Below are 83265 nucleotides of genomic sequence, written 5' to 3' on the forward strand. Positions count from 1 at the left end.
TATCCAGCAGTGGTTTGTTAATTCCGTTACTACTACAAGGCCGTAAATCGCCATGACAATAACTCCACAAAACCTGATCGCACTGCTACCGTTGCTGATCGTCGGCTTGACGGTGGTGGTTGTGATGCTCTCCATTGCGTGGCGACGCAATCACTTCCTCAACGCCACGCTGTCGGTCATTGGGCTTAACGCGGCGCTGGTTTCGCTCTGGTTTGTTGGCCAGGCGGGCGCTATGGACGTCACGCCGCTGATGCGTGTTGATGGTTTCGCCATGCTCTACACCGGGCTGGTACTGCTGGCGAGCCTCGCCACCTGTACTTTTGCCTACCCGTGGCTTGAAGGTTATAACGACAACAAGGACGAGTTCTACCTGTTGGTGTTAATTGCCGCCTTGGGTGGGATCTTGCTGGCGAATGCCAACCATCTGGCGTCTCTGTTCCTCGGTATCGAACTGATCTCTCTGCCGTTGTTTGGCCTGGTCGGTTACGCTTTCCGCCAGAAACGTTCGCTGGAAGCCAGTATCAAATACACCATTCTTTCTGCCGCAGCGTCTTCTTTCTTGCTGTTCGGTATGGCGCTGGTGTACGCGCAGTCTGGCGACCTGTCGTTCGTCGCGCTGGGTAAAAACCTCGGTGATGGTATGCTCAACGAGCCGCTGTTACTGGCGGGTTTTGGCCTGATGATTGTCGGCCTCGGCTTCAAACTTTCTCTGGTGCCGTTCCACCTGTGGACACCAGACGTATACCAGGGCGCGCCTGCGCCGGTTTCCACCTTCCTGGCGACGGCGAGCAAAATCGCTATCTTCGGCGTGGTGATGCGTCTGTTCCTTTACGCACCGGTGGGCGACAGCGAAGCGATTCGCGTGGTGCTGGCGATTATCGCCTTTGCCTCCATCATCTTCGGTAACCTGATGGCGCTGAGCCAGACCAATATCAAACGTCTGCTCGGTTACTCGTCTATCTCTCACCTCGGTTATCTGCTGGTGGCACTGATTGCGCTGCAAACCGGCGAGATGTCGATGGAAGCGGTAGGGGTTTACCTCGCCGGTTATCTGTTCAGCAGCCTCGGCGCGTTCGGTGTGGTCAGCCTGATGTCCAGCCCGTATCGTGGCCCGGATGCTGATTCCCTGTTCTCTTACCGCGGACTGTTCTGGCATCGTCCGATCCTCGCGGCGGTGATGACGGTGATGATGCTGTCACTGGCCGGTATCCCGATGACGCTGGGCTTTATCGGTAAGTTCTACGTGCTGGCGGTCGGTGTTCAGGCGCACCTGTGGTGGCTGGTGGGCGCTGTGGTTGTCGGTTCGGCAATCGGCCTCTACTACTACCTGCGCGTGGCGGTGAGCCTGTACCTTCATGGTTCAGAACAGCCAAACCGTGATGCACCGTCAGACTGGCAGTACACGGCAGGCGGCATCGTGGTGCTGATCTCCGCACTGTTGGTACTGGTGCTGGGTGTATGGCCGCAACCGCTGATCAGCATTGTACGTTTGGCAATGCCGCTGATGTAAGCAGTCAGTTCGTAAGTCAGAAAGCCGCCGACATGTTCGGCGGTTTTTTTATGGTGCCTTTGACACCATCACCCAACAATAACCGTCAGCGCATGATTCCCTTGTCGCAGCATACGTCGATACGCGCTAATCAACTTCTCCATATCAAGCATGATCGACGCAAAGAGTTGCCCCTCTAACTCTTCTGAAAAGGTCACTCCCGGATAAATCTCCATTTCATTGAGTCGCTTAATGGAAAACTGTTTACGCAGCTCACTTCGATCCAGAGCTTCCAGGCGGTCGATTGTCGCGGCTAACTCCTGATTCCAGGTCAATCCCAGGAAACCATCTATGCCATCTTCGAGGCTGTGTTCACCAAGCACGGCACGACTTAGCGGGTCATTCTTCGCGGGATCAAAAGCAGAGGTACCTGTCAGGCCAAAATGTAAAAAATCCCAGCGCTTATCAATATCCAGTCGGCGTAAACCTGAAAGCGTGTCGTGAATATTGTCCATCAAAGGTTTTTCAGTAGACTCAAGCAGTTGGTTAACCTTTTCTGAATTAATTTCCGCAAAATAACCAATCATTCCCATTTGTTTTCCTCCGTTGAATTTCATTTTTCGCATCTTAAATCAGATGCCACAAAATAAAATTACAGCAGTCATTTTTCTGGAGCTGCCTCGAGAAATTTTCATTATTTACTGTTATGCAACAAACTAATAACGCCATCAATTACCTGCGCCATTTTCTGGTAATTGAGTCTGTCTGCAGTATCGCCAGACTGGTGATATTGTTTATTTCGATAAAACGCAGTGTCTGTAATCATGACGGCAGGAATATCTTGCTGCCAGTAATTGAGATGGTCGGAGAAATCGATACCGGGAATAAATCCCGGTGCGTTAATAGAATAAACAGGCAACTCTGTTGCTGATAACAACGCAGATTTTACCTGACGCACAGCGCTGATATCCTGCATTCTGCCAACCACTGCAATAAAATCACCACGGTCGGGATAAAGCCAGGACATGACAGAGTAAGGGTAATCCTGACTCCCGGATGCGGAGTCGTAATAACCAATCATCTCCAGCGCTATCATTAATTTCACCGGACGCTCAAGCGAAGCGGCGTGTACCGCGCTCCCCATTTCATCGCTACGAAAGAAGGGCGGTTCTTCCGACGCATAGGCGACTAGTTGAACGCCTGTTTTCGGCGCTTGCTGCTGTAACAAACGTGCCAGCTCCAGTAGTCCGGCGACGCCGCTGGCGTTATCATCCGCGCCTGGCGTATAGATTAATTGGTCGTTTTCATAACTGGTTGCGGAATCATAGTGCGCCCCAATAATAATCAGCGATCCATCGGCAGGACCGTAATCAGCAACAATGTTTTTGTAGGGGCCACCAGTAATGGGGACGTCCTGCACGGTAACTCTGGCACCGCTACTGACAAAGACCTCTTTTATATACTCTGCGGATCTATTCAGATTATCAATATTGTCAGCACTACGTGGATGCACAGTTTGTGTAAAGTAACGAACTGTTTTTTCTAATTGCTCGGGACTTGCGTGCCGGGGCGTTGGCGGTAATGCATTGACCCAGGGTTGATAAAAAACAATTAGAGGAAGTGAAAGCAAGAACAATATAAAAAAGGGGAAAGTTATTTTTTTCATATACAAATTATTAATAGGTTTTGTTGTTGAATCATTATTTGTTATGGGTTTCGGGATTGTATTTTATTAAGATTGGTCGGATTATACAAAGAGTCTATTTTATGTCTGGTAGCTGAGTTTATTTAAAAGGATTTTATATGCGAAATAAAAATATAATCATGTTGCTTATTAGTAGTTTGATTTTGTCAGGATGTGGGCAGGAATCTGATGATAAGGAAAGTCAGCAACAACAATCTACTACACCCACAGACCAGCAAGTACTTGCCGCGCAACAAGCGGCAACAAAAGTGGCGGAGCAAAGAGCCGCCGCCGCTAAAGCCGCTGCAGATGCGAAAGCAAAAACCTTAGCCCAGCATGAAGCGCAACAATCCTCAGACAAACAGGCTTTGCAGGGGCGATTGCAGGAAGCGCCAACATTTGAAAGAGCGGCTAAAGCAAAAGCTACACGTATCGCAAATCCAGGAACAGCTCGCTACCAGCAGTTCGATGATAATCCGGTTAAGCAGGTAGCGCAAAACCCGTTGGCGACGTTTAGCCTTGACGTCGACACCGGCAGCTATGCAAATGTACGGCGTTTCCTCAATCAAGGGCTGTTACCTCCGCCAGACTCTGTGCGGGTGGAGGAGATGGTCAATTATTTTCCGTCAGACTGGGTTATTAATGATAAAAGCAATAATAAAGAGCCTGTTCCCGCCACTAAGCCAATACCTTTCGCTATGCGCTATGAACTGGCATCTGCGCCCTGGAATGAGCAGCGAACATTGCTGAAAGTTGATATCCTGGCGAAAGATCGCAAAAGTGAAGAGTTACCAGCTTCTAATCTGGTCTTTCTTATCGACACTTCTGGTTCAATGATTTCTAGTGAACGTTTGCCACTTATTCAGTCTTCGTTGAAATTATTGGTCAAAGAACTTCGTGAGCAGGATAACATTGCCATCGTAACCTACGCTGGCGACTCCCGTATTGCGTTGCCTTCTACCTCAGGGAATCACAAGTCAGAAATTAATGCCGCGATTGATTCGCTGGATGCGGAAGGCAGTACCAATGGCGGTGCCGGGCTGGAACTGGCTTATCAGCAGGCGGCGAAGGGGTTTATTAAGGGCGGCATCAATCGCATTTTATTGGCCACTGACGGTGACTTTAACGTTGGTATTGACGATCCAAAATCGATTGAATCAATGGTCAAAAAACAGCGGGAGTCCGGTGTTACTCTTTCGACGCTTGGCGTGGGGGATGACAATTACAACGAGGCAATGATGGTGCGAATTGCCGATGTTGGTAACGGCAACTACAGCTACATTGATACTCTCTCTGAAGCGCAGAAAGTGTTGAACAGTGAAATGCGGCAGACGTTGATTACCGTAGCAAAAGATGTCAAAGCGCAAATAGAGTTTAACCCCGCGTGGGTAACGGAATACCGTCAGATTGGTTATGAAAAGCGCCAACTTCGGGCGGAGGATTTTAATAACGACAACGTTGATGCGGGGGATATTGGCGCAGGTAAACATATAACGTTGTTATTCGAATTAACGCTGAATGGGCAAAAAGCATCAATTGATAAGTTACGCTATGCCCCGGATAACAAATCAGCGAAATCAGATAAAGCGAAAGAACTGGCCTGGTTAAAGATTCGTTGGAAATACCCGCAGGGAAAAGAAAGTCAGTTAGTTGAATTCCCGTTGGCACCCACAATAAACGCACCTTCAGAAGATATGCGTTTTCGCGCAGCAGTCGCTGCGTTTGGGCAAAAATTGCGCGGTTCTGAATACCTGAATAATACATCCTGGCAGCAGATCGAACAGTGGGCGCGGCAAGCGAAAGGACCGGATCAACAAGGCTACAGAGCGGAATTTATTCGCCTGATTGGGCTGGCGGAAGGTCTGGACAATTCACAAAACTAAAAATGATAAATCTGTTTGCCGGATATCGACATCAAGCGTATTCGGCAAACAGATGAAAAATACGTCAAATAAGTGCGTTGGCATCATTAAATTAATCTGCCAACTAACCACCGCTTTCGACTTAAATACTAAACACCGCGAAATCGCTCGCCAGTTCGGTTGCCGGGAAAATCGACCGACATTCGTGTAACAAGTGCTGACAGCCTTTATCATCATAGCGCGAACTAACATGGGTAATGATTAGTTTACCGACACCAGCTTCACGGGCCAGTGCCGCCGCCTGGCGTGTGGAGCTGTGGCCGCGACTGTTGGCTTTGGCCTCCATCGCCATATCCAGCGTCGCTTCGTGAACCATTATGTCGACACCTTTAGCAAGGTCGATTGCGGCATCGCAAGGGCCGGTATCACCGAAAATGGCGATTGATTTACCCGGTGTAGGCGCGTCTAAATAATCAGCGCCGTTAATCTGCCGACCGTCTTCCAGCGTGACTGTTTTGCCTTTTTTCAAATCCTGAAACAACGGACCGGGTTGTACACCGGCATCTTTTAACGCCCGGGCGTTCAGCGCGCCAGGTTTATCATGTTCCTCAATACGATAGCCGTAACATTCCAGCGGATGTTCCATCGGATAAGCTGTCACTTTACGCAAGCCATCATCAAGAATTTCGCCTGCGCTAATTTCAATAATCTCCAGTGGATAATCAGTCCACGAGCCACTAATGCGTAACGCTGTCTCAACAAATTCACGGATACCTTGCGGACCATAAATGGTTAAGGGTTGCACAATGCCTGACATGGAACGACTGCATAGCAACCCGGGCAAGCCAAAAAGATGATCGCCATGTAAATGGCTTATAAAAATCCTGTCCAGTTTTCCGGGGTTAAATGCTGTGTGCAACATCTGGTGTTGTGTACCTTCACCGCAGTCAAATAACCAAAGCCCGGCTCGCGTTGGATGTTGCAGATTAAGCAATATTGCCGTGACATTCCGTGTTCGGGTCGGAACCCCCGCTGAAGTACCTAAAAAAATTAATTCCATGAGTTCATCACGCTGCTGAAAATATTCCAGCTAGTATAAAGCAAACAGCACAAAGGAGCCTTCCATGATCGACTGGCAAGATCTGCATCATTCTGATTTATCTGTTTCTCAGCTTTATGCCTTATTACAACTACGCTGCGCGGTATTTGTGGTGGAGCAAAACTGCCCTTATCAGGATATCGACGGTGATGATCTGGTAGGAGAAAATCGCCATCTTCTCGGCTGGCATCACGGGACACTGGTGGCGTATGCGAGGATCCTGAAAAGTGATGATGATCTCGAACCGGTGGTGATTGGTCGGGTGATTGTCAGCGAAGCCTTACGCGGCGAAAAAATCGGTCAGCAATTGATGAGCAAGGCGCTGGAATCATGTACGCGCCACTGGCCGGACAAGGCGATTTATCTGGGGGCGCAGGCGCACTTACAAAACTTTTATGAGCAATTTGGTTTCATCCCAGTGACCGATATTTATGAGGAAGATGGTATTCCGCATATCGGGATGGCGCGCGAGGTTAATCAGGCGTGATTGATAACAGTTGTCTATAGTTAGTGGCAGGTTTTACGTAAATGGAGAACGAGAATGTCTAATCAATTTAGTGATACACGTATCGATGACGACCTGACGTTACTGAGTGAAACACTGGAAGAGGTGCTACGCTCCTCTGGCGATCCCGCCGATCAAAAATATGTTGAGCTAAAGGCGCGGGCAGAAAAGGCGCTGGATGATGTGAAAAAAAGGGTAAGTCAGGCTTCCGACAGCTATTACTATCGGGCGAAGCAGGCGGTATATCGTGCCGATGACTACGTCCATGAAAAACCCTGGCAGGGGATTGGCGTGGGCGCGGCCGTTGGACTGGTATTAGGACTGTTGCTGGCACGCCGTTAAAACCTCCCTACACTGGGGTACTGCATTTTTTGTGCAGTACCCCGTATAATGTGAGGCTTTTAACAGGGAGAGGTCCGCGTGCAATCACTTACTACGGCGCTGGGAAATCTACTGCGCCATTTGTCGCAAGAGATTCCGGCGACACCCGGCATTCGGGTTTTCGATGTTCCTTTCCCCCTTAATGACGCTTTTGATGCTTTAAGCTGGTTGGCCAGTCAGCAAACGTATCCGCAATTCTACTGGCAACAACGTAATGGTGATGAAGAGGCCGCGGTGCTGGGCGCGATTGCCAGCTTTACGTCGTTGGACCAGGCACAACGTTTTCTTCGTCAGTACCCGGAACATCCCGACTTACGCATTTGGGGGCTGAATGCGTTTGACCCGTCACAAGGTCATTTACTTTTGCCGCGTCTGGAATGGCGGCGCTGTGCGGGAAAAGCGAGCTTTCGCCTGACCCTTTTCAGCGAAACGTCCCTTCAGAATGACGCAAATCAGGCAAAAGAATTCATTACTACACTGGCGAATACCAAACCGTTGCCCGCGTTGCATTTAACCACTCCACAAGAAAACCACTGGCCAGACAAATCGGGCTGGACGCGGTTAATTAAACTGGCGACCGACACCATTGCGGAAGGTGAGCTGGATAAAGTCGTACTGGCGCGGGCGACAGATCTGCATTTTGCAAGTCCGGTCAATGCGGCGGCAATGATGGCTGCCAGCCGTCGACTGAATCTTAACTGTTACCATTTCTACATGGGCTTTGATGGCGAAAGCGCATTTCTCGGCTCAACGCCTGAGCGACTATGGCGGCGGCGTGACAAAGCGCTGCGCACTGAAGCCCTTGCCGGAACGGTGGCAAATGACCCCGACGATAAACAGGCGCAGCGGTTGGCCGAGTGGCTGATGGCGGATGATAAAAACCAACGTGAAAACATGCTGGTGGTGGAAGATATCTGCCAGCGATTACAGTCTGATACCCAGACACTGGATGTTTTGCCGCCGCAGGTACTTCGTCTGCGAAAAGTACAACATCTGCGTCGCTGCATCTGGACTTCACTCAATAAAGCAGATGACGAGGTTTGCTTGCATCAGTTGCAGCCAACGGCAGCCGTAGCAGGCTTACCGCGCGATCTGGCGCGGCAGTTTATCGCGCAACACGAACCGTTTACCCGTGAATGGTACGCTGGCTCTGCGGGTTATCTTTCTCTACAACAAAGTGAATTCTGCGTTTCCCTGCGCTCGGCAAAAATCAGTGACAATGTAGTGCGTCTGTATGCCGGAGCAGGTATTGTCCGTGGCTCAGATCCCGAGCAAGAGTGGCAGGAAATCGACAACAAAGCGGCAGGACTGCGGACTTTATTACAAATGGAATAGTAATGAGTCGCATCATTATCGATTCATATCAATAATCTAATTTTGTAGCTCTCTATACTTAGCCGCAATATTGATACCGGACAAACTCATGTCAGTAAGCGCATTTAACCGACGCTGGGCGGCGGTCATTCTGGAAGCATTAACACGTCACGGCGTCAGACACGTCTGCATTGCCCCTGGCTCTCGTTCTACGCCATTAACTCTGGCGGCAGCGGAAAATTCCGCATTCATTCATCACACCCATTTTGATGAGCGTGGGCTGGGACATCTGGCGCTGGGGCTGGCGAAGGTCAGCAAACAGCCGGTGGCGGTGATTGTGACCTCCGGCACGGCGGTAGCGAATCTCTATCCGGCGCTGATTGAGGCTGGGTTAACTGGAGAAAAACTGATCCTGTTAACCGCCGATCGTCCTCCGGAACTGATTGATTGCGGTGCGAATCAGGCGATTCGCCAGCCGGGTATGTTCGCTTCTCATCCCACGCATAGCATTTCACTACCACGCCCGACCCAGGATATTCCTGCGCGTTGGCTGGTTTCCACCATCGATCACGCTTTAGGTACGCTGCATACGGGGGGAGTCCATATCAACTGCCCGTTTGCCGAACCGCTGTATGGCGAGATGGACGACACGGGGCTGGCGTGGCAACAACGCCTGGGCGACTGGTGGCAGGATGATAAACCGTGGCTGCGTGAAGCCCCTCGGCTGGAGAGCGAAAAACAGCGCGACTGGTTCTTCTGGCGGCAAAAGCGCGGCGTGGTGGTTGCGGGGCGCATGAGTGCGGAAGAGGGCAAAAAAGTTGCCCAGTGGGCGCAAACTCTTGGCTGGCCGCTGATTGGCGACGTGCTGTCGCAAACCGGGCAACCGCTGCCGTGTGCCGACTTGTGGTTAGGTAATGCTAAAGCGATTGGCGAGTTACAGCAGGCGCAGATTGTGATCCAGGTGGGTAGTAGCCTGACCGGAAAACGGTTACTGCAATGGCAGGCGAATTGTGAACCGGAAGAATACTGGATTGTTGATAACATCGAAGGGCGACTCGACCCGGCGCATCACCGTGGACGTCGGCTGATTGCCAATATTACTGACTGGCTGGAGTTGCATCCGGCTGAAAAACGTCAGCCCTGGTGCGTGGAGATCCCGCGTCTGGCTGAACAGGCGATGCAGGCAGTTGTTACCCGTCGCGATGCATTTGGCGAAGCACAACTGGCGCACCGCATCAGCGAATACCTACCGGAACAGGGGCAACTGTTTGTCGGTAACAGCCTGGTGGTGCGTTTGATCGACGCACTCTCGCAACTTCCGGCAGGTTACCCGGTTTACAGCAATCGTGGAGCCAGCGGTATTGACGGTCTGATCTCGACCGCCGCTGGCGTTCAGCGGGCGAGCGGTAAACCGACACTGGCGATTGTTGGCGATCTCTCGGCGCTTTACGACCTGAACGCGCTGGCCTTGTTGCGCCAGGTTTCCGCGCCGCTGGTATTAATTGTGGTGAACAATAACGGCGGGCAAATCTTCTCGCTACTTCCCACACCAAAAAGCGAGCGTGAGCGTTTTTATTTAATGCCACAGAACGTTCATTTTGAGCACGCTGCCGCCATGTTCGAACTGAAATATCATCGCCCGCAAAACTGGGATGAGTTTGAATCGGCTCTGGCTGGCGCATGGCGCACCCCGACCACCACCGTGATTGAAATGGTCGTTAACGATACTGATGGTGCGCAAACACTCCAGCAGTTGCTGGCGCAGGTAAGCCATTTATGATCCTGCATGCGCAGGCAAAACACGGCAAGCCAGGTTTACCCTGGCTGGTTTTTCTGCACGGTTTTTCCGGAGATTGCCGCGAATGGCAGGAAGTGGGCGAGGCGTTTACGGACTACTCGCGATTGTATGTGGATCTCCCCGGACACGGCGGTTCAATGGCTATCAGCGTTGATGGTTTTGCTGATGTCACCGATGTGCTGCATAACACTCTTGTTAGTTACAACATACTAAATTACTGGCTGGTGGGATACTCCCTCGGTGGACGCGTGGCGATGATGGCGGCTTGTCAGGGGATGCCGGGGATTGGTGGGGTGATTGTCGAAGGCGGGCATCCAGGGCTGCAAAGTGCTGAACAACGTGCAGAACGTCAGCTTTCCGATCACCGCTGGGCGCAGCGTTTTCGCTCAGAACCGTTAACCGCGGTATTTACCGACTGGTATCAACAGCCTGTTTTTGCCTCGCTCAACGATGAGCAACGCCGGGAGCTGGTGGCACTGCGCAGCAACAATAACGGTGTAACTCTTGCCGCCATGCTGGAGGCTACTTCTCTCGCCGTCCAGCCTGATTTACGTGCTAACCTTAGCACCCGCACATTTACGTTTTATTATTTATGTGGTGAACGTGACAGCAAATTCCGCGCTCTGGCAGCGGAACTGGCTGCCGACTGCCATGTCATTCCTCGCGCCGGACATAACGCGCACCGGGAAAATCCCGCTGGCGTAATCGCAAGTCTGGCGCAGATCTTGCGTTTCTGACTAAAGGACACAATATGATTTATCCTGATGAAGCAATGCTTTACGCACCGGTTGAATGGCACGACTGTTCCGAAGGTTTCGAGGACATTCGTTATGAAAAATCCACCGACGGTATCGCAAAAATCACCATTAATCGTCCGCAGGTGCGCAATGCCTTCCGTCCTCTGACGGTAAAAGAGATGATCCAGGCGCTGGCGGATGCGCGTTATGACGATAACATCGGCGTAATTATTCTGACTGGCGCAGGCGATAAAGCATTCTGCTCTGGCGGCGATCAGAAAGTGCGCGGCGACTACGGCGGCTATAAAGATGACTCCGGCGTACATCACCTGAACGTGCTGGACTTCCAGCGTCAGATCCGTACCTGTCCGAAACCAGTTGTCGCGATGGTTGCAGGTTACTCCATCGGCGGCGGTCATGTTCTACATATGATGTGCGACCTGACCATTGCGGCTGAAAACGCTATTTTCGGTCAGACTGGTCCGAAAGTTGGTTCCTTCGACGGTGGCTGGGGCGCTTCTTATATGGCTCGCATTGTCGGGCAGAAAAAAGCGCGTGAAATCTGGTTCCTGTGCCGTCAGTACGACGCCAAACAGGCGCTGGATATGGGCCTTGTGAACACCGTTGTACCGCTGGCGGATCTGGAAAAAGAAACCGTCCGCTGGTGTCGCGAAATGCTGCAAAACAGCCCAATGGCACTGCGCTGCCTGAAAGCCGCGCTGAATGCTGACTGTGATGGTCAGGCGGGGCTGCAGGAGCTGGCAGGTAACGCCACCATGCTGTTCTACATGACGGAAGAAGGTCAGGAAGGTCGTAACGCTTTCAACCAGAAACGTCAGCCTGATTTCAGCAAATTCAAACGGAATCCGTAATGCGTAGCGCGCAGGTATACCGCTGGCAGATCCCCATGGACGCGGGGGTGGTTCTGCGCGACAGGCGGTTAAAAACCCGCGACGGGCTGTATGTTTGCCTGCGTGAGGGCGAGCGTGAAGGGTGGGGAGAGATCTCCCCACTGCCGGGTTTCAGTCAGGAAACCTGGGAAGAAGCGCAGAGCGTGCTGCTTTCCTGGGTAAATAACTGGCTGGCAGGTGATTGCGAGCTACCGCAGATGCCTTCCGTCGCCTTTGGTGTGAGCTGTGCGCTGGCGGAGCTTACTGATGCGTTGCCGCAGGCAGCCAATTACCGTGCAGCGCCGCTGTGTAATGGCGATCCCGACGACCTGATCCTCAAACTTGCCGATATGCCTGGTGAGAAAGTGGCGAAGGTCAAAGTGGGATTGTACGAAGCGGTGCGCGACGGCATGGTGGTGAATCTGTTGCTGGAAGCGGTTCCGGATCTGCATTTGCGTCTTGACGCAAATCGCGCCTGGACGCCGCTGAAGGGTCAGCAGTTTGCGAAATACGTCAACCCTGATTACCGCGACCGCATCGCCTTCCTTGAAGAACCGTGCAAAACCCGTGATGATTCGCGCGCGTTTGCCCGTGAAACCGGCATCGCTATTGCCTGGGATGAAAGTCTGCGTGAGGCGGATTTTGCCTTTGTGACAGAAGAAGGGGTTCGGGCTGTGGTTATCAAGCCCACGCTAACCGGTAGCCTGGAGAAAGTGCGTGAACAGGTGCAGGCAGCCCACGCGCTGGGGCTGACGGCGGTGATCAGTTCTTCCATCGAGTCGAGTTTAGGTTTAACGCAACTGGCGCGGGTTGCCGCCTGGTTAACGCCCGACACTATTCCGGGGCTGGATACGCTGGATCTGATGCAGGCGCAGCAGGTTCGTCGCTGGCCGGGTAGCCCGCTGCCGTTAGTGGAAGTGGATGCACTGGAGCGGCTGCTATGATCTTCTCTGACTGGCCGTGGCGTCACTGGCGGCAAGTGCGGGGAGAAGCCATTGCCTTGCGTCTCAATAACGAGCAACTCAACTGGCGCGAGCTTTGTAGTCGCGTCGATGAGTTGGCTTCGGGTTTTGTGGCGCAGGGTGTGGTTGCAGGCAGCGGGGTGATGTTGCGGGCATGGAATACACCGCAAACGCTGCTCGTCTGGCTGGCGCTACTACAATGTGGGGCGCGAGTTCTGCCCGTAAACCCACAGCTTCCGCAACCGTTGCTTGAGGAATTGTTGCCCAATCTTACTCTGCAATTCGCGTTGGTGCCGGAAGGAGAAAACACGTTTCCGGCGTTAACTTCGCTGCAAATTCAGGTAGGAGAAGGCGCATACGTTGCCTCGTGGCAGCCGCAGCGTTTGTGCTCCATGACCTTAACTTCTGGTTCCACCGGTTTGCCGAAAGCCGCTGTCCATACCTGCCAGGCACACCTTGCCAGTGCGCAAGGTGTGTTATCGCTGATCCCCTTTGGTGAGCACGATGACTGGTTGCTCTCTTTGCCGCTGTTTCATGTTTCCGGTCAGGGGATTTTGTGGCGCTGGTTATACGCTGGCGCGCGGATGACGGTACGCGACAAACAACCGCTGGAACAAATGCTGGCAGGCTGTACTCACGCCTCGCTGGTGCCGACGCAGCTCTGGCGATTGCTGGTAAATCGCAGTTCGGTTTCCCTGAAAGCGGTGTTGCTTGGCGGCGCGGCAATTCCGGTCGAACTGACGGAGCAGGCACGCGGGCAGGGCATTCGTTGCTTTTGCGGCTATGGCCTGACAGAGTTCGCCTCTACGGTGTGTGCGAAAGAAGCCGACGGTCTGGCTGATGTCGGTTTTCCGTTGCCGGGGCGGGAAGTCAAAATCGTCAAGGATGAAGTATGGCTACGGGCTGCCAGCATGGCGGAGGGTTACTGGCGGAACGGACAACTGGTGCCGCTGGTCAATGACGAAGGCTGGTACGCTACCCGCGATCGTGGTGAGCTGCATAATGGCAAGCTGACTATTGTCGGGCGCTTAGACAACCTGTTCTTTAGCGGCGGCGAAGGTATTCAGCCTGAAGAGGTGGAGCGGGTTATTGCTGCGCATCCGGCGGTTTTGCAGGTATTTATCGTTCCCGTTGCAGACAAGGAGTTTGGTCATCGACCGGTAGCCGTTGTGGAGTATGACCAGCAAAGTGTTGATCTTAGCGAATGGGTGAAAGACAAGCTGGCGCGTTTTCAGCAACCAGTGCGTTGGCTTATGCTGCCGCCAGAGTTGAAAAACGGCGGCATTAAAATTTCACGTCAGGTGCTAAAAGAGTGGGTGCAACGTCAGGATTAAAAAATCATTAGTTTCATCTCTCATTTCCGCTATTCCATTGCCGTTGATAAAGAGTTTATCTGTTAATCTGTAAATTAATGTGAAAATTCTTATTAAACAGGATGGTGCAATGGAATGGCTGGTCAAAAAATCGTGCAGTAATAAGCAAGATAACAGACACATACTGAAGCTTTGTGATGCTGGCGGCACGATAAGAATGATTGCTGAAGTGCAAACTGACTTTAGCGTTAAATCAGGTGACCTGCTTTCTCCTCTACAGGATGCGCTTTATTGCATTAACCGGGAAAAGCAGCACACGGTGAAAGTCCTCTCGGCAAGCAGTTATAGTCCTGATGAGTGGGAACGACAGTGTAAATCTGGTGAAAAACATCAGTAACGTTGTTTTGCAATCGGCATGAAAATCAGCGTTAATCCGCACATAATACAGGCTACGCCCAGCATAGCCTTCAGCGAAAAAGTTCCTTCCCAGCCGGGAAGTATCATTGATGCAATCCATACCAGTACATAACTTACACTCAGTAAGGCGTAGGCTTTGCTGAGTGCCAGTTGATGTAACGCTTTATACCAGCAAAAAACGGAGATCAGATAACCAACCAGGCCGACAACCAGCATTCGGGCACCGAAATCAAAAGCAAAAAGCGCTGCGATAAAATCCCATAATTGCGTCATCGGCGGCAGATGACTCGCCGCATAACCCAGACTTAATTGTGCAGCGGAAGCAATAATGACGCTGAATAATCCCCACATCAGGCCCATTACACCGTACTCCCCAGGATCACAATGCCGCCAATAATGAATGCCACCCCACACCAGTGGCGAAAAGACACCGGTTCGTGCCACAGTTTTATTGCTGCCAGCGTCACCCAGACAAAATTCAGGCTCAACATCGGGTAGGCAATGCCTACCGGCACGTTCTGTAATACCAGTAGCCAGAGTGCCATTGCCAGCCCGAGGCACACCAATGCCAGCGTCAGCCACAGTGCAATATGTTTGCGCCGTTTACTTACCGCCACAAAGCGAGTTGCCTGTTTCTGGCAGAGTTGCCCGGCTACGCTAAGCAGGCTGGCAAAGACTAAAATCAGCCAGATCATTTGGGGCGATACTGAATGAGTACCAGACGCCCCTGATGATCGACGGCATCTGCAGGTGGAATGGCGAGACGGTTGATATCCTCATCGCGGTCAACCGAAAGCACGAGTGTAATAATCCCCTCCTGTCGATGCTGATTTAGCCATTTGGCAAAATCATCGCCGCTGACAAATCTGCTTTTCGCATCCGGGTAATTAAGACCATATTTCAATTCACCCGTCTGGCGATACATGATGATGTCGTCGCGTTGCAGGCTCCATGCCAGACCAGCGGCAACACCGACGCTATCAGTAAGAATATAGCGGCTCGGCTGGAGTGACTCTTGCGTCATCTCAACAAAAAACTGCGGGTGTTTCCCTTCCATGACTCTGTCGGGGATCGCAAATCCCACGAGCAACGCCAGCCCCAACGGACAAAGCGCCGCAAAGGGCCAGTTTTTTTCCACATTCGTTAAGGTGTACCAACCGAAAAATGCCCACAGCGAAAAAATCGACCAGGAACAAAAGACCTTATAGATTTCGAAAGTCTGCCAGACAGGCGTGCCCATTGGTCCCCAGGGCGAAACAACAAACGTGGCAATAATGCCAGTGACGCCAAAAGCGATGTTAATCCAGCCATTAATCCGCAGCGCCAGAGGATTATTTTTTGCTGCCAGCAGAGCGTAATGCACCATCAGCATTGCCAGAGGCGCAAAGCAGGAGAGAATATAGGTCGGTAATTTACCTTTGGCGACAGAGAAAAACAGCAGCGGCATCACCGCCCAGCTCAAGAGATAGACGGTTGCGGAATGACGACGGTTTTTCCAGCTTGCGCGCAGCGCGCCGGGGAGCAATCCCAGCCACGGCAGGCTACCGGCAATGATGACAGGTAAGTAGTACCAGAACGGGGCTTTATGTTGGGCATCATCCATCGCAAAGCGTTGAACATGTTCAACCCAGAAAAAGTAATGCCAGAAGTCAGGCTCCCGTTGTGCTATTGCCAGCCCCCAGGGAAGAACAGTCAGTACGCAACTGGCAACAGCCAGTCCGCCGTAAATAAGGAGATCTTTCCAGCGTTTTTGCATGGCTACCCACGGCAGCACGCTCAATACCGGTACGGCGAGGGCGAGAAAACCTTTAGTCATCACCCCCATGCCGCAGGTTAACCCCAGCAGTAAAAATCCCGCGCTTTTGCCTTTCCAGGTTTGCGCGTCCATTGCCAGCCAGAAGCTGCACATTCCCGCCACCAGCCAGAATGCAATGAATGGGTCGAGCACCGCATAAGTGCCGATGGCGTAGACAATAAACAGCGAGAGATAAACCACTGCGGCGAGTAGTGCCAGACGCTTATCGTGCCATAAACGCAGAGAAAACCAGGCCACCAGCGCGGCGGTTAACAGGGTCGCAAAGATAACGCCTGCCCGCACACCAACGTTATTCGCGCCAAACAGCCATTGCCCAATACTGTTGATCCAGTATCCGGCAATGGGTTTTTCGAAATAGCGTAGCCCTAACAGATGGGGCACAATCCAGTCGCCGGAGGCCAGCATTTCCCGACTGATTTCCGCATAACGCGTTTCATCGGGTTGCCAGAGCAGACGATAATTAATCGGCAAGAGATAATAGACAGTGATAAACGCAAAGAATGCTGCGTAATAGCGAACAGATTTCATGGACGAGTTCCCGCAGCTTGTTGGCAACCGAGCCAGCCTTCACGTCCGGCAATACTTCCGCGGACAACTTGCCCGAGTGGCAAAGTCTCTGATAACAACTCGCTTAAAGGGCAAAACGTAATACCTGCACAGGCGGCACGTTTCAGAAGATCGACAAAATAATGCTGATAAGTGCAGCCTTCGACTTCTGCATGAATGGTATAAACCGGCGTCCCTTTCTCTCGCAGGATGCGGTTGAGCAGCCAGCCGTTAAAATCTTCCGCTTTCACATCCCGGCCAATGACTTCATCCCAGGTGGGTAACGTCACCGGGATTTGTGCTGTACCCGGTTTTCCTGATTCGAGCAACGGACGAAACGGCATTACTCCGCGACAATCGCTGTTGTAGCGCAAATGGAACGCTTCTTTTGCCTCAATCACCTGTTGATCGGCTCGCCAGCCAGCGGCGGCGGAACAGGTTATCGGTTGGCCAATAATCTCTTCCAGTGTGTGAAGACCACGCGCGATATCGTTCACCATCGTTTGCCGATCCCAGCTACCGCTATGGGCTTGCCAGGCGTGGTGATCCCAGGCGTGCAGGCCAACTTCGTGGTGTTTAGCCGCTTCACGAATGATGTCGGCATTGGCGTGGCCAATCTCTTTTCCTGGCCATGCAGTGCCTGCCAGCAGAATATCCCAGCCATAAAGCGACGCTGCGTTTGATCGCAACATCTTCATCAAAAACTGCGGCTTCACCAGCCGCCAGAGATGACGGCCCATATTGTCGGGGCCGACGCTGAAAAAAATGCTGGCCTGAATATTATGCTGACTCAAGATTTCCAGCAGACGCGGCACGCCTTCGCGGGTGCCGCGAAAGGTATCAACATCAATGCGTAAGCCCACTTTGATCATGATTATTTATCCGTAAGATCGACAGTGCGCAGGAAGAAATCCAGCGTCTCATCGATGGTTTCCTGCATATCAATTTTCGGTTCCCAATCCAGGCAGCGGCGGGCATTGCGGATGCCAGGCTTACGATGTGCCACGTCCTGATATCCTTTACCGTAGTAGCTGCTACTTTCGACGATGCGAAAGCCTGCAAACGGTGGGAAGTGATGGCGTAGAGGATGTTTTTCAAAGCTTGCCAGTAGCATCTGGCCCAGTTCTTCAATGCTCGCTTCGTTATCGGGGTTGCCGATATTAATAATCTCGCCATCACAGCGATTTCCCGTGTTTTCGATAATGCGAAACAGTGCTTCGATGCCGTCCCGAATATCAGTAAAGCAGCGTTTTTGTTTTCCGCCATCAATCAGCTTAATTGGCGATCCTTCTACCAGGTTTAGAATGAGTTGTGTAATGGCGCGCGAACTGCCAATTCGCGCTGCATTAAGGTTATCCAGCCGTGGCCCCATCCAGTTAAACGGCCGGAAGAGGGTAAACTGCAATCCTTCTTTTTCGCCATACGCCCAAATCACCCGGTCAAGCAATTGTTTTGATACCGAATAAATCCAGCGCGGTTTATTCACCGGCCCGACGATCAAATTAGAATGGTCTTCGTCGAAATATTTATCATTACACATCCCGTAAACTTCCGAGGTCGACGGGAAGATAATTCGCTTACGGTACTTCACGCAGTAACGGATAATGCGCAGATTCTCTTCAAAATCGAGTTCAAATACGCGCAGCGGGTTGCGGGTATACTCAATCGGTGTGGCAATCGCCACCAGCGGCAATACGACATCACATTTTTTGACGTGGTACTCAATCCATTCAGAATGAATGCTGATATCACCTTCGACAAAGTGAAAATGCGGATGATTAAGGAAACGACTAATGGCGTCGCTGCCGATATCCAACCCGTAGACTTCATAATGATCTTCGCGCAGCAGGCGTTCTGTCAGATGGTTGCCAATAAAGCCATTCACCCCGAGGATCAACACCCGGGTACGGCGTCGGGCGGTGCAAACAGGTTGACTGTTAAGTCTTGAACCTTCAACCAGCCCTAGCGTCTGGGCTAATTGCGAACCTTGCATAGTAATTCCATCGCCCGCCTGTCCGGTGACAATTTCCAGCGCACCATCGCCACAGGCAATTAACAGCGGTGCAGCAGAAATCACGCTCCCCGGTTGTGCTGTGGACGCATGAGAATGCACGCGTGACGACCAGACGGTGAATTTCTGATTGCCTACATAGCTGAAGGCGCCAGGCCACGGATCGGCAACGGCACGCACCATGTTATGCAGTACGGATGCCGGTTTGTGCCACTCAAGGACGCTGTCATCTGGCGTTCTGCGACCAAAACAGGTGGCTTCGCTCTCGCGCTGGGCGATTTCCAGAATATTACCGTGTTTAATGGCGGGTAACGTCTGTTCCAGCAACTGACGCGCGGCGTAGCACAATTTATGATGCAGCGTAATGGCGATATCGTCCGGTGCAATGGCAACGCGTAGCTGGGCAACAATGGCTCCGGCATCGGCACGTTTCACCATCCGATGCAACGTAACGCCAGTTTCCGTTTCACCGTTCACCAGTACCCAGTTCAGTGGCGCGCGGCCGCGATATTTCGGTAACAGCGAACCATGCAGATTAAACGCGCCAGTGGGGGCAAGTTGCAAAATCTCGTCGCTGATCAAATGGCGATAATAAAAAGAGAAAATCACATCAGGTGACAGTTGGGCAATGCGTTCCACCCACAGAGGATGATTAACGTTATCCGGCGCGTAAACCGGAATCCCTCTTTCCGCCGCCAGGCGAGCGACCGAACCATAAAATGCTTTTTCGCCAGGATTATCGGTATGAGTAAAAATGGCGCTAATTTCGTAACCGGCAGCCAGCAAGGCTTCAATACCCAGGCAACCCATATCGTGATAGGCAAAAACGACGGCTTTCATTATTCATTTTCCTTGCTGGATGGACGGATAACTTGCTGCACAAAATAGCGGGGGCGGGCGCGGACATCGGTGTAGATCCGGCCAATATATTCACCGAGTAATCCCATGCCGATAAACTGAGCGCCAATAAAGGTAAACAGTACGGCAAACAGCATAAAGACGCCTTCTGCCGCCCACTGCGGTCCGAACGTCAGGCGTAAAATCACCAGTAGTACCGCAATGCTAAAACCACCAATCGCAATAATGCTGCCAAGCAGACTAAGCATACGTAACGGTGTGGTCGTGAGGCAGGTCACCAGGTCGTACATCAAATTAATCAGGCGCATAAAGCTGTATTTTGATTCGCCAAACTCACGCTCGGCATGGTGTACCGGAATTTCAATGGCGCGGCGGGCGAAGATATTCGCCAGAATCGGAATAAAGGTGCTGCGTTCATGGCAGTGCAACATGGCATCGACAATATGACGACGATAAGCGCGCAGCATACAGCCGTAGTCGCCCATCGCTTTGCCGGTGGTGCGCTGGATCAGTCGGTTAATCATCTTCGAGGCAGTTTTACGAAACCAGGTGTCCTGGCGGTTCTGGCGCACAGTCCCTACCACGTCGTAACCTTCATCGGCTTTTTCCACCAGGTGGGGGATCTCTTCTGGCGGATTCTGGAGATCGGCATCAAGAGTAATGATTAAGTCGCCGGTAACGTGACTGAAACCCGCCATAATTGCCGAATGTTGTCCGTAATTGCGGTTAAGCAAAATAGACACAATATGGCTGCCCTCTGCTTGTGAGGCATCGACCAGCATTTGCGCAGAATTGTCGTTACTGCCGTCATCAACCAGCAGTATTTCATACTCTTTGCCCAGCAATTCACAGGCTGCGGTGGTGCGCCTGATTAATTCCGGTAAACTTTCCTGCTCGTTATAAACGGGAATAACCACCGAGACTTTCTTAACAGGGTGGATGTCAAACATGGCTTATTGTCCTGCAAGTTGCTGAAGGGCTGTGATGACGCGGTCGGCATCGGCGGTGGTCATATCCGGGAAAAGCGGCAACGAACAGATGCGTTCGCTATTCCATTCGGTATTCGGTAACGACAGCGTGGGAAAACGCTCACGATAATATTTTTGCGTGTGAGCTGCGCGGAAATGTAACCCAGTGCCAATGCCTCTTTCTTTCAGTGCTTCCATCAACGCATCGCGGCTGATATCACAACGTTGTTCATCAACACGAATAATAAACAGATGCCAGGCGTGAACATGTGGCCATGTGGGAAGCTTCAGAGGCTGGAAGGGTAGATCCACCAGTGCTTGTTGATATTGCAGGGCAATTTCTCGACGACGGGTATTTAGTTGCTCTAATTTATTCAACTGCGTCAGAGCAATCGCGGCGTTAATATCGGTCAGATTGTACTTATAGCCTGGTGTTAATACTTCAGCCTGCGGTGCGCGACCCCATGTTTTTCGGTCGTATGCATCGACACCCAGACCATGAAATTTCAACATGCGTAACTGGCGAGCGAGATTTTCGTCATCAGTAACGACTAATCCACCTTCCGCACAGGTAATATTTTTGATGGCGTGAAATGAAAAAATAGCGGTGCCCTTCGCGCCAATATGTTGACCTTTGTAATTTGTACCGACGGCATGGGCGGCATCTTCAATGACTGCGATATCGTAGCGCTCACCAATGGCGCGAATGGCGTCAATATCTGCCGGCGCTCCGGCATAATGCACCGGGATGATCGCTTTGGTACGAGGTGTAATGGCCGCTTCGATTGCTTCAGGCGTGACCATCAGCGTATCGCGATCAACGTCCACCATCACCGGTGTTGCGCCCAACAGGGAGATCATATTGAGAGTTGAAACCCAGGTCATGGAGGGAGTAATGACTTCATCATCAACACCAACCCCCAGCGCCATCAGCGTGATGTGCATTCCGGCAGTGGCTGAACTGACTGCGATGGCATGCTGATTTCCCGTTAACAGGCAAAAGGCTTGTTCAAGTGCCTGATTCTTCGGACCGGTAGTGATCCATCCTGATTCGAGAACTTCTTTAACCGCGGCGAGTTCTTCCACACCCATTGCCGGACGTGAAAAAGGCAAAAAGTCTGACATGGTTTTTCCTTCGGTCATTGAATATCTTTCCCAGTTATTCGCTAATATTTGTCATAGGGAGCGTTATGTCTATTTTGCCATTTGGAGTGAAATTCTAAGGTTAGAATATTAATTTAACCTTAAGGAATGAATATAAGACTTAAATATTATTTTTTTTGTTTTTTCATCTTATTCGGGCTTTTAATTTGACAAAATTTAAGGCATTTTGCGTGCGCCGTAATGTTTTAATTTATCCCGCCACTATTTACCGATGAAAATGATGTTTGTTTTCACGGCCAGTTAGTTGGCTACGCTTGTCTATAGGTGGAGCTTACGTGTTAGCTTTTTGTCGGGCTTCGTTGAAGTCTAAAAAATATATCTTCATTTTACTGGTGCTTGTGGCGATTGTGGGGCTGGGTACACATGCTGCCTGGAGCAGTAATGGTTTGCCACGTATCGACAATAGAACGCTGGCCAGATTAGCGCAGCAGCACCCGGTTGTGGTTCTGTTTCGCCATGCGGAACGCTGCGACCGTTCCTCCAATCACTGCTTGTCAGACAAAACAGGCATTACGGTGAAAGGTACTCAGGATGCCCGTGAACTGGGCAAAGCTTTCAGCGCGGACATCCCTAATTTCGATCTTTATTCCAGTAATACCGTTCGGACTATTCAATCAGCGAGCTGGTTTTCTGCTGGAAAAAAACTGACGGTAGATAAACGATTTCTACAATGTAGAAATGAGATTTATAGCACAATTAAGGAGTTACAAAGCAAAGCACCAGATAAAAATATCGTTATTTTCACCCATAACCATTGTCTGACCTATATCGCTAAAGATAAACGTAACGTGACATTTAAACCAGATTATCTGGATGGGCTGGTAATGCATGTGGAAAAAGGCAACGTTTTACTGGATGGTGAATTTGCTAATCGCTGATATTTTTAATATGACAGCCAATAATGGCTGTCATTACTGTTACATCAGACCTTTCAAACGTAATGTTTTTTGGGTGGCGACATTCAAATCATAGTGCGCAAGATCTTCCGGTTTTACCCATGCATAGTCCTGAAACTCTTCGTTAATTTTTACTTCACGGTTGGCAGAGACGCAGTCAAAGATTAGGTAAATCATATAAATCTCTTCCTTGCGACCATCTGCGTAGGTCTTGATGCGGATATCATCACTGAAGGTCCATGGTGTGATGTCAGTAAGAATCAGTTGTTCGCCCAGCTCTTCTCTGATTTCACGACGTAATGCTTCTTCAATACGCTCACCGGGCTCTACGCCGCCACCAGACAGCGCCCATTGTCCGGGGAAAACGCCGCGATCGTCGGCCATTTTACACAGCAGATAAGCACCATCATTTTGAATTAAGGGACAAACGATAGTCCGTTGTCGCATGGGAATATTCCTTACCATCGAAAATAAAATAAAAGAATACGGCAATGGATAAACAGGTGAAAGTAGCATTTGTCTTTTGGGTGATGATAGCCACGATGATTATTTGGCTGGCAATCAATTTTTGATGGCTGCTTTTTCTGCACTTAATTATTCAAGAAGTATTTAGTTACAATAAGTTAGCAGATCGCTTTTTTCACGCATTGAATCCTCTGCGTCAGGCAGTACAATCCCGCAGCTTTGGGGACTTTTAATTATCTTCTTGCGGGAAAAGGTAAAAATGAAAAAATTGGCGCTGCCAGTTCTGGCTGGAATGCTATTGGTTTCTGCATCGGCAAATGCGATGAGTATCAGCGGTCAGGCGGGAAAAGAATATACCAATATTGGTGTTGGTTTCGGTACTGAATCGACCGGTCTGGCATTAAGCGGTAACTGGACACATAACGATGACGACGGTGACGTCGCGGGCGTTGGTCTGGGATTGAATCTGCCGCTGGGTCCGCTAATGGCAACCGTGGGTGGTAAAGGCGTTTATACCAACCCGAACGACGGTGATGAAGGTTATGCCGCGGCGGTAGGCGGTGGCTTGCAGTGGCAAATTGGCGATAGCTTCCGTCTGTTTGGCGAGTATTACTACTCTCCGGATTCGCTCTCCAGCGGTATTAAAAGTTATGAAGAAGCGAATGCAGGCGCGCGTTACACTATTATGCGTCCAGTCAGCATTGAGGCGGGCTACCGCTATCTGAATCTGTCGGGTAAAGACGGCCACCGCGACAACGCGGTGGCTGACGGCCCTTATGTCGGGGTTAACGCCAGCTTCTGATGCCTTTCGGCGCGGCGTTCTGCCGCGCCATTCAGTTTCTTTCTATGCCTTATCTCCCTTTGCGTTATAGTGATTCGATAACAAAAGCAGGAGATAACCATGTTAAAAGTGGAAATGTTATCCACAGGGGATGAAGTGTTACACGGGCAAATCGTTGACACTAACGCTGCCTGGCTGGCTGATTTTTTCTTTCATCAGGGGTTGCCATTATCTCGCCGTAATACGGTGGGCGATAACCTTGAGGATTTAGTCACCATTCTGCGTGAACGTAGCCAGCACGCCGATGTGCTGATCGTCAACGGTGGTCTGGGGCCGACCAGCGATGATTTAAGCGCACTGGCTGCTGCGACAGCAAAAGGTGAGGGATTAGTTCTTCATGAAGCCTGGCTGCAAGAGATGGAACGCTATTTCCGCGAACGTGGGCGCGTGATGGCGCCGAGTAACCGCAAACAGGCGGAGCTGCCAGCCAGTGCTGAATTTATCAATAATCCGGTTGGCACGGCCTGTGGTTTTGCTGTGCAACTTAACCGTTGCCTGATGTTCTTTACCCTAGGCGTGCCTTCGGAATTTAAAGTGATGGTGGAGCATGAAATTCTGCCGCGCCTGCGTGAGCGTTTTTCCTTACCGCAGCCACCGGTTTGCCTGCGTTTGACTACCTTTGGTCGTTCAGAAAGCGATCTGGCGCAAAGCCTGGACACGTTGCAACTGCCGCCGGGCGTAACGATGGGCTATCGCTCTTCTATGCCGATTATCGAATTGAAACTCACCGGACCGGCAAGCGAGCTACAGGCGATGGAAAAACTATGGCAGGACGTTAAACGCGTCGCCGGACAGAGCATGATTTTTGAAGGCACCGAAGGACTACCTGCGCAGATCAGCCGGGAATTGCAACGTCGCCAGTTCAGTCTGACGTTGAGCGAGCAATTCACCGGTGGTTTATTGGCATTGCAACTTTCTCGTGCTGGTGCGCCATTACTGGCGTGTGAAGTCGTGCCTTCACAGGAAGAAACACTGGCGCAAACCGCACACTGGATAACTGAACGACGAGCCAAACATTTCGCCGGGCTGGCACTGGCCATTTCTGGCCTGGAAGATGGGTATCTCAACTTTGCGTTGGCCACGCCGGATGGCACTTTTGCTCTGCGCGTACATTTCAGCACTACGCGCTACAGTCTGGCTATTCGTCAGGAAGTGTGTGCAATGATGGCACTCAATATGCTGCGTCGCTGGCTGAACGGTCAGGACATTGCCAGCGAGCATGGCTGGATTGAGGTTGTTGAATCTATGACCCTAACTGCCTGAGCAGCCACTCCGTGCCGGTTTACTACACCGGCACACTTCTCTCCCGCAAAGGTTGTCCAACCTGTTGTACTCAATAAGAAAAAATCCGTGCGCTAATTCACAAATTTGTGCGTAATTCCTCCAGTCCTCTGGACGAGGAGTGGGATTTGATGCGCTTCACAATTTTACTCCCCCTGAGCAACGAGACTGATTCCAGTATCTAAGACTGGAGTCCAGTATGTTGGAATCAAGCAAAGTTCCCGCCCTGACACGGGCTATTGATATTCTCAATTTGATTGCTCGCATTGGCCCCTGTAGTGCTGCGACGATCATCGACACATTGGGGATCCCTAAAAGCACAGCCTATTTGCTGCTTAACGAACTCAAGCGTCAGCGTTTTCTGAGTCTTGATCACCAGGAAAATTTTTGTCTGTGGACCAGGCTGGTGGAGCTTTCCGGCCATGCGTTAAGCAAGATGGATCTCCGGGAACTGGCACGCCCACGCCTGACGCAACTGATGGATACCACTGGACTGTTGTGTCACCTTGGGATCATCGATAACGGTAGCGCATATTACATATTGAAAGTGGAGTCTTCAGCCACTATCAGCGTGCGTTCCCATGAAGGAAAAAGCCTTTCGCTTTATCGCTCCGGAATAGGTAAATGCCTGCTTGCCTGGCAACCTGAAGCTGTACAGCAAAGTATTATCGAAGGGCTGGTCTGGGAACAGGCGACACCCACCACGATTACCCGTCCACCACAGCTCCACGAAGAACTGGCACGTATTCGCCGTCAGGGCTGGAGCTATGACAACGGTGAAGATTACACCGATGTCCGTTGTGTTGCTGCCCCGGTGTTTAACGCCAATAACGAGCTTACCGCCGCGATCTCAGTGGTCGGTACTCGTTTACAAATCAATGAAGAATATCGTGATTATCTGGCGGGCAAAGCCATCGCCTGCGCCAGGGATATTTCACGTCTGTTGGGATGGAAAAGTCCCTTTGACTTACTGGCCTCATAAAAATGGAGAACATCATGACCCTACCAAAAATCAAACAGGTTCGCGCCTGGTTTACTGGCGGAGCGACAGCAGAAAAAGGCGCTGGCGGCGGTGATTATCACGACCAGGGAGTGGATCACTGGATTGACGATCATATTGCTACCCCGATGAGTAAATACCGCGATTACGAGCAGTCCCGCCAGTCATTTGGTATTAACGTTCTTGGCACGTTAATTGTTGAAGTCGAAGCAGAAAATGGCCAGACCGGCTTCGCCGTTTCAACAGCCGGTGAAATGGGGTGCTTTATCGTTGAAAAACACCTAAACCGTTTCATAGAGGGCAAATGTGTCAGTGATATCAAACTGATTCACGATCAAATGCTCAACGCCACCCAGTATTACTCCGGTTCAGGGGGCCTGGTGATGAACACGATTTCCTGTGTTGATTTGGCTCTGTGGGATCTGTTCGGCAAAGTGGTCGGACTTCCGGTTTATAAACTTTTAGGCGGCGCTGTCCGTGATGAAATTCAGTTCTACGCCACGGGCGCACGCCCGGATCTGGCAAAAGAGATGGGCTTTATCGGCGGCAAGATGCCGACGCACTGGGGGCCACATGATGGTGATGCGGGGATCCGCAAAGACGCCGCTATGGTCGCGGGTATGCGTGAAAAATGCGGTGAAGATTTCTGGTTGATGCTCGACTGCTGGATGAGCCAGGACGTGAACTATGCCACCAAACTGGCTCACGCTTGTGCCCCTTATAACCTGAAATGGATCGAAGAGTGCCTGCCGCCGCAACAGTATGAAGGTTATCGCGAATTAAAACGCAACGCACCAGCAGGAATGATGGTCACCAGTGGCGAGCACCACGGCACACTACAATCTTTCCGTACACTTTCAGAAACCGGTATCGACATTATGCAACCAGATGTTGGCTGGTGCGGTGGCTTAACCACGCTGGTGGAGATTGCCGCAATTGCCAAATCACGTGGACAACTGGTGGTGCCGCACGGTTCGTCTGTTTACTCCCACCATGCGGTGATCACCTTCACCAATACCCCATTTAGCGAATTCCTGATGACCAGTCCGGATTGTTCATCGATGCGTCCGCAGTTTGATCCGATTTTGCTTAATGAGCCGGTGCCGGTGAATGGTCGTATTCACAAATCAGTACTTGATAAACCGGGTTTCGGCGTCGAACTCAATCGTGACTGCAATCTGAAACGCCCTTACAGCCACTAATCATTCCGGGCGTTGCCGTGACAACAGTAACGCTCACATGTTCTAAGGAGCTTCTTATGAGCACCGCTTTGCTTGACGCCGTGGTGAAGAAAAACCGCGCGCGTTTGATCCCGTTTATGTTGGCGCTGTACGTGCTGGCGTTTCTCGATCGTTCGAATATTGGTTTTGCCAAACAGACCTACCAGATTGATACCGGGCTAAGTAATGAAGCTTATGCGCTGGGAGCGGGAATTTTCTTTGTGGTGTATGCGTTTCTCGGTGTTCCGGCGAATTTGTTGATGCGCAAACTGGGAGCCAGGACCTGGATTGGTACGACGACACTGCTGTGGGGGTTTCTTTCGGCGGCAATGGCATGGGCCGATACTGAAGTGAAATTTCTGATAGTTCGCACCCTGCTTGGTGCTGCGGAAGCCGGGTTCTTTCCAGGTATGATTTATCTCACTTCGCAATGGTTTCCGCAGCGTAATCGCGCCAGCATTATGGGGCTGTTTTATATGGGAGCACCGTTGGCGTTAACGCTGGGATCACCGCTCTCCGGCGCGCTTCTGGAGATGCATGGATTTATGGGACATCCCGGCTGGTTCTGGATGTTTGTGATTGAAGGATTACTGGCAGTCGGTGCTGGGGTGTTCACATTCTTTTGGCTTGATGACACACCGGAGCAGGCACGTTTTCTGAGTAAAGAAGAAAAAACGTTGCTCATTAATCAACTTACAAGTGAAGAACAACAGAAAGTCACTTCGCGACTGAGTGATGCGCTGCGTAATGGGCGAGTCTGGCAACTGGCGATTATCTACCTGACTATTCAGGTGGCGGTTTACGGATTAATTTTCTTCCTGCCGACGCAGGTTGCCGCATTGCTGGGAACAAAAGTGGGCTTTACGGCCTCCGTGGTCGCCGCCATTCCGTGGATTGCGGCATTGTTGGGGACCTGGCTTATTCCGCGCTATTCCGATAAAACCGGCGAACGGCGCAATGTCGCGGCGCTGACATTGCTGTCCGCGGGCATTGGTATTGGCCTTTCCGGGCTACTTTCGCCAGTACTGGCAATCGTTGCGCTGTGTGTTGCAGCAATAGGGTTTATTGCGGTTCAGCCGGTGTTCTGGACGATGCCGACACAACTGCTTTCCGGTACGGCGCTGGCTGCGGGGATTGGTTTTGTAAACCTGTTTGGCGCGGTGGGCGGATTTATCGCCCCGATCCTGCGTGTAAAAGCAGAAACGTTGTTTGCCAGCGATGCGGCAGGCTTGCTGATGCTGGCAGCGGTGGCGGTCATCGGTTCGCTGATTATTTTCACTCTGCGTGTAAGTCGCGCTGTTGCGCAGACCAACGAGGCGCATCATTAACAGGTTAAGGAACATGATGAACACATTATTAATCAATCCATTCAAAGAACGCTTACGCAAGGGTGAAGTACAAATTGGTCTGTGGTTAAGTTCGACAACTTCCTATATGGCAGAAATTGCCGCCACCTCCGGTTATGACTGGTTGCTGATTGATGGTGAACATGCGCCAAATACCATTCAGAACCTTTATCACCAACTTCAGGCGGTAGCGCCCTATGGCAGCCAACCCGTGATCCGCCCAGTGGAGGGGAGTAAGTCGCTGATTAAACAAGTCCTGGATATTGGCGCGCAAACTCTACTGATCCCGATGGTCGACACTGGCGAACAGGCGCGTCAGATAGTGTCTGCAACTCGCTATCCACCGTACGGTGAGCGTGGTGTCGGGGCCAGCGTGGCACGGGCAGCACGCTGGGGACGCATTGAGAATTACATGGCGCAAGTCAACGACTCACTTTGTCTGTTGGTGCAGGTGGAAAGTAAAACAGCACTGGATAATCTGGATGAAATCCTCGACGTTGAGGGGGTTGATGGTGTGTTTATTGGGCCAGCGGATCTCTCAGCGTCGTTGGGTTACCCGGATAATGCCGGGCACCCGGAAGTGCAGCGTATTATTGAAACCAGCATCCGACGGATCCGCGCTGCGGGTAAAGCAGCAGGTTTTCTGGCTGTGGCTCCTGATATGGCGCAGCAATGCCTTGCGTGGGGAGCGAACTTTGTCGCCGTTGGCGTCGACACCATGCTCTACAGTGATGCCCTGGATAAGCGACTGGCGATATTTAAATCAGGCAAAAATGAGCCACGCATAAAAGGTAGTTATTGATATCAAAGGCCCATGGGGATTGCTTGTGGGCCTGTGTTAATTAGTGGTTATTCGCTGCCAGATCGGCTTCGCTTAGCTGGGTGGCTGCGAGCAGCCAGGTCACGATCAATACCCTGTTCCAGCATGCGCAAGGCAATTTTAATGGCTTGTTCATGCATGCCTTCTACTTTGCCTTCCTGCAAACCTTCTAATTTACCTTCTTGCAAGCCTTCAATCTTACCCTCCTGCCAGCCAATTTGATGCCCTTCCTGCCGTAGCCGTTCAGCAATAGCCATCGATCTCTTCTTTTAATGACAGTTCGGTGGAATATCAGCATCAGTGAGTTGGGTTGTCGCCAGCACAATCTCACGTTCAAAGCCCTGCTCCAGCATGCGCAAGGCAATTTTAATGGCTTGTTCATGCATGCCTTCCTGCAAACCTTCTAATTTACCTTCCTGCCAGCCAATTTGGTGTCCTTCCTGCCGTAGCCGTTCAGCAATAGTCATCAATCTCTCCTTTTGTAGTGGTGAACGTTCGGCAATTTCCTCAATAAAGCGGGTGAAACGGGAGGTATCGCCGCATTGCAGCAGATAATTAAACAGCGTTTGCACCTGGCTGTCATTAGTGAAGCCCCTAACCAAAAGCGTGGTGATCCTGTCGACCAGACCGATTAAATCGCGCTCGCGAATATGCTTTTGAATCAGTTCCAGCAGAGCTATACGCCGATGTTGCATGATCTCATCGTCAGGTACGATGGTGATATCCACCAACGGAAAAGCTTCGGTGTACAACAGCCGGGCAAGCTGCGGGTCGTCAAATTCATCCAGCCAGTTAAGTGAATATGGGTAGGGTGAGGTTTCGCCGTGATAAAACAGCATTGGCACTACCAGAGGGACTCTGTCATAGCCTTTGTCCAGATGGCGCTGCATGACGGCAGTGGCATAACGCATCAGTCGAAAGGCCATGTTTTTTTCTGCAGTACTCTGATGCTCAATCACGCAGTAGATATAACCTTCGCCGTCGGTGGTTTCTACCGACCACAAAACATCCGAGTAGTAAGCGCGTAAACTTTTTTCAATAAAACTGGTGGGTTCCAGGCGTAAGGTTTGCAGGTTGCAAAGCTTACATAGCGGTTCCGGCAGGTGTATTTCCAGAAAATCCCGTGCGGTTTCGGGCGAGAACATAAAGGTTTTAAATACCGCATCATGCGGGGAGGATGTTGTTGATTCTGTCATGGTTGTCCGTCACCAGATGTTTATGATGACGCGACATTACGGGTATCCCGGGCCTTTGACATCTGACAGTTTCAGTCTTTGCGAGACGTTTTCAGAGGAATTTTCACGGCGATGCAACGCGTACATTTGGCACGGAATCGCGCCCGCAAAAATGCCCGATAAGCAACATGCTTACCGGGCATCAGAAGGGAGTTTAAGCCAGCGCCTGGGCCAACAGAGTAATCGGATGTTCGCAGCGAAGGCTCGTGGACATCTCAATCTGCCATTTGCAGGTTTCGCAGTCGGTGACGACCAGATCTGCGCCGCTCTCTTCTATCTGACGGAACAGTGGCGCTCCGATGGCTTGTGAGGTGGGGTAGTTCTCTTTTTTGAATCCATAAGTACCAGCAATACCGCAGCACTGAGAATCCAACACTGTCAGTTCAAGCCCAGGGATTTTACGTAATAGTTCCAGGGTGTAGAGCGTCCAGCCCATTTTTTCCATATGGCATGGGGTGTGATAAACCACTTTCAGCGGCAGCGGTTTAAGTGGCAAGGTTTTGCCTTCATCTAACTTGCGCCACAGCCAGCGGGTTGCCAGTTCGATATGATCGCGTAAGCCTTTGTTGTCGACATTCAACACTTCCGGATATTCATCGCGCAGGGCAAACGTACAGGTGGAGGAGGTGGCAATCACCGGAATGCCTTTCGCTCCGACAGCTTCGCGGATCGATTCCACGTTGATAATCGCCTGTTTACGCGCCTTATCGGTAAAACCGTTGGCAATCAGCGGCACACCGCAGCATTTCTCTTTGCTGAGCAGTTGCACGCCCGTTCCCATCGCGTTGAGTACTTTAATTAAATCTTTACCCAGTTGTGGATGGTTGTAATTGACGAAGCAGCCGTGGAAGAACGCCACCTGATCTTTATACTGCGCCTGCTGTGCCGCCACGCTGCGATACCAGCGGCGGAAGGTGCCGAAGGAGTATTTCGGCAGTGTGCGACGGTGGTCGATTTTTAACGCGGCATCAAGCAGTTGTCGCACCGGTTTTAGTGAGGTAGCGGTGTTAACGATAGGCGCGAACGGCGTAGAAAAGCTGCCCATCAGGTCGGTATGACTTAAAACGAAATTGCGCAGCGACGGGCGCGAGGTGTCGTATTTTGCTCGTGCGCGCTGGATGATATCGCCAATCTTCACATCGGATGGACAGGCGACTTCGCAACGTTTGCAGTTGATGCAATATTTCAGCGCCTCGTCATACAGTGCGCCATCTTTCAGACGCAGACGTTCGCCATCTGGTCCCGCCTGTTTTGGCCCCGGATAGCCCGGATTCACCCGGCTCACCGGACAGGCGGTGGTGCAGACGGTGCACTTGATGCAGTTTTCGAAGCTGGTATCGTTCATTCTTGGCCTCCTGCGCGTTGGGCAATCTGTTGAGCAGCATGTAATGCACTGACAGCACAAACGCCGCCGCCGCATCCCTGGGCGATGGGATCAAATCCGCCCAGCACCGAACCAATGGCAAACAGGTTTTCTATCGTTTGACCTGCCAGCGACGGGCGTAGCGCCTCGTCAGTGGTCACGCCGAATTGTTGCCACGGTTGCGGAGCGAAAAAGTCACTTCGATACCACTCACCCCGCGTGGTGGTTTGCAGCACATCAAGGCCGAGAATCGGTTCGCGAATACCGTCGCGTTCTGCCACCAGCCCCCCGCTAAAGAAGCTGCCACTGGCAAGCACGGCAAAGCGTGGACGTAGCGGAATATCGGCGTGATTACGGGTCCATATTTCACTGACGACGCCATTTTTGCAGGTCACTTTTTTTACTTCATCGCCCGGCATCCACACACCGCCCTGGCGCACGAACTGATGTTGAAGCTGATTTTGCAGACGAATACCCAGCACGGAAGGCGGCAATGTTGGCAATAACATTAATGAACAGGGCAGTTGCTCATTCAGCCAGCGCCACAGTTTGTTATCGGTCAGGCCGAAACAGGCGGGCATCAGGATCATTTCACAGGTGTTGGCAACAGGGATAAGCGCATCGATCAACAGTGGCCAGTTTTCTTCGTTATCAAGGAAACGGGCAATATTCACTGCACGAAATTCGGTGGCGTTATTGCGTAAGACATCCAGTTCCGGCAATTCAATTTCAGCAGTTTCGACAGCAAGATTTAATTCACGTAACGAGGCTGCCGCCAGGTGTGCCTGAAAATCCATCAGGCCACTTATTCCCACTACGCATATTTTCTTCGCGGGCAGCGGCCAGACTGGGATTTCTGGTGAGCTTAGCCAGGTTGAGCGTAGCGTGCCGAGAGGAGTAACCCGCTGGTGAGCCAGTTCTACGCTGCCCTGCAATTGCGCACCGCTTTCTGCAATTAACGCCTGCGCCCGGCAAGCGAGGTCGAGCACGCGCTGTGGGCCGAGTTGGCTGTAGGGATGGGAGGGGGCCAGGCGACCCAATGTTTCCAGTCCGTCGTGAATATCTGTCACCGGCTGCCCATCTGGCAGATGGCTTAGTAAATCCAGTGAGCCGGACGAGAAATGCAGCGCGCTCTGACCGCGAGTGACAATCGCACAACGCAGACCGTGTTTTTGTAGTTGCAGGCCGCAGAGTAATCCGGCAAGGCCGCCGCCCATAATGACAGTATCAAATCGCATCTTTCTGCTCCTTCTCCAGACCACACAGTCCCTGATAAACCCAGCGGGTAAATTCGCTTTCGCGCAGCGCATCGCCCCAGGCAATGGGCTGCACACCTTTCCAACGTTCGTTAAGGAAGGTGGACAGTTGCTCGATAGATTGCGCGGACGTGGTGACGTTAAAGCGTTGCAGCAGTCCGGCGGCGCGGCAGGCGCAGAGTTCGCCCTGACAGGTCCCCATCCCCACACGGGTGCGACGGCGTAAGTCCAGCAGGCTGTTGACGTTTAAATTTTCTACCGCGTATTGCACTTCGCCTGCAGTGACAGCTTCGCATTCGCACACCAGGCTCCGGTGCAAGCGGCCTTCACTTAACCAGGCTGGCGTGCGATCACCGTGACGATAAACCGCAGAACCGCGAAGTGGTGCAGGGAGGGAAATGATTTTTTGCAGTGTCACTTCAGCCGGTTCTTGTGAACCCGGTAGTGCCAGGTCGGCGGTTGTGCAGGGGCGCGAGTTGCCCAGTTTGCGGCAGACGGCATCTGTGGCCCATTCCGCCATCAGACGGTAGGTCATCAGTTTGCCGCCGGTAATGGTGATAAATCCGTCCAGGCCATCGCGTTCGGCGTGATCGAGCAGCACGATGCCGCGACTGACATTACGCCCGCTCGGATCGTCATCGCTGGCAACCAGTGGGCGCACACCAGAGTAGGCACGCAGAATGCGCGTTTTCGCCATCACCGGAGCCAGTTTTTCCCCTTCACGCAGCAGGATATCGACCTCTTCTGCCGTCACCCGATTATCGTCAATTTCGTCATAATCAATGCGTAAAGAGGTGGTGCCAATCAGTGAAATGGTATCGCCGGGCACCAGAATATCAGCGTCAGAAGGTTTACGGCAGCGATTGATCACGTGCTGATTAATGCGGTGATCCATGATCAGCAGCGATCCTTTGGCCGGGAACATGCGAATACGCAGATCGGCATACTCGGCAATATGTTGCCCCCAGATCCCGGCAGCATTCACCACCACTGGTGCATGGAGCGCCTGGGTTTCGCCTGTAAGATGATTACGCACGCGAACGCCACACACCGTCGCGCCTTCACGAAGCAGGCCAGTGACTTCGTGGGCGGTGAGGATAACCGCACCGTGTTCTTTTGCATCGAGCATGTTCGCAGCGGTCAGGCGGAATGGGTCCACGGTGCCATCCGGGACTTTTACCGCGCCAATCAATGCCGGGTTAACGGAAGGTTCGATAATGCGTGCTTGCTGCGGATCAATGGCTTCCGCGCTGATCCCCGCCTCCTGACAAGCGCGAATAAACGTAGCCTGGAAAGAGAGGTCATCTTCCGGCAGGGTGATAAACAGGCCGTTGGTCGGTTCGACACAGTGACGCGCGATGCGTTTTAAAATCTGGTTCTCACTAATGCATTCGCGGGCGGATTCCGCATCTGTTACTGCATAACGTGCGCCGCTGTGCAGCAGACCGTGGTTACGCCCGGTCGCGCCTGTTGCGATATCGTGTCGCTCAACCAAAATCACGCGCAGCCCGCGCAGGGCACAGTCGCGGGCAATCCCGGCTCCCGTTGCGCCGCCGCCAATGATAATCACGTCACTTGTTTGCGAGTCGCGAGTTTTCATTGTTATCCCTCTGAAGTTCGTTTTTTACCATTTAGCCATAGTAAAAACATGAATTGTTTGATTTCGCGCATATTCGCTCATAATTCGAAAGTGAAACGTGATTTCATGCGTCTTTCGGAACATTTTGACAATCTTATTTAATAATGTGTGCGGTAATTCACATTCATAAAATGAATGATTAATTAACATCGCGGCCACTCAAGAAACGGCAGGTTCTTCTATTGAATCAGTCTGTTAATCATAAATAAGACCACGGGCCACGGAGGCTATAAATGTTGAGTATTTTTAAACCAGCGCCACACAAAGCGCGCCTACCTGCTGCGGAGATCGATCCGACTTATCGTCGATTGCGCTGGCAAATTTTCCTGGGGATATTCTTTGGTTATGCCGCTTACTATCTGGTTCGTAAGAACTTTGCTCTCGCTATGCCCTATCTGGTGGAGCAGGGATTCTCTCGTGGGGATTTAGGTTTTGCCCTTTCCGGTATCTCCATTGCTTACGGATTTTCGAAATTCATCATGGGTTCAGTTTCGGATCGCTCGAATCCGCGCGTTTTCCTGCCAGCAGGTTTGATTCTTGCGGCGGCAGTGATGCTGTTTATGGGCTTTGTGCCGTGGGCGACTTCCAGCATTGCGGTGATGTTTGTTCTTCTGTTCCTCTGCGGTTGGTTCCAGGGAATGGGATGGCCGCCGTGTGGTCGTACTATGGTGCACTGGTGGTCGCAGAAAGAGCGTGGCAGCATTGTGTCAGTATGGAACTGTGCGCATAACGTCGGTGGTGGTATTCCGCCGCTGCTGTTCCTGCTGGGTATGGCCTGGTTTAATGACTGGCACGCGGCGCTCTATATGCCTGCTTTCTGTGCCATTCTGGTGGCGCTTTTCGCTTTTGCCATGATGCGCGATACCCCACAATCCTGTGGTTTGCCGCCAATCGAAGAGTACAAAAATGATTATCCGGACGACTATAACGAAAAAGCGGAACAGGAACTGACTGCGAAGCAGATTTTCATGCAGTACGTACTGCCGAACAAGCTGCTGTGGTACATCGCTATTGCCAACGTATTCGTTTATCTGCTGCGTTACGGCATCCTCGACTGGTCGCCAACCTACCTGAAAGAGGTGAAGCATTTCGCGCTGGATAAATCTTCCTGGGCCTACTTCCTTTATGAGTACGCGGGCATTCCGGGCACTCTGCTGTGTGGCTGGATGTCGGATAAAGTCTTCCGCGGTAACCGTGGGGCAACTGGCGTCTTCTTTATGACTCTGGTGACCATCGCTACTATTGTTTACTGGATGAACCCGGCAGGTAATCCGACTGTTGATATGGTTTGCATGATTGTCATTGGCTTCCTGATCTATGGTCCCGTCATGCTGATAGGTCTGCACGCGCTGGAACTGGCACCGAAAAAAGCAGCAGGTACGGCGGCGGGCTTTACCGGGCTGTTTGGTTATCTTGGCGGTTCTGTGGCGGCAAGCGCAATTGTCGGTTACACCGTTGACTACTTCGGCTGGGATGGCGGCTTCATGGTGATGATTGGCGGCAGCATTCTGGCAGTTATCTTGTTAATTGTCGTGATGATTGGCGAAAAACGTCGCCATCAGGAATTACAGCAAAAACGCAACGGAGGCTAATGGCATGAAACTGACACTTAAAAACCTTAGCATGGCGATCATGATGAGTGGAATGATCATGGGAAGCAGTGCAATGGCGGCAGACAACAGCGAGAAAATTGTAATAGCCCATCGCGGCGCAAGTGGTTATTTGCCGGAGCATACGCTACCCGCAAAAGCGATGGCGTATGCGCAAGGGGCGGATTATCTGGAGCAGGATTTAGTGATGACCAAAGACGACCATCTGGTCGTCCTGCATGACCACTATCTTGACCGCGTTACTGATGTGGCCGAGCGTTTTCCGGAGCGGGCGCGTAAAGATGGCCGTTACTACGCGATAGATTTTACGCTGGATGAAATTAAGTCTTTAAAATTCACTGAAGGCTTTGATATTGAAAATGGCAAAAAAGTGCAGACTTTCCCCGGACGCTTCCCGATGGGGAAATCTGACTTTCGTGTGCACACTTTCGAAGAAGAGATTGAATTTGTTCAGGGGTTAAACCACTCGACGGGGAAAAATATCGGCATCTATCCAGAAATTAAAGCGCCGTGGTTTCATCATCAGGAAGGGAAAGATATTGCGGCTAAAACCCTGGAAGTGCTGAAAAAATACGGTTACACCGGTAAAGATGACAAAGTTTATTTGCAATGCTTTGATGCTGATGAGCTGAAACGCATTAAAAATGAGCTGGAACCGAAAATGGGCATGGATCTTAATCTGGTTCAACTGATTGCCTATACTGACTGGAATGAAACCCAGCAGAAACAACCAGATGGAACCTGGGTTAATTACAGTTACGACTGGATGTTTAAGCCGGGTGCCATGAAGCAGGTAGCGGAATATGCTGACGGCATTGGCCCGGATTACCATATGGTGATTGATGAGACATCGCAGCCGGGCAATATTAAACTTACCGGAATGGTGAAAGACGCGCAGCAGAATAAGTTGGTTGTGCATCCTTATACCGTGCGGTCGGATAAGCTGCCAGAATATACGACCGATGTGAATCAACTGTATGACGCTCTGTATAACAAAGCGGGTGTTAATGGACTGTTTACGGACTTCCCGGATAAAGCAGTAAAATTCCTCAATAAAGAGTAACTTCAGTCTCGGATGGCACTTACGTGCCATCCGCTATTTCCCTTCATTCAAAATCCCATTCACGTCAGAGTGAAATTAATTCTTCAATAAAGTCAGTTGGTTATCTTTGCTTGCTGTTCTTTGGCGTGAGATGACGAGTTCCCGACAAATGAAATCCCTTAAGAAACACTTTTTATTAAGTTTTTCTTAAGGTGAACACCTATAGTCATTGTCGTTAACAATAAAAACAAGGCGACAGGGTATGGCAGTTTCAGCAAAAATCGACGAATTCAATCATTGGTGGGCTACAGAAGGTGACTGGGTTGAGAAACCGAATTACCGCCGCAACGGCATGAGTGGGGTGCAATGCGTCGAGCACAACGGCAAAAAGCTGTATGTAAAGCGCATGACTCGGCACCTGTTTCATTCTATCCGCTATCCGTTTGGTCGCCCGACGATTGTGCGCGAGGTTGCGGTGATAAAAGATCTGGAACGCGCTGGCGTGATTGTGCCGAAAATCGTTTTTGGAGAAGCGGTGAAAATTGATGGCGAATGGCGTGCGTTACTGGTGACTGAAGATATGGCGGGTTTTGTCAGCATTGCTGACTGGTATGCACAGCATGCAGTAATGCCCTATCCCAACGATGTACGGCAAGCAATGTTGGAAGCAGTGGCGCTGGCATTTAAAAAGATGCATAGCGTTAATCGTCAACACGGCTGCTGCTACGTTCGCCATATCTATGTGAAAACAGAAGGTAAGCCAGAAGCCGGTTTTCTTGATTTGGAGAAAAGTCGCCGTCGTCTGCGTCGCCATAAAGCGATTAATCATGACTTCCGGCAACTGGAGAAATATCTGGAGTCGATCCCTAAAGCGGACTGGGAACAGGTGAAAGCGTATTACTACGCCATGTAATCGTTGTAGGCCAGATAAGACGCGTCAGCGTCGCATCTGGCAACTATTCGCGCATGCCATGTTGGATGCGGCGTAAACGCCTTATCCAACCTACAAAAAGCCGTTGTAGGCCAGATAAGACGCGTCAGCGTCGCATCTGGCAACTATTCGCGCATGCCATGTTGGATGCGGCGTAAACGCCTTATCCAACCTACAAAAAGCCGTTGTAAGCCAGATAAGACGCGTCAGCGTCGCATCTGGCACTAGTACTCGATCACAACTCGATTTCAATATCGCCTTTTGCCCGGCAACAACAGGGCAAAATTTCCCCTGGCTGAATAAAGGCTAACGGTTCGGCAATCCAGTCCACCTGGCCTGCAACAAGACGCGTGCGACAGGAGCCGCAGTAGCCTTCGCGACACTGATACTCAACCGCCACATTGTGGGATTCCAGCGCTGCCAGAAGGGAAGGGTGTTCATCCTGGCACAGCAGTTGTGTGCCAGTGATGCGCAGGGTAACGCGAGCCATCAGAGTTGGAAGTTACTCAAATCGTCGGTGTCCACTTCCGAATCAATCTGTCCGACCAGATAAGAACTGACTTCCACTTCCTGCGGAGCAACCTGCACATTATCAGACACCAGCCAGGTGTTGATCCACGGGATCGGGTTGGAGCGTGTCTGGAACGGCAGATCCAAACCGACAGCCTGCATACGGATATTGGTGATGTATTCAACGTACTGGCAGAGAATGTCTTTGTTCAGACCAATCATTGAACCGTCACGGAACAGATAATCCGCCCAGTCTTTCTCCTGTTGCGCCGCCTGGACAAACAGGTCATAGCACTCTTGTTTGCACTCTTCGGCAATTTCCGCCATTTCCGGATCGTCCGCACCGCTGCGCAGCAGATTCAGCATATGCTGAGTGCCGGTCAGGTGTAGTGCTTCGTCACGGGCAATCAGGCGAATAATCTTGGCATTACCTTCCATCAGCTCACGTTCAGCGAAAGCGAAGGAACAAGCGAAGCTGACGTAGAAGCGAATTGCTTCCAGCGCATTAACGCTCATCAGGCACAGATAGAGTTTTTTCTTCAACTCGCGCAGGCTGACAGTTACGGTTTTACCGTTAACGGTGTGGGTGCCTTCGCCCAGCAGGTGCCAGTAACTGGTCATTTCGATCAGTTCGTCGTAGTAAGCCGAAATCCCTTCTGCGCGTTTCTGGATCTGCTCGTTGGTGACAATATCGTCAAACACAACAGACGGATCGTTAACAATATTACGAATAATGTGCGTGTAGGAACGGGAGTGAATAGTTTCCGAAAACGCCCAGGTTTCTACCCAGGTTTCCAGTTCTGGAATCGAAATCAGCGGCAGAAGTGCCACGTTCGGACTACGACCCTGAATGGAATCCAAAAGCGTCTGGTACTTCAGGTTGCTGATAAAGATGTGCTTTTCGTGCTCTGGCAGCGCCTGATAATCGATACGGTCGCGGGAGACATCAACTTCTTCCGGACGCCAGAAGAAAGAGAGCTGCTTTTCGATCAACTTTTCGAAGATTTCATATTTTTGTTGATCGTAGCGAGCCACGTTGACCGGCTGACCAAAGAACATCGGTTCTTTGAGCTGATCATTCTTCGTCTGTGAAAATGTGGTATATGCCATGAATATGTCCTGTTGGGAGTTTAATGCCGGATAAGGCGTTCACACCGCATCCGGCATCACAATATCAGATCTTACATGCACCGCTTTCGCAGCCATCGTCCTGGATTGACGGCACCAGATCGTCCTGCGCGTCTTCTGCGCCATCACGGGTGTTCTGATAATACAGCGTTTTGACCCCGAATTTGTAGGCGGTGAGCAGGTCTTTCAGCAACTGCTGCATCGGCACTTTTCCTGACGGGAAGCGCGATGGATCGTAGTTGGTGTTAGCAGAGATCGACTGGTCGATGAATTTCTGCATGATACCCACCAGTTGCAAATAACCATCATTACCCGGCATTTCCCACAGCAGCTCATAGGCGTCGTGCAGGTGTTCATAGTCTGGCACCACCTGGCGCAGAATCCCGTCTTTCGACGCTTTAATGCTGACGTAACCACGTGGCGGCTCAATACCGTTGGTGGCGTTAGAAATCTGCGAAGAGGTTTCTGACGGCATCAGCGCTGAAAGCGTGGAGTTACGCAGGCCGTGGGTTTTGATCGACTCACGCAATGCTTCCCAGTCGTAATGCAGCGGCTCATTGGCGATAGCATCCAGATCTTTCTTGTAGGTATCGATCGGCAGGATCCCTTTTGCGTAGGTGGTTTCGTTAAACCACGGGCACGCGCCTTGCTCTTTTGCCAGTTCGTTAGACGCTTTCAGCAGATAATACTGGATCGCTTCAAAGGTTTGGTGCGTCAGGTTGTTGGCGCTGCCGTCGGAGTAACGTTTACCGTGCTTCGCCAGATAGTAAGCGAAGTTGATCACGCCAATACCCAGCGTACGACGACCCATTGCCCCGCGTTTTGCCGCCGGGATTGGGTAATCCTGATAATCCAGTAGCGCATCAAGCGCACGTACTGCCAGAATCGCCAGTTCTTCAAGTTCATCCAGGCTGTTAATTGCGCCCAGGTTGAAAGCAGACAGCGTACACAGCGCGATTTCACCGTTTTCGTCGTTGACGTCATTCAGCGGTTTGGTCGGCAGGGCGATTTCCAGGCACAGGTTAGACTGGCGCACTGGCGCAACAGCCGGATCAAATGGGCTGTGGGTGTTGCAGTGGTCAACGTTCTGAATATAGATACGACCGGTAGACGCGCGTTCCTGCATCATTAGCGAGAATAGCTCAACCGCTTTCACGCGCTGTTTACGGATGCTGTCGTCTTTCTCATACTTGGTGTACAGGCGCTCAAATTCTTCCTGATCGGCAAAGAACGCGTCGTATAACCCCGGAACATCGGATGGACTGAACAGGGTAATATCTTCACCTTTCAGCAGACGGGTATACATCAGCTTGTTGATTTGTACACCGTAGTCCATATGGCGCACGCGGTTGCCTTCAACCCCACGGTTGTTTTTCAGCACCAGCAGGCTTTCAACTTCCAGATGCCATATTGGGTAGAACAACGTAGCTGCACCACCGCGTACACCGCCCTGGGAGCAGGACTTCACTGCGGTCTGGAAATGTTTATAGAACGGGATACAACCCGTGTGAAACGCTTCGCCGCCGCGAATCGGGCTACCCAGTGCACGAATGCGACCGGCGTTGATGCCAATACCTGCACGCTGGGAAACGTATTTCACGATTGCGCTGGAGGTGGCATTGATGGAATCCAGGCTGTCGCCGCACTCGATCAGTACGCAGGAGCTGAACTGGCGAGTCGGGGTACGCACGCCGGACATGATTGGCGTCGGCAACGAAATCTTAAACGTGGAAACCGCATCGTAAAAACGCTTCACGTATTGCAGACGCGTTTCACGCGGGTAATTCGAGAACAGGCACGCAGCAACCAGAATATAGAGGAACTGGGCGCTCTCGTAGATTTCTCCGGTCACGCGGTTTTGTACCAGATATTTGCCTTCAAGCTGTTTAACAGCAGCGTAAGAGAAGGTCATATCACGGTCGTGATCGATAAACGTGTCCATCTGCTTGAACTCTTCTTCCGTGTAGTCTTCCAGCAGATGATTATCGTATTTGCCCATTTCAACCATTTTTACCACGTGATCGTACAGCGCTGGCGGCTCAAACTGGCCGTAGGCTTTTTTACGCAGGTGGAAGATCGCCAGACGCGCGGCGAGATACTGATAATCCGGTGCTTCACGGGAGATCAGGTCAGCGGCAGCCTTGATAATGGTTTCGTGGATGTCGGAGGTCTTGATGCCGTCATAAAACTGAATGTGGGAGCGCAGCTCGACCTGGGAAATCGAAACGTTATGCAGCCCTTCTGCCGCCCAGTCCAGAACGCGATGGATTTTATCGAGATTGATGCGCTCTGTGCTACCGTCGCGCTTTGTCACCAGCAGATTCTGATTCATGTATGTCGTACCTGTTTTTGGAATACTTTCCGCAATAGCATCGCTTTGACTACCTGTAGTAAGGAAAGTCGCAATGAACACTATATATAGGGGGTATGTTTGGGATTCACTGCAAGATAGTGTGAAAATGGCCCTCTTGCAAGTGCATAACTTTGTGGATAAGTCGCAACGGGAAAAGTGGCTTCCACGCACCTTAGGTCAGACAAGGTGTCCGGGAAAGTCAATGGGAAGAGAAAAAATTGTTAAAAATAACCGTTCGGTGATTTCTTGAACGTTCAATTTGAGATAATTATTGATCCAGGTTATTTATTGCGCTTATGTCAGGAGTGGCGAAAATTGATACCAGCACAAATTCATATCACGTTGTGACTTAATGTTATGTTTATGATGTGAGCGAATGTAAATGGTTGTGGTTCACGGAAGCGGTATTTTTTAATCAGCAGATGTGAAATAAAAATTTGCTATGTTGATTATTCCAGGTAAACAAGAAACGAATTAATCAGTTTGATGTGTTTTAATTATTGTTATTTCATAATTTAGTGAATATCAAAAAGAATAATTAATCTCTTTCAGAAGATAATATTTTTAGTATATAGGTTTTAAATTCTTCTTGCTTACAATTAGTCATTATCTACAATCGTAATATGTCTTTTAATGATGGCGTGTTATTTCTCACAGGCTGTCAGATTATGAATAAAAAATGGATTGTTTTTATCAGGAAAGAATATCTCTTAATTTTTCTGGCTGTCGTTGCATGTGCGTTTACACGAGCGAATGCAGCGTCGCAGATTATGCCTTCATGTCAGGGTGTTAACGTTATAGCCAGTTGCCGGGCCAGTCGCCAGAGCCTTTCAGGTAGTACACAGGTCTGGAATGTTGCTGACGGGCAATGGCTTATTTTTTCTTCTATGAAAAATGATACCAGTGGAGGTGCGGTATTTTTACAACAAGGTGCCAATTTCACATTGTCAGCACAAGACGGAACAGGGATGACGCTGTTTGAAAATAATACCGTGAGTGGTGAGTATAATAATGGCGGGGCTATCTTTGCGAAAGAAAATTCAACGCTGAATCTTACTCAGGTTATTTTTGACAGCAATGTGGCAGGGGGGTATGGGGGGGCGATCTATTCCGCGGGAACAAATGACGTTGGTGATATTGATCTTAGCGTCACCAATGCTGTATTTACAGATAATATTGCTAACGATGGCAAAGGTGGCGCAATATATTCAATTAATAATAATGTCTACTTAAACAACACGGTTTTTAATAATAATCAGGCATATACATCAACGAGTTACAGTGATGGCGATGGTGGAGCTATCGATATTACCGATAATAATAACGATAAAACACATCCATCAGGCTTTACAGTCATTAATAATACTTCATTTATAAATAACACTGCCGAAGGTTATGGTGGTGCAATTTATACCAGCAACGCAATTTCTCCTTATCTTATTGATATCGCTGTTGATGACAGTTATAGCCAGAACGAGGGCGTATTATTAGATGTGAATAACAGTGCATCTGCTTACGGTGAAGAGGCTTCGGCAGCGGCAGGAGGCTTTCTGTATATGGGGTCAAGTGAGATTCGTTTTGATATTGCGGCTGGTAAAACTTTGATCATTGGCAGTACGAAAAATGATGGGGCTATCGATTCCATTGCGGGGACGGGCTTTATTACCAAAGCCGGAGCGGGCGAACTGGTGCTTAACGCTGATAACAATGATTTTACCGGTGAGATGAGAATTAAAAACGGTGAAGTCATGTTGGGGCGGAATAATTCGCTGATGAATGTTGGTGACAATCAGTGCCAAAACAATCCGCAAAATTGCTATGGTCTGAGCGTTGGCAGTATCGGACAGACAGATAATCAGGCTGAGCTTAACGTTGGAACGACTCAGCAAACATTTGTACATTCGTTAACGGGTTTTCAGAATGGCACTTTAAATATTGACGCCGGTGGTAATGTTACTGTCAACCAGGGCGGTTTTGCCGGGACTGTTCAGGGGGATGGGCAACTGACTATTGCTGAAAACGGTAGTTATGTTCTGACGGGAGCGCAGTCGATGGCACTGACCGGCGATATTGTGGTGGAAGACGGGGCGATTCTCTCCTTAACCGGTAATGCTGATGACCTGGCGGCGATGCAGAACGATCCACAGTCAATCGTGCTAAACAATGGTGTGCTGGATCTTTCCGATTTTACTACCTGGCAGAGTGGTACGGCAGAAAACGATGGTCTGGAAATTAGCGGCAGTGGCGGCACGGTGATTGGCAGTCAGGACGTTGCCGATCTCTATGGCGGCGACGATCTGCATATTGGCGATGACGGGAAAAAAGGTGTCTATGTGGTGGTGGATGCAGGTGATAGACAGGTAAGCCTGGCGAATGACAATCCATATCTGGGCACTACGCAAATCGCTTCGGGAACGCTGATCGTTAGCGATAATTCACAGCTTGGCGATACGGATTACAACCGTCAGGTCATTTTTACCGATAACCAGCAAAATAGTGTAATGGAGATAACTGCAGATGTTGACACATGCTCAGCGACGGCGGGGCATGGGCGTAATATCGAAATGCGCGCTGATGGTGAAGTCGCAGTTGATGCGGGGGTCTACACGCAATGGGGGGCGTTGATGGCCGACAGTAGTGGGCAGGATCAGGATGCTGGCAGCACACTAACGAAAACAGGCGCAGGCACCCTGGAACTGACCGCCAGTGGTACGGCGCAGTCGGCGGTGCGAGTGGAGGAAGGCACGCTGAAAGGTGATGTTGCGGATATCTTTCCTTATGTTTCGTCGTTGTGGGTCGGTGATGGGGCTACGTTCGAGACTGGTGCGGATCAGGATATTCAGTCTATTGATGCGACTTCCAGCGGCACTATCGATATCAGCGATGGCACCGTCTTACGTTTAACCGGACAGGAGACTTCCGCCGCGTTGGATGCCTCACTGTTTATCGGTGGCGGTACTCTGGTCAATGTCTCCGATGGTACGGTGTTGACCGGTGAGCTTAATACCAATCTTGAAACTGACAGCCTGACTTACCTTTCAGACGTGACGGTCAATGGTGATCTGACCAATACTTCCGGTGAGGTGAGTCTGCAAAATGGTGCTGCTGGCGACACACTGACGGTGAATGGCGATTACAATGGCGGCGGTACGTTGCTGCTCGATAGTGAATTAGACGGCAATGATTCTGTAAGCGATCTGCTGGTACTTAACGGCAATACCTCCGGTAACACCACGGTAGTGATTAACCCGATTACTGGCATTGGCGAGCCGACATCCACAGGTATTAAAGTGGTTGATTTCAATGCCGATCCCACACAATTTCAGAACAATGCGCAGTTTAGTCTGGCGGGCAGCGGCTACGTCAATATGGGCGCTTACGACTATATGTTGGTGGAAGATAACAGCGACTGGTATTTGCGTTCGCAAAAAGAGACTCCGACGCCGCTACCTGAGCCGGAACCGACTCCCGATCCCACGCCTGATCCTGCACCAACCCCGACGCCTGTTTACCAGCCTGTGTTGAATGCGAAAACCGGGGGATATCTTAATAACCTGCGAGCGGTAAACCAGGCATTTGTGATGGAGAGACGCGACCATGCCGGTGGCAACAGTCAATCGCTACATTTACGCATTTTGGGTGGGCACGAGCATTACACTGCCGTGGGGCAAATGGCCCTGCACGAAGACACTTCTACGATACAGCTTAGTGGCAACCTGTTAAGTGAAAACTGGGGGGATGATGGCGAATGGACACTGGCGGGCGTTGGAAGCTACAGCAATAACCAGGGATATAGTCGCTCGAATATCACCTCAACCCGTGCCGATAACCAGAACCGCGGTTATGCCGTTGGTCTGACATCAAGCTGGTTTCAGCATGGCAGTCAAAAGCAGGGGGCATGGCTTGATAGCTGGCTGCAATATGCCTGGTTTAATAACGATGTCAGCGAGCAAGGCGATGGCGTGGACCATTATCGTTCATCAGGGATCGTTGCGTCGCTGGAGGCGGGGTATCAGTGGTTACCGATGCGCGGCGTATTAATTGAACCGCAAGCGCAGGTTGTCTATCAGGGCGTGAAGCAAAATGATTTCACCGCCGCTAACCGTGCTCGGGTGTCCCAATCGCAGGGTGATGATATTCAGATGCGGTTGGGATTACACAGCGAATGGCATACCGTCGTTCATGTCACGCCAACGTTGGATCTGAATTATTATCACGATCCTCATTCGGCAGAAATTGAAGAAGATGGCAGCAATATTAGCGATGATGTGGCGAAGCAGCGTGGTGAAATAAAAGTGGGGATAACAGGCAATATTAGCCAGCGAGTTTCCCTGCGCGGCAGCGTGGCGTGGCAGAAGGGAAGTGATGATTTTGCCCAGACGGCAGGATTTTTGTCGATGACGGTGAAATGGTAATTACTGCCCGCCCGGCATCGTTGCCGGATGCGGAGTAAATGCTTTATCCGGCCTACTGGAGCGTTTGTAGGCCTGATAAGACGCGGCAAGCGTCGCATCAGGCATTGGCATCGTTGCCGGATTCGGTGCGATCCGGCTTACAATCTCACTTATTCTGCGTATGCAGCATATAGTTCACATCAACGCCGGGGCCGAGCTTAAAGGAGTTAGTGATCGGGTTGTAATGCAGCCCGGTCATATGACGTTCTTTTAAACTGGTCTGATCCACCCAACCCAGCAGTTCTGCCGGTTTAATAAACTTCTTCACGTCGTGCGTGCCTTTTGGCACCATGCGCAAAATATATTCCGCGCCGACTACCGCCATCAGCCACGACTTGCCGTTGCGGTTAAGCGTTGAGAAAAAGACATCGCCGCCCGGTTTTACTAATTGCGCACAGGCTCTGACCACTGACTGCGGATCGGGAACGTGCTCCAGCATCTCCATGCAGGTTACCACATCATACTGTCCGGCATGCTTTGCCGCGTGCTCTTCAACGGTTTCCTGCACGTACTCCACCTGAATGCCGCTTTCCAGTGCGTGAAGTTTTGCTACCTGCAATGGCTCAAAGCCCATATCCAGACCGGTCACTGTCGCGCCTTCTCGCGCCATACTCTCAGCCAGAATGCCGCCGCCACAACCGACATCAAGCACCTTTTTGCCAAATAAACCGCCGGAACGCTCGGCAATATAGCCCAGACGCAGCGGGTTAATGCGGTGCAGTGGTTTGAACTCGCCTTCCAGATCCCACCAGCGGGAGGCGACGGCTTCAAATTTAGCGATCTCTTCGTGGTCTACGTTATGGTTTACCGGCGATTTTTCGGCATTCATTGGCACTTCTACTCCGTAATTGGCAAGACAAGCGAGTATATCAGGCATTGCAGGTGAATAAAGCGTATAGGTTTACCTCAATCTGCGCGGCTGTGTTATAATTTGCGACCTTTGAATCCGGGATACAGTAGAGGGATAGCGGTTAGATGAGCGACCTTGCGAGAGAAATTACACCGGTCAACATTGAGGAAGAGCTGAAAAGCTCCTATCTGGATTATGCGATGTCGGTCATTGTTGGCCGTGCGCTGCCAGATGTCCGAGATGGCCTGAAGCCGGTACACCGTCGCGTACTTTACGCCATGAACGTACTAGGCAATGACTGGAACAAAGCCTATAAAAAATCTGCCCGTGTCGTTGGTGACGTAATCGGTAAATACCATCCCCATGGTGACTCGGCGGTCTATGACACGATCGTCCGTATGGCGCAGCCATTCTCGCTGCGTTACATGCTGGTAGACGGTCAGGGCAACTTCGGTTCTATCGACGGCGACTCCGCGGCGGCAATGCGTTATACGGAAATCCGTCTGGCGAAAATTGCCCATGAACTGATGGCCGATCTCGAAAAAGAGACGGTCGATTTCGTTGATAACTATGACGGCACGGAAAAAATTCCGGACGTCATGCCAACCAAAATTCCTAACCTGCTGGTGAACGGTTCTTCCGGTATCGCCGTAGGTATGGCAACCAACATCCCGCCGCACAACCTGACGGAAGTGATCAACGGTTGTCTGGCGTATATCGAAGATGAAGACATCAGCATTGAAGGGCTGATGGAACACATCCCGGGACCAGACTTCCCGACGGCAGCAATCATCAACGGTCGTCGTGGCATTGAAGAAGCTTACCGTACCGGTCGCGGCAAGGTGTATATCCGCGCGCGTGCCGAAGTGGAAGTTGACGCCAAAACCGGGCGTGAAACCATTATCGTCCACGAGATTCCGTATCAGGTGAACAAAGCTCGCCTGATCGAGAAGATTGCGGAGCTGGTAAAAGAAAAACGCGTGGAAGGCATCAGCGCGCTGCGTGACGAGTCTGACAAAGACGGTATGCGCATTGTGATTGAAGTTAAACGCGATGCGGTCGGTGAAGTGGTGCTCAACAACCTCTACTCCCAGACCCAGTTGCAGGTTTCTTTCGGTATTAACATGGTGGCATTGCATCATGGTCAGCCGAAGATCATGAACCTGAAAGACATTATCGCAGCGTTTGTCCGTCACCGCCGCGAAGTGGTGACGCGTCGTACCATCTTCGAACTGCGTAAAGCGCGCGACCGTGCTCATATCCTTGAAGCATTAGCCGTGGCGCTGGCGAACATCGATCCGATCATCGAGCTGATCCGTCATGCGCCGACCCCGGCAGAAGCGAAAACTGCGCTGGTTGCCAATCCGTGGCAGTTGGGCAACGTTGCCGCGATGCTGGAACGTGCGGGCGACGATGCTGCGCGTCCGGAATGGCTGGAGCCACAGTTTGGCGTGCGTGACGGTCTGTACTACCTGACCGAACAGCAAGCTCAGGCGATTCTGGATCTGCGTCTGCAGAAACTGACCGGCCTTGAGCACGAAAAACTGCTCGACGAATACAAAGAGCTGCTGGATCAGATTGCTGAACTGCTGCGTATTCTTGGCAGTGCCGATCGCCTTATGGAAGTGATCCGTGAAGAACTGGAACTGGTTCGTGAACAGTTTGGTGACAAACGTCGTACTGAAATCACGGCTAACAGCGCTGATATCAACCTGGAAGATCTGATCACCCAGGAAGATGTGGTCGTAACGCTTTCTCACCAGGGCTACGTGAAGTATCAGCCGCTTTCGGAATACGAAGCGCAGCGTCGTGGCGGGAAAGGTAAATCTGCCGCACGTATAAAAGAAGAAGACTTTATCGACCGGTTGCTGGTGGCGAACACCCACGATCATATTCTGTGCTTCTCCAGTCGTGGTCGCGTTTATTCGATGAAGGTTTATCAGTTGCCTGAAGCCTCTCGTGGTGCGCGTGGTCGTCCGATCGTTAACCTGTTGCCGCTGGAACAGGACGAACGTATCACCGCCATTCTGCCGGTGACCGAGTTTGAAGAAGGCGTGAAAGTCTTCATGGCGACAGCTAACGGCACTGTGAAGAAAACCGTCCTCACCGAATTCAACCGCTTGCGTACCGCTGGTAAAGTGGCAATCAAACTGGTTGAAGGCGATGAACTGATTGGCGTTGACCTGACCAGCGGCGAAGACGAAGTGATGTTGTTCTCCGCTGAAGGTAAAGTGGTGCGCTTTAAAGAATCTTCTGTTCGCGCGATGGGCTGCAACACCACTGGTGTTCGCGGTATCCGTTTAGGCGAAGGTGATAAAGTCGTATCTCTGATCGTTCCACGTGGTGATGGTGCAATCCTTACCGCAACGCAAAACGGTTACGGTAAGCGTACCGCGGTGGCGGAATACCCAACCAAGTCGCGTGCGACGAAAGGGGTTATCTCCATCAAAGTCACTGAACGTAACGGGTTAGTGGTTGGGGCGGTGCAGGTAGATGACTGCGACCAGATCATGATGATCACTGATGCCGGTACGCTGGTGCGTACACGTGTTTCGGAAATCAGTGTGGTTGGTCGTAACACTCAGGGCGTTATCCTCATCCGTACAGCGGAAGATGAAAACGTGGTGGGGCTGCAACGTGTCGCAGAGCCAGTTGACGACGAAGAGCTGGATGCTATCGACGGCAGTGCTGCGGAAGGGGACGATGAAATCGCTCCGGAAGTGGACGTTGACGACGAACCAGAAGAAGAATAATTTCATCGCTTCATGCCAAAAGGGAGCTGTTTCCCTTTTTTGAATTGAAAAGTCCAGACTGCAAAGTCTGGGCTTTTGTCGTATTAGGGCGCGATAAAGTTTTACATCGCCCATAAAAAATGGCTGGTTTTACACAAGGAATGTGGCAATGAGTGGTGAAAAAAAGGCGAAAGGCTGGCGGTTTTATGGCCTTGTAGGTTTTGGGGCAATAGCACTGCTTTCCGCAGGCGTCTGGGCATTGCAATACACTGGCAGTGGAGCAGAAAAAACCTTGTCACCACTGGTGGTGCACAACAATCTGCAAATCGATCTCAATGAGCCGGACCTCTTTCTCGACAGCGACTCTCTAAGCCAGCTCCCCAAAGATCTCCTCACAATTCCTTTTCTCCATGATGTTTTAAGCGAAGATTTTGTTTTTTATTATCAGAACCATACCGACCGTCTGGGCATTGAAGGCAGCATTCGCCGCATTGTCTATGAACACGATCTCACGCTGAAAGATAAGTTATTTTCCTCGTTGTTAGACCAGCCTGCGCAGGCGGCGCTGTGGCACGATAAACAGGGACATCTTTCACATTATATGGTGCTGATTCAGCGCAGTGGCTTAAGTAAATTACTGGAACCGTTACTGTTTGCTGCCACCAGCGACAGCCAGTTAAGCAAGACGGAAATCAGCAGCATCAAGATAAATAATGAAACTATTCCTGTTTATCAGTTGCGCTATAACAGCAATAACACACTGATGTTCACGACTTATCAGGACAAAATGCTGGTTTTCTCCAGTACGGATATGCTGTTTAAAGACGACCAGCAGGATAGCGAAGCGACGGCGATCGCGAGTGATTTGTTGAGCGGCAAAAAACGCTGGGAAACCCGCTTTGGCCTGGAAGAGCGTACTGCCGGAAAAACACCAGTACGTCAGCGTATCGTGGTTAGCGCAAATTTGCTGGGCTTTGGCTACCAGCGACTTATCCCATCTTTTGCCGGTGTGCGCTTCGAAATGAACAACGACGGCTGGCACAGCTTTCTGGCATTAAATGATGGATCCGCCAGTGTAGATGCCAGTTTCGATTTCACTCCGGTATGGAACAGTATGCCTGCTGGTGCCAGCTTCTGCGTAGCTGTGCCGTATTCGCACGGTATTGCCGAAGAGATGCTTTCGCACATCAGCCAGGAAAACGACAAGTTGAACGGGGCGTTAGATGGTGCTGCCGGACTGTGTTGGTATGAAGACTCAAAACTGCAAACACCGTTATTTGTTGGTCAGTTTGATGGCACAGCCGAACAGGCGCAACTACCAGGGAAACTGTTTAGCCAAAATATCGGCGCGCACGAAAGCAAAGCGCCGGAAGGTGTACTGCCGGTGACGGAAACACAACAAGGAGAGGCCAGAATATGGCGTCGGGAAGTCAGTTCTCGTTACGGCCAGTACCCAGCCGCACAGGCAGCACAACCTGAACAACTTATGTCAGCGTCCTTTTTCCGTGTGTCGCTGGCGATGCAAAATAAAACGTTGCTTTTCTCCCTGGATGACACGCTGGTTAATAACGCATTGCAAACACTGAATAAAACGCGACCGGCAATGGTGGATGTAATTCCGGTCGGTGGTGTGGTTCCGGTTTATGTGAATCCGCAAGGCGTGGCGAAATTGTTGCGCAACGAAACGCTGACCAGTCTGCCGAAGAACCTCGAACCGGTTTTTTATAATGCCGCGCAAACTTTATTAATGCCGAAGCTGGACGCTTTATCTCAACAACCTCGCTATGTCATAAAGCTGGCTCAGATGGAACCCGGTGCCGCCTGGCAGTGGATACCCATTACCTGGCAGCCACTATGAGACACGGGTTGCTGGCGCTGATCTGTTGGCTGTGTTGTTTTGTTGCCCATAGCGAAAGACTGAATGTCGAACAATCGGGGCTATTTCGCACCTGGTTTGTGCGCATTGCACAAGAACAACTACGTCAGGGGCCAAGTCCGCGTTGGTATCAGCAGGATTGTGCGGGACTGGTGCGCTTTGCGGCGAACGAGGCACTGAAAGTTCACGACAGCAAATGGCTAAAAAGTAACGGTATAGCAAGTCAGTATTTGCCGCCAGAGATGACGCTAACACCTGAACAGCGGCAACTGGCACAAAACTGGAATCAGGGGAACGACAAAACCGGCCCCTATGTGACAGCGATTAATTTGATTCAGTACAACAGCCATTTTATTGGCCTGGACATAAACCAGGCGCAGCCTGGCGATATGATTTTTTTCGATCAGGGCGATGCCCAGCATTTAATGGTCTGGATGGGGCGTTACGTCATCTACCACACCGGAAGCGCTACGAAAACTGACAACGGAATGCGCGCAGTCAGTCTGCAACAACTTATGACATGGAAGGACACCCGATGGATACCCAACGATTCCAATCCCAATTTTATTGGCATTTATCGTTTAAATTTTCTGGCGCGATAGCGGCCTGTCTGTGCTTGTCTCTCGCAGGGACGGGGCTTGTTAACGCTGATGACTCACTCCCTTCCAGCAATTATGCGCCACCTGCCGGGGGAACATTCTTTTTGCTCGCTGACAGCAGTTTTAGCAGCAATGAAGAGGCTAAAGTGCGGCTGGAAGCTCCGGGGCGTGATTATCGGCGTTATCAGATGGAAGAATACGGCGGCGTGGATGTTCGCCTGTATCGTATTCCTGACCCAATAGCGTTCCTGCGTCAGCAGAAAAACCTGCATCGCATTGTGGTACAGCCGCAATATCTGGGCGACGGTCTGAACAATACGCTGACCTGGCTGTGGGATAACTGGTACGGCAAATCTCGCCGCGTGATGCAGCGTTCTTTCTCTTCTCAGTCGCGGCAGAATGTAACTCAGGCATTACCGGAATTGCAGCTTGGCAATGCCATCATCAAACCTTCCCGTTATGTACAAAACAACCCGTTTTCACCGCTGAAGAAATACCCGCTGGTGGAGCAGTTTCGTTACCCACTATGGCAGGCAAAACCAGTCGAGCCACAACAAGGCGTAAAACTGGACGGTGCATCCAGTAATTTCATCTCGCCGCAGCCGGGCAATGTCTATATTCCTCTCGGCAAACAAGAGCCTGGACTGTACCTCGTCGAGGCGATGGTAGGCAGTTATCGGGCGACAACAGTGGTATTTGTTTCCGATACCGTGGCGCTCAGCAAAGTGTCGGGTAACGAACTTCTGGTGTGGACCGCTGGCAAAAAGCAGGGTGAAGCGAAGCCTGGCTCCGAGATCCTGTGGACTGACGGTTTTGGCGTGATGACTCGCGGCGTTACTGATGACAGCGGTGCCTTGCAGTTACAACATATATCGCCTGAACGTTCATACATTCTTGGTAAAGATGCTGAAGGCGGCGTTTTTGTATCCGAGAATTTCTTCTACGAAAGCGAAACCTATAACACCCGTTTGTATATCTTTACCGACCGCCCGCTATACCGCGCAGGCGACCGTGTTGATGTCAAAGTGATGGGGCGCGAGTTTCACGGCCCGCTGCATTCATCCCCTATCGTAAGTGCTCCGGCGAAACTCTCGGTGCTGGATGCCAACGGTAGTCTGTTGCAAACCGTCAATGTCGCGCTTGATGCGCGTAATGGCGGGCAGGGGAGTTTCCGCCTGCCAGAAAATGCCGTTGCCGGAGGTTATGAGTTACGCCTGGCTTACCGCAACCAGGTCTATAGCAGCAGTTTTCGCGTGGCAAACTACATCAAACCGCATTTTGAGATTGGCTTAGCCCTCGACAAAAAAGATTTCAAAACTGACGAAGCGGTCAGCGGTAAACTACAACTGCTCTACCCGGATGGTGAGCCAGTAAAAAATGCTCGGGTGCAGTTAAGTTTGCGCGCCCAACAATTGTCGATGGTTGGCAACGATTTGCGTTATGCCGGGCGTTTCCCGGTGTCGCTTGAAGGCAGCGAAACGGTTTCAGACGATAGCGGTCATGTGGCGTTAAATCTTCCCGCTGCCGATAAACCGAGCCGTTATTTATTAACTGTCTCCGCCAGCGACGGCGCGGCGTATCGTGTTACCACCACCAAAGAGATCCTCATTGAACGCGGTCTTGCACATTACACTCTAAGCACCGCCGCACAATACAGCAAAAGTGGCGAGCCGGTGGTGTTCCGTTATGCCGCGCTGGAGGCTTCAAAACAGGTTCCCGTTAAGTACGAGTGGTTGCGTCTGGAAGACCGCACAAGCTACAGCGGTGACCTGGCGTCTGGCGGTAAATCCTTCACCGTTAATTTCGATAAACCCGGCAACTACAATCTGACTTTGCGTGATAAAGACGGCCTGATCCTCGCCGGGTTAAGCCATGCGGTCAGCGGTAAGGGCAGCATGGCGCATACCGGTACGGTAGATATTGTGGCGGATAAAACGCTCTACCAGCCCGGCGAAACCGCGAAGATGCTGATCACTTTCCCGGAACCGATTGATGAAGCGTTGCTGACGCTGGAGCGTGATCGCGTTGAACAGCGGTCGCTGTTATCGCAACCAGCAAGCTGGCTAACACTGCAACGTTTAAACGATACCCAGTATGAAGCCCGCGTTCCGGTGAGTAATACCTTTGCGCCTAACATCACCTTTTCGGTGCTGTATACCCGTAACGGGCAGTACAGTTTTCAGAATGCCGGGATCAAAGTCGCCGTTCCCCAGTTAGATATTCGGGTGAAAACGGGCAAAACCCATTACCAGCCAGGCGAACTGGTAAATGTGGAATTAACCTCATTGCTGAAGGGCAAACCTGTTTCTGCACAACTAACGGTTGGCGTGGTCGATGAAATGATCTACGCGCTGCAACCGGAGATTGCGCCAAATATCGGCAAATTTTTCTATCCGCTGGGGCGTAACAATGTGCGTACCAGTTCCAGCCTGTCATTTATCAGCTACGACCAGGCACTCTCCAGCGAGCCGGTTGCGCCAGGAGCAACAAACCGCAGCGAGCGGCGAGTGAAAATGCTGGAACGCCCACGGCGCGAAGAGGTTGATACCGCGGCATGGATGCCATCGCTAACAACGGACAAACAAGGCAAAGCATATTTCACGTTCCTGATGCCGGATTCGTTAACCCGTTGGCGCATTACCGCACGTGGGATGAACGGCGACGGGCTGGTCGGGCAGGGGCGTGCTTATTTGCGCTCGGAAAAAAATCTCTACATGAAGTGGAGTATGCCAACGGTGTATCGCCTGGGCGACAAACCGGCGGCAGGGCTGTTTATTTTCAGTCAGCAGGATAACGAACCGGTAGAGCTGGTAAGTAAATTTGCGGGTGTTGAAATGCGCCAGACGCTGACGTTGCATAAAGGGGCTAACTATATTTTGCTGACGCAGGACATTCAGCAATCTGGTTTGCTAAGCGCAGAATTGCAACAAAATGGGCAAGTGCAGGACAGCATTAGCACAAAACTGTCTTTTGTTGATAACACCTGGTCCGTTGAACAGCAGAAAAACGTCATGCTCGGCGGTGGCGATAACACGCTGATGTTGCCAGAGCTGGCGAGTAACATCCGACTACAAAGCAGCGAAACGCCGCAGGAGATTTTCCGTAATAACCTCGACGCGTTAGTCGATGAACCCTGGGGGGGCGTAATCAACACCGGTAGCCGTCTGCTCCCCCTAAGCCTTGCCTGGCGTGCGCTTGCCGATCATCAGAGTGCTGCCGCCAACGACATTCGTCAGATGATTCAGGATAACCGTTTGCGGCTGATGCAACTGGCGGGGCCAGGCGCGCGCTTTACCTGGTGGGGTGAAGATGGCAATGGCGATGCCTTCCTGACAGCATGGGCATGGTATGCCGACTGGCAGGCCAGTCAGGCGCTTGGCGTAACGCAACAACCTGAATACTGGCAGCATATGCTCGACAGCTACGCAGAGCAGGCGGATAACATGCCGTTACTGCATCGGGCGCTGGTGCTGGCGTGGGCGCAGGAGATGAATCTGCCGTGCAAAACGTTGCTGAAAGGGCTGGATGAAGCGGTTTCCCGGAAAGAAATCAAAGCGCTCTCAGAGGAAGACACTCGTGATATCAATGATAGCCTGATCCTCGATGCGCCAGAGTCTCCGCTGGCGGATGCGGTGGCAAACGTTTTAACCATGACGTTACTGAAAAAAGCACAGTTGAAGTCCACTGTCATGCCACAGGTCCAGCAGTATGCGTGGGATAAAGCGGCAAACAGCAACCAACCGCTGGCGCACACGGTTGTGTTGCTTAATAGCGGTGGCGACTCCACCCAGGCTGCGGCCATTTTAAGTGGTTTAACCGCCCAGCAATCCAGTATCGAACGTGCACTGGCCATGAACTGGCTGGCGAAATATATGGCAGCGATGCCTCCCGTAGTGTTACCCGCACCTGCGGGCGCATGGGCTAAACAAAAGGCGACTGGCGGGGGCGAATACTGGCGTTGGGTTGGTCAGGGGGTGCCAGACATTCTCTCTTTTGGTGACGAATTATCGTCGCAAAACGTGCAGGTCCGTTGGCGTGAACCGGCAAAAACTGCTCAACAAAGTAACATTCCGGTGACCGTTGAACGCCAGTTGTATCGGCTGATCCCGGGGGATGAAGAGATGAGCTTTACTCTGCAGCCGGTTACCAGTAGTGAGATTGACAGCGATGCGCTGTATCTCGATGAAATCACTCTCACCAGTGAGCAGGATGCGCCGCTGCGCTACGGTCAGGTGGAAGTACCGCTACCGCCGGGAGCTGATGTTGAACGGACAACGTGGGGCATCTCAGTCAACAAGCCCAACACCGCGAAACAGCAGGGGCAGTTGCTGGAAAAAGCGCGTAATGAAATGAGCGAGTTGGCTTATATGGTGCCGGTGAAAGAATTTGCAGGAACGGTCACTTTCCACCATCTGCTGCGCTTCTCGCAAAAAGGGCAATTCGTTCTACCGCCCGTTCGTTATGTGCGTTCCTATGCGCCTGCGCAGCAAAGCGTTGCGGCAGGTAGCGAATGGCGCGGGATGCAGGTGAAATAAGTGAACTGGCGCAGAATCGTCTGGCTATTGACGCTGGTTACGCTGTCAACGTTTGCGGAGGAGACGCCGTTACAACTGACACTGCGGGGGGCGCAGCATGATCAACTGTATCAGTTGACGCCATCGGGCGTGACAAACGTCTCTACGCTACCTGACACGCTCACTACGCCGTTAGGGAGCTTATGGAAGCTGTATGTTTATGCCTGGCTTGAGGATACTCATCAGCCGGAGCAGCCCTACCAGTGTCGCGGTAACTCTCCGGAAGAAGTCTATTGCTGTCAGGCGGGGGAGAGCATTACGCGCGAAACGGCGTTGGTGCGTTCCTGTGGTCTCTACTTTTCGCCGCAGCGGTTGCACATCGGTGCGGATGCGTGGGGGCAATACTGGCAACAGCGCCAGGCACCAACCTGGTTAGCATCGCTTTCTACGCTGAAACCCGAAACGTCGGTAACCGTTAAATCGTTGCTTGATTCACTGGCGACGTTACCTGCGCAAAACAAAGCCCAGAAAATATTACTGGACGTGGTGCTGGACGATTCGAAAATTGGCGTAGCGTCCATGCTCGGTAGTCGGGTACGAGTGAAAACCTGGAGCTGGTTTGCCGATGATAAACAGGAAATCCGTCAGGGCGGTTTTGCTGGTTGGTTAACTGATGGTACGCCGCTATGGGTTACAGGCAGCGGCACCAGCAAAACGGTATTGACCCGTTACGCGACGATTCTTAATCAGGTTTTGCCTGTACCGACGCAAGTTGCCAGTGGGCAATGTGTACTGGTGGATCTGTTTGCTCGTTATCCGGTGAAAAAAATCACTGCGGAAAAGAGTACGACGGCAGTAAAACCCGGCGTGCTCAATGGGCGCTATCGAGTGACGTTTGCCAATGGTAACCATATTACGTTGGTCAGCCACGGTGAGACGACCTTACTTACGGAAAATGGCAAACTGAAATTGCAGTCGCATCTCGATCGTGAAGAGTACGTTGCCAGAGTGCTGGATCGCGAGGCGAAAAGTACGCCCCCTGAGGCAGCGAAAGCCATGACCGTGGCGATTCGCACATTTTTACAGCAAAACGCCGATCGGGAAGGCGATTGCCTGACAATCCCGGACAGCAGCGCCACTCAGCGCGTTTCTGCTTCGCCAGCCACCACGGGCGCGCGGACGATGACCGCCTGGACGCAGGATCTCATCTATGCGGGCGATCCGGTTCATTATCATGGCAGTCGCGCTGCTGAAGGAACGCTGTCCTGGCGGCAAGCCACCGTCCAGGCGGGGCAGGGAGAGCGTTACGACCAGATACTCGCCTTTGCTTATCCCGACAACAGCCTTAGCCGCTGGGGAGCACCACGCTCTACTTGCCAGTTATTACCGAAAGCGAAAGCCTGGCTGGTGGAAAAAATGCCACAGTGGCGGCGCGCGTTACAAGACGAGACGGGGTACAACGAGCCAGACGTATTCGCGGTGTGCCGTTTAGTCTCGGGGTTCCCCTATACCGATCGGCAGCAAAAAAGGCTATTTATTCGTAATTTTTTTACACTTCAGGATCGACTGGATTTAACTCATGAGTACCTGCATCTTGCCTTTGATGGATACCCCACCGGGCTGGATGAGAACTATATCGAAGCGCTGACCCGACAATTATTAATGGACTAATGCTATGCGAAAGATATTTCTTCCGTTGTTACTGGTGGCACTTTCGCCTGTTGCCCACAGCGAAGGAGTGCAGGAAGTCGAAATTGATGCACCGCTTTCTGGCTGGCATCCGGCAGAGGGTGAAGATGCCAGTTTTTCACAATCGATCAATTACCCCGCGTCGTCCGTCAATATGGCTGATGATCAAAATATCTCTGCGCAGATCCGCGGCAAAATAAAAAATTATGCTGCGGCGGGCAAAACCCAGCAGGGGCGATTGGTGGTCAACGGTGCCAGTATGCCGCAGAGAATTGAATCTGATGGTTCATTTGCGCGCCCTTATATTTTTACCGAAGGCAGCAACAGTGTGCAGGTCATCAGCCCCGATGGGCAAAGCCGACAAAAAATGCAGTTTTACTCTACACCGGGGGCTGGTGCAATTCGCGCGCGTTTACGGTTAGTTCTTTCATGGGATACGGATAATACCGATCTCGATCTCCATGTCGTCACGCCGGATGGTGAACACGCCTGGTACGGTAATACAGCGCTGAAAAATAGTGGCGCACTGGATATGGATGTCACGACAGGTTACGGACCAGAGATTTTCGCTATGCCTGCGCCGATTCACGGGCGCTATCAGGTGTATATCAACTACTATGGCGGACGCAGCGAAACGGAATTGACGACTGCTCAACTGACGCTCATCACTGATGAAGGCTCGGTCAATGAAAAACAGGAAACTTTTGTTGTCCCGATGCGTAATGCTGGTGAACTGACGCTGGTGAAAAGTTTTGACTGGTAATTAATGAGGTTACCTTCACTGTCGTTGTTTAAGAAAACGCCCGATGACTTTCGCTATCGGGCGTTTTTGTTTATTAATTCAACCGTTCAATCACCATCGCAATTCCCTGACCACCACCAATACATAGCGTTGCCAGCCCCAGCGTTTTATCGCGTGCCTGCATTGCATGTAACAGAGTGACCAGAATACGTGCACCGCTGGCACCGATAGGATGCCCGAGCGCGATAGCCCCGCCGTTAACATTCACTTTCTCAGGATCAAAGCCCAGGGTTTTCCCTACGGCAAGGAACTGCGCAGCAAACGCTTCATTGGCTTCGATAAGATCAATATCTGCCAGTTGCAGCCCTGCCAGTTGTAACGCTTTTTGTGTGGCAGGTACTGGCCCCATTCCCATCAACGCGGGAGCCACGCCGCCGCTGGCATAGCTTTTAATGCGAGCCAGTGGTTTAAGGCCTGCCGCCAGCGCCGCCGATTCTTCCATAATCACCAGTGCGGCAGCACCGTCGTTAATGCCTGAAGCATTCCCGGCAGTGACCGTTCCGGCTTTGTCGAAGGCCGGGCGCAATGCAGCCAGAGCTTCTGCAGTAGAATCTGCTTTCGGGAATTCATCGCGATCGAAGACGATGGTTTTCTTCCGTGTGACGACATTTACCGGGACAATTTCGGCTGTAAAAGCACCAGATTCAATTGCCGCTGCCGCTTTACGCTGTGAATTTAGTGCCAGTTCATCCTGCATTTCACGGGTAATTCCGTACTGTTTGGCCACGTTTTCGGCGGTAATCCCCATATGATAACCGTGGGTGGCGCACATCAGACCATCGCGCAGGATTACGTCATAAACCTGTCCGTCTCCCAGACGATAACCTGAGCGTGCTTTTGCATCGAGTAAGTAGGGCGCTAAACTCATGTTCTCCATTCCACCCGCGACGATGCTCTGCGCCTGACCGGCCTGAATCGCCTGGGCGGCAAGCGCCACGCTTTTCAGACCCGAGCCACACACTTTGTTGATCGTAAATCCGCACACCGTTTCTGCCAGCCCGCTTTTAAGCAATGCCTGACGCGCCGGGTTTTGCCCTAAACCCGCCTGCAGGACGTTACCCATAATCACTTCATCTACGTGTTGTGAGTCAATTTTTGCGCGTTCAATGGCGGCCTGGATCACCGTTGCCCCTAGATCGATAGCGCTGGTGGAGGCGAGTGAACCGTTAAAACTACCGATGGCAGTACGTACCGCACTGACGATGACACAATTTTTCATTTTATATTCCTTCTGTCTGTAGAGTTGCCGTCAGAACAGCGTTAAACCAATGACGAAAATGACGCCGGAGAAGAGCAGGGCAGTGATGCAATAGCCCATGATGTCGCGGACACCGAGTCCGGCGATTGCCAGTGCTGGCAGCGCCCAGAACGGTTGGGCCATGTTCATCCATTGCTCGCCGTAGGCGATCGCCATTACGGATTTACCCAGATCTGCGCCCAGTGCCTGGGCTGCGGGTATCACAAATGGCCCCTGAATAACCCAGTGACCACCGCCAGAAGGTACGGCGAAGTTGATCAGCGCAGAGCTAAAGAAGGTCATTACCGGGAAGGTGTCCTTATTTGCGACATTGATGAAAAATTCGGTAATGAGTCCGCCGAGGCCTGAGTGTTCCATCATTAACTGGATCCCGGCGTAGAAGGGGAATTGCACCAGAATACCGGCGGTACTGCGTGCTGCCGCACTGATAGCACGCATATAAGCCATTGGTGTTTTATGCAGTAGCAGGCCCGCAATCATAAACATCAGATTGACGGTATTTATGGTGATGTTGAAACCATGTTCGATGAAGTACATCGCCAGGTAAGCGATACCGAGTGCACCAATGATCAACGTCAGGATGCGACTTTCCTCCAGTCGCTCGGATGGTGGGGCATCTTTCGGTAGCTGCTTCTGAAAATCAGCCTCTTCCTGGAGTAGTTTCGGATCGATACTCACCACGTCTGACGGTTTTGGCATCATCATGCGGGTGATAAACGGCATCACCACAATCAATGCCACAGTGATGAAAATGTTAAAACCACTGAACAGAGTATCGCCCACCGGGATAAGCCCGGCGATATGCTCAACCGGGTTGCCCGGTGTGGCAGCCAACAGAGGCATTGAGCCAGAGAAGCCGCCGCCCCAGGTGAGAAAACCAATGTAGGCGCAGGCAATGAGCAACGGATAATCAGAACCGGGTACTCGCCGGGCGACTTCACGGGCGAACATTGCGCCAACAACCAGACCAAATCCCCAGTTGATGACACAAGCGACTGAGCCAAAGAAAGTGACCAGCATGACGCCCTGTACGGGCGTCTTTGCAGCGGAGGCGGCAGTACGCAGCAAGCTTTTCACCGGAGCGGAGCTGGCAAGGGCATGACCGGTAACGATGATAAGCGCCATCTGCATACCGAACGCCAGCAAGTTCCAGAAACCGTCACCCCACATTTTCACCATGTTGATCGGCGTTTGTGGTGTTAACCAAAGCGCGATCACGAATGTTAGCAACGTCAGCAACATGGCAAAGATCAGGGGATCGGGAAGCCACCGGCTGACAAAACGCGTCATAAAACGCGAGATGCGACCAATCATAAATCACCCCGTTGCGTATTCAGATCGGTGGCTACTTCAAAATGAGCTTCGGTTTTGGCACGCACGGTGGCTAAATCACATCCGTCGGCAATTTCGGTGAGCCACATTTTGCCGTCAACGAAACGAAAGACTGCCAGTTCTGTTACCAGCATATGCACCGCGTGTTGCGCAGTGAGCGGCATGGTGCAGCGGCGCAAGATTTTTGGTGAACCATCTTTGGCGCAATGTTCCATGGCAATGATCACTTTGCGCGACCCGGTCACCAGATCCATCGCTCCACCCATACCGGGCACCATTTTCCCAGGCACTACCCAGTTCGCGAGGTTGGCTTCTTCGTCTACCTGTAAACCACCGAGCACGCAGGCATCAATATGGCCGCCGCGGATCAGTGCAAATGACATGGCGCTGTCAAACATGGCTGCTCCAGGCAAAACACCGCATGGTTGTCCGCCAGCGTTCACCAGATCAGGATGTGCCGTTGTCACCGGGCCTAGCCCCAAAAAACCGTTTTCCGATTGCAGAGTGATATGAATGCCTTCTGGCAAATAGTTGGCGACCATCGTCGGCAGACCAATGCCCAGATTCACGATGTCACCATCACGAAGCTCTTGCGCCACACGGCGCGCAATACGTTGTTTCGCATCCATTATTTGCTCTCCTGTGAAACGATGATGTGGTCGATAACGGCACCAGGGGTGACAATATGGTCAGGTTGCAACTCTCCGGTTTCGACCAGTTCATCTGGCTCTACCAGCGTGATATCAGCCGCAAGGGCAATCAGGGGGTTAAAGTTGCGGGCGCTAAGTTGATAGGTCAGGTTGCCAAGTGTGTCGCAACGATGAGCGCGAATTAGCGCCAGGTCGGCGCGCAGTGGACGCTCAAGTAACCAGGTTTTGCCGTCGAGTGTCAGCGTCTGTTTGCCTTCCTCTACGACGGTTCCGACACCGGTTGGAGTGAGAAAGCCACCAAGTCCGGCACCACCACAGCGAATTTGCTCGATTAGCGTACCTTGTGGCACCAGAACGACGTCCATTTCACCAGATATCATGCGCCGACCTGTTTCCGGGTTGGTGCCGATATGTGAAGCAATCACTTTGCGGACACGACCATTGACGATGAGCGGGCCGATGCCGGTATCAACAAACGCGGTATCATTGGCTATCAATGTCAGGTCGCGAACGCCTGATTCCAGTAATGCTTCAACCAGGCGGGATGGAGTGCCAATCCCCATAAATCCGCCCACCATGATGGTCATGCCGTCACGAAAGAAACCGGAGGCGTCTTGTAATGTCATCAATTTTGTTTTCATTATTTATCCCTCTTGCATACACCGTTGTGGGTACAGTCAGGGAATAGCAAGGGGAGTGCCAGAATGAGAATATTTGCTGTTGTTTTTTAACTGGTTGAATAATAAAGGGTAAATTAGAAGGGGATGACGAAGGTGAATGTTCGGCTATGCAGAAATTTGCGCACTGTGCAAATTCCTGCATAGCAAGTTTTGGTGTTATACATCCGCCGGTTCGATACCGTATTCCTGAAGTTTATACATCAATGCACGGCGACTGATGCCCAGCATTAAAGCCGTGCGGGTTCGGTTGCCGTCCTGTTGTTCCAGAACTTCCATAATGATGCGTTTTTCGACGCGTTTAATTTCCTCTTTTAAATTACGCTCACCGGCAGGGGCTGTTTTGGCCTCACCAGCGCTACAGACAGGCTGACGAATCTGCGGCGGAAGATCCTCAGAAAAAATGATCGGGCCTGAATTCATCACGACGGCGCGTTCAATGACGTTGGAAAGCTCACGAATATTTCCCGGCCATGACCAGGCTGTAAGCAGTGACATTGCCATCGGATCGATATCGATAATATCGCGCTGATTCTCACTACTGAATTTTTGCAAAAAGTGATTAGCTAACAGGGAGATATCTTCCCGACGATCGCGCAGAGGTGGCAGTATTAAATGAATAACGTTAAGGCGATAAAAGAGATCTTCACGGAAAGTGCCTTCTTTAACCATTGCCTGCAAGTCGCGGTTGGTGGCAGCAATGATGCGGATATCAACTTTTATGGTTTGATGGCCGCCTATCCGTTCAAATTCCCGTTCCTGAAGAATGCGTAGTAATTTGGCTTGCAGTACCAGCGGCATTTCGCCAATTTCGTCGAGGAGCAGAGTACCTTCGTTGGCGCGTTCAAATAATCCCTGACGCAAGGATTGTGCACCAGTAAATGCGCCTTTTTCATGACCAAACAGTTCACTTTCGAGCAACGATTCCGGTAGCGCCGCGCAGTTGACTTTAATAAATGGCCCCTTTGCCCGCCGCGAATTGTAGTGAATCGCTCTGGCAATCAATTCTTTTCCGGTGCCACTTTCACCGCTAATCAAGACGCTGGCCTGAGAAAGGGCAATTTTGGCGGTGTCTTTGCAGATGTCCATCATCGCCGGGCTGTTGGTGAGAATGTGCCCCCATTGCCAACTAGTGCTCAGTGCCTGGTGCAGATGGCGGATCTCTTTTTTCATTGACTGGAGTTGTAAAGCTCGCTGAACGATTAAATTCAACTCATCGAGATCAAACGGTTTGATAACATAGTCGAAGGCACCGCAACGTAGTGCTTCGACGGCGGTTTCCACTTCAGCATAGGCCGTCATCAGAATAACGGGGGTTCGGGTTTCACGGCTGCGCATCTCCTTTAGTGCCTTGATGCCGTCCATCTCTGGCATGCGGATATCCATCAGCACCACGTCAGGGTGAATATCGGCAAACAGTTGTAATGCTGTGCGTCCGTTGTTCGCACAATGTGTTTCGTATCCTTGTAGTGCAAAAGCGGTGCTTAGCATACGGCGAACATTATCTTCATCATCAACAATAAGGATGCGATTAATAGCGGTCATACGGTCTGATTTCCCTGCGGGTTGATCGGTAAAATAAGGGTGAAGGTTGCGCCGCAGCCCGGCAAACTGGCCACGCGAATATCCCCCTGATGGGCGTTAATGATGCGCTGACTTAACGCCAGACCAAGCCCTGTTCCTGAGGCTTTGGTGGTGAAAAAGGGATCGAAGATCTTTTTTTGCAGCGAGAGATCAATGCCACAGCCGTTGTCTTCTATCGAAATGGCCTGTTGTGAGTCACTGTACTGCCAGGTTCGAATGCGAATTTTCCCTCGTGCACTGATAGCCTGGACGGCATTGATCAGGATATTCAGTAGTACCTGTTTGAGCAGTTCACGATCGGCGCTAATCGGGCTTAATTCATCATCCAGTTCGCTTATGAAGTCGACCCGCGCTTGTACTCCGGCGGTTTGTACCAGTACCAGAGTTTCTTCAATCAATGCATTAAGGCTGACTTGTTGCCATTGACTGTGGCGTGGGCGTGAAAAATCGAGCAATTGCTGAATGACTTTGTTAATTGAGTCGATTTCTTTGAGCACAACGGACAGATATTCCTGATGTATTAGGTCACTGGTTTGTTGGCGTAGGATCTGCACATAACCACGGATAGCCGTCAGCGGATTACGTACTTCATGCGCCACGCCTGCCATCAGTTCACCCAGGGTGGCGAGGCGTTCAGCTTGCGCCATGCGGCGTTGGGTTTCTTTTCGGGCAGTTAAATCAGAGAAAATCACCAAAGCACCTATCATTTCACCATGCGTGTTATGAATACGACTGGTAGTGACACTGAGTTCAATGGTGCGGTCACGGCCTGGAAAACTGATTTCCAGTGCCACGTGTTCGGTGCCATGTTCCAGCGTATCCAGTACAGGACTGTAGAACTGAGTATTGTCGAACAACATGGCGTAAGGCTGCCCTACCAGTTCATGACGTTGATAGCCAGTGATGATTTCTGCTGCGGGGTTCATGGTGGTTACATCACCCTGGCGGTCAATGGCAATGACGCCATCGGCAGCGTTTTCAATAATCAGATCGTTAAGTGTCCGCGTTTCACGCAGTGCCTGGGCGAGGTTGTTAACACTCTGGCTGATTTGCCCCATTTCACCGGGCAATTGTGGTAATCGGGTAGGAATATTTTGCGCCAGAGTCGAGAGGCCATCGGTGATGATATCTATATTGGCGCTCAGGCGACGGGAGAAGAGCACAATCAACAGCAGGCTAATCAGCAAACCGGCGGTGAGCACAATGATAATCCTCACATCCATTTTCCAGGCCTGGCGTTGAATATCTTCGGTTAATTCATTGGCCCAGATATAGCCGAGGACTTCACCATTACGTTCAATGGGAATCATTGAATTCAGAATATCGCCGCGAACTTGCCTGCCTGAATAAACTAAAGGTGTATTTGTACGCATTACTTCGCGACCAGGGTGATCCGCGGCGATAGTAACGCCCACATTATTCTGATATAGCGCTGAAGGCGCGTAGGTGATTATCGCATCCAGCGTCTTGTTGTAATAACCAGCACCTATCCCAGGGAAGGCGTGAGTGATATTTTCGGTAATGGGAGCAAGTTCTGCGTTCAATGCGCGGATACGCTCTTCACGCGGTAAGTTGTTGTAGAGATCGTAGCGATCGCCTAGCGCCTGATTAAGCAGATTGACCACGGCAGAAAGTTTTTTCTCTTTTTCAGATAAGACTGCTGAACGTCCTTCCGTTTCTACGATATAACCAATAGTAAGCGTTGGGACAATGACCATCAGGATTGCCATCAGGATCATTTGATTGCGTAAGCGGCGTGGATAAATCCACTTCATATAATTCATGCTGAAATCCACCAATCTTGTCCGGTATATGACGATTATCGGGGGTTAAGGTGATGATTTCTCGGCGGTGTATCATATTACCGGGATGACAGAACATTGCGGTGGCACGTTTTTACCGCTACCTTAACCACACTCCATCGGTCACCTGAGGCGGAGCTTCGCCCCTTTGAAATACCTTGCTTCTTTTCGTACAACCCTGAAAGTTTCGCGCTATATGTTCAGAGCATTGGCGTTATTGCTCTGGCTGTTGATTGCTTTCTCATCAGTGTTTTACATCGTCAATGCTCTGCATCAGCGAGAATCTGAGATTCGTCAGGAATTTAACCTGAGCTCCGATCAGGCTCAGCGGTTTATCCAACGCACTTCTGATGTGATGAAAGAGCTGAAGTACATTGCCGAAAATCGCTTGTCTGCAGAAAACGGCGTACTTTCCCCGCGTGGGCGGGAAACGCAAACGGATGTGCCCGAGTTCGAACCGCTGTTTGCCGATTCTGACTGTTCCGCGATGAGTAACACCTGGCGGGGATCTCTGGAGTCGCTGGCATGGTTTATGCGCTACTGGCGCGATAATTTCTCTGCAGCTTACGATCTCAACCGCGTATTTTTGATCGGCAGCGATAACCTCTGCATGGCAAACTTTGGTTTGCGTGATATGCCTGTCGAACGCGATACCGCCTTGAAAGCTCTGCATGAGCGCATCAATAAGTATCGTAATGCGCCGCAGGATGACAGTGGCAGCAACCTCTATTGGATCAGCGAAGGCCCGCGCCCTGGCGTCGGGTATTTCTACGCGCTGACGCCGGTTTATCTGGCGAACCGTTTGCAGGCCTTGTTGGGCGTTGAACAAACCATTCGGATGGAGAACTTCTTTTTACCGGGTACATTACCGATGGGAGTCACCATCCTTGATGAGAATGGTCATACCCTGATTTCGTTGACCGGACCGGAAAGTAAAATCAAAGCTGAACCGCGTTGGATGCAGGAACGCTCCTGGTTCGGTTATACACCAGGTTTCCATGAGCTGGTGCTGAAGAAAAATCTGCCGCCGTCATCGTTAAGCATTGTTTACTCGGTGCCCGTTGATCAGGTGCTGGAACGCATACGTATGCTGATCCTCAACGCGATTTTGCTCAATGTGATCACCGGGGCGGCGTTGTTTACTCTCGCGCGGATGTATGAGCGGCGTATTTTCATTCCGGCGGAAAGCGACGCCCAGCGTCTGGAGGAGCATGAGCAGTTTAACCGCAAGATTGTCGCCTCCGCGCCGGTCGGGATCTGCATTTTGCGTACCGCTGATGGCGTCAATATTTTGAGTAACGAACTGGCGCATACCTATCTCAATATGCTTACGCATGAGGATCGCCAGCGGCTGACGCAAATTATTTGCGGTCAACAGGTCAATTTTGTCGATGTCCTGACCAGCAACAATACCAATCTGCAAATCAGTTTCGTCCATTCGCGCTATCGTAATGAAAACGTGGCGATTTGCGTACTTGTCGATGTTTCTTCACGTGTGAAGATGGAAGAGTCGCTGCAAGAGATGGCGCAGGCAGCAGAACAGGCGAGCCAATCGAAATCGATGTTCCTTGCTACCGTCAGCCACGAGCTGCGTACACCACTGTACGGCATTATCGGTAACCTGGATCTATTGCAAACTAAAGAGTTACCGAAAGGCGTTGACCGTCTGGTGACGGCAATGAACAACTCTTCCAGTCTGCTGTTGAAAATTATCAGCGACATTCTCGATTTTTCGAAGATTGAATCGGAACAGTTGAAGATAGAACCGCGTGAGTTTTCACCGCGTGAAGTGATGAACCATATCACCGCCAACTATTTGCCGCTGGTGGTGCGTAAACAGCTTGGTTTGTACTGCTTTATTGAACCGGATGTGCCGGTAACTTTAAACGGTGATCCGATGCGTTTACAGCAGGTCATCTCCAACCTGTTGAGTAACGCCATAAAATTTACCGATACCGGCTGCATTGTTCTGCATGTCCGTGCCGATGGTGATTATCTCTCTATTCGCGTTCGCGATACCGGCGTGGGTATCCCGGCGAAAGAAGTGGTGCGGCTGTTTGATCCCTTCTTCCAGGTGGGGACAGGCGTTCAGCGTAACTTCCAGGGAACCGGTCTGGGGCTGGCGATTTGTGAAAAATTGATCAGCATGATGGACGGTGACATCTCGGTGGAGTCTGAACCTGGTATGGGAAGCCAGTTTACCGTGCGTATTCCACTGTACGGCGCACAATATCCACATAAAAAAGGCGTTGAAGGGTTAACGGGTAAACGCTGTTGGTTGGCGGTACGCAATGCGTCGCTATGCCAATTTATCGAAACCAGTTTGCAGCGCAGTGGTGTAGTCGTTACAACATATGAAGGTCAGGAACCGTCACCTGAGGATGTGTTGATTACTGATGAGCCGCTGAGTGAAAAATGGCAGGGCAGAGCAGTGGTGACTTTCTGCCGCCGACATATTGGCATTCCGCTGGAAAGAGCGCCCGGTGAATGGGAGCATAGCGTTGCTTCGTCGCATGAACTGCCTGTGCTACTGGCGCGTATCTATCGGGTTGAGATGGAAAATGATGATCCTGGCAACGTTCTGCCGCTGGTGGACAAAGAGTCTACCAGCAACGACGACATGATGATTCTGGTGGTTGATGATCATCCTATTAACCGTCGCTTATTGGCCGATCAGCTCGGATCGTTGGGTTATCAGTGTAAGACCGCGAATGATGGTATCGATGCGCTTAATGTTCTTAGCAAGAATCACATTGATATCGTGCTTAGTGACGTTAACATGCCGAATATGGATGGTTACCGGTTAACGCAGCGTATTCGCCAATTGGGGCTAACATTGCCGGTAATCGGGGTGACAGCCAATGCGTTGGCCGAAGAGAAGCAGCGATGCCTGGAGTCCGGGATGGATAGTTGTCTGTCGAAGCCGGTGACGCTGGATGTCATAAAACAGACGCTGACGATGTATGCCGAAAGAGTCAGGAAAGCGCGGAAATCATCGTAGGGTGCGGTCGGTGTAAATGTCTGATGCGACGCTGGCACGTCGTATCAGGCCTGCGTTTGTGCAATCTATTGAAATATTGGGATTTGTAGGCCGGATAAGGTGTTTACACCGCATCCGACCTGTTGGCTGGCTAAATTACTCTTTATCCGCCGGACTTAAGGTAACAGAAGAAAGATAGTTCAGCAGGGCGATATCGTTCTCGACGCCCAGCTTCATCATCGCGGATTTCTTCTGGCTGCTAATGGTCTTGATGCTGCGGTTGAGCTTTTTGGCAATCTCGGTAACCAGGAAACCTTCTGCAAACAGGCGCAGTACTTCACTCTCTTTAGGCGAGAGACGCTTGTCGCCGTAACCACTGGCACTGATTTTCTCCAGCAAACGAGAAACGCTTTCTGGGGTAAATTTCTTGCCTTTTTGCAACGCGGCGAGGGCTTTCGGCAGATCCGTAGGCGCGCCTTGCTTCAGTACGATCCCTTCGATATCCAGGTCCAGTACCGCACTAAGAATTGCCGGGTTGTTGTTCATGGTCAGAACAATGATCGACAGGCTTGGGAAATGGCGCTTGATGTATTTGATCAAGGTGATCCCGTCACCGTATTTATCTCCAGGCATGGAGAGATCGGTAATCAACACGTGCGCGTCCAGTTTCGGCAGATTGTTGATCAGTGCTGTGGAATCTTCAAATTCGCCGACAACATTCACCCACTCAATTTGTTCAAGTGATTTTCGAATACCGAACAGTACTATCGGATGGTCATCGGCAATAATTACGTTCATATTGTTCATGTAATAGGCTACCTTGCTACAGCAAGCTCTTGACATAGCTGTCAATGTCGCTGATGTATTTTTCTGTTCCTGGAACATCCTTCTCACGAATAAGATGTTCCAGCGTTTCACATAACTGCTTGCCGGGTACCAGATTTAGCATGGCAAATACGCCTTTAAGACGATGAGCCGTTTGGGCTAATGCAGCAAAGTCACTGGTTGCTGCTTCAGTATATAGCCTCTTAACATCATCCGGTACTGTGTCTACAAAGAGCGCATAATAGCCGCTGGCATGGAGTTGCGCATTTTCATCTCCACCCATAGGCGATTCTGTCACCTCTTCCTGCGCCAGTTGCACTTCAATTAATTGTAAGACTGCTTCCTGCATAGCATTGCTCATATTGAAATTGACGCACAATTGACCAGGCCCAATTTCCCGTACGCCAGACTCATCATCGCTTAAAAGCAAGCCAGAGGCAGTAAGATTAGACGGATTATCCGTTAAAAAGATATCATAATCCTGACTAATTAATCTTTCATCGGGTGTGATACAGGTTGCACCCCAATTTTCTAACTGGCGAGTGACAATATTCCGAATTTCTGTAGAAGTTACATCCACCATCACGGTGACATCATCCAGTAAACGTTCCTCTTCCTCTTCAACGTCCGGGTCTGCCGGGAGCATTTTGATATGCACGGAGTAGCGTGTACCAAGGCCGTCCCGTGTTTTGATGTTTAAATGACCGCCCAGTTTGCGCGCCAGTTGATCACTCAACCAGAATGCCAGCGGGTCTGCCTTACCATAGCGATCGCTCTGGGTCTGGTTGATGAACGGGAAATGTAAATTATCCATTTCATGAATGCTTACACCATCTCCGGTGTCCAGAATACGGAAAGTCAGACGTTCTTCGGAGGATTCATCCTGATCAACCTCGAGGGTAATTTTCCCCAGTTGCGTTGAGGTGACGGCATATTGCATCAGCAGCAGCAAAATATGGCGTAAGGCATCACGATCGCCACGGCGCACGTCATGTGCTTTCAGATGATTGTTAATCAGTAGTTGCAGACCTTTGCGTTTGATCGCAGGCAATACAGAAGGCACCACTTCATCAATTAAATCCTGCACGGAGAAAAGCGCAGTCTCGCTCTTCCAGCTATCGTCCGCCAGCATGTTCGCTAACTGAATTTCATCAACCAGTCGTACTAATACGTCCGCCTGATTCGCCAGTTGTTTGCTTTCCGGCGAGTTAAGTTTTGCTGCGCTTTCTGCAAGCCCCCGGGCTGGCTCCTTCAGTGCGTTACCAATGTTTTGCATAAAAGCCATCCGGCCCTGCTGATTTTTCTCATACAGACGCTGTGCCTGCTTGAGTTTCTTGTTTACCAGCACTTCGCGATCCTGATCGCGAATAATGAAGATTTGTGTACGCGGCGCTACCTGGCTGCGGAACATGCGAATCTCATACAGTTCGTTATTAACAGTCGCCTGAATGATTCCCTGATGTTGCTCTGCCATAGTGGTGATATTTTGCAGATTCAAATGCGGTAGCAGATGGTCGGCAATCTTATTGCTTATTACTGTGCGATTCGATTCCTGATCGTGAACCAGCAGGCCGAGCGGTAGGAGTGACACAATCTCTTCATTTATTGCCCGCAAAATACGCAGTTCGTTATTCACTGCAGTACTGGGGGCTCTTTCAGTGGTGCGGCCGGAGAAATGGCGAAAGGTGGTATAACCAAAAAGCGCCAGCGCCAGCAAACCGATGTTCAGTAGCAGTGGCAGCAGAATGTTTTGCAATGTATCCAGCAGTAAAGTGCCGTAAGGAACCTGCCAGACCAATCGCATATCGGTGGAGTTGAGCGCCGAAGAGATTTCAATTTTAGAACTGTTGAAGTTAATGCTGACGCTGTCTGCGGCTTCTTTCTCATTATTATTGTTACCCGTTGCGCCCGCTTCTGGCTCAAGACGGAAGCTATCCAGCGGCATCCCCGGCGGGATCAGGTCATTAATAGGCAGATCAAATGCAACCACCGTCGCCAGATGTCCTGGCTGGTTAAAGGTGGTACGCAAGGTAAAGTAATGGCCGTTCTGCCAGGCAAGACGACGCAGATTAGAAAAACTTTCGCGTTCATCCAGTGCGTTGGCCTGTTGCAGCATCTCCGCGCGACGTGAGTCGACAATGTCACTGACGGTCGACTCTTTGAAACCAGAAGTGAGATCTTTTAATGGCAGAGTAGAGATCAACACCAGGCTGTTATCCTGGCCGTTCAGATAATACATCGACCACGGTACATTTTCTGCGCCCCATAATGTGTCCAGATAAGTAGACATTCGTTGGGTCATCTCAAGCGTTGAATTGTCGTGAGAACCAAAGATCAGGGCTTCTGTTTTGCGGCGTGGTTTTTCCAGATAATAGACATCCTGTTTCAGACGCGTCTCTTGCAAACCTTCACTGGTGGAAGACGAAGTCGTCGCAGCGATGTTGTCGTAGATCTGCCAGGTCACGTAACGCCAGGTATCGACACGCTTTTGTATAGCATGGGTAATGTCGACAATCTGGTAGCTTTTATCTTTTAGCCAGGTGTTGACGGCGCTTTGTACCATCACTCCCATCGTCACAAGTAACACAATGATCAACAGTAAAAAGAAGCGGGTAATGCTCCCCGGTAGGAGTGAAAAGCGGGTCGTGGCCGTTGTCTCTTTCTGACGCATTCGTGTTTATGACCTGTTAAAACTTCTCGAAGTGATAGGGCAGTATAAAGGGTATAGAGCGAAATTCCAGACTATTACCAGATAGATGGTTCTCTCTTCCCCAATGATATTTATCCTTTTGCACGATGGGAAAGAGATGTACATGCGGCATTTTTTTGTACAAATAATCTGCAAAAAGAACAAAGTTAATTACAAATAAGGAAAGATGGCGGGGAATTATAATATTGTTAATTTTATGTGAAATTATTAACAGTTGTTATAATTTTGCATGGGTAGCACAAGAAAATAAAAGTTGTGTAAAGAAGGGTAAAAAAAACCGGATGCGATGCATCCGGTTGAAATAGGGGTAAACAGACATTCAGAAATGAATGACGGTAATAAATAAAGTTAATGATGATAGCGAGACATATTTTAGTTGCGAGTGAAGATTTTGTTTTGGCATTCAGTGCTATCAACGACTTAAGAATAAGTTATTGATTTTAACCTTGAATTATTATTGCTTGATGTTAGGTGCTTATTTCGCCAATCATCAAGAATCTTAAAAAGTTCCATCACATTTACATTTTGAAACATCTATAGCGATAAATGAAACATCTTAAAAGTTTTAGTATCATATTCGTGTTGGATTATTCTGCATTTTTGGGGAGAATGGACTTGCCGACTGATTAATGAGGGTTAATCAGTATGCAGTGGCATAAAAAAGCAAATAAAGGCATATAACAGAGGGTTAATAACATGAAAGTTAAAGTACTGTCCCTCCTGGTCCCAGCTCTGCTGGTAGCAGGCGCAGCAAACGCTGCTGAAGTTTACAACAAAGACGGCAACAAATTAGATCTGTACGGTAAAGTAGACGGCCTGCACTATTTCTCTGACGACAAGTCTGTAGATGGCGACCAGACCTACATGCGTCTCGGCTTCAAAGGTGAAACTCAGGTTACTGACCAACTGACCGGTTATGGCCAGTGGGAATATCAGATCCAGGGCAACGCTCCGGAAAGCGAAAACAACTCCTGGACCCGTGTGGCATTCGCTGGTCTGAAATTCCAGGATATCGGTTCTTTCGACTACGGTCGTAACTACGGCGTTGTTTACGACGTAACTTCCTGGACCGACGTTCTGCCAGAATTCGGTGGCGACACCTACGGTTCTGACAACTTCATGCAGCAGCGTGGTAACGGCTTCGCGACCTACCGTAACACCGACTTCTTCGGTCTGGTTGACGGCCTGAACTTTGCTGTTCAGTATCAGGGTAAAAACGGTAATCCGTCTGGTGAAGGCTTTACTAGCGGTGTAACCAACAACGGTCGTAACGCTCTGCGTCAGAACGGCGACGGCGTTGGCGGTTCTATCACTTATGATTACGAAGGCTTCGGTATCGGTGCTGCAGTTTCCAGCTCCAAACGTACTGATGCTCAGAACAGCGCTGTTTACATCGGTAACGGCGACCGTGCTGAAACCTACACTGGTGGTCTGAAATACGACGCGAACAACGTCTACCTGGCTGCTCAGTACACCCAGACCTATAACGCAACTCGCGTAGGTTCCCTGGGTTGGGCGAACAAAGCACAGAACTTCGAAGCTGTTGCTCAGTACCAGTTCGACTTCGGTCTGCGTCCGTCTGTAGCATACCTGCAGTCTAAAGGTAAAAACTTGGGTGTCGTTGCTGGTCGTAACTACGACGACGAAGATATCCTGAAATATGTTGATGTTGGTGCTACCTACTACTTCAACAAAAACATGTCCACCTACGTTGACTACAAAATCAACCTGCTGGACGACAACCAGTTCACCCGCGCTGCTGGCATCAACACTGATGACATCGTAGCTCTGGGTCTGGTTTACCAGTTCTAATCTCGATTTATATCGAACAAAGGGCCTGCGGGCCCTTTTTTCATTGTTTTCAGCGTACAAACGCAGTCTTTTGGTGTACTCTTGCGACCGTTCGCATGAGGATAATCACGTATGGAAATGAACTTTACCCGTGTGGCATTGCTGGCTGCCGCGCTCTTGTTTGTTGGTTGCGATCAAAAACCACAACCCGCCAAACCCAACGCTCCTGAAGTTACCGTTCTTGAAGGCAAAACGATGGGAACCTTCTGGCGTGCCAGCATTCCGGGCATTGACGCCAAACGCAGTGTTGAACTCAAAGAGAAGATCCAGACTCAGTTGGATGCCGACGATCAGCTACTTTCGACTTATAAAAAAGATTCCGCGCTGATGCGTTTTAACGACTCGCAAAGTTTATCGCCGTGGCCGGTAAGTGAAGCGATGGCTGATATCGTCACCACTTCGCTACGCATTGGCGCAAAGACTGACGGTGCGATGGATATTACCGTCGGGCCGCTGGTGAATTTGTGGGGCTTTGGCCCGGAGCAACAGCCGGTACAAATCCCGACCCAGGAACAGATCGACGCGATGAAAGCCAAAACCGGCTTACAGCACCTGACGGTAATTAATCAGTTGCATCAGCAATATCTGCAAAAAGATGTGCCGGACTTATATGTCGATCTCTCCACCGTGGGTGAAGGTTATGCGGCAGATCATCTGGCGCGCCTCATGGAGCAGGAAGGTATTTCCCGCTATCTGGTGTCGGTTGGCGGCGCACTGAACAGCCGGGGCATGAATGGTGAAGGGCAGCCGTGGCGGGTGGCGATCCAAAAACCGACCGATAAAGAGAATGCGGTTCAGGCCGTGGTCGATATCAATGGCCACGGGATTAGCACCTCCGGTAGCTATCGCAACTATTACGAGCTGGACGGCAAACGCCTGTCCCATGTTATCGATCCGCAAACCGGGCGTCCCATCGAACATAATCTGGTGTCCGTGACGGTAATTGCCCCGACGGCGCTGGAGGCCGATGCCTGGGACACCGGGTTAATGGTTCTCGGGCCGGATAAAGCCAAAGAAATCGTTCGCCGGGAAGGGCTGGCGGTCTATATGATCACCAAAGAGGGCGATAGTTTTAAAACCTGGATGTCGCCGCAGTTTAAAAGCTTCCTTATCAGCGAAAAAAATTAAAGCGCAAGATTGTTGGTTTTTGCGTGATGGTGACCGGGCAGACTAGAGGCTATCCTTAACCAGGGAGCTGCTTATGAAAAACGCCACATGCTTAACTGACGATCAACGCTGGCAATCTGTCCTGGCCCGCGACCCGCACGCCGACGGCAAATTCGTTTTCGCCGTGCGTACCACGGGCATCTTTTGCCGCCCGTCTTGCCGCGCCAGACATGCCCTGCGGGAAAACGTCTCCTTTTATGCGGATGCCAGCGAGGCGCTTGCCGCAGGTTTTCGCCCCTGCAAACGTTGCCAGCCGGACAAAGCCAATGCCCGGCAAGACCGGTTGGATAAAATCACCCATGCTTGTCGGCTGCTGGAACAAGAAACGCCCGTGACGCTGGAGGCTTTAGCCGACCAGGTGGCGATGAGTCCATTCCACTTACACCGTTTATTTAAAGCTACGACCGGAATGACACCAAAAGCCTGGCAACAGGCCTGGCGTGCTCGTCGCTTGCGCGAATCGTTAACGAAAGGGGAGAGCGTCACCCAGGCGATTCTCCACGCCGGATTTCCCGACGGCAGCAGTTACTACCGTAAAGCCGACGAAACGCTGGGCATGACGGCTAAACAGTTTCGTCATGGTGGCGAAAACCTGGCTGTTCGTTATGCGCTGGCCGATTGTTCGCTGGGGCGTTGCCTGGTGGCGGAAAGCGAGCGGGGGATTTGCGCGATTTTACTGGGCGATGACGATGCGACATTAATTGGCGAGCTACAGCAGATGTTTCCTGCCGCCGACAACGCCCCTGCTGATCCGACATTTCAGCAACATGTGCGCGAGGTCATCGCCAGCCTTAATAACCGTAATACGCCGCTGACGTTACCGTTGGATATTCGCGGCACCGCTTTCCAACAACAAGTCTGGCAAGCATTGCGTTCCATTCCTTGTGGTGAAACAGTGAGTTACCAGCGACTGGCAAATTCCATCGGCAAACCAACAGCGGTGCGTGCAGTGGCAAGTGCTTGCGCCGCCAATAAGTTAGCGATCGTTATACCTTGTCATCGGGTGGTACGTGGCGATGGCGCACTTTCCGGTTACCGCTGGGGTGTTTCGCGTAAAGCGCAATTGCTACGTCGCGAAGCTGAAAATGAGGAGAGGTAATGCTGGATCTGTTCACTGATGCTGAACCCTGGCAAGAACCGCTGGCTTCCGGCGCAGTGATCCTGCGCCGTTTTGCTTTTGATATCGCAGAAGATCTGATGCAGGAGATTAACGGTGTCGCCAACCAGTCGCCGTTTCGCCAGATGGTTACACCGGGTGGGTATACCATGTCGGTGGCAATGACCAACTGTGGACGTCTTGGCTGGACGACTAACCAGCAAGGCTATCTCTATTCGCCTATTGATCCACAAACAAATAAGCCGTGGCCCGCCATGCCGCAAGGCTTTCGTGATTTGTGCCAACGGGCAGCAACGGCGGCGGGGTATCCCGATTTCCAGCCTGACGCTTGCCTTATCAACCGCTACGTCCCTGGCGCGAAACTGTCATTGCATCAGGATAAAGACGAGCCGGATCTGCGCGCGCCAATTGTTTCTGTTTCTCTGGGACTGCCTGCAATTTTCCAGTTTGGCGGCTTGAAACGTAATGATCCGCTAAAACGTCTGTTGCTGGAACATGGCGATGTGGTGGTGTGGGGCGGTGAGTCACGGCTGTTTTATCACGGTATTCAACCGCTAAAAGCGGGATTTCATCCACTGACCGCCGACTGTCGCTACAACCTGACCTTTCGCCAGGCAGGTAAAGAAGAATAAAAATAAGAATTATTATTGCTGTGTGCGCGGAGATGTTTAAACTGCGGGCTGTAATTCATTGTCCGGGTTTTCTGCATGGAACTTCTTGTACTTGTCTGGCGGCAGTATCGCTGGCCATTTATCAGTGTGATGGCGCTCAGCCTCGCCAGTGCGGCGTTAGGCATTGGCTTAATTGCTTTTATCAATCAGCGTCTTATCGAAACGGCAGATACCAGTTTGCTGGTGTTGCCGGAGTTTCTGGGTTTATTGCTGCTGTTGATGGCGGTAACACTGGGATCGCAACTGGCGCTCACCACGCTGGGCCATCATTTCGTTTACCGACTGCGTAGCGAATTTATCAAGCGGATTCTGGATACCCACGTCGAGCGCATTGAACAACTGGGCAGTGCCTCATTGCTGGCGGGGTTAACCAGCGATGTGCGCAATATCACCATCGCTTTTGTGCGCTTACCTGAACTGGTGCAGGGTATCATTCTCACGGTGGGTTCGGCGGCGTATCTGTGGATGCTGTCGGGTAAAATGTTGCTGGTAACGGCGATCTGGATGGCAATCACCATCTGGGGTGGTTTTTTGTTGGTGGCGCGGGTGTACAAACATATGGCGACCCTGCGAGAAACCGAAGACAAGCTGTACACGGATTTTCAAACTGTACTGGAAGGGCGCAAAGAGCTGACCCTGAACCGCGAGCGCGCCGAGTACGTTTTTAACAATCTCTACATCCCCGATGCGCAAGAATATCGCCATCATATTATTCGTGCTGATACATTCCATCTTAGTGCCGTGAACTGGTCGAACATTATGATGCTGGGCGCAATAGGCCTGGTGTTCTGGATGGCAAACAGTCTCGGTTGGGCTGATACCAACGTTGCGGCGACTTATTCGCTGACGCTGTTGTTCCTGCGTACACCGCTGCTTTCGGCGGTTGGTGCGTTGCCGACGCTGCTGACGGCAGAGGTGGCGTTCAACAAGCTGAACAAATTCGCGCTCGCGCCTTTTAAAGCGGAGTTTCCGCGCCCGCAGGCGTTTCCCAACTGGCAAACCCTGGAGCTGCGTAACGTGACGTTTAGTTATCAGGATAATGCTTTTTCCGTTGGCCCGATTAACCTCACTATTAAACGTGGCGAACTGCTGTTCCTGATTGGTGGCAACGGTAGCGGTAAATCGACGCTGGCGATGTTGCTGACGGGGTTGTATCAGCCGCAAAGCGGTGAAATTTTGCTGGATGGCAACCCCATCAGCGCTGAAAAACCAGAAGATTATCGCAAGCTGTTTTCCGCCGTGTTTACCGATGTCTGGTTGTTTGATCAACTGCTGGGGCCGGAGGGTAAAACCGCAAATCCACAACTGGTTGAGAAGTGGTTAGATCAGTTGAAAATGGGTCATAAGCTTGAGTTAAGTAACGGGCGTATTCTTAACCTGAAGTTATCGAAAGGGCAGAAGAAACGCGTGGCGTTGTTGCTGGCACTGGCAGAAGAACGCGACATAATCCTGTTGGATGAATGGGCAGCGGATCAGGATCCACACTTCCGCCGTGAGTTTTATCAGGTATTACTGCCGCTGATGCAGGAGATGGGCAAAACGATTTTCGCCATCAGTCATGATGACCACTATTTTATTCACGCCGACCGCCTGCTGGAAATGCGCAGTGGGCTGCTTAGCGAACTAACCGGCGAAGAGCGTGATGCCGCTTCGCGTGATGCCGTTGCCCGGACGGGATGATATTTTGACGCTTACCTGACGGACTTCTGCTGCCAGGTAAGCGTTCCCTTCGTTTCTAATAACCCTATAATTAATCAACGAAATCATAATGTTTATAAAAATAGAAGATAATTTATAAACATTATTTAAATGTTGTTACTTAAGTGTTAACGTTGATGCCGCGCAAATCTCACCTGCAATAAAGCGACTAAAAGTAAGGCATTAACAAGATGAAAAAAGTGACTGCCATGCTCTTCTCGATGGCCGTGGGGCTTAATGCCGTTTCAATGACGGCAAAAGCGAAAGCGTCCGAGGAGCAGGAAACTGATGTACTGTTGATTGGCGGCGGCATTATGAGCGCCACGTTGGGGACCTATTTACGGGAACTGGAGCCTGAATGGTCGATGACCATGGTAGAGCGCCTGGAGGGTGTCGCGCAGGAGAGTTCGAACGGCTGGAACAACGCCGGAACCGGGCATTCTGCGCTGATGGAACTCAATTACACCCCGCAAAACGCCGATGGCAGCATCAGTATTGAAAAAGCAGTCGCCATTAACGAAGCATTCCAGATTTCCCGCCAGTTCTGGGCGCACCAGGTCGAGCGCGGCGTGCTGCGTACCCCGCGTTCATTTATCAATACCGTTCCGCATATGAGCTTTGTCTGGGGCGAAGATAACGTCAATTTCCTGCGTGCCCGTTACGCGGCATTGCAACAAAGTTCGCTGTTTCGCGGTATGCGTTACTCTGAAGATCACGCGCAAATCAAGGAGTGGGCACCGTTAGTGATGGAAGGGCGTGATCCACAACAGAAAGTGGCGGCTACGCGTACAGAAATTGGCACCGATGTGAACTACGGTGAGATCACCCGTCAGTTGATCGCCTCATTACAGAAGAAATCTAACTTCTCGCTGCAACTCAGCAGCGAAGTCCGCGCTATCAAACGTAATGACGATAACACCTGGACCGTCACCGTTGCCGATCTGAAAAACGGCACCGCACAGAACATCCGTGCGAAATTTGTCTTTATCGGCGCGGGTGGCGCGGCACTGAAACTGTTGCAGGAGTCCGGTATTCCGGAAGCGAAAGAATACGCCGGTTTCCCGGTGGGCGGTCAGTTCCTCGTTTCGGAAAACCCGGATGTGGTTAATCACCATCTGGCGAAGGTCTATGGTAAAGCATCCGTTGGCGCGCCGCCGATGTCAGTTCCGCATATCGATACCCGTGTACTGGACGGTAAACGCGTGGTGCTGTTCGGGCCATTTGCTACCTTCTCAACCAAATTTCTCAAAAATGGTTCGCTGTGGGATCTGATGAGTTCCACCACCACCTCTAACGTGATGCCGATGATGCACGTCGGGCTGGATAATTTCGATCTGGTGAAATATCTGGTGAGTCAGGTGATGTTGAGTGAAGAGGATCGTTTTGAAGCGTTGAAAGAGTACTACCCACAAGCGAAAAAAGAGGACTGGCGTTTGTGGCAAGCGGGACAGCGCGTGCAGATTATCAAACGTGATGCCGATAAAGGCGGCGTGCTGCGTCTGGGTACAGAAGTGGTCAGCGACCAGCAAGGAACCATTGCTGCGCTGCTCGGCGCATCGCCGGGGGCATCTACCGCTGCGCCGATTATGTTGAGTCTGTTGGAAAAAGTGTTTGGTGATCGTGTTTCCAGCCCACAATGGCAGGCCACGCTGAAAGCGATTGTTCCGTCTTATGGCAGCAAGCTGAACGGTGATGCGGCGGCAACAGAACGTGAATTGCAGTACACCAGCGAAGTTCTGAGCCTGAAATATGATAAGCCGCAGGCGGCAGATAGCACGCCGAAAGCGCAGTTGAAACCGCAACCAGTACAAAAAGAAGTGGCGGATATTGCGTTGTAATGGTGCGCCGCATCCGGCAACTGGCTCGGGCGTTAGATGTCGGATGCGGCGTAACCGCCTTATCCGACCTACGGGGGCAGCACTTCACAGCGGCGTAGCGGCGTAGGCCTGATAAGACGCGCAGCGTCGCATCAGACAACCGGCCAGGGCGTTAGATGTCGGATGCGGCGTAACCGTCTTATCCGACCAGCGGAGTGCAGCACTTCACAGCGGCGTAGCGGCGTAGGCCTGATAAGACGCGCAGCGTCGCATCAGGCAACCGGCCAGGGCGTTAGATGTCGGATGCGGCGTAACCGCCTTATCCGACCAGCGGAGTGCAGCACTTCACAGCGGCGTAGCGGCGTAGGCCTGATAAGACGCGCAGCGTCGCATCAGGCAACCGGCCAGGGCGTTAGATGTCGGATGCGGCGTAACCGCCTTATCCGACCAGCGGAGTGCAGCACTTCACAGCGGCGTAGCGGCGTAGGCCTGATAAGACGCGCAGCGTCGCATCAGGCAACCGGCCAGGGCGTTAGATGTCGGATGCGGCGTAACCGCCTTATCCGACCAGCGGAGTGCAGCACTTCACAGCGGCGTAGCGGCGTAGGCCTGATAAGACGCGCAGCGTCGCATCAGGCAACCGGCCAGGGCGTTAGATGTCGGATGCGGCGTAACCGCCTTATCCGACCAGCGGAGTGCAGCACTTCACAGCGGCGTAGGCCTGATAAGACGCGCAGCGTCGCATCAGGCAACCGGCTCGGGCGTTAGATGCCGGATGCGGCATAACCGTCTTATCCGACCAGCGGAGTGCAGCACTTCACAGCGGCGTAGCGGCGTAGGCCTGATAAGACGCGCAGCGT

63 protein-coding genes and 1 pseudogene (1 of these 64 cut by a window edge) are annotated in these 83265 nt (G+C 51.2%); 36 read left to right on the forward strand and 28 right to left on the reverse strand.

Annotation, left to right across the window (positions count from 1 at the left end; genetic code table 11):
- Both nuoM and nuoN read left to right on the forward strand, forming a co-directional pair.
- Window positions 1–46 carry the end of an NADH-quinone oxidoreductase subunit M gene (gene nuoM / locus BEA93_RS12960; protein WP_001516777.1) on the forward strand. 1484 nt of this gene lie to the left of the window's left edge, so the window shows 46 of its 1530 coding nt (coding positions 1485–1530); its start codon lies off the left edge, out of view; it ends in the stop codon at window positions 44–46.
- Between the two features lie 6 nt (window positions 47–52).
- Window positions 53–1510: an NADH-quinone oxidoreductase subunit NuoN gene (gene nuoN, locus BEA93_RS12965; protein WP_000156702.1), complete on the forward strand. Its 1458-nt coding sequence runs from the start codon at window positions 53–55 to the stop codon at window positions 1508–1510.
- A 68-nt stretch (window positions 1511–1578) separates the two neighbouring features.
- Here nuoN and BEA93_RS12970 read toward each other — a convergent pair whose 3' ends face one another.
- Both BEA93_RS12970 and BEA93_RS12975 read right to left on the reverse strand, forming a co-directional pair.
- The gene (locus tag BEA93_RS12970) at window positions 1579–2082 is read right to left on the reverse strand and encodes a YfbM family protein (protein ID WP_000525379.1); all 504 of its coding nucleotides are present in this window, start codon (window positions 2080–2082) and stop codon (window positions 1579–1581) included.
- Between the two features lie 101 nt (window positions 2083–2183).
- Window positions 2184–3155: a M28 family metallopeptidase gene (locus BEA93_RS12975; protein WP_001516775.1), complete on the reverse strand. Its 972-nt coding sequence runs from the start codon at window positions 3153–3155 to the stop codon at window positions 2184–2186.
- Between the two features lie 137 nt (window positions 3156–3292).
- On the opposite strand from BEA93_RS12975, the gene BEA93_RS12980 reads away from it, so the two are divergent.
- Window positions 3293–5056 (forward strand): vWA domain-containing protein, encoded by a 1764-nt coding sequence (locus BEA93_RS12980; RefSeq protein ID WP_061090386.1) that lies wholly within the window; start codon window positions 3293–3295, stop codon window positions 5054–5056.
- A 121-nt stretch (window positions 5057–5177) separates the two neighbouring features.
- On the opposite strand, the gene rbn is transcribed toward BEA93_RS12980, so the two are convergent.
- Window positions 5178–6095 (reverse strand): ribonuclease BN, encoded by a 918-nt coding sequence (gene rbn, locus BEA93_RS12985; protein WP_000420121.1) that lies wholly within the window; start codon window positions 6093–6095, stop codon window positions 5178–5180.
- A 64-nt stretch (window positions 6096–6159) separates the two neighbouring features.
- Between rbn and BEA93_RS12990 the strand changes: the two genes are divergently transcribed.
- The 9 genes from BEA93_RS12990 to pmrD all read left to right on the forward strand — a co-directional run bounded on the left by BEA93_RS12990 (window position 6160) and on the right by pmrD (window position 14431).
- Entirely contained in the window at window positions 6160–6621 is a 462-nt protein-coding gene (locus BEA93_RS12990) for a GNAT family N-acetyltransferase (RefSeq protein WP_000568147.1), read from the forward strand.
- Window positions 6622–6675: 54 nt separating this feature from the next.
- Entirely contained in the window at window positions 6676–6981 is a 306-nt protein-coding gene (gene elaB / locus BEA93_RS12995) for a stress response protein ElaB (RefSeq protein WP_000070671.1), read from the forward strand.
- 78 nt (window positions 6982–7059) lie between these two features.
- A complete protein-coding gene (gene menF, locus BEA93_RS13000; RefSeq protein ID WP_038355040.1) occupies window positions 7060–8355 on the forward strand; it encodes an isochorismate synthase MenF in 1296 nt (431 codons plus the stop codon).
- Between the two features lie 88 nt (window positions 8356–8443).
- Entirely contained in the window at window positions 8444–10114 is a 1671-nt protein-coding gene (gene menD, locus BEA93_RS13005; protein WP_000116403.1) for a 2-succinyl-5-enolpyruvyl-6-hydroxy-3-cyclohexene-1-carboxylic-acid synthase, read from the forward strand.
- Entirely contained in the window at window positions 10111–10869 is a 759-nt protein-coding gene (menH, locus tag BEA93_RS13010; RefSeq protein ID WP_105224638.1) for a 2-succinyl-6-hydroxy-2,4-cyclohexadiene-1-carboxylate synthase, read from the forward strand. Before menD ends, menH begins: the two co-directional genes overlap by 4 nt.
- Before the next feature lie 14 nt (window positions 10870–10883).
- On the forward strand, window positions 10884–11741 hold the full coding sequence (gene menB / locus BEA93_RS13015) for a 1,4-dihydroxy-2-naphthoyl-CoA synthase (protein ID WP_000640000.1): 858 nt from the start codon (window positions 10884–10886) through the stop codon (window positions 11739–11741).
- Window positions 11741–12703, forward strand: coding sequence for an o-succinylbenzoate synthase (gene menC / locus BEA93_RS13020; RefSeq protein ID WP_105224639.1), 963 nt, complete (start codon window positions 11741–11743; stop codon window positions 12701–12703). The genes menB and menC overlap by 1 nt, the downstream gene beginning before the upstream one ends.
- The gene (gene menE, locus BEA93_RS13025; protein WP_016248999.1) at window positions 12700–14055 is read left to right on the forward strand and encodes an o-succinylbenzoate--CoA ligase; all 1356 of its coding nucleotides are present in this window, start codon (window positions 12700–12702) and stop codon (window positions 14053–14055) included. The genes menC and menE overlap by 4 nt, the downstream gene beginning before the upstream one ends.
- Before the next feature lie 109 nt (window positions 14056–14164).
- On the forward strand, window positions 14165–14431 hold the full coding sequence (pmrD, locus tag BEA93_RS13030) for a signal transduction protein PmrD (protein ID WP_010376827.1): 267 nt from the start codon (window positions 14165–14167) through the stop codon (window positions 14429–14431).
- On the opposite strand, the gene arnF is transcribed toward pmrD, so the two are convergent.
- Genes arnF through arnB form a run of 7 tightly spaced genes read right to left on the reverse strand, consistent with a single transcriptional unit; the run spans window position 14425 to window position 21775 of the window.
- Window positions 14425–14811, reverse strand: a complete 387-nt coding sequence (gene arnF, locus BEA93_RS13035; RefSeq protein WP_000523874.1) for a 4-amino-4-deoxy-L-arabinose-phosphoundecaprenol flippase subunit ArnF — start codon at window positions 14809–14811, stop codon at window positions 14425–14427. The genes pmrD and arnF overlap by 7 nt on opposite strands.
- A complete protein-coding gene (arnE, locus tag BEA93_RS13040) occupies window positions 14811–15146 on the reverse strand; it encodes a 4-amino-4-deoxy-L-arabinose-phosphoundecaprenol flippase subunit ArnE (RefSeq protein ID WP_000638004.1) in 336 nt (111 codons plus the stop codon). Before arnE ends, arnF begins: the two co-directional genes overlap by 1 nt.
- The gene (gene arnT, locus BEA93_RS13045; RefSeq protein WP_105224640.1) at window positions 15143–16795 is read right to left on the reverse strand and encodes a lipid IV(A) 4-amino-4-deoxy-L-arabinosyltransferase; all 1653 of its coding nucleotides are present in this window, start codon (window positions 16793–16795) and stop codon (window positions 15143–15145) included. The genes arnE and arnT overlap by 4 nt, the downstream gene beginning before the upstream one ends.
- Window positions 16792–17685, reverse strand: coding sequence for a 4-deoxy-4-formamido-L-arabinose-phosphoundecaprenol deformylase (gene arnD, locus BEA93_RS13050; RefSeq protein WP_000598503.1), 894 nt, complete (start codon window positions 17683–17685; stop codon window positions 16792–16794). Before arnD ends, arnT begins: the two co-directional genes overlap by 4 nt.
- Before the next feature lie 2 nt (window positions 17686–17687).
- A complete protein-coding gene (gene arnA / locus BEA93_RS13055; RefSeq protein ID WP_105224641.1) occupies window positions 17688–19664 on the reverse strand; it encodes a bifunctional UDP-4-amino-4-deoxy-L-arabinose formyltransferase/UDP-glucuronic acid oxidase ArnA in 1977 nt (658 codons plus the stop codon).
- Window positions 19664–20632, reverse strand: coding sequence for an undecaprenyl-phosphate 4-deoxy-4-formamido-L-arabinose transferase (gene arnC / locus BEA93_RS13060; RefSeq protein WP_000459655.1), 969 nt, complete (start codon window positions 20630–20632; stop codon window positions 19664–19666). Before arnC ends, arnA begins: the two co-directional genes overlap by 1 nt.
- 3 nt (window positions 20633–20635) lie before the next feature.
- On the reverse strand, window positions 20636–21775 hold the full coding sequence (gene arnB / locus BEA93_RS13065; protein ID WP_001516764.1) for a UDP-4-amino-4-deoxy-L-arabinose aminotransferase: 1140 nt from the start codon (window positions 21773–21775) through the stop codon (window positions 20636–20638).
- Between the two features lie 314 nt (window positions 21776–22089).
- Between arnB and ais the strand changes: the two genes are divergently transcribed.
- Window positions 22090–22692 (forward strand): lipopolysaccharide core heptose(II)-phosphate phosphatase Ais, encoded by a 603-nt coding sequence (gene ais / locus BEA93_RS13070; protein WP_016262178.1) that lies wholly within the window; start codon window positions 22090–22092, stop codon window positions 22690–22692.
- A gap of 39 nt (window positions 22693–22731) precedes the next feature.
- Here ais and nudI read toward each other — a convergent pair whose 3' ends face one another.
- The gene (nudI, locus tag BEA93_RS13075) at window positions 22732–23157 is read right to left on the reverse strand and encodes a nucleoside triphosphatase NudI (RefSeq protein ID WP_001249881.1); all 426 of its coding nucleotides are present in this window, start codon (window positions 23155–23157) and stop codon (window positions 22732–22734) included.
- Window positions 23158–23434: 277 nt separating this feature from the next.
- Between nudI and BEA93_RS13085 the strand changes: the two genes are divergently transcribed.
- From BEA93_RS13085 to yfaU, 6 genes are all read left to right on the forward strand, one after another.
- Window positions 23435–23977: a YfaZ family outer membrane protein gene (locus BEA93_RS13085; protein WP_001516761.1), complete on the forward strand. Its 543-nt coding sequence runs from the start codon at window positions 23435–23437 to the stop codon at window positions 23975–23977.
- A gap of 99 nt (window positions 23978–24076) precedes the next feature.
- The gene (locus BEA93_RS13090) at window positions 24077–25279 is read left to right on the forward strand and encodes a nicotinamide mononucleotide deamidase-related protein YfaY (RefSeq protein WP_105224642.1); all 1203 of its coding nucleotides are present in this window, start codon (window positions 24077–24079) and stop codon (window positions 25277–25279) included.
- 217 nt (window positions 25280–25496) lie between these two features.
- Complete coding sequence (locus BEA93_RS13095; protein WP_000894175.1) at window positions 25497–26279, forward strand: IclR family transcriptional regulator; 783 nt, start codon at window positions 25497–25499, stop codon at window positions 26277–26279.
- A gap of 14 nt (window positions 26280–26293) precedes the next feature.
- Complete coding sequence (gene rhmD / locus BEA93_RS13100) at window positions 26294–27499, forward strand: L-rhamnonate dehydratase (RefSeq protein WP_016248993.1); 1206 nt, start codon at window positions 26294–26296, stop codon at window positions 27497–27499.
- Between the two features lie 56 nt (window positions 27500–27555).
- Complete coding sequence (locus BEA93_RS13105) at window positions 27556–28845, forward strand: MFS transporter (RefSeq protein WP_105224643.1); 1290 nt, start codon at window positions 27556–27558, stop codon at window positions 28843–28845.
- A gap of 16 nt (window positions 28846–28861) precedes the next feature.
- On the forward strand, window positions 28862–29665 hold the full coding sequence (yfaU, locus tag BEA93_RS13110) for a 2-keto-3-deoxy-L-rhamnonate aldolase (protein ID WP_001094289.1): 804 nt from the start codon (window positions 28862–28864) through the stop codon (window positions 29663–29665).
- A gap of 40 nt (window positions 29666–29705) precedes the next feature.
- Here yfaU and BEA93_RS13115 read toward each other — a convergent pair.
- The 5 genes and pseudogenes from BEA93_RS13115 to glpA all read right to left on the reverse strand — a co-directional run.
- Window positions 29706–29952 (reverse strand): annotated as a pseudogene (locus tag BEA93_RS13115) (hypothetical protein); the annotation flags it as partial.
- Window positions 29953–30879 (reverse strand): ISNCY family transposase, encoded by a 927-nt coding sequence (locus tag BEA93_RS13120; protein WP_105224644.1) that lies wholly within the window; start codon window positions 30877–30879, stop codon window positions 29953–29955.
- A gap of 193 nt (window positions 30880–31072) precedes the next feature.
- The gene (gene glpC, locus BEA93_RS13125) at window positions 31073–32263 is read right to left on the reverse strand and encodes an anaerobic glycerol-3-phosphate dehydrogenase subunit GlpC (protein WP_001000345.1); all 1191 of its coding nucleotides are present in this window, start codon (window positions 32261–32263) and stop codon (window positions 31073–31075) included.
- Entirely contained in the window at window positions 32260–33519 is a 1260-nt protein-coding gene (gene glpB, locus BEA93_RS13130) for a glycerol-3-phosphate dehydrogenase subunit GlpB (protein ID WP_105224645.1), read from the reverse strand. Before glpB ends, glpC begins: the two co-directional genes overlap by 4 nt.
- The gene (gene glpA / locus BEA93_RS13135) at window positions 33509–35137 is read right to left on the reverse strand and encodes an anaerobic glycerol-3-phosphate dehydrogenase subunit A (RefSeq protein ID WP_016248990.1); all 1629 of its coding nucleotides are present in this window, start codon (window positions 35135–35137) and stop codon (window positions 33509–33511) included. Before glpA ends, glpB begins: the two co-directional genes overlap by 11 nt.
- A gap of 272 nt (window positions 35138–35409) precedes the next feature.
- Here glpA and glpT point away from each other — a divergent pair, with 272 nt between their 5' ends.
- From glpT to inaA, 3 genes are all read left to right on the forward strand, one after another.
- On the forward strand, window positions 35410–36768 hold the full coding sequence (glpT, locus tag BEA93_RS13140; RefSeq protein ID WP_000948746.1) for a glycerol-3-phosphate transporter: 1359 nt from the start codon (window positions 35410–35412) through the stop codon (window positions 36766–36768).
- A gap of 4 nt (window positions 36769–36772) precedes the next feature.
- Window positions 36773–37849 (forward strand): glycerophosphodiester phosphodiesterase, encoded by a 1077-nt coding sequence (glpQ, locus tag BEA93_RS13145; RefSeq protein ID WP_000779068.1) that lies wholly within the window; start codon window positions 36773–36775, stop codon window positions 37847–37849.
- 241 nt (window positions 37850–38090) lie between these two features.
- Window positions 38091–38741, forward strand: a complete 651-nt coding sequence (inaA, locus tag BEA93_RS13150) for a lipopolysaccharide kinase InaA (protein ID WP_105224646.1) — start codon at window positions 38091–38093, stop codon at window positions 38739–38741.
- A gap of 253 nt (window positions 38742–38994) precedes the next feature.
- Here inaA and yfaE read toward each other — a convergent pair whose 3' ends face one another.
- From yfaE to nrdA, 3 genes are all read right to left on the reverse strand, one after another.
- The gene (yfaE, locus tag BEA93_RS13155; RefSeq protein WP_000135039.1) at window positions 38995–39249 is read right to left on the reverse strand and encodes a ferredoxin-like diferric-tyrosyl radical cofactor maintenance protein YfaE; all 255 of its coding nucleotides are present in this window, start codon (window positions 39247–39249) and stop codon (window positions 38995–38997) included.
- Complete coding sequence (gene nrdB / locus BEA93_RS13160; RefSeq protein ID WP_000332038.1) at window positions 39249–40379, reverse strand: class Ia ribonucleoside-diphosphate reductase subunit beta; 1131 nt, start codon at window positions 40377–40379, stop codon at window positions 39249–39251. The genes yfaE and nrdB overlap by 1 nt, the downstream gene beginning before the upstream one ends.
- Before the next feature lie 64 nt (window positions 40380–40443).
- Complete coding sequence (gene nrdA / locus BEA93_RS13165) at window positions 40444–42729, reverse strand: class 1a ribonucleoside-diphosphate reductase subunit alpha (protein ID WP_001075189.1); 2286 nt, start codon at window positions 42727–42729, stop codon at window positions 40444–40446.
- Window positions 42730–43418: 689 nt separating this feature from the next.
- On the opposite strand from nrdA, the gene yfaL reads away from it, so the two are divergent.
- Entirely contained in the window at window positions 43419–47165 is a 3747-nt protein-coding gene (gene yfaL, locus BEA93_RS13175; protein ID WP_061090393.1) for an AIDA-I family autotransporter adhesin YfaL/EhaC, read from the forward strand.
- Between the two features lie 145 nt (window positions 47166–47310).
- Here the strand turns inward: yfaL and ubiG are convergent, their stop codons facing one another.
- Window positions 47311–48033, reverse strand: coding sequence for a bifunctional 2-polyprenyl-6-hydroxyphenol methylase/3-demethylubiquinol 3-O-methyltransferase UbiG (ubiG, locus tag BEA93_RS13180; protein WP_016242523.1), 723 nt, complete (start codon window positions 48031–48033; stop codon window positions 47311–47313).
- Window positions 48034–48179: 146 nt separating this feature from the next.
- Between ubiG and gyrA the strand changes: the two genes are divergently transcribed.
- The 6 genes from gyrA (at window position 48180) to BEA93_RS13210 (ending at window position 60227) form a co-directional block, all read left to right on the forward strand.
- Window positions 48180–50807 carry a DNA topoisomerase (ATP-hydrolyzing) subunit A gene (gyrA, locus tag BEA93_RS13185; protein WP_016248987.1) on the forward strand — a complete coding sequence of 876 codons (2628 nt, stop codon included), beginning with the start codon at window positions 48180–48182 and terminating at the stop codon, window positions 50805–50807.
- A gap of 148 nt (window positions 50808–50955) precedes the next feature.
- Window positions 50956–52644: a DUF2138 domain-containing protein gene (locus BEA93_RS13190; RefSeq protein WP_105224647.1), complete on the forward strand. Its 1689-nt coding sequence runs from the start codon at window positions 50956–50958 to the stop codon at window positions 52642–52644.
- Window positions 52641–53264, forward strand: a complete 624-nt coding sequence (locus BEA93_RS13195) for a DUF1175 domain-containing protein (protein WP_105224648.1) — start codon at window positions 52641–52643, stop codon at window positions 53262–53264. Before BEA93_RS13190 ends, BEA93_RS13195 begins: the two co-directional genes overlap by 4 nt.
- Window positions 53198–57796 (forward strand): alpha-2-macroglobulin family protein, encoded by a 4599-nt coding sequence (locus BEA93_RS13200; protein WP_105224649.1) that lies wholly within the window; start codon window positions 53198–53200, stop codon window positions 57794–57796. Before BEA93_RS13195 ends, BEA93_RS13200 begins: the two co-directional genes overlap by 67 nt.
- On the forward strand, window positions 57797–59446 hold the full coding sequence (locus BEA93_RS13205; protein WP_105224650.1) for a YfaQ family protein: 1650 nt from the start codon (window positions 57797–57799) through the stop codon (window positions 59444–59446). It abuts the gene before it with no gap.
- 4 nt (window positions 59447–59450) lie between these two features.
- Entirely contained in the window at window positions 59451–60227 is a 777-nt protein-coding gene (locus BEA93_RS13210; protein ID WP_001225842.1) for a YfaP family protein, read from the forward strand.
- A gap of 73 nt (window positions 60228–60300) precedes the next feature.
- On the opposite strand, the gene atoB is transcribed toward BEA93_RS13210, so the two are convergent.
- From atoB to atoS, 6 genes are all read right to left on the reverse strand, one after another.
- Complete coding sequence (gene atoB / locus BEA93_RS13215) at window positions 60301–61485, reverse strand: acetyl-CoA acetyltransferase (RefSeq protein WP_016248982.1); 1185 nt, start codon at window positions 61483–61485, stop codon at window positions 60301–60303.
- A 30-nt stretch (window positions 61486–61515) separates the two neighbouring features.
- Complete coding sequence (locus BEA93_RS13220) at window positions 61516–62838, reverse strand: TIGR00366 family protein (protein ID WP_000580268.1); 1323 nt, start codon at window positions 62836–62838, stop codon at window positions 61516–61518.
- Window positions 62835–63485, reverse strand: coding sequence for an acetate CoA-transferase subunit beta (gene atoA / locus BEA93_RS13225; RefSeq protein ID WP_000339068.1), 651 nt, complete (start codon window positions 63483–63485; stop codon window positions 62835–62837). The genes BEA93_RS13220 and atoA overlap by 4 nt, the downstream gene beginning before the upstream one ends.
- Window positions 63485–64147, reverse strand: a complete 663-nt coding sequence (gene atoD, locus BEA93_RS13230) for an acetate CoA-transferase subunit alpha (protein WP_000850523.1) — start codon at window positions 64145–64147, stop codon at window positions 63485–63487. Before atoD ends, atoA begins: the two co-directional genes overlap by 1 nt.
- Window positions 64148–64342: 195 nt before the next feature.
- Window positions 64343–65728 carry an acetoacetate metabolism transcriptional regulator AtoC gene (gene atoC / locus BEA93_RS13235; RefSeq protein WP_105224651.1) on the reverse strand — a complete coding sequence of 462 codons (1386 nt, stop codon included), beginning with the start codon at window positions 65726–65728 and terminating at the stop codon, window positions 64343–64345.
- Complete coding sequence (atoS, locus tag BEA93_RS13240) at window positions 65725–67551, reverse strand: two-component system sensor histidine kinase AtoS (RefSeq protein WP_001516745.1); 1827 nt, start codon at window positions 67549–67551, stop codon at window positions 65725–65727. The genes atoC and atoS overlap by 4 nt, the downstream gene beginning before the upstream one ends.
- A 166-nt stretch (window positions 67552–67717) precedes the next feature.
- Here atoS and rcsC point away from each other — a divergent pair, with 166 nt between their 5' ends.
- Window positions 67718–70570 (forward strand): two-component system sensor histidine kinase RcsC, encoded by a 2853-nt coding sequence (rcsC, locus tag BEA93_RS13245; RefSeq protein WP_105224652.1) that lies wholly within the window; start codon window positions 67718–67720, stop codon window positions 70568–70570.
- Window positions 70571–70705: 135 nt separating this feature from the next.
- On the opposite strand, the gene rcsB is transcribed toward rcsC, so the two are convergent.
- Together rcsB and rcsD are read right to left on the reverse strand one after the other, a co-directional pair.
- Window positions 70706–71356 (reverse strand): response regulator transcription factor RcsB, encoded by a 651-nt coding sequence (gene rcsB, locus BEA93_RS13250; protein WP_001516743.1) that lies wholly within the window; start codon window positions 71354–71356, stop codon window positions 70706–70708.
- Window positions 71357–71372: 16 nt separating this feature from the next.
- On the reverse strand, window positions 71373–74045 hold the full coding sequence (rcsD, locus tag BEA93_RS13255) for a phosphotransferase RcsD (RefSeq protein ID WP_105224653.1): 2673 nt from the start codon (window positions 74043–74045) through the stop codon (window positions 71373–71375).
- Between the two features lie 735 nt (window positions 74046–74780).
- Between rcsD and ompC the strand changes: the two genes are divergently transcribed.
- The 6 genes from ompC (at window position 74781) to mqo (ending at window position 82426) form a co-directional block, all read left to right on the forward strand.
- The gene (ompC, locus tag BEA93_RS13270) at window positions 74781–75896 is read left to right on the forward strand and encodes a porin OmpC (RefSeq protein WP_105224654.1); all 1116 of its coding nucleotides are present in this window, start codon (window positions 74781–74783) and stop codon (window positions 75894–75896) included.
- A 111-nt stretch (window positions 75897–76007) separates the two neighbouring features.
- Entirely contained in the window at window positions 76008–77063 is a 1056-nt protein-coding gene (apbE, locus tag BEA93_RS13275) for an FAD:protein FMN transferase ApbE (RefSeq protein WP_000425712.1), read from the forward strand.
- A gap of 73 nt (window positions 77064–77136) precedes the next feature.
- Window positions 77137–78201, forward strand: coding sequence for a bifunctional DNA-binding transcriptional regulator/O6-methylguanine-DNA methyltransferase Ada (gene ada / locus BEA93_RS13280; RefSeq protein WP_016248976.1), 1065 nt, complete (start codon window positions 77137–77139; stop codon window positions 78199–78201).
- Window positions 78201–78851, forward strand: a complete 651-nt coding sequence (alkB, locus tag BEA93_RS13285) for a DNA oxidative demethylase AlkB (protein WP_001516739.1) — start codon at window positions 78201–78203, stop codon at window positions 78849–78851. Before ada ends, alkB begins: the two co-directional genes overlap by 1 nt.
- Before the next feature lie 75 nt (window positions 78852–78926).
- Entirely contained in the window at window positions 78927–80570 is a 1644-nt protein-coding gene (gene yojI, locus BEA93_RS13290; protein WP_105224655.1) for a microcin J25 efflux ABC transporter YojI, read from the forward strand.
- A gap of 209 nt (window positions 80571–80779) precedes the next feature.
- Window positions 80780–82426 carry a malate dehydrogenase (quinone) gene (mqo, locus tag BEA93_RS13295; RefSeq protein WP_000758095.1) on the forward strand — a complete coding sequence of 549 codons (1647 nt, stop codon included), beginning with the start codon at window positions 80780–80782 and terminating at the stop codon, window positions 82424–82426.
- The last annotated feature ends 839 nt before the right edge of the window (window positions 82427–83265 follow it).

The sequence above is a fragment of the Escherichia sp. MOD1-EC5950 genome (assembly GCF_002965345.1).
Lineage (GTDB): Bacteria > Pseudomonadota > Gammaproteobacteria > Enterobacterales > Enterobacteriaceae > Escherichia > Escherichia marmotae.

Bases quoted from the DNA above. Each gene is read 5' to 3' on its own strand.
- BEA93_RS12970 (WP_000525379.1), bottom strand. From the start codon at position 2,082: ATGGGAATGATTGGTTATTTTGCGGAAATTAATTCAGAAAAGGTTAAC.
- ubiG (WP_016242523.1), bottom strand. From the start codon at position 48,033: ATGAATGCCGAAAAATCGCCGGTAAACCATAACGTAGACCACGAAGAG.
- BEA93_RS13090 (WP_105224642.1), top strand. From the start codon at position 24,077: ATGTTAAAAGTGGAAATGTTATCCACAGGGGATGAAGTGTTACACGGG.
- atoC (WP_105224651.1), bottom strand. From the start codon at position 65,728: ATGACCGCTATTAATCGCATCCTTATTGTTGATGATGAAGATAATGTT.
- arnA (WP_105224641.1), bottom strand. From the start codon at position 19,664: ATGAAAGCCGTCGTTTTTGCCTATCACGATATGGGTTGCCTGGGTATT.
- inaA (WP_105224646.1), top strand. From the start codon at position 38,091: ATGGCAGTTTCAGCAAAAATCGACGAATTCAATCATTGGTGGGCTACA.
- ompC (WP_105224654.1), top strand. From the start codon at position 74,781: ATGAAAGTTAAAGTACTGTCCCTCCTGGTCCCAGCTCTGCTGGTAGCA.
- glpC (WP_001000345.1), bottom strand. From the start codon at position 32,263: ATGAACGATACCAGCTTCGAAAACTGCATCAAGTGCACCGTCTGCACC.
- BEA93_RS13210 (WP_001225842.1), top strand. From the start codon at position 59,451: ATGCGAAAGATATTTCTTCCGTTGTTACTGGTGGCACTTTCGCCTGTT.
- nrdB (WP_000332038.1), bottom strand. From the start codon at position 40,379: ATGGCATATACCACATTTTCACAGACGAAGAATGATCAGCTCAAAGAA.
- yfaE (WP_000135039.1), bottom strand. From the start codon at position 39,249: ATGGCTCGCGTTACCCTGCGCATCACTGGCACACAACTGCTGTGCCAG.
- BEA93_RS13190 (WP_105224647.1), top strand. From the start codon at position 50,956: ATGAGTGGTGAAAAAAAGGCGAAAGGCTGGCGGTTTTATGGCCTTGTA.
- arnT (WP_105224640.1), bottom strand. From the start codon at position 16,795: ATGAAATCTGTTCGCTATTACGCAGCATTCTTTGCGTTTATCACTGTC.
- yojI (WP_105224655.1), top strand. From the start codon at position 78,927: ATGGAACTTCTTGTACTTGTCTGGCGGCAGTATCGCTGGCCATTTATC.
- arnF (WP_000523874.1), bottom strand. From the start codon at position 14,811: ATGGGCCTGATGTGGGGATTATTCAGCGTCATTATTGCTTCCGCTGCA.
- elaB (WP_000070671.1), top strand. From the start codon at position 6,676: ATGTCTAATCAATTTAGTGATACACGTATCGATGACGACCTGACGTTA.
- yfaU (WP_001094289.1), top strand. From the start codon at position 28,862: ATGAACACATTATTAATCAATCCATTCAAAGAACGCTTACGCAAGGGT.
- BEA93_RS13120 (WP_105224644.1), bottom strand. From the start codon at position 30,879: ATGACAGAATCAACAACATCCTCCCCGCATGATGCGGTATTTAAAACC.
- BEA93_RS13105 (WP_105224643.1), top strand. From the start codon at position 27,556: ATGAGCACCGCTTTGCTTGACGCCGTGGTGAAGAAAAACCGCGCGCGT.
- BEA93_RS13220 (WP_000580268.1), bottom strand. From the start codon at position 62,838: ATGATTGGTCGCATCTCGCGTTTTATGACGCGTTTTGTCAGCCGGTGG.
- rbn (WP_000420121.1), bottom strand. From the start codon at position 6,095: ATGGAATTAATTTTTTTAGGTACTTCAGCGGGGGTTCCGACCCGAACA.
- nudI (WP_001249881.1), bottom strand. From the start codon at position 23,157: ATGCGACAACGGACTATCGTTTGTCCCTTAATTCAAAATGATGGTGCT.
- glpB (WP_105224645.1), bottom strand. From the start codon at position 33,519: ATGCGATTTGATACTGTCATTATGGGCGGCGGCCTTGCCGGATTACTC.
- menB (WP_000640000.1), top strand. From the start codon at position 10,884: ATGATTTATCCTGATGAAGCAATGCTTTACGCACCGGTTGAATGGCAC.
- arnB (WP_001516764.1), bottom strand. From the start codon at position 21,775: ATGTCAGACTTTTTGCCTTTTTCACGTCCGGCAATGGGTGTGGAAGAA.
- apbE (WP_000425712.1), top strand. From the start codon at position 76,008: ATGGAAATGAACTTTACCCGTGTGGCATTGCTGGCTGCCGCGCTCTTG.
- BEA93_RS13095 (WP_000894175.1), top strand. From the start codon at position 25,497: ATGTTGGAATCAAGCAAAGTTCCCGCCCTGACACGGGCTATTGATATT.
- atoB (WP_016248982.1), bottom strand. From the start codon at position 61,485: ATGAAAAATTGTGTCATCGTCAGTGCGGTACGTACTGCCATCGGTAGT.
- glpT (WP_000948746.1), top strand. From the start codon at position 35,410: ATGTTGAGTATTTTTAAACCAGCGCCACACAAAGCGCGCCTACCTGCT.
- menC (WP_105224639.1), top strand. From the start codon at position 11,741: ATGCGTAGCGCGCAGGTATACCGCTGGCAGATCCCCATGGACGCGGGG.
- BEA93_RS12975 (WP_001516775.1), bottom strand. From the start codon at position 3,155: ATGAAAAAAATAACTTTCCCCTTTTTTATATTGTTCTTGCTTTCACTT.
- nuoN (WP_000156702.1), top strand. From the start codon at position 53: ATGACAATAACTCCACAAAACCTGATCGCACTGCTACCGTTGCTGATC.
- atoD (WP_000850523.1), bottom strand. From the start codon at position 64,147: ATGAAAACAAAATTGATGACATTACAAGACGCCTCCGGTTTCTTTCGT.
- pmrD (WP_010376827.1), top strand. From the start codon at position 14,165: ATGGAATGGCTGGTCAAAAAATCGTGCAGTAATAAGCAAGATAACAGA.
- BEA93_RS13085 (WP_001516761.1), top strand. From the start codon at position 23,435: ATGAAAAAATTGGCGCTGCCAGTTCTGGCTGGAATGCTATTGGTTTCT.
- mqo (WP_000758095.1), top strand. From the start codon at position 80,780: ATGAAAAAAGTGACTGCCATGCTCTTCTCGATGGCCGTGGGGCTTAAT.
- glpA (WP_016248990.1), bottom strand. From the start codon at position 35,137: ATGAAAACTCGCGACTCGCAAACAAGTGACGTGATTATCATTGGCGGC.
- menE (WP_016248999.1), top strand. From the start codon at position 12,700: ATGATCTTCTCTGACTGGCCGTGGCGTCACTGGCGGCAAGTGCGGGGA.
- atoA (WP_000339068.1), bottom strand. From the start codon at position 63,485: ATGGATGCGAAACAACGTATTGCGCGCCGTGTGGCGCAAGAGCTTCGT.
- nrdA (WP_001075189.1), bottom strand. From the start codon at position 42,729: ATGAATCAGAATCTGCTGGTGACAAAGCGCGACGGTAGCACAGAGCGC.
- arnD (WP_000598503.1), bottom strand. From the start codon at position 17,685: ATGATCAAAGTGGGCTTACGCATTGATGTTGATACCTTTCGCGGCACC.
- glpQ (WP_000779068.1), top strand. From the start codon at position 36,773: ATGAAACTGACACTTAAAAACCTTAGCATGGCGATCATGATGAGTGGA.
- arnC (WP_000459655.1), bottom strand. From the start codon at position 20,632: ATGTTTGACATCCACCCTGTTAAGAAAGTCTCGGTGGTTATTCCCGTT.
- atoS (WP_001516745.1), bottom strand. From the start codon at position 67,551: ATGAATTATATGAAGTGGATTTATCCACGCCGCTTACGCAATCAAATG.
- BEA93_RS12980 (WP_061090386.1), top strand. From the start codon at position 3,293: ATGCGAAATAAAAATATAATCATGTTGCTTATTAGTAGTTTGATTTTG.
- menH (WP_105224638.1), top strand. From the start codon at position 10,111: ATGATCCTGCATGCGCAGGCAAAACACGGCAAGCCAGGTTTACCCTGG.
- ada (WP_016248976.1), top strand. From the start codon at position 77,137: ATGAAAAACGCCACATGCTTAACTGACGATCAACGCTGGCAATCTGTC.
- BEA93_RS13195 (WP_105224648.1), top strand. From the start codon at position 52,641: ATGAGACACGGGTTGCTGGCGCTGATCTGTTGGCTGTGTTGTTTTGTT.
- menD (WP_000116403.1), top strand. From the start codon at position 8,444: ATGTCAGTAAGCGCATTTAACCGACGCTGGGCGGCGGTCATTCTGGAA.
- arnE (WP_000638004.1), bottom strand. From the start codon at position 15,146: ATGATCTGGCTGATTTTAGTCTTTGCCAGCCTGCTTAGCGTAGCCGGG.
- BEA93_RS12990 (WP_000568147.1), top strand. From the start codon at position 6,160: ATGATCGACTGGCAAGATCTGCATCATTCTGATTTATCTGTTTCTCAG.
- rhmD (WP_016248993.1), top strand. From the start codon at position 26,294: ATGACCCTACCAAAAATCAAACAGGTTCGCGCCTGGTTTACTGGCGGA.
- rcsB (WP_001516743.1), bottom strand. From the start codon at position 71,356: ATGAACAATATGAACGTAATTATTGCCGATGACCATCCGATAGTACTG.
- alkB (WP_001516739.1), top strand. From the start codon at position 78,201: ATGCTGGATCTGTTCACTGATGCTGAACCCTGGCAAGAACCGCTGGCT.
- rcsD (WP_105224653.1), bottom strand. From the start codon at position 74,045: ATGCGTCAGAAAGAGACAACGGCCACGACCCGCTTTTCACTCCTACCG.
- gyrA (WP_016248987.1), top strand. From the start codon at position 48,180: ATGAGCGACCTTGCGAGAGAAATTACACCGGTCAACATTGAGGAAGAG.
- BEA93_RS13200 (WP_105224649.1), top strand. From the start codon at position 53,198: ATGGATACCCAACGATTCCAATCCCAATTTTATTGGCATTTATCGTTT.
- yfaL (WP_061090393.1), top strand. From the start codon at position 43,419: ATGAATAAAAAATGGATTGTTTTTATCAGGAAAGAATATCTCTTAATT.